This window comes from Clostridium sp. 7_2_43FAA (assembly GCF_000158375.2).
GTDB classification, from domain to species: Bacteria; Bacillota; Clostridia; order Clostridiales; family Clostridiaceae; genus Clostridium; species Clostridium tertium.
This window is the reverse complement of sequence record NZ_JH815222.1, coordinates 2,881,761-2,980,208: the sequence shown is the minus strand read 5'-3', so window position 1 is coordinate 2,980,208 and position 98,448 is coordinate 2,881,761. Positions and strand designations below refer to the sequence as shown.

77 protein-coding genes and 3 pseudogenes are annotated in these 98,448 nt (G+C 28.3%); 66 read left to right on the top strand and 14 right to left on the bottom strand.

All coding sequences use genetic code 11. The annotated features are described in order from the left end of the window. Window positions 1-171, top strand: a pseudogene (locus CSBG_RS15140) (IS200/IS605 family transposase); the annotation flags it as partial. A gap of 172 nt (window positions 172-343) precedes the next feature. On the opposite strand, the gene CSBG_RS15135 reads toward CSBG_RS15140, so the two are convergent. Beyond that, window positions 344-1,072, bottom strand: a complete 729-nt coding sequence (locus CSBG_RS15135) for a MurR/RpiR family transcriptional regulator (RefSeq protein ID WP_008680927.1) — start codon at window positions 1,070-1,072, stop codon at window positions 344-346. A 436-nt stretch (window positions 1,073-1,508) separates the two neighbouring features. On the opposite strand from CSBG_RS15135, the gene CSBG_RS15130 reads away from it, so the two are divergent. The 3 genes from CSBG_RS15130 to CSBG_RS15120 all read left to right on the top strand — a co-directional run bounded on the left by CSBG_RS15130 (window position 1,509) and on the right by CSBG_RS15120 (window position 5,319). Next, entirely contained in the window at window positions 1,509-2,294 is a 786-nt protein-coding gene (locus CSBG_RS15130; protein WP_008680925.1) for a carbohydrate deacetylase, read from the top strand. Window positions 2,295-2,362: 68 nt separating this feature from the next. Then, window positions 2,363-3,940, top strand: a complete 1,578-nt coding sequence (locus CSBG_RS15125; RefSeq protein WP_008680923.1) for a PTS transporter subunit EIIC — start codon at window positions 2,363-2,365, stop codon at window positions 3,938-3,940. 53 nt (window positions 3,941-3,993) lie between these two features. Continuing rightward, on the top strand, window positions 3,994-5,319 hold the full coding sequence (locus CSBG_RS15120) for a maltose-6'-phosphate glucosidase (protein WP_008680921.1): 1,326 nt from the start codon (window positions 3,994-3,996) through the stop codon (window positions 5,317-5,319). Between the two features lie 1,022 nt (window positions 5,320-6,341). On the opposite strand, the gene CSBG_RS15110 is transcribed toward CSBG_RS15120, so the two are convergent. Continuing rightward, entirely contained in the window at window positions 6,342-7,031 is a 690-nt protein-coding gene (locus tag CSBG_RS15110; RefSeq protein ID WP_143327211.1) for a hypothetical protein, read from the bottom strand. 463 nt (window positions 7,032-7,494) lie between these two features. Between CSBG_RS15110 and gltS the strand changes: the two genes are divergently transcribed. Then, complete coding sequence (gene gltS / locus CSBG_RS15105) at window positions 7,495-8,691, top strand: sodium/glutamate symporter (RefSeq protein ID WP_008680916.1); 1,197 nt, start codon at window positions 7,495-7,497, stop codon at window positions 8,689-8,691. A gap of 109 nt (window positions 8,692-8,800) precedes the next feature. Here gltS and CSBG_RS15100 read toward each other — a convergent pair whose 3' ends face one another. After that, window positions 8,801-9,223, bottom strand: a complete 423-nt coding sequence (locus CSBG_RS15100; protein WP_008680914.1) for a GNAT family N-acetyltransferase — start codon at window positions 9,221-9,223, stop codon at window positions 8,801-8,803. Between the two features lie 221 nt (window positions 9,224-9,444). Further along, window positions 9,445-9,624: a hypothetical protein gene (locus tag CSBG_RS15095; RefSeq protein ID WP_008680912.1), complete on the bottom strand. Its 180-nt coding sequence runs from the start codon at window positions 9,622-9,624 to the stop codon at window positions 9,445-9,447. A 187-nt stretch (window positions 9,625-9,811) separates the two neighbouring features. Between CSBG_RS15095 and CSBG_RS19015 the strand changes: the two genes are divergently transcribed. The 10 genes from CSBG_RS19015 to CSBG_RS15045 all read left to right on the top strand — a co-directional run bounded on the left by CSBG_RS19015 (window position 9,812) and on the right by CSBG_RS15045 (window position 23,399). Then, window positions 9,812-10,630 (top strand): N-acetylmuramoyl-L-alanine amidase, encoded by an 819-nt coding sequence (locus CSBG_RS19015; RefSeq protein WP_008680911.1) that lies wholly within the window; start codon window positions 9,812-9,814, stop codon window positions 10,628-10,630. Window positions 10,631-11,149: 519 nt separating this feature from the next. Beyond that, window positions 11,150-12,502, top strand: a complete 1,353-nt coding sequence (locus CSBG_RS15085) for a glucose-6-phosphate isomerase (protein ID WP_008680909.1) — start codon at window positions 11,150-11,152, stop codon at window positions 12,500-12,502. Continuing rightward, window positions 12,502-12,945, top strand: a complete 444-nt coding sequence (locus tag CSBG_RS15080; protein ID WP_008680908.1) for a YaiI/YqxD family protein — start codon at window positions 12,502-12,504, stop codon at window positions 12,943-12,945. Before CSBG_RS15085 ends, CSBG_RS15080 begins: the two co-directional genes overlap by 1 nt. 128 nt (window positions 12,946-13,073) lie before the next feature. Continuing rightward, a complete protein-coding gene (locus CSBG_RS15075; protein WP_008680906.1) occupies window positions 13,074-15,122 on the top strand; it encodes a triple tyrosine motif-containing protein in 2,049 nt (682 codons plus the stop codon). A 57-nt stretch (window positions 15,123-15,179) separates the two neighbouring features. After that, window positions 15,180-15,926, top strand: a complete 747-nt coding sequence (locus CSBG_RS15070) for a lytic transglycosylase domain-containing protein (protein ID WP_008680904.1) — start codon at window positions 15,180-15,182, stop codon at window positions 15,924-15,926. 511 nt (window positions 15,927-16,437) lie between these two features. Next, window positions 16,438-17,154 (top strand): pseudouridine synthase, encoded by a 717-nt coding sequence (locus CSBG_RS15065; protein WP_008680902.1) that lies wholly within the window; start codon window positions 16,438-16,440, stop codon window positions 17,152-17,154. A gap of 521 nt (window positions 17,155-17,675) precedes the next feature. After that, window positions 17,676-18,497, top strand: coding sequence for a DUF5692 family protein (locus CSBG_RS15060; RefSeq protein ID WP_035285491.1), 822 nt, complete (start codon window positions 17,676-17,678; stop codon window positions 18,495-18,497). A 224-nt stretch (window positions 18,498-18,721) separates the two neighbouring features. Beyond that, window positions 18,722-20,941, top strand: coding sequence for a DNA helicase PcrA (pcrA, locus tag CSBG_RS15055; protein ID WP_008680898.1), 2,220 nt, complete (start codon window positions 18,722-18,724; stop codon window positions 20,939-20,941). A 172-nt stretch (window positions 20,942-21,113) separates the two neighbouring features. Beyond that, window positions 21,114-23,105, top strand: a complete 1,992-nt coding sequence (gene ligA / locus CSBG_RS15050) for an NAD-dependent DNA ligase LigA (protein WP_008680896.1) — start codon at window positions 21,114-21,116, stop codon at window positions 23,103-23,105. 6 nt (window positions 23,106-23,111) lie between these two features. Next, window positions 23,112-23,399, top strand: coding sequence for a hypothetical protein (locus CSBG_RS15045; protein ID WP_008680894.1), 288 nt, complete (start codon window positions 23,112-23,114; stop codon window positions 23,397-23,399). A 77-nt stretch (window positions 23,400-23,476) separates the two neighbouring features. Here CSBG_RS15045 and CSBG_RS15040 read toward each other — a convergent pair whose 3' ends face one another. Beyond that, complete coding sequence (locus tag CSBG_RS15040; protein ID WP_235840745.1) at window positions 23,477-24,454, bottom strand: ATPase; 978 nt, start codon at window positions 24,452-24,454, stop codon at window positions 23,477-23,479. A gap of 545 nt (window positions 24,455-24,999) precedes the next feature. On the opposite strand from CSBG_RS15040, the gene CSBG_RS15035 reads away from it, so the two are divergent. Genes CSBG_RS15035 through CSBG_RS15025 form a run of 3 tightly spaced genes read left to right on the top strand, consistent with a single transcriptional unit; the run spans window position 25,000 to window position 27,219 of the window. Next, window positions 25,000-25,812 carry a transporter substrate-binding domain-containing protein gene (locus CSBG_RS15035; protein ID WP_035285490.1) on the top strand — a complete coding sequence of 271 codons (813 nt, stop codon included), beginning with the start codon at window positions 25,000-25,002 and terminating at the stop codon, window positions 25,810-25,812. A gap of 50 nt (window positions 25,813-25,862) precedes the next feature. Continuing rightward, on the top strand, window positions 25,863-26,510 hold the full coding sequence (locus CSBG_RS15030; RefSeq protein ID WP_035286039.1) for an amino acid ABC transporter permease: 648 nt from the start codon (window positions 25,863-25,865) through the stop codon (window positions 26,508-26,510). Continuing rightward, window positions 26,497-27,219 carry an amino acid ABC transporter ATP-binding protein gene (locus CSBG_RS15025; protein ID WP_008680890.1) on the top strand — a complete coding sequence of 241 codons (723 nt, stop codon included), beginning with the start codon at window positions 26,497-26,499 and terminating at the stop codon, window positions 27,217-27,219. Before CSBG_RS15030 ends, CSBG_RS15025 begins: the two co-directional genes overlap by 14 nt. 43 nt (window positions 27,220-27,262) lie before the next feature. Here CSBG_RS15025 and CSBG_RS15020 read toward each other — a convergent pair whose 3' ends face one another. Continuing rightward, window positions 27,263-28,000, bottom strand: a complete 738-nt coding sequence (locus tag CSBG_RS15020) for a GntR family transcriptional regulator (RefSeq protein ID WP_008680887.1) — start codon at window positions 27,998-28,000, stop codon at window positions 27,263-27,265. Between the two features lie 236 nt (window positions 28,001-28,236). Between CSBG_RS15020 and agaB (CSBG_RS15015) the strand changes: the two genes are divergently transcribed. From agaB (CSBG_RS15015) to CSBG_RS14915, 21 genes are all read left to right on the top strand, one after another. Next, on the top strand, window positions 28,237-28,710 hold the full coding sequence (gene agaB, locus CSBG_RS15015) for a PTS galactosamine transporter subunit IIB (protein ID WP_008680886.1): 474 nt from the start codon (window positions 28,237-28,239) through the stop codon (window positions 28,708-28,710). Between the two features lie 29 nt (window positions 28,711-28,739). Then, on the top strand, window positions 28,740-29,207 hold the full coding sequence (gene agaB, locus CSBG_RS15010; RefSeq protein ID WP_008680885.1) for a PTS galactosamine transporter subunit IIB: 468 nt from the start codon (window positions 28,740-28,742) through the stop codon (window positions 29,205-29,207). A gap of 12 nt (window positions 29,208-29,219) precedes the next feature. Then, a complete protein-coding gene (gene agaC / locus CSBG_RS15005) occupies window positions 29,220-30,014 on the top strand; it encodes a PTS galactosamine transporter subunit IIC (RefSeq protein ID WP_008680883.1) in 795 nt (264 codons plus the stop codon). After that, a complete protein-coding gene (gene agaD, locus CSBG_RS15000) occupies window positions 30,001-30,801 on the top strand; it encodes a PTS galactosamine transporter subunit IID (RefSeq protein WP_008680881.1) in 801 nt (266 codons plus the stop codon). Before agaC ends, agaD begins: the two co-directional genes overlap by 14 nt. A 111-nt stretch (window positions 30,802-30,912) precedes the next feature. Further along, on the top strand, window positions 30,913-33,357 hold the full coding sequence (locus CSBG_RS14995) for a glycoside hydrolase family 36 protein (RefSeq protein ID WP_008680879.1): 2,445 nt from the start codon (window positions 30,913-30,915) through the stop codon (window positions 33,355-33,357). A 3-nt stretch (window positions 33,358-33,360) separates the two neighbouring features. Then, complete coding sequence (locus CSBG_RS14990) at window positions 33,361-34,875, top strand: discoidin domain-containing protein (RefSeq protein ID WP_008680878.1); 1,515 nt, start codon at window positions 33,361-33,363, stop codon at window positions 34,873-34,875. Between the two features lie 183 nt (window positions 34,876-35,058). Continuing rightward, a complete protein-coding gene (locus CSBG_RS14985) occupies window positions 35,059-35,271 on the top strand; it encodes a DUF5808 domain-containing protein (protein WP_008680877.1) in 213 nt (70 codons plus the stop codon). A 264-nt stretch (window positions 35,272-35,535) separates the two neighbouring features. Then, window positions 35,536-36,096 carry a glycerol-3-phosphate responsive antiterminator gene (locus tag CSBG_RS14980; RefSeq protein ID WP_035285489.1) on the top strand — a complete coding sequence of 187 codons (561 nt, stop codon included), beginning with the start codon at window positions 35,536-35,538 and terminating at the stop codon, window positions 36,094-36,096. Between the two features lie 91 nt (window positions 36,097-36,187). Further along, complete coding sequence (locus tag CSBG_RS14975; RefSeq protein WP_008680875.1) at window positions 36,188-36,943, top strand: MIP/aquaporin family protein; 756 nt, start codon at window positions 36,188-36,190, stop codon at window positions 36,941-36,943. Window positions 36,944-36,970: 27 nt separating this feature from the next. Further along, entirely contained in the window at window positions 36,971-38,461 is a 1,491-nt protein-coding gene (glpK, locus tag CSBG_RS14970; RefSeq protein WP_008680874.1) for a glycerol kinase GlpK, read from the top strand. 496 nt (window positions 38,462-38,957) lie between these two features. Further along, window positions 38,958-41,471 carry a tetratricopeptide repeat protein gene (locus tag CSBG_RS14965; protein WP_008680873.1) on the top strand — a complete coding sequence of 838 codons (2,514 nt, stop codon included), beginning with the start codon at window positions 38,958-38,960 and terminating at the stop codon, window positions 41,469-41,471. A 284-nt stretch (window positions 41,472-41,755) separates the two neighbouring features. Then, a complete protein-coding gene (locus CSBG_RS14960) occupies window positions 41,756-42,061 on the top strand; it encodes a PTS lactose/cellobiose transporter subunit IIA (RefSeq protein WP_035286035.1) in 306 nt (101 codons plus the stop codon). A 37-nt stretch (window positions 42,062-42,098) separates the two neighbouring features. After that, on the top strand, window positions 42,099-42,431 hold the full coding sequence (locus CSBG_RS14955; RefSeq protein ID WP_008680869.1) for a hypothetical protein: 333 nt from the start codon (window positions 42,099-42,101) through the stop codon (window positions 42,429-42,431). A 70-nt stretch (window positions 42,432-42,501) separates the two neighbouring features. Next, complete coding sequence (locus CSBG_RS14950) at window positions 42,502-42,813, top strand: PTS sugar transporter subunit IIB (protein ID WP_008680867.1); 312 nt, start codon at window positions 42,502-42,504, stop codon at window positions 42,811-42,813. A 65-nt stretch (window positions 42,814-42,878) separates the two neighbouring features. Continuing rightward, on the top strand, window positions 42,879-44,240 hold the full coding sequence (locus tag CSBG_RS14945; RefSeq protein ID WP_008680866.1) for a PTS sugar transporter subunit IIC: 1,362 nt from the start codon (window positions 42,879-42,881) through the stop codon (window positions 44,238-44,240). A 338-nt stretch (window positions 44,241-44,578) separates the two neighbouring features. Continuing rightward, entirely contained in the window at window positions 44,579-44,896 is a 318-nt protein-coding gene (locus tag CSBG_RS14940) for a PTS lactose/cellobiose transporter subunit IIA (RefSeq protein WP_008680864.1), read from the top strand. A 40-nt stretch (window positions 44,897-44,936) separates the two neighbouring features. Further along, window positions 44,937-45,269, top strand: a complete 333-nt coding sequence (locus tag CSBG_RS14935) for a hypothetical protein (RefSeq protein ID WP_008680863.1) — start codon at window positions 44,937-44,939, stop codon at window positions 45,267-45,269. A gap of 141 nt (window positions 45,270-45,410) precedes the next feature. Then, on the top strand, window positions 45,411-45,719 hold the full coding sequence (locus CSBG_RS14930; protein WP_008680861.1) for a PTS sugar transporter subunit IIB: 309 nt from the start codon (window positions 45,411-45,413) through the stop codon (window positions 45,717-45,719). A 69-nt stretch (window positions 45,720-45,788) separates the two neighbouring features. Continuing rightward, a complete protein-coding gene (locus CSBG_RS14925) occupies window positions 45,789-47,063 on the top strand; it encodes a PTS sugar transporter subunit IIC (protein ID WP_008680858.1) in 1,275 nt (424 codons plus the stop codon). Between the two features lie 69 nt (window positions 47,064-47,132). Beyond that, window positions 47,133-48,227 (top strand): MupG family TIM beta-alpha barrel fold protein, encoded by a 1,095-nt coding sequence (locus CSBG_RS14920; protein WP_008680856.1) that lies wholly within the window; start codon window positions 47,133-47,135, stop codon window positions 48,225-48,227. A gap of 14 nt (window positions 48,228-48,241) precedes the next feature. After that, complete coding sequence (locus CSBG_RS14915) at window positions 48,242-49,192, top strand: BadF/BadG/BcrA/BcrD ATPase family protein (protein WP_008680853.1); 951 nt, start codon at window positions 48,242-48,244, stop codon at window positions 49,190-49,192. A gap of 329 nt (window positions 49,193-49,521) precedes the next feature. Here the strand turns inward: CSBG_RS14915 and CSBG_RS14910 are convergent, their stop codons facing one another. Continuing rightward, window positions 49,522-50,700 carry a cation diffusion facilitator family transporter gene (locus CSBG_RS14910; RefSeq protein ID WP_008680852.1) on the bottom strand — a complete coding sequence of 393 codons (1,179 nt, stop codon included), beginning with the start codon at window positions 50,698-50,700 and terminating at the stop codon, window positions 49,522-49,524. 539 nt (window positions 50,701-51,239) lie between these two features. Between CSBG_RS14910 and CSBG_RS14905 the strand changes: the two genes are divergently transcribed. The 12 genes from CSBG_RS14905 (at window position 51,240) to CSBG_RS14850 (ending at window position 73,165) form a co-directional block, all read left to right on the top strand. Continuing rightward, window positions 51,240-52,535, top strand: a complete 1,296-nt coding sequence (locus CSBG_RS14905; protein ID WP_008680850.1) for a M18 family aminopeptidase — start codon at window positions 51,240-51,242, stop codon at window positions 52,533-52,535. A gap of 223 nt (window positions 52,536-52,758) precedes the next feature. Continuing rightward, window positions 52,759-53,664, top strand: a complete 906-nt coding sequence (murQ, locus tag CSBG_RS14900) for an N-acetylmuramic acid 6-phosphate etherase (protein WP_008680848.1) — start codon at window positions 52,759-52,761, stop codon at window positions 53,662-53,664. A gap of 29 nt (window positions 53,665-53,693) precedes the next feature. Further along, complete coding sequence (locus tag CSBG_RS14895) at window positions 53,694-55,055, top strand: PTS transporter subunit EIIC (RefSeq protein ID WP_008680846.1); 1,362 nt, start codon at window positions 53,694-53,696, stop codon at window positions 55,053-55,055. Between the two features lie 246 nt (window positions 55,056-55,301). Then, window positions 55,302-56,189, top strand: a complete 888-nt coding sequence (locus CSBG_RS14890; RefSeq protein WP_008680843.1) for an alpha/beta hydrolase family protein — start codon at window positions 55,302-55,304, stop codon at window positions 56,187-56,189. 236 nt (window positions 56,190-56,425) lie between these two features. Then, a complete protein-coding gene (locus tag CSBG_RS14885) occupies window positions 56,426-57,505 on the top strand; it encodes a MupG family TIM beta-alpha barrel fold protein (RefSeq protein WP_008680840.1) in 1,080 nt (359 codons plus the stop codon). 24 nt (window positions 57,506-57,529) lie between these two features. Continuing rightward, window positions 57,530-58,375: a MurR/RpiR family transcriptional regulator gene (locus tag CSBG_RS14880; protein ID WP_008680838.1), complete on the top strand. Its 846-nt coding sequence runs from the start codon at window positions 57,530-57,532 to the stop codon at window positions 58,373-58,375. Window positions 58,376-58,851: 476 nt separating this feature from the next. Continuing rightward, entirely contained in the window at window positions 58,852-67,422 is an 8,571-nt protein-coding gene (locus CSBG_RS14875) for a glucoamylase family protein (RefSeq protein WP_008680837.1), read from the top strand. Between the two features lie 523 nt (window positions 67,423-67,945). Next, complete coding sequence (locus CSBG_RS14870; protein WP_008680834.1) at window positions 67,946-68,398, top strand: methylglyoxal synthase; 453 nt, start codon at window positions 67,946-67,948, stop codon at window positions 68,396-68,398. A gap of 16 nt (window positions 68,399-68,414) precedes the next feature. After that, complete coding sequence (locus CSBG_RS14865; protein ID WP_008680827.1) at window positions 68,415-68,987, top strand: TetR/AcrR family transcriptional regulator; 573 nt, start codon at window positions 68,415-68,417, stop codon at window positions 68,985-68,987. Between the two features lie 185 nt (window positions 68,988-69,172). Then, entirely contained in the window at window positions 69,173-69,724 is a 552-nt protein-coding gene (locus CSBG_RS14860; RefSeq protein WP_008680825.1) for a sugar O-acetyltransferase, read from the top strand. Between the two features lie 402 nt (window positions 69,725-70,126). Further along, the gene (locus tag CSBG_RS14855) at window positions 70,127-72,592 is read left to right on the top strand and encodes a YhgE/Pip domain-containing protein (RefSeq protein WP_008680823.1); all 2,466 of its coding nucleotides are present in this window, start codon (window positions 70,127-70,129) and stop codon (window positions 72,590-72,592) included. 231 nt (window positions 72,593-72,823) lie between these two features. Then, window positions 72,824-73,165 (top strand): cupin domain-containing protein, encoded by a 342-nt coding sequence (locus CSBG_RS14850; protein ID WP_008680821.1) that lies wholly within the window; start codon window positions 72,824-72,826, stop codon window positions 73,163-73,165. A 531-nt stretch (window positions 73,166-73,696) separates the two neighbouring features. Here CSBG_RS14850 and CSBG_RS14845 read toward each other — a convergent pair. Beyond that, window positions 73,697-74,725: an IS1595 family transposase gene (locus CSBG_RS14845; RefSeq protein WP_008680818.1), complete on the bottom strand. Its 1,029-nt coding sequence runs from the start codon at window positions 74,723-74,725 to the stop codon at window positions 73,697-73,699. A 566-nt stretch (window positions 74,726-75,291) separates the two neighbouring features. Here CSBG_RS14845 and CSBG_RS14840 point away from each other — a divergent pair. The 3 genes from CSBG_RS14840 to CSBG_RS14830 all read left to right on the top strand — a co-directional run bounded on the left by CSBG_RS14840 (window position 75,292) and on the right by CSBG_RS14830 (window position 77,824). After that, complete coding sequence (locus CSBG_RS14840; RefSeq protein WP_008680816.1) at window positions 75,292-75,960, top strand: response regulator transcription factor; 669 nt, start codon at window positions 75,292-75,294, stop codon at window positions 75,958-75,960. Further along, entirely contained in the window at window positions 75,960-77,333 is a 1,374-nt protein-coding gene (locus CSBG_RS14835; protein WP_008680815.1) for a HAMP domain-containing sensor histidine kinase, read from the top strand. Before CSBG_RS14840 ends, CSBG_RS14835 begins: the two co-directional genes overlap by 1 nt. Before the next feature lie 158 nt (window positions 77,334-77,491). Further along, window positions 77,492-77,824 carry a hypothetical protein gene (locus CSBG_RS14830; RefSeq protein ID WP_008680814.1) on the top strand — a complete coding sequence of 111 codons (333 nt, stop codon included), beginning with the start codon at window positions 77,492-77,494 and terminating at the stop codon, window positions 77,822-77,824. Between the two features lie 46 nt (window positions 77,825-77,870). Here CSBG_RS14830 and CSBG_RS14825 read toward each other — a convergent pair whose 3' ends face one another. The 3 genes from CSBG_RS14825 to CSBG_RS14820 all read right to left on the bottom strand — a co-directional run bounded on the left by CSBG_RS14825 (window position 77,871) and on the right by CSBG_RS14820 (window position 80,319). Beyond that, window positions 77,871-79,670, bottom strand: coding sequence for a methyl-accepting chemotaxis protein (locus tag CSBG_RS14825; RefSeq protein ID WP_008680813.1), 1,800 nt, complete (start codon window positions 79,668-79,670; stop codon window positions 77,871-77,873). A 163-nt stretch (window positions 79,671-79,833) separates the two neighbouring features. Next, window positions 79,834-79,992 carry a hypothetical protein gene (locus tag CSBG_RS18395; RefSeq protein WP_008680812.1) on the bottom strand — a complete coding sequence of 53 codons (159 nt, stop codon included), beginning with the start codon at window positions 79,990-79,992 and terminating at the stop codon, window positions 79,834-79,836. Window positions 79,993-80,088: 96 nt separating this feature from the next. Then, window positions 80,089-80,319 (bottom strand): hypothetical protein, encoded by a 231-nt coding sequence (locus CSBG_RS14820; RefSeq protein WP_008680810.1) that lies wholly within the window; start codon window positions 80,317-80,319, stop codon window positions 80,089-80,091. 186 nt (window positions 80,320-80,505) lie between these two features. Here CSBG_RS14820 and CSBG_RS14815 point away from each other — a divergent pair, with 186 nt between their 5' ends. The 6 genes from CSBG_RS14815 (at window position 80,506) to CSBG_RS14790 (ending at window position 87,174) form a co-directional block, all read left to right on the top strand. Then, window positions 80,506-81,264 (top strand): HAD family hydrolase, encoded by a 759-nt coding sequence (locus CSBG_RS14815; protein WP_008680809.1) that lies wholly within the window; start codon window positions 80,506-80,508, stop codon window positions 81,262-81,264. 231 nt (window positions 81,265-81,495) lie between these two features. After that, window positions 81,496-82,431, top strand: a complete 936-nt coding sequence (locus tag CSBG_RS14810) for a type I phosphomannose isomerase catalytic subunit (protein WP_035285480.1) — start codon at window positions 81,496-81,498, stop codon at window positions 82,429-82,431. A gap of 208 nt (window positions 82,432-82,639) precedes the next feature. Next, window positions 82,640-83,350, top strand: coding sequence for a GntR family transcriptional regulator (locus tag CSBG_RS14805; RefSeq protein WP_008680807.1), 711 nt, complete (start codon window positions 82,640-82,642; stop codon window positions 83,348-83,350). A 256-nt stretch (window positions 83,351-83,606) separates the two neighbouring features. Beyond that, window positions 83,607-84,518: an ROK family protein gene (locus CSBG_RS14800; protein WP_008680805.1), complete on the top strand. Its 912-nt coding sequence runs from the start codon at window positions 83,607-83,609 to the stop codon at window positions 84,516-84,518. A gap of 36 nt (window positions 84,519-84,554) precedes the next feature. Next, a complete protein-coding gene (locus CSBG_RS14795) occupies window positions 84,555-85,547 on the top strand; it encodes an aldo/keto reductase (RefSeq protein ID WP_008680803.1) in 993 nt (330 codons plus the stop codon). A gap of 175 nt (window positions 85,548-85,722) precedes the next feature. After that, window positions 85,723-87,174, top strand: a complete 1,452-nt coding sequence (locus CSBG_RS14790) for an ABC transporter substrate-binding protein (RefSeq protein ID WP_008680801.1) — start codon at window positions 85,723-85,725, stop codon at window positions 87,172-87,174. 181 nt (window positions 87,175-87,355) lie between these two features. Here the strand turns inward: CSBG_RS14790 and CSBG_RS14785 are convergent, their stop codons facing one another. Then, complete coding sequence (locus CSBG_RS14785) at window positions 87,356-88,210, bottom strand: AraC family transcriptional regulator (protein ID WP_008680800.1); 855 nt, start codon at window positions 88,208-88,210, stop codon at window positions 87,356-87,358. Between the two features lie 212 nt (window positions 88,211-88,422). On the opposite strand from CSBG_RS14785, the gene CSBG_RS14780 reads away from it, so the two are divergent. Together CSBG_RS14780 and CSBG_RS14775 are read left to right on the top strand one after the other, a co-directional pair. Then, window positions 88,423-90,165 (top strand): ABC transporter ATP-binding protein, encoded by a 1,743-nt coding sequence (locus CSBG_RS14780; RefSeq protein ID WP_008680799.1) that lies wholly within the window; start codon window positions 88,423-88,425, stop codon window positions 90,163-90,165. Beyond that, window positions 90,166-91,935, top strand: a complete 1,770-nt coding sequence (locus CSBG_RS14775) for an ABC transporter ATP-binding protein (protein WP_008680798.1) — start codon at window positions 90,166-90,168, stop codon at window positions 91,933-91,935. Between the two features lie 50 nt (window positions 91,936-91,985). On the opposite strand, the gene CSBG_RS14770 is transcribed toward CSBG_RS14775, so the two are convergent. Then, on the bottom strand, window positions 91,986-93,275 hold the full coding sequence (locus tag CSBG_RS14770; RefSeq protein ID WP_008680797.1) for a glycoside hydrolase family 125 protein: 1,290 nt from the start codon (window positions 93,273-93,275) through the stop codon (window positions 91,986-91,988). A gap of 261 nt (window positions 93,276-93,536) precedes the next feature. Between CSBG_RS14770 and CSBG_RS18860 the strand changes: the two genes are divergently transcribed. Beyond that, the gene (locus CSBG_RS18860) at window positions 93,537-93,833 is read left to right on the top strand and encodes a hypothetical protein (RefSeq protein ID WP_035285478.1); all 297 of its coding nucleotides are present in this window, start codon (window positions 93,537-93,539) and stop codon (window positions 93,831-93,833) included. Between the two features lie 47 nt (window positions 93,834-93,880). On the opposite strand, the pseudogene CSBG_RS18855 reads toward CSBG_RS18860, so the two are convergent. Further along, window positions 93,881-94,084, bottom strand: a pseudogene (locus CSBG_RS18855) (DUF624 domain-containing protein); the annotation flags it as partial. 282 nt (window positions 94,085-94,366) lie between these two features. Here CSBG_RS18855 and CSBG_RS14760 point away from each other — a divergent pair. The 3 genes and pseudogenes from CSBG_RS14760 to CSBG_RS14750 all read left to right on the top strand — a co-directional run. Beyond that, window positions 94,367-96,097: a histidine kinase gene (locus CSBG_RS14760; RefSeq protein ID WP_008680793.1), complete on the top strand. Its 1,731-nt coding sequence runs from the start codon at window positions 94,367-94,369 to the stop codon at window positions 96,095-96,097. Window positions 96,098-96,100: 3 nt separating this feature from the next. After that, window positions 96,101-97,621 carry a response regulator gene (locus CSBG_RS14755; RefSeq protein ID WP_008680791.1) on the top strand — a complete coding sequence of 507 codons (1,521 nt, stop codon included), beginning with the start codon at window positions 96,101-96,103 and terminating at the stop codon, window positions 97,619-97,621. A 293-nt stretch (window positions 97,622-97,914) separates the two neighbouring features. After that, window positions 97,915-98,448, top strand: a pseudogene (locus tag CSBG_RS14750) (transposase); the annotation flags it as partial.

The window sequence follows — 98,448 nt, the reverse complement described above, 5'->3', positions numbered from 1 at the left end:
AATAGGCAGTTTTGGTGTAAGGGGTATTATGTTGATACAGTAGGAAGAAATAAAAAAGTAATTGAAGAATATATAAAAAATCAAATTCAAGAAGATTTAGTTTATGAACAAATGAGTCTAAAAGAATACATAGACCCGTTTACGGGTGAGCCGGTAAAGAAAGGCAAGTAATAAAGCCCCTTTAGGGGTAGCCAGTGAAAATATGCGGTTGGCAAACCGTTCGATGTGCGAGTAGCACAGCCAGTAACAGAGCCTTATAGGCGTAGAGCAAACCACCCGTTTTACGGGTGGTCCTGATTTTTATTTGCATTTTGAAAATACCAAAAGCATAAATCAAAAAGATTTATGCTTTTGGTATTTTTGTGTAACGATTAATGAGATATTCCATTAAATTTAAACAGTTACCAAAAAAGTAATTTAAATTCTGATTTTCATGATCTATACTAGTGGATCCACTTTCTACGATAAATGAAAGATCACTTTTGACGGTGTAGCTACTGTTTTCCGTAGCTGTCAAAGCAATAACTTTACCACCATACTTCTTACATTCCTCCATTTTGAGCAATCCGTTTTTGTTTTCACCTGATTGGGAAAATGTAATTAAGGTGTAAGGTGTTTGATCTGACACCAAACCAATTTCCACACCTTCTAAATCAATAGCATAAATTTTTTTCAAGAGTAATTTACGATAAGTATAATTAACTAGGGTTTGACAAAATCCTTCACCAAATAAATAGATTTTTTTATTTGAAAAAGCATTATTAAAATAACTATCTATAAGATCCCAGTCTTGATTTACCATCACAAAGGGTAAGGCTTCCAATTGATTTATCGATTTATGTGAAAATTCATTTGAAAGGAAAAAAATGAATTCTTTGAAATTATTAAAACCTGCTCTTTTTGATAATCGACTGATTGAAGATTGGGAGGTATAGTTTATTTGTGCAATACTACGAATATCGATGACAGATTTGCTTTTAATTGCTTCGATAATGTTTTCTATTATTTTCTCATCTCCATCGCGAAAGTTGCTATTGGGAAATAAACGATTTAAATGGTAAATTTTAGTCATAATCTCACGCTCCTGTGAAAGTATATTCATAAAGTGAAACCGTAACCATGCTGTTGTATAAGCATTGTGTACGCTCTTTCTATATACTATACTACTACTATAAAGAAAGCAAATACAATTGTATGAAAGTAGTTTCTTTAATAAATCTGTTAAGCTGTTATAAAAAATAGATTAATAAATCTTAGGCTTTCTCGTTCTTTGAAAATTATATAAGTCTCATTATCTTTGTGTATGGAGAATCTAACTGCAAAAATAATCGAACTTGTATAGTTTATTAGAGTGACAACAAGAGCATTTAATATTTGTTTTGTTCATTGTTCTTTTCTCCTTTTATGGGAGAATAATTAGTTCTAGTCAAACTTAGTGTATTTCTTAGAGCTGAGAAGAGCAAGGTTCATATAATTTAACAAATCGTCTTTAATGAAAGAGGGAAGTTATGAAAAAAGTAATTATCAACGCCGATGATTTTGGTTATTCTTCGGCAGTCAATCTAGGAATCATAAAATCTTATAAAGAAGGGATTCTGACCTCGACAACTTTAATGGCTAACATGCCAGGACGTGATGAAGCTATTATGCTTGCTAAGGAAAATCCAGATCTTGGAGTCGGCGGTCACCTTGTTTTAACTTGTGGAAAACCTTTAACTAAAGGGACGTCACTCATAGATGGAAACGGAGATTTTTATAGTTTAGCTGAATATAAAAAACATCGTAACGAAATGTGTGATGAAGAAATTTTTCAGGAATGGTCCCATCAAATTGATTATTTAATGGATCACGGATTACAGTTGACACATTTGGATAGTCATCATCATGTGCACTCTTTTCCTGAAAATTTGGAGGTAACGAAAAGAATAGCTGAGAAATATCATTTATGTTTTAGAAATGTCTTTGGGTTAGAAGAAAATATAGAATTACCTAATCAGAAGAAAATTAAGGGTTTTCTAGATTTAATGAATCATTCAGCCATTCGTGATTTAACAATACCTTTTAAAGAAAATCGAACTAGATGTTTCGAGGAAATTCAAACAGTGCTTGACCAAGTTGCTGATAATGAGATAACGGAGCTGATGGTTCATCCGGCTTATGTAGATGAGATCCTGTATTTCAATTCTTCATTCAATATTCAACGAATGAAGGAAGTATCAATCTTATGTGACTCACAAATGAAGCAACTTTTTGAAGAAAATCAAATTGTGACATGTAGCTATAAAAATGTATAAGTATTTTTTGGGTAACAACTTTTTTTAAAGTTGAATAATTAAATTAAAAATAGTAAAGGGGAAAATATATGAAAGAGAAGTTTATTAAATCGGCTAGTGTTTTTTCAAAAGCAATCATTCAGCCAGTAATGTTTATGGCAGTGACTGGGATTATTTTATCAGTTTGTGCAATTTTGAAACTGGAATTTATGCCAAACTTAACTAAAAATATTGGAGATTTTATCTTTAATATTTTATCAGGGGGTATGATTGGTCAGCTAAGTGCCATATTTTGTGTAGGGATTGCTGCAGCATTAGCAAAACCAAAATATAAAACGGATGCCGCAATTTTAGGTATTATTACGTATTTAATCTTTTTATACGCAAATAATTCTTGGTTAACAATTACGAATCGATTAGCTATTGCTGGTGAACAGGGACTTTATGGTACTGGACAAGGAATGGTCTTTGGTATTCAAGTAACTGATATGGGGGTTTTTCTAGGAATTTCCTTAGGTGTGTTCGTAGGTTGGATGGTCAATAAATTCGGTGATATTAAGTTACATAAATATTTGTCACCATATTCTGGTACAAAGTCAGTTTACATTTTGATAGTATTTGCAACAATTCTATTTGCGATAGGGATAACTTATGTTTGGCCAATCGTTAATTCAGTAGTTGAAGCAGTGGTAAAAACAACTACAACTGCAGGATCAGTAGGTTTTTTCTTCTATGGGTTCTTAAATCGTCTGCTTTTACCGGTAGGTCTACACCACTTTTTATGGATGCCAATTTTTTATACTCCTCTTGGTGGTACCGCAGAAATTGCTGGACAAGCATATAACGGTGCGTTCAATATCTGGTTGGCCGAGCTAGGAAATGCAAGTCAAATTACAACTATGCATCCATCTATAGGTTATCTATCAAACTTTGGTTCAATTTCTTTACCAATCGGTATTGCCTTTGCGCTTTGGAAAACGGCACGTCCGGAAAATAGGAAGAAGGTTGCTACGATTTTAATTCCAACTGTAACTACAGCTTTCTTGGCTGGTGTTACTGAACCACTAGAATTTTTATTCTTGTTCTTATCACCAGTTTTATGGTTAGCGCATTCTGTAGTATATGGATTGAGTTTGTTCATTACAAACCTAGTAGGGATTAATATCCAGTTTGATACAGGAATCAATATGATTATCAATAGTTTTGCATTTCCAACACGTTTGGGTCATCAATATTTAATTCCAGTAATCTTTATTGCAACTGCTGTTTTAGAGTATTTTGTGTTTAAAAAATTGATTGTGAAATTAAATATTCCAACATTAGGCCGTGAAAGGGCTGAGGTGGTAAGTGAACCAGTCGTTGATTCTATTGGAGTTGATTTGATTGAAGCTAAATCTGATTTAGAATTTGAACCACAAATTCAAAATATCGTTGCTGGTTTAGGTGGTGCGGACAATATTGAAAACATCATTAATTGCTACACAAGATTACGTGTTGATGTCAAAGATGAAAATAAAGTCAACATTAAAATATTAAAAGAAAAGGTCAAAGCTTCCGGAATTGTTGATAAAGGTAAACACATCCAAATCGTCATTGGCATGGGTGTCGAGCAAGAACGTGAAAAAATTGAAGCATATATAGAGTATCTAAAAAAAGTACATGCATAAAGTAATATGCATAAAGTAAGAAATAGTTTTTGAAAAATTGGAGGAAGACAGAAATGGGTAATAAATTTGTAATGGTTGGTGGCGGTTCTACTCAGTCACCTGGTATTTTAGAAGTTTTAAGAAAGCGCGCGACAGAATTGAACTTAAGTGATTTAGTTCTATATGATATTGATGAAGAAAGAGTTTCTTTGCTTGGACAATATACGAAAATGTATTATAAAGAATTAGGCTCTAAAGTAAACGTTACGTACACAACAAATATTGATGAAGCTTTAAAAGGTGCTGATTTCTTATTTATGCAAATTCGTCCAGGTTTGAATAAACAAAGAGCAATTGATGAAAAAATATGTTTAAACAATGGTGTTGTTGGTCAAGAAACTTGTGGGTTAGGTGGATTCTCCTTTGCTATGAGGGTAATCCCAGCTGTTTTAGAAATAGTTAAAAAGGTGAAAGAAATTTGTCCTAAGGCTTGGATTTTAAACTATACAAATCCAGAGGCTATTTTATCAGAAGCAATTTATCGTGAGTTTCCAGATGCGAATGTTTTATGTATTTGTGATATGCCGATTTCAATTGAAGGAGCGATTGCAAAGTACTTTAATAAAGAGCATCGCGATTTAACATTTAAATATTTTGGACTTAATCATTTTGGCTGGTGGAGCAATGTCTATGATGAAAATGGTTTTGATTTGTTGCCACAATTACGTGAAGATGTTCTTTCTGGTAAAATCGATACGCTTTTGATGTCAAATGATGAAACTGTTGGAGATAAGTATTGGGTAGATACTTATAAACAAATGATCAGTTTATTTAAACGCTTCCCAGAGTATTTCCCTAATTGTTACTTGCAATATTATTTGACTCCAGATGAAATGGTGGCACATGATGACGTTTCCTTTACTCGTGGAGATTATGTAATGCAAGGTAGGGAAAAACGTATTTATGATGAATGTCGTCGAGTGATTGCAGCTGGGTCAGCTAAAGATTCTTCACTACATGCAGGTGTTCACGGTAATTATATAGTTGATATTGCTTATGCGATTATTCATAATACTAGGGAAAGATTTATAGTTAATAAAAAGAATCACGGCGCAATCTCTAATTTCGATCCAGAAGCAGTTGTTGAGACTCCAGCTTATGTTGGTTCAATGGGAGCTGAAACAATCAATATTGGTGAAATACCAACTTTCCAAAAAGGTTTGATGGAAATGCAAAAAGCCTATGAAAAAATGACTGTTGATGCAGCATTGTCTGGATCTTACCAAGCAGCTTTAGAAGCTGTAATGCTTAATAAAACTATACCTAATTATACTGTTGGTAAAAAGGTATTAGATGAATTATACGCAGCTAATAAAGGTTTATGGCCAGAATTAAAGTAAGCTATTAATAACGAATAAAATAGAAGTCAAAAATAGGGATAGGTTCTTTTGGAACTTAAATCCCTGTTTTTTACGTTTATATTATTTGCTGTATTTATTGAGTTATTATTTTATGTGGAGCCATAATAAATTCTAGTACTAATGAGCAGAAAGGTGTTTCTTTATTGATCTTAATTATAATTCAAATTGTATATTAAGTTTTAATTCATAAATAAGATTACAAAAAACATGTATTCAAAGTACTACACTTACAAAATACATGTTTTTTGATTTTATAAATGTAATTCTAACATATATATTAAAAGAGAAAAATACTGATGATATTTTATTGTATAAAACGATTTAATGAAAGTTACGGAGAACTATATTTTCTCAAACATAATTGATATTTGCGTAATGTAATTGTCAGGGTTAGCTTCAGAGACTTCATCTATTAAACTTTCTTCGTATGAATAATCATGTAATTTTAAATTATGTATTTTTGCATATTCTGCAAATAAGTTGTATGAATGGTATGTTTCAATATAAGCTCCTTTATGATAAATAACCAAATAATTTCCAGCTTGTTTAACATCTATATAAATTTCATCTTGATAACTAGAATTTAAATTATCAACAACAGTATAGTACCAACTACAATAAGTTGATTGAGTATGTGTGTCGTAAATGCTTTTCCACGGTACAATACCCCCTAATTCTCTTCCACAAAGCTCGATATTATGAAGTTGTTAAAGCTTTGAAAGCTAAAAAGTTAGGTGAAGAAATAAAAATTGATAATTTCAAGGATTTACTTATCTTAAAGAAAGATAAAAATAACTTAGTTTTTAAGGGTTACATAAAAATGTAGTTCTTTTTTACTTTCTTTTTATTAAAGTCATGTAAGTTATTTACATAAATTATTTTTTATAATTAAAGATTTATATTTAATTATATGAAGTATTATAAAAAGGAGTAACTAAATAAAAGTTACTCCTAAATCTTTAAATTAATTGGTATAGATATTATTTCAATTAGTAATTATATTATTTGTATTTTTTAGAGTTTTCATATTCAGATCTACACCAGTAAAAATGCTTTTCATATGAATAATTATCGCAATAGTCATCTTTATCATTCTTTTTACAACACTTGTCATCAGGTCTTCTCCAGTTTTTATTTCCTTCTTCACGCTTCTTGCAGAATTTATCATAATCATCGTCATCATGCTTCTTGCATTTTTTGTCATCGTCACGTTTCTTGCAGTATCTATCAAGGTAATCTTCGTAATATTTTTTACAGCGCTTATCATTGTCATCATCATGCTTCTTACAGCATTTGTCATAATCATAGTCATCATATTTCTTACATTTTCTATCATCATCTTTTTTGTCATCGTCACGTTTCTTGCAGTATCTATCAAGGTAATCTTCGTAATATTTCTTGCAGCGCTTATCATTATCCTCATCATGCTTTTTGCAACATTTATCTTCATAATCATGTTTCTTGCAACATCTATCATAATCGTCGTCATCGTGCTTCTTGCACTTTTTATCCTCATCATGCTTTTTGCCGCATATATCATAATGGTCATCATCATGCTTTTTGCAATGTTTCTTATAATAATCGTTACCGTACTTATCGTTATCCTTATAATCTTCATCATCATAAGAATCATCATAATAATTATTATTTGAATAATCACGTGTCATATCAGATTCATCTCCATTTATCATTAGTATATTTGAACATTATATCTCTATAATGCACATAGTCTATAATATGTTGATAATCCTTCCATTGTTACAAAATATAATAGTAGTGTATTAAAAATATATTGCTATTATAAAAATTTATAAAATGCAAAATATCGTATTGTTAATAAAAGGCAGATATTAAAAAATTATAAATCAAAAAAATATTATTTAGATTTTACTGATAAAAATGTTTAAAGCTTTAACATTAGGTCGGCGAGATTTTAAAAAGTTAGATAAGTCTTAGTTTATTTTTAGAAAAGCTATCTTAGATAATTAAATAAGTTAGTTATAAAGTAAATGTTAACAATTAAATTTGGAAAGTATAATAAGTTGACAAAAGAAATATTTTATAGTAATTTTACATTTTAAAAGCACATTTTAATAAAAAATAAAATAGTTCACATATTATAAAATATAAACTAAAGAGGAGAGAAGTGAATACATGGAATTTAAACTAGATATTTTTCAAACAATGGCTTTAGCAACAGCTGTATTTTACTTTGGAGTATATTTAAGAAAAAAGATAAAAGTATTAGAAAAGTATTGCATACCATCTGCTGTAGTTGGTGGAATGACTTTTGCATTAGTAATATTAATATTAAAGGTAACACAAATAGCAACAATAACATTAGATGTTACACTTCAAAATGTTTTTATGACTGCATTTTTTACTAGCATAGGATATACAGCCAGTGTTAAAGTGTTAAAAAATGGTGGAGTAAAAGTAGCAATTTTCTTAGTTTTATCAATATTATTGGTGGTTTTTCAAGATTTAATAGGAGTAGGATTAGCGAAAGTATTCAATTTAAATCCATTACTAGGATTAGCAACAGCATCTATTCCGTTAGTAGGAGGACATGGTACATCGGGATCTTTTGGACCACTATTAGAGGAATTGGGGGTTAAGGGAGCTACTACGGTTTCTTTTGCATCAGCAACTTTTGGATTAATAATGGGAAGTATTTTAGGCGGATTTCTTGCAAAGTCATTAATAGAAAGAAATAATATTAAGACTCCAAAAGAGTATCATGATAAGGATATTCCTTTAAGTGATTTTCATCATGATGAATCTGCTGTTCTAAGTTATAATAGGATTATGAAGGCAGCTTCGTGGATCTTTATTGCTATGGGAATTGGGTCTATTATAACTAATTATATACAAAGTTTAGGGCTAACTTTTCCATCATATATAGGAGCAATGATTTCAGCTGCTATTATTAAAAATATAAGTGATTTTAAGGGATTTGAAATTGAAGATAAAGAAATAGAAACTATAGGAGGAATTAGTCTTTCCTTCTATCTTTCATTAGCATTGATGGGATTAAAATTATGGGAATTATTTGACTTAGCACTTCCTATGATTATTATGCTTGTTTCACAAACAATTGTTATGGGGATTTTTGCATTTATAATTGTATTTAGAATTATGGGAAAAAATTATGAAGCAGCAGTTTTTTCATCAGCGATATGTGGATTTGGTATGGGATCAACAGCAAATGCAATAGCTAACATGGATGCACTTACAAATAAGTATGGCTTTAGCTCGACACCTTATTTGGTAGTTCCAATTGTAGGGGGACTATTTATTGATTTTATAAATTCTGCCGTAATCACATTATTTATAAATATATTTGGTTAAGAAACAAATTAAGTATATAAAAATAATAGACATCTCATTAACTTAAAATTGTGAGATGTCTATTTTTTTAATATTATAGAAAATTGTTTATAAGTACTTTAAATGTAGATTATTTTATAAATCCTCTATCTTTCATTCTTGTAATATCTGAAAACAATCCCATGCCTGTTTTTAGCTTTCCAAAACCTATTTTCTCATAAAATTGCTCTTTTCCCGGAGCAGCATATAAAATAAAATTGCACTCAGAAAGTTTTTCTTTAATACCATTTAAAATTAATCTTCCTATCCCTTTACCTTGATATTCAGGATCTATTGCTACATCATAAATTGCCGCTTGTCTGACACCATCAGAAATGGCTCGTCCAAATCCAATTAGTTTATCATCATCAAAAACAAATATAACTGTATGACTGTTTTCAAAAGATATTTTATGAATTTCGCTATCACAATAAGACATTCCAACAGTTTTTAATATTTCTATTACATCATTCCAATTAACATTTGAACAATTATATTGAACTTGTATACTCATAAATATCCCCTCTTCTAATAAAATTATAAAATTAATTTATATTATAGCATAAAACAAATACACATTTAAGAAACATAAAGGCGCAGTCTCAGAAATCTATTTAATATAAAATTTATTCAATTTCAAGTAAGTTTATTGCCTTAAAAAAGTTAATCTCTTATTTTTATAAAGGGGCTCACGTAACTCGAGCCCCTTTGAAAGATGTAATATAGTAGTAAGTCTTATAAGTCATCTACATCTTGTTCTTCACCATATCTTACTGTGCCTTCAGCGCTAAAGTTATCATTAGGGTCTTTTTCAATAAAATACCCATCATTAGGTTCTTTAGAAGGTTTTGCATGACTTGTGCAAGATTTAGTTTGAACATTTGTTAGTTCTTTAATATTTTTCATCTTTCCCATAAAATCACAACCTTTAATAATAGAGTATAAAGCATTATTTAGTATCTCCATTTAGTTAAATAATATTTATAAAATAATTTAAAGAAATTTTTAAAAATCTTTAAAAATTTTTTGAAAGTGCATATGTAATAGATGTAGGAAGCTAGCTTCAAAATAAAAAATTAAATTAAAGAGGAGAGGATTTAAAATGGCTTTAGTACAAAGACTTATATCATCAGACAAATACAGTATAAAGTGCCCATATTCTATGACACCAAAGGGGATATGCATTCATAACACTGCAAATGATGCAAGTGCATCAAATGAAATATCTTATATGCAATCAAATACTAATAGCGTATCTTTCCATATTGGAATAGATGACGTGGAGGCTATTCAAGGAATACCATTTAATCGTAATGCTTGGCATGCAGGAGATGGATCAACAGGAGATGGAAACAGAAATTATATATCTGTTGAAATTTGTTATTCAAAATCAGGTGGTACTAGATTTATAAATGCTGAAAAAAGAGCAGCAAAAGAAGTTGCAGCACTATTGAAGCAATATGGATGGGGTATAGCTCAAATTAGAAAGCATCAAGACTTTAGTGGGAAATATTGTCCTCATAGAACTTTAGATATGGGATGGCAAAGATTCTTAAATATGATTCAAGCTGAAATTGATAATTTGAATCCACCAACAAATGAATTATATAGAGTTAGAAAGACATGGGAAGATGCTGCTTCACAAATAGGAGCATTTAGTAACTTACAAAATGCAAAAGATTGTGCAGATGCAAATCCTGGTTATAGCGTATTTAATAATAATGGAGTTAAAGTATATCCAACTTCAGGTATAGTAGTAGGATCTAAAGTAAGAGTTACAGGAACTAACTATGCAACTGGAGAAACAATTCCAGATTGGGTTAAGCAAGACACCTATACAGTTAGTCAAATAACAGATAATAAAGCATTGTTAAAGGAAATATCAAGTTGGGTGTACTTGAAGGATTTAGCACTAGCCTAGGAGAAATGAAATAGTGAAGGAATGAAAAAGTGAAAGAGTTTATGTGAAATTCCTTCGGAATTTTTAAAATTGGGAAGTTAAAAGTAAAAGAGTGAATAGTTTAAACGAAATAATGAAAAGTTAAAGTATACAAAAGCTTAGGTAAAGCTCCTCAGGAGCTGAGATGAAAGAGTAGGTGAATTTGATTTAAATTTATCTACTCTTTTAAATTTATTTCTATTAAAATATGCGGTTAATTATAATGGATATTTAGTTTGAAATTATTTATGTATAGTATTGAAATAATAACAGAAAATAATGTATGCTATCAACTTTGCTACTTTGCTTAAATAAGTACATTAATTATTTAGCATATTACTATTTTTAATTATGCAGATTATTAAATGAAGCATATATTTTTTATGTAAAGTAACAAAATAAGTTACACAGCAAAAAAATTAAGGAATATAATTTAAAATATGATATAATTAATATTGATTAAATCAGCAAAAATTCCCAGAAAGATTCGGAGGTATGAAGATGAATAAAGGTTTAAGATTAGATTTATCTAAGGTAGAACCATATGCAAGTTTACAAGAATTAGATCATATGGAAGTAATGGTAAAGGGAGCTCATGAAACTCTTCATAATAAAACAGGAGCAGGTAATGACTTTTTAGGATGGTTAGACTTACCTGTTAACTATGATAAGGAAGAATTCTCAAGAATAAAAAATGCTGCTGAAAGAATTAAAAAGAATTCTGAAGCTTTAATAGTTATAGGAATTGGTGGTTCATACCTAGGACCTAGAGCTGCTATAGAAATGTTAAATAGCAATTTCTATAATGTATTAGGTAATGATAAGAGAAATACACCAAAGGTATTCTTTGTTGGTAACAATATAAGTTCAACATATTTAGCTGATCTTTTAGATGCTATAGAAGGCATGGATATAAGCGTAAATGTTATTTCAAAATCAGGTACTACAACAGAGCCTGCAATAGCATTTAGAGTATTTAAAGATTATATGGAAAAGAAATATGGAATAGATGGAGCTAAGGAAAGAATTTTTGCAACTACTGATAAGAGCAGAGGAGCATTAAAATCATTAGCTGATGAAATGGGATATGAAACATTTGTTATTCCAGATGATGTTGGAGGAAGATTCTCAGTTTTAACTGCAGTTGGTTTATTACCAATAGCTGTTGCTGGAATTAGTATAGATGAAATGATGCAAGGAGCTGCTGATGCAAGGGAAGCATATGCTACTCCAGATCTTAAAAATAATGATTGCTACAAATATGCTGCAATGAGAAATGCATTATATAACAAAGGTAAGGATGTAGAAATATTAGTTAACTACGAGCCAGGTTTACACTATTTCAATGAATGGTGGAAACAATTATTTGGCGAATCAGAAGGAAAAGACCAAAAAGGAATATTCCCTGCAGCAGTTGACTTCTCAACAGATTTACATTCAATGGGACAATTCATTCAAGAAGGTAAGAGAATAATGTTTGAAACTGTTCTAAATGTAGAAAAAGCTAAAAGAGAAATTAAAATAGAAAAGGCAGAAGGAGATCTAGATGGATTAAACTTCTTAGCTGGAAAAACTATAGATTTTGTTAATAAGCAAGCATTTAACGGAACTTTATTAGCACACAATGATGGTGGAGTTCCTAACATGGTAGTAAATATTCCAGAGCTTAGCCCATATTACTTTGGATATATGGTTTACTTCTTTGAAAAGGCTTGTGCAATAAGTGGATATATCTTAGGAGTTAATCCATTTGACCAACCAGGAGTTGAAGCTTACAAGAAGAATATGTTTGCTTTACTTGGAAAGCCTGGATATGAAGAATTAAAGGCTGAATTAGAAGCTAAATTAAAATAATGAGAATTATAGTAGATGGAGATGCCTGTCCGGGTATCTCCATTATTCAAAGGATAGCGAAAAAATATGGGTTAGAATTAATAGTGTTTTGTGATATCCATCATTACATAACTTTAGATTATGGTGAAGTTAAAGTTGTGGATAGTGGATTTCAAAGTGTGGATATGTATGTAGTAAATATATGTAAGTCAAATGATGTAGTAATTAGTCAAGATTATGGAGTTGCAGCAATTTGTTTAGGGAAAAAAGCTCATATATTAAATCCAAAGGGATATCTATATACAGAAGAAAACATAGATAGAATGCTAGAGGAGAGACATATTTCTCAAAAAATTAGAAGAGCTGGTGGAAGGACATCGAATCCTAAAAAGAGAACTTCAGAAGATGATTTAAGATTAGAAAAAAGTTTAATAAAGACAATAGAATGTAATTTTAGGGGATAAACTGTAGAAAAACAAAATACGGTTTGTCCTTATTTTTATTTATTGATGACAAAATTCGTTTTATATTTTCTTATATAAACTGTATAATAATATTAGGGAAAATTGAGAAAAAATAGGGTGTGAAAAATATGAGCGAATTATTAATAACCTTTGATAAGGAAAGTCCATCAGTTATAGATGAAAAAATAAATATAAAAGTAATTTCAGAAGAGGATAACTCAGTTGAATATAAGTTTTTAGAAGGGGCGCCTGGTGAAAGAAATTTAACTTGGAAGCCAATTCAAGATTTTTCAAATAAAAAGGAATGTGAGTGGAGGCCTAGAAAATCTGGAGATTATATGATAATGGTTCAATACAAAGAGAAGGATTCTAAGGAATTAAAAAATACAAAGATAAATTATCAAATAAAAGGTATAGAAGAAAAGGAAATTTTAGAATCTAATAAGAACAATAATAAGTTAATAAAAGATGTAATAATTGATAAAACATCATTGATTATAGGGGAAAAAATAAATTTAGAAGTGCTTTCATCAGAAGAAGAGATATTGTTATATAGGTTTTGGATAAAAGGAAAGCAAGGGTGGGAGCCTCTAAAAGATTACAGTACAGAAAATAAGTTAACCTATACTACAACTAAATCAGGTGATGGAGAATTACTTATTGAATGTAAAAGACCATCTTCTAAAGAGAATGTAGATGATTTTACTACTGTAATATTTAAGGTTAAAGAACAACCTCTTATAGAAGTTAATGCTTTTGAATGTTTAACAGAAAATTTATTAATAAATGAAGAATTAATCTTTAAGGTTGGAGTAAATTGTGATAAAAGTAGGACAATCCTATATAAATTTTTAAGAGTAGATACTAATGGAAGAATAACATGTATTCAAGATTATTCTACTAAGAATATAGTATCATTTTATGAAAAACAAAAAGGTGATTTCAAGCTTTTATGTTATGTAAGGGATATTTTTTCAAATAAGCAATATGATGATAGAGCATGTATGATGTATACTATAAAGCCTTATGATGAAATAAAAATAAGGAATTTTTCATCTGATTTAAATTCTCCTCAAGTGGCTGGAACTAATATAACGTTTAAGTCATCTGTAATAGGTGGAAAAGAAATTTTATATAGATATATAGTTGAAGGCCCAGTAGCAGAGGATACAGGATATATAAGATCTAGAAGTTTTAATTGGGAAGCTAAATTAGATGGGGAATATAAAATAATCCTTAAGGCTAAAGATATATCTTTTGATGGAGAATATGAGGATATAAAGGAATTAAACTTCAAAATAGATAAAAAAGGTGAAAGGCCAGTAAATATTTTAGATATTTTTTCTAGTAAAACTAGGGGATGCATAAAATGTGAACCAATTAATATAAAAGTTAAAGCAGAAGGTGGAACATCGCTTAAATATTCATTTATAGTTTATAAGGATGGAAAAGAAAAAGAGAGAAGTAATTATGGAATAACTAACTGGGTTAATTTCACTCCAGAAGAAAGTGGAGAATATCAAGTTGAAGTTAGAGTTCTAGACAAATATTCATCTAAGGAATATGATGTACATGATTTTGTTTATTTTAAGGTTAAAGATTATCAAGAAGCTGAAATAGATTATGTTTTACTTTCACAAAAAGAAATTTATTTAGTTGGAGATTTGATAGAACTAGAAACTATAGTTCAAAACACTAAGAATATATTATTAAGATATGTAACTAAAATTAATGGACATGAAGTTGAGGATACTGGATTTATTGAAAGCAAAAGGCTTAGAGTTAAACCTAAATGTTCAGGAAAATATACATTTGAGATTTATGCAAAGAATACTTTATGTAATGAAGATTATGATATTAAAAAGGAAGTATCACTTTATGTTCATGAAGCTACCCCAGTTAGTAATACAAAAGTTAAAATTAAAAATAAGAATATAGTTGTTAATAATGAAGTAACTTTTGAAGTAACTAGTGAAGGTGGAAAAGAAGTCTGCTATGAATTTTATATAATGGAAAAAGGAAATTGGGTAAGGGTGCAATCTTATAGTAGAAAAAATTATTATACATTCGTACCATTTTCTACTGGAATCTATAGGATATTAGTTCTTAGTAAAAGTTATTATAAGAAGGTTAACTATGAAGATTATATAAGCTTAGAATTTAAAGTTGAGCCTTAAGGAAATAAATTTTTATTCGATATTAATATCAAAAGTGTAATTGGGGAGGGAAAAACAGTGAATATTCCTAAGGTAGAAGATTTTATGGGAAGTATGGTTAGTAAGGAAGTATTAAAAAAGGCAATGGGAGATGGACCTGAATTTGAGATAGTATATGAAGCACTATTAAAAAATAATGAAGAAAACTCTTCAAATAATAGTGAAGAAGATTCTAATACTTACGTGACTACTGGAGTTGGACAAAAGCTCGAACAAATACCACTTAGAATGAGAAAAGAGCCTATACAAACAGGCGAATTAATAATAGATGATACAGTAAAAATAAGTACAACCACTAACATAAATTCTAATGAATCAACTATATTAGAATCCAATGAAGATTCTTCAATTGATGTGGAAAAGATTTATTCTACTGTTGATAAATATTCACAAAAATATGGTGTAGATAGAAACTTAATACTTTCTATAATTAAACAAGAGTCTAATTTTAATCCCAATGCAGTATCATCTGCAGGCGCAAAAGGACTAATGCAATTAATGGATTTTAATTCAGATGCTTATGGAGTGACTAATCCATTTGATATTGATCAAAATATAGAAGCAGGAGTTAAGCATATTAAAGACTATTTAAATATGTTTGATGGAAATTTAGAAATGGCACTTATGGCATACAATGGAGGTCCAGGAACAATGGAAAGAAGAGGCGTAAAGTCATCTAGTGATTTATACAAGATGCCACAAGAAACTCAAAATTATGTTCCTAAGATATTAGAAAACTATAGAGCCTATAGCAGTAATAGTTAAGAATGAAAGAGTTAAGAGTGAATAGCTGTGGAAAAAATTTTTTGATAAATTACATTATTATAAATAGATAAAATTAATAGCAAAAAAGGATGTCTAGATGAATAATTAAAAAATCATTTATTACATCCTTTTATTTATTTATAATTTTTTTAAGATTACTATTTTCAAAGAAATAGTATAAGAAGAGGAATTGATATGGATAAAAGAAAATATATATGGATTGTTTTATTGATATTAATACTCTTTATAGATATTAATCAATTAGTAAATATTATATACTTGACTTATTGTTACATCAAAGTGATTTAGAAGTTGAACAATTAAAGATATATAGGGTAACATATAATATTATGTATAAGGATGAATTATTAGAGTCAACAGGAAATGGTGAAAAACTCTTTCACTTTTGACTTTTAACTTTTTCATTTCTCTTTCTTCTTGTTTATTTTTGCTTTAAGTAATAAAATAGTGGATAAAGGCTTAACATAATATTAAGAAGGAAGGTGCTTAAATGGAAAGACTAGATAAGGTTTTATCTAATTTAGGATATGGAACTAGAAAAGAAATTAAGCAGGTAGTTAGAAAAGGACTTATTGAAGTAAATGGAGAAATTGTTAAGGATAATGGCATGCAAATTGATCCAGAGGTTGATAAGATTTTAGTAAATGGAGAAGAAATATTTTATAGAAAATACATATATTTAATGATGAATAAACCAGATGGTGTTGTATCCGCAACTTTTGATAATAGAGATGAAACTGTTATTGATTTGTTAGAAATAGAGCATCAGGTGTTTGAGCCATTTCCAGTTGGAAGATTAGATAAGGATACGGTTGGACTATTATTATTAACTAATGACGGAGAACTAAACCATAGATTAATATCGCCAAAGTGGAAGGTTGACAAAGTTTATTATGCTAAGATTGACAAAAAGGTTACAGAAGCAGATATTAAGAAGTTTAAAAATGGAATTACTTTAGATGATGGATACACATGCAAAGAAGCTAAATTAGAAATTTTAGAATCTTCAGATAGTGGATCAGAAGTCATGATTACTATTCAGGAAGGAAAATTCCATCAAGTAAAGAGAATGTTTGAAGCTGTTGACAAGAGTGTGGTGTATTTAAAAAGAGTTGAATTTGGAACTTTACAATTAGATGAGGATTTAGAAGAGGGCGAATATAGAGAACTAACTGAAGAGGAAGTTGCAATTTTAAAAGGTTTTTAACGAATGTTTGAATAAAATGAAGGTTTATCATTCATAAAATACAACTTTACAATAATATTTTCAAAATATCTTGCATTTTATAAAAAGATGGACTATAATATTTTTGCAAGGATAAATAAAAGGAATAAATAGCCCCCTTTTTATTTATTGCTTATTGCTAAAGCGCAACCTGGCCCCAAGGGTTGCGTTTTTTGTTGTTTTTAAATAATTACAAACGTTTACTAATTATAAAATTTATTAATTAGCCAAAAGAAAACAATTTCAATTATTATATTGATTTTATATTTATTTTAATATTATTTACAGAGATTTAAATAAACTTGTAAATAATACGTTATTAAGTAAAGTTATAATCATAAAAATGCAAGAAATAAGTCAATTATAAATATAAATGACTTATTTTAATTCAAATATTGAAATATAATGGGGCATGATTAGAGAATTATTGACGATTATAGTACAAAAGTGTAAAATTATAACAAGAGAAATATATGCACAATATACAATTAGGGGGAGTTATAATGAAAACTATACCATGGTGGCAATATTTGCTTTCAATGACAGCTTATATTGCTATTTTATATTTATTGGTTGAATTAGCTAGAAAGTATCTTAAGACAACTACAGTTATAGGTATCTTAGCTGTATTAGCATTTCCGTTATGGTTTAAAACTTTTGGAGATAATTGGTTTAGGCTTGGAAAAGTGTTACTAGTTGTTATTCCAACTTGTTTTGTAAACATTTGTAGAATGAGCAACAAGTATAAGGGTAAGGGAATAGAGGCTTTAAAGAGAAATTGGGTGTTTTGGGTATTATATGTTGTTCTTTTCTTAAACATACTGGAAGCTTCTATAAAAGATCTTACTTTAGGAAATTATTTAAACTTTGCAGCTGGAATGTTATGCGCAATAACAATACCACTTCCACCAAAGTATTGGAAATTTGGATCTAAGGAAGGCTGGGCAGAACTAATTTGTGATATTCCATTAATGTGGTGTTTATTTTATACTACATGGAATGCAGGATTTGTTTATGCTGAGAATACAGGATATTTTGCAAGTTCAATATGTATATTAATAGTTCCAGAAATTTATTCTTTAATAAGAAAAAGATCAGATTTATGGTTACATGCTAGAGTTTATACATTAGCAATTCATATATTTATAAGAGCTACCTTTGGAGATATATTTGCTCCTATTATGGGATCAGATGCATGGAGAAATGAGAGTATAATTCCTATAATAGGAATGTTTAATTTAGTATTTGGAATAATATATACAATATGGTGGTTTAAAAAAATAAGTAGTGAAAAGAATAAAAATATGAATACTTTAACTGCTTAAGATTTTTATGTTTTGTTATTAATTCATGTTTAAATTAAAAAAATTAACTTGGAAGTTGAAATAAGTGTGAAAATAGATATACTAGAATTTTAAAATAGTATATCTATTTTATTTATGTCCACTTATATATTTCAAATTACTATAATCTAATTAATGCTTTTAGGCAACAATATAAAAGATATGTATGTTATAATATGTTAGTAATAGGAAAGGAGTCTGTACAGATGGATTTAAAGTCATTACTTAACAAAGAGCAATATGAAGGGGCTACTACTATAGAAGGTCAAGTATTAATATTAGCAGGAGCTGGTTCAGGTAAAACCAGAGTTTTGACACATAGAATGGCTCATATGATAGACGATTTAGGAATTTTACCATATAAAATATTAGCTATTACCTTCACTAATAAAGCTGCAAAGGAAATGAAGGATAGAGTTAAAGCTTTAATAGGTGAAAGAGCAGAGGATATGTGGATATCTACATTTCACTCAACTTGTGTAAGAATACTTAGAAGAGAAATAGAAAAGCTAGGATATAAAAAGAGCTTTACAATATATGATACTTCAGATCAAAAAACACTTATAAAAGAGTGTATGAAAGCTTTAAATATAAATGATAAAGATATAACTGAACAAGAAATCATGAGTAAAATAGGTAAGGCTAAGGATAATATGCAAAGTCCTGCAAGCTTTATGAGAGAGCACGAAAGTAATTTTAGAGAAAAGAAAATAGCAGATGTTTATGAAATGTATCAAAAGAGATTAAAAGAAAATAATGCTTTAGACTTTGATGATTTAATATTTAAAACTGTAGAGCTATTTAAACATGATAAAGAAACTTTAGAATTCTATCAAAGAAAATTCCAATATATTATGGTAGATGAGTATCAAGATACTAATAAAGTTCAATATGAATTAATTAGACTTTTAGCAGATAAATACAAAAATGTATGCGTGGTGGGAGATGATGATCAGTGCATCTACCAATGGAGGGGCGCAGATATAAGAAATATATTAGATTTTGAAAAAGATTATCCAGATGCAAAAGTTATAAAGCTTGAGCAAAATTATCGTTCAAAAGGAAATATATTAGATGCTGCTAATGTTGTGATTGTAAATAATGCAAATAGAAAAAGTAAGGTTTTAAGAACTGAACAAGAATCAGGAAATAAAATAAAAATTTATAGAGCTTATTCAGATAGTGATGAAGGAGATTTTGTTGCAACTCAAATAAATAAAATAAAAGAAGAAGAAAATAAAAGCTACAAAGATTTTGCAATTCTTTATAGAACTAATGCTCAATCACGTATATTTGAAGAAAGCTTAAGAAGAAAAGCTATTCCTTATAAAATTTTAGGTGGAACAAGATTCTATGATAGAAAAGAAATTAAAGATATGATTTCATACTTAAAAGTATTAGTTAACCCAACTGATAGTATAAGCTTAAGAAGAATTATAAATGTTCCAAAGAGAGGTATTGGAGATGCAACTGTAAATAAAGTAGTTGATTTTGCAGATGATTATGAATTACCTTTATGGGATGCATTAAGCACAGTAAGAAATATTCCAACTCTTACAGCAAGAAATTGTGGCGGAATAGAAATATTTATGGAAATGATGGATAAGTTCATGGAAATGAGCGAAATAATGCCTGTATCAACATTGATAGAAACTATATTAAAGGAAACAGGTTATATATCAGAACTTGAAAAATCAAAAGAAATAGAAGACAAGAGTAGAATAGAAAACTTAAAGGAATTAGTTTCAGATGCCGTTGATTTTGAAAGAAGTAGTGAAGATAAAAGTCTTTCAGCTTATTTAGAAAAAGTATCATTAGTTCAAGATACAGATAAGCTTCAAGAAGAAGAAGATACTATAGTTCTAATGACTGTTCATAGTGCAAAGGGATTAGAGTTCCCAGTAGTATTTATGGTTGGTATGGAAAATGGAATCTTCCCAGGTAATGCTTCATTTGAAAGTGATGCTGAAATGGAAGAGTCAAGAAGATTATGTTATGTTGGTATAACTAGAGCAAAAGAACAATTATTCATGACTTCAGCAGAAGTTAGGAGACAATTTGGTAGAACTGTTGCATATCCACAATCAGATTTCATTGCTGAAATAAAAGGTGATTTAAAGGAATATGTTTCAGGAAACAACTCAGCACAAAGTGCAAGAGCTACAATGTTCCCAAGAGAAAATAAATTTAGTAATCCGCATAGCTTAAGAGGCAATTCAATGCAAAAGCCAAAAGCACAAACTATACAATCATCTGTTTCAAGTGATGATGTAACAATAGGAAGAAAAGTAAAGCATAGTAAGTTTGGTATTGGAACAGTAGTATCAATAGCAGATTCAGGAAGTGATAAAAAACTTACAATAGCCTTTGATAACCAAGGTGTAAAAATACTTATGCTTTCATTAGCAAACCTGGAATTAATGTAGTATTTTACAAAGTAAAATAGTGAAAGAATGAAAAAATTAAGGAAAAAATCCTTACAGGATTTTAGAATAAAGTATAATTTATATTAATTTTAAGTTTTACGAAGCAAAACAACCTCAATTCTTTCACTCTTTAATTCTTTCATTTTTCCATTACAAGAAAGGTGTGTTTTATTTGGATAAGAAACAGCGAATAGAAGAGTTAGTAAATGAATTAAATAGATATGCATATGAGTATTATTCATTAGATAATCCTTCAGTTTCTGATAAGGATTATGACAAGAAGTATGATGAACTTAAAAAGTTAGAAGAGGAAACAAATTATGTTCTTCCGTACTCACCTACTTTAAGAGTTGGAGATAGGGTATTAGAAGGTTTTAATAAGTATACTCATAAGGCAAGACTTTGGAGTTTAGATAAGGCTCAAAGCTTAGAAGAATTAAAAGATTGGCATAATAGAAATCTTAAATTTATTAGAGAGATGAATTCAAGAGGAGAAGATCTACCAGAGCCTAGGTATGTACTTACTAAAAAGTTTGATGGGTTAACTGTTAACTTAACTTATGATGAAAATGGAATATTAGCATCTGCTGCTACAAGAGGAAATGGAGAAGTAGGGGAAGAGGTTTCAGCTCAAGTTAAAACTATAAAATCAATACCATTAAAGATAAATAACGATGATTTATTTGAAATTCATGGTGAAGCCATAATGACTACAGAGGCTTTTGAAAACTACAATAAAAATGCAGATGTGCCACTTAAAAATTTAAGAAATGGTGCTGCTGGAGCGTTAAGAAATCTAAATTTAAAAGAAACGGCTAAGAGAAACTTATCAGCATTTTTCTATGATGTAGGATATAAAGAAGGTGAAGGCTTTAAGACTTATGAAGAGATGTTAAACTTCATAAAAGATAAAGGGCTTCCAATGGATGATTATATAAGGTATTGTACAACTATTGAAGAAATAGAAAAAGAAATAGATTATATTAGGGAAATAAGATTTGATTTAAATTACGATATTGATGGAGTTGTTATTGCTATTGATGATATAAGAACTAGAGAATTAATGGGATATACAGTGAAATTCCCAAAGTGGGCAATAGCATATAAGTTTGAAGCACAAGAAGCTACAACAAAGTTAGTTGATGTAGAATGGAATGTTGGTAGAAGTGGAAGAGTAGGGCCTACTGCTATATTAGATCCTATAGATTTAGCAGGAGTAACTGTAAAAAGAGCAACTTTAAATAATATAGATGATATAAGAAGAAAAGGTGTAAGAATAGGAGCAGAAGTTTTTGTAAGAAGGTCTAATGATGTTATTCCTGAAATAATGGGAGTGGTAACTGAATCATTAGAAGGAACAGAAGAAATAAATGTTCCAGAAGTTTGTCCAGCATGTGGGGCACATCTTGTACAAAATGGAGTGCATTATTTTTGTGAAAACACTCTTTCATGTAAACCTCAAATGGTTAAAACTATTGTTCACTATGCATCAAGGGATGCTATGAATATTGAAGGATTTTCTGAAAAAACAGCTGAACAATTATTTGAGAAGTTAGATATTAAATCTATAGCAGATTTATATAAGCTGCAAAAGGAAGAATTATTGCAATTAGATAAATTTGGACCAAAGAAGGCACAAAACTTATTAGATGCAGTTGAAAAGAGTAAGGATTGTGAACTCTATAGATTTATATATTCATTAGGGATTCCTAATGTTGGAGTTAAAACTGCTAAAGATTTAGTAAATAAATTTAAGTCTTTAGAAGGTTTGAAAAGTGCTAGTTTTGATGATTTAGTATCAGTACAAGACGTAGGAGGCATAGTAGCTAAATGCGTATTAGAGTTCTTCAAGGAAGAAAAAGCAGTAAATACAATAAATGAGCTTTTAGAACTTGGAGTTAATCCGAAGTTTGAAGAAAAACAAATAATCTCAAGTCCTTTTGAAGGAAAGACGGTTGTTGTAACAGGAACGCTACAAAATTATTCTAGAGGCGAAATAAAAGCAAAGTTAGAATTATTAGGTGCGAAGGTTTCAGGAAGCGTAAGTAAGAAAACAGACTTTGTAATAGCTGGAGAAGAAGCAGGATCAAAGTTAGACAAAGCTATTGAACTTGGAGTAAAGGTCTTAAATGAAGATGAGTTTGAGGATATAATAAAGGAGTAAAAAAGAATGGATAAATTTAGAGTTAAGGATATTTTTACAATAATATGTACCTTAGCTGCAATATCGACAAGTGTAATTATAGTCCTTACATTCTTAACAACATATCATTTCATAAATAATATGCCTATATTTAATTCATATCTGTTGCTACAAATTGGTATATGTGTAACTATGATATTATGGGCAATAAGATTTTTTCTATATAGAAAAGGAAGAGAAAGATATATATATACATCGGTGTGTATAATAATTTCAATTATAAGTTTATTTTTTGTAATGAACTCAGTGAAATAAAGTTTGCTAGATAAAATAACTAAAAGGAGAAGTAGCATTATAGGGTGTTACTTCTCCTTTTTTCATAACTATTATTTTTACTGAGGGATGTATTTTTCAAATTTTTGAATTACTTCATCATAGATTTTGTCTAATGTTTTAAAATCTATTGCATTTATATAATAAGATTCTAAGTCATCATGAAGTTTATGTGCTTCAGAAATAAAGTGTAAGGCTTTATTAGTTAATTCATAAAAGATTTTTTTATCATAATCCACGTCTTCTTTATTACTTAAAAGTACAGATTTATTACAGTAATCTTCAATATTATATACTTTTCCATCGAAAGAGTTTTGACTAATTTCATTTTCTGTTACTACACATGTAGAAATTTCAGGTATAATAATATGCTCTATTCTTTCAGGAATAAAAGGATCATGCATATATTCCACGAAGTAGCCTTTCTTTTGAGCAAGCTTACCTATTTCGGTTAAAATGGTAGTTTTGCTAAATCCAGGTCCGCCTTTTAATACAAACTTATGCTTTAAATCAAATGTAAGTTCCTTAGCAAAGGTGATTATTCCATCAGGTGTAAAAGCCGTTGCAAATAAATGTCGTTCATCACCAAAGCCAGCTTTTTGCTTATTAAATATTTCTTCTTTCAAGCTTTCTGTTATAGTGACTATTTTACTATAATCTAAAGCTTTGGAGTTTAATTTACTCCAATCATCATGAACAGATTTTGCTGAATATAGGAATCTGTAAGCTCTTTGAAAGTTGTTGCTAATATTCTTACAAACATCGATAATTTCCCTCTTGTGCAAAGAAAGATCATCAGTGTTAAGGGCAACTCCCATATTAAGAATTTCATCAACAGCACCTGGATGAATTGGATCAACCATATGAGGGGAAGTTCCATCAAGAATAGCTAATCCGAGTTCTTTTATAACAACACCATCTAGGGAATTACTGTCAGAAGAGCAGTGATGATATTCTATTGTATATCCTTTATCCTTAAAATGAGTAGCTACTTTTTTCATTAAAGAAGATTTTCCTGTACCAGGACCACCTTTCATACAGATAATCCTATTTGCATCTTCCTGTGTGAGAATGTACTTATAAAAAGAATAAAATCCTTTGTGAGTGTTTCCCCCAGGAAAGAGATGTCTTTCTTTTGAATGTGTCAACTATATCACTCCTAAATATTGTTTTTCGGTTAAGTTTTAATAATAATATATGTATTTATTAGAAAAATGAAACATTATAATTAAGTTTTATTTGAGTTACAAAAAGAGTAGGGTTAACTGAAACATAAATAATTGGATAATATTATCCTAGTGTTAATTATGCAAACTATACATATTATGTATAATTAATAACTAACAACTTTTAATTATGCATAAAGTTTCAATGAATAAAAAGACAAAAAAATTATGAAAATTTATTTTCATAAGTAAAATATGCTGATTTCTTTAATATTTTTATTAAAATACTATAAAAAATAAAAAATATTAAAAAAATATAAAAAAGGTATTGAATAAAAATGAATAATGGGTGTATAATTATACTATCATAATTAAAGAGAGAATGTATATTTAATCATAAAGAGGGGGATTTAATAATGAAAAAAGGAATTATAAAGAAGATATTAGCTGTAACAATTGTTGGGGTTATGGGACTAGGGTTGATAAGCTGTGGAGCAAAAAAGGATAAGCTATCAGCAATAAAAGACTCAGGAAAATTAGTAGTAGGGTTAAGTGCTGATTATGCACCATATGAATTTCATATTTTAGATGAAAATGGACAAGATCAAATTGTTGGATTTGATGTTGATATAGCAAAAGAAATAGCAAAAGACCTTGGAGTAGAATTAGAACTACAAGATATGAATTTTGAAAACTTAGTAGCTGGAGTTTCTTCAGGCAAGATTGATTTAGCTATATCAGGAATGACACCAGATGAAGAAAGAAAAAAAGCAATAGATTTTTCAGAGATATATTATGTAGCTGAACACGGTATGTTAGTAAGAGCTGAAGACAAGGATAAATATAAAACTTTTGAAAATTTAAAAGGACAAAAGGTTGGAGCGCAAATGGGGGCTATTCAAGCGAAAATTGCAGAAGAAAAAGTTCCAGAAGCAGATCTTCAATTACTTTCAAATGTTAATGATTTAGTTCTTGCTTTAAAAGGTGGGAAAATTGAGGCTTTAGTAGTAGAGTTGCCAGTTGCAGAAATGATAGTTAAAAATAATCCAGAACTTATAATAGCAGAAGAAAAAGTAAAAGATACTGAAGGTGGATCAGCAGTTGGAATTCAAAAGAATCAAGAAGCTTTAGTTGAACAAATAAATTCAACAATTAATAGAATTAAAGAAGAAAAATTGTTAGATCAATTTATTATAGAAGCAAATGAATTAGCAGAAAAGCAAAAATAGTAAGGAGAGTGTAAGCTTTGACATTAGATTTTAGTGTATTAGCTGGAAATATGCAGTATTTCTATACTGGTATTAAGTGGACAATATTAATATCACTTTTAAGTGTTTTATTTGGAGTTATATTTGGTGCATTATTAACTCTTATGAAAAGATCAAAATTTAAAATTGGGAAGGTAAAGCCTTTAAGTATAGTAGCAACAGCCTATATAGAAATTATTAGAGGAACACCAATGTTACTACAAATTATGTTGGTTTATTATGGATTCGATCAATTATTGAATATAAATATGGATCCTCTACCAGCTGGTATAATAGCAGTTTCTTTAAATTCAGCTGCATATGTTTCTGAAATTATAAGAGCAGGTATAGATGCTGTAGATAAAGGGCAATTAGAAGCTGCAAGAAGTTTAGGTATGAATCAATTTATGGCAATGAAGCTTATAATAATACCTCAAGCAACTAAGAATATATTACCTGCTATAGGTAATGAATTTGTTACAGTAATAAAGGAATCTTCAATGGCATCTGTAATAGGAGTTGGAGAAATTATGTATAGTGCAAAAGTTATTACAGGAAAAACTTTTAGAGCATTTGAACCTTTAATTGTTGCAGCTGTATTCTATTTTGTTATTACATTTACACTTGGAAGAGTTATGAATTATATAGAAAGGAGAATGAAGGCTAGTGATTCACGTTAATAATTTACACAAATATTTTGGAGACAATGAAGTTTTAAAAGGCGTTAATGATCATATAAAAAAAGGTGAAGTTGTTGTTGTAATAGGGCCTTCAGGATCTGGTAAAAGTACTTTTTTAAGATGCTTAAATTTATTAGAAGAGCCAACTAAAGGTGAAATAATATTTGAAGGACAAAATATAACAGATAAAAATATTGATATAAATAAAATAAGAGAAAAGATGGGAATGGTGTTCCAACAATTTAATTTATTCCCTCATAAGACAGTATTAGAAAATATAACAATAGCACCTATAAACGTAAAGAATAAATCAAAAGCTGAGGCTGAAAAAATTGCTAAAGATTTATTAGTTAAGGTTGGATTATTAGAAAAAGCAAATGCATATCCAGCATCATTATCTGGAGGACAAAAGCAAAGAATAGCAATAGCAAGAGCTTTAGCTATGGAACCAGATGTTATGTTATTTGATGAACCAACATCTGCTTTAGACCCAGAAATGGTTGGAGAAGTTTTAAATGTTATGAAGAATTTAGCTAAAGAAGGAATGACTATGGTTGTAGTAACACATGAAATGGGCTTTGCTAAGGAAGTTGGAGATAGAATATTATTTATGGACGGCGGAAATATAGTAGAACAAGGAACTCCAGAAGAAATGTTCACAAATGCTAAAAACTCAAGAACTATAGATTTCTTATCTAAGGTATTATAAAAATAAAAACAGTTTTACAATGTTGTAAGACTGTTTTTATTTTTTATAAGGGTAGGTTATTTCCTAGATAATTGCGAGATAGATCGGTTTTAAATATATATTTATCCCCTCTTATAATAGATACTGTATATTGAATTAGTATATAGTTTTCATATGAGAATCTCTCTAACATTGTACAAGGATCCTTAGAAGAAATTTTTAATAAATCACACTGCCAATATCTTGGAAGTACTGGCCTAAAGGTTTCTACAACTCTATCTAATTGTAAATCATATTTTTTAGTAAGATATGAAGCCATTGATCCTTTTTCTATTTTCCCAATTTCTATATGATAAAATCTATTTTGAGGAAGATAAATGGTTTCAATCATTATTGGGCAAGAGTCGGCAAACCTCAAACGAATTATCTTGTGAAATATTTCATTACACTTCCTTCCTAATTTAGAAGCTAGTACATCATTAATCGAAACTAATTCATGTCCAATTATTACGTTACTGACATTTATATTTTTATTTCTTAGCTCATCTGTAAAAGAATAAAATTTAAATAAGTTCTGTTCATAAACTATTGGTTTTACAAAGGTTCCCTTTCCTTGGACTGTATATATATATCCATTAAATTTTAAATGATTAAGAGCCTGTCGTATTGTAGATCTACTTACGTGATAACGTTCGCACAAAGCTCGCTCTGATGGGAGCGATGAGTTCTCGTTAAAATTCCTTTGTTCTATACTAGAAAGAATTTTTTCAGAGATATCTACATAAAGAGGTTTCTCAGCCATAAAATCACTCCTTAAAGCAAAAGTTGTTAATTTAAATTATATACTAACTTAGTATGTAATTGAAATAAGAAGATTAGATACAAATGATACTACTGGTATATATTTCAATTAAATACAATTTATAAAAGTGGTTCATAATTATTCAAAAGTATTGTAAATAATAAATGAATAAATATAATTAAGTCATACAGCAAATGTAAATGAATACATAAATTTGGGTTAGGAGGAAGGGACAAGTGAGTAAACCAAATATAGTATTAACAAGGGTAGATAATAGACTGGTTCATGGGCAAGTGGGATTAACATGGACAACGTCATTAGGGGTTAACTTAGTTATAGTAGCTGATGATAAAATTTTGGAAGATAAATTTCAGCAAGATTTAATGAGAGTAATAACAAATACAGCAGGAGTAAGTATAAGATTCTTTACGATAGACATGACTATTAAAGCTATACCAAAGGCAAGTGAAAGACAGAAGATATTTTTGGTTTGTAGAACATTAGAAGATGCAAGGCGATTAATAGAAGGAGGTGTTCCAATAGAAGAATTAAATATAGGAAACTTACATTTTGTAAAAGGAAAAAAAGCGATAAGTAAAAAAGTATATGTCAATGATAAAGATTTAGAAGACTTAGAGGCTATAAAGAGTACTAAAATAAAAATATTTATTCAAGATGTTCCAGGAGATATTAAAGAGTATATTAAATAAAATAAAGAAAGACAGAGGGGGAATTATTAATGCCAAATATATTACTAGTAAGGATAGATAATAGATTAGTACATGGACAAGTTGGAATAACGTGGACTACTTCTTTAGGAGCAAATTTAATTGTTGTAGCAGATGATTTAAGTGCAAAGGATCCATTACAACAGCAACTGATGAGAATTACAGCAGAATCTTCTGGGGCTGGAATAAGATTTTTCACTATTGAAAAGACAATAAATATAATTCATAAAGCTTCTCCTGCGCAAAAGATATTTATAGTATGTAGAACACCAAATGAAGTAAGAGCATTAGTAGAAGGTGGGGTTCCTATAAAAGACGTAAATGTTGGAAATATGCACTTTGATAAGGGAAAGAGACAAATTAGTAAGAAGGTTTATGTTGATGATAAAGATTTAGAAGATTTAAGATTTATAAAGTCAAAGGGAATAAATGTATTTATACAAGATGTTCCTGGAGATATTAAAGAAAATATAAAATAGGGAGGATTTATAATGCAAAGTATTACTTTAATTCAAGGTATCCTTTTGGCAGTAATGGCGACTATAGTAGGAATTGATTTTTGGTTAGAAGGATTATTTATTTTTAGACCTATCATAGTATGTACACTAACAGGAATTATTTTAGGGGATTTACAATTAGGATTATTAGCGGGAGGACTTACTGAATTAGCATTTGCAGGGTTAACACCAGCAGGGGGAACACAACCCCCAAATCCAGTTTTAGCAGGAGTTATGACAACTGTTATAGCATATACTACTGGAAAAGATGCGGCTACAGCAATTGGACTTGCATTACCATTTAGTTTCTTAATGCAATATGTAATTTTATTTTATTATTCAACATTTTCTTTCTTTATGAATAAGGCAGATAAATTTGCAGACGATGCTGATATAAATGGATTAATTAAGTTAAATATATTAACTACTTTAATAGTAGCATTAACTTATGGAGCAATAGTATTTTTATCTGCATACGTAGCACAAGATGCTATGCAATCTTTAGTAAATTCAATGCCATCTTGGCTTACTCATGGATTTGAGATAGCGGGAGGAATATTACCAGCAGTTGGATTTGGAATGTTATTAAAGGTAATGTTAAAGAAGCAATATATACCATTTCTAATAGTAGGATTTGTTGTAGCTTCATTTGTACAATACTCTAACTTATTACCAGTAGCGGTAATTGGAGCTGCATTTGCTTTATTTACTTACAATCTTGATAAGGATAGGGAAAGCTTAATAGTTAAATCAAATAATGAAGGAGATGATTTAGGTGAAGGAATCTAAGAAAGTATTGACTAGAAAAGATATTACTAAGCTTGGTCTTATGTCATCATTTTTACAGGCGAGTTTTAATTATGAGAGAATGCAAGCAGGTGGATTTACAGTAGCACAACTGCCATTTCTTAAGAAAATATATAAGAATGATAAGAAAGCTATATCAGATGCAATGAGTGATAATCTTGAGTTTATAAATACACATCCAAATTTAGTTGGATTTTTGATGGGATTACTTATTTCTTTAGAAGAAAATAATGAAGATAGAAGTATTATTAAAGGATTAAAGGTTGCTTTATTTGGACCATTAGCAGGAATAGGAGATGCAATATTTTGGTTTACTTTATTACCAATAGTTGCAGGGATAAGTGCTTCTTTTGCAATGGAAGGTAGTGTGCTTGGACCAATAATATTCTTTACTGTATATTTAATAGTATTTATATTAAGAATTGCTTGGACTCATTTAGGGTATAATTTAGGAGTTAAAGCTATAGATAAAATAAAGCATAATTCAAAAGTTATAGGAAAAGCAGCAACAGTTTTAGGAGTAACAGTAATAGGTGGATTAATAGCATCTTATGTAAAAATAAATGTTTTAACAAATATAGTTGTTAATGAAAGTAAAACAGTATCATTACAAACTGACTTTTTTGATAAGATATTCCCTAATATTTTACCATTAGGATATACATTATTAATGTATTTCTTAATAAAAAATAAGAAAATTAGCCCAGTAGTACTTATTTTCTCAACATTCATAATGTCTATATTACTTTCATTCGTTGGAATTTTATAGTTAAGTAAATAAATTAAAAACTATCCTTTTGCTTCTTAGTGTTTCTTAAATATCTAAGATAGTCTTTGGGGTAGTTTTGTTTTTATAAATTATTTATAGGGAGGAATAAAAATGAAAAAAAGAATTTTAGCTACTTTTATTACAGCTATGTGTGGACTGGGATTTTTTTCAAACTGGACTTCAAGTAATGCTTATAATTTAATTGATAATATTAGTGTTGAAAAATTAGATACTGATATTTCACAAGCAAATGAAAATGTTTTTTTGAATGGAAATGGAATTGCTTTAGAAGTAGATAATAGAGGCGCTACATGTATTTATCTAGTAGATGAAAATGGAGTTAAAACAAAAGCTACGACTTCTTTAGATACAGCAGATTTTTCAGGTTATCCAATAATAGGTGGACAAAAGATAAGAGATTTTGTAATTATATCAAAAAATCTAGAAGAAAACATAAACTCGATATTAGGTGTTGGAAATAGACTTACTATTATATCTAAAAGTTCATCTACTAATCTGATAAGAAAGATAGTATTTGAAACATCTAACAGCAATCCAGGAGCAATATATTCAACAGTAAGTTATAAAGCAGAAAGTAACGATTTATTAGTAGATAGCTTTCATGAAAATGAGTATACAATGAGTTTAGGGCAAGGACCTTTTCTTGCATATCAAGGGTGTGCAGATCAACAAGGAGCAAATACTATCGTTAATGTTACTAATGGATATAACCATAATAGTGGACAAAATAATTATTCTGTAGGAGTTCCATTTAGTTATGTTTATAACTCTGTGGGGGGGATTGGAATAGGTGATGCATCAACTTTAAGAAGAGAATTTAAGTTGCCTATTATAGGAAAAGATAATACAGTTTCATTAGGAATGGAGTGGAATGGACAAACTTTAAAAAAAGGTGCTGAAACTGCTATAGGTACAAGTGTTATAACTGCAACAAATGGTGATTATTATTCTGGACTAAAGAGTTACGCAGAAGTTATGAAAGATAAGGGAATATCTGCACCAGCTTCAATACCTGATATAGCATATGATTCTAGATGGGAAAGTTGGGGATTCGAATTTGATTTTACAATAGAAAAAATAGTTAATAAATTAGATGAACTTAAAGCGATGGGGATAAAACAAATTACTCTAGATGATGGGTGGTACACTTATGCTGGTGATTGGGAATTAAGTCCTCAAAAGTTTCCAAATGGAAATGCAGACATGAAATATCTTACAGATGAAATCCATAAAAGAGGAATGACAGCTATTTTATGGTGGAGACCAGTAGACGGAGGGATAAATAGCAAATTAGTATCTGAACATCCAGAGTGGTTTATTAAGAACTCACAAGGGAATATGGTTAGGTTACCAGGGCCTGGAGGTGGAAATGGAGGAACAGCAGGATATGCATTATGTCCAAATTCAGAAGGTTCAATTCAACATCATAAAGATTTTGTAACTGTGGCATTAGAAGAATGGGGATTTGATGGATTCAAAGAAGATTATGTATGGGGAATACCTAAATGCTATGATAGTTCTCATAAACACTCAAGTTTATCAGATACATTAGAAAATCAATATAAATTCTATGAAGCTATATATGAACAGTCCATAGCGATAAATCCAGATACTTTTATAGAATTATGTAATTGCGGAACACCTCAGGATTTTTATTCAACACCATATGTGAACCATGCACCAACAGCAGATCCAATTTCGAGAGTACAAACAAGAACAAGAGTGAAAGCATTTAAAGCTATATTTGGAGATGATTTTCCAGTAACAACAGATCATAATTCAGTTTGGTTACCGTCAGCATTAGGTACAGGATCAGTTATGATTACTAAACATACAACATTAAGTAGCTCAGATAGAGAACAATATAATAAATACTTCGGACTTGCAAGAGATTTAGAATTAGCAAAGGGAGAATTTATAGGAAACTTATATAAATACGGAATAGATCCATTAGAGTCATATGTTATAAGAAAAGGAGAAGATATTTATTATTCATTCTACAAAGATAATTCTAGTTATTCAGGAAATATAGAAATAAAGGGATTAGACAGTAACGCCACATATAGAATTGAAGATTATGTTAACAATAGAGTTATTGCTAGAGGAGTAAAGGGACCAACAGCGACTATAAATACAAGCTTTACTGATAATTTATTAGTTAGAGCAATACCAGATGATACACCAGCAGAGGTTACTACATTTGATGTTGGAAATAATACAATATTATCATCAACAGATAGTGGAAATTCTAAGTATTTAAATGCTGTTTCTACTACATTAGAAAAGACAGCAACAATAGATAGTTTAAGTATTTATATAGGAAATAATTCAGAAAATGGCAAACTACAAATTGCTATTTATGACGATAATAACGGGAAACCTGGTACTAAAAAAGCTTACGTAGAAGAGTTTGTTCCTACTAAAAATAGTTGGAATACAAAGAAGGTTGTAAATTCTGTTACATTACCTTCAGGGCAATATTGGTTAGTTTTCCAACCTGATAACGATGTACTACAAACAAAAACTAATCCATAATCCATGAAACAAAGTGCTAACAATAATCCATATAATTATAATATATTACCAAATTCATTTCCTATTGGAACAGGATATAATGCTTATAAAGGCGATGTATCTTTCTATGCAACCTTTAAAGAAGCAAGCAGTCAAGCAATTCCTCAAAATTCTTGGGCTCTAAAATATGTAGATAGTGAAGAAACTACAGGCGAAAATGGAAGAGCTACAAATGCTTTTGATGGTAATAATAATACTATTTGGCACACAAAATATAGTGGCGGAAACGCTGCACCAATGCCGCATGAGATTCAAATTGATTTAAGAGGAGTATATAATATAAATCAAATTAATTATCTACCAAGACAAGATGGAGGAACCAATGGTACAATAAAGGACTATGAAGTTTATTTAAGTTTAGATGGAGTGAACTGGGGACAACCTATATCAAAAGGAACCTTTGAATCAAACTCTACAGAAAAAATAGTAAAATTCAACGAAACAAAATCTAGGTATGTAAAACTTAAAGCTCTGTCAGAAATTAATAATAAACAATTTACTACAGTAGCTGATTTAAAGGTATTTGGATGGGAGATATCCAAAATAGAAAAACCATTACAAAATGCTGAAACTTATTTGAATATACCAACTTATGATGGATTAAATCAAAGTACTCATCCAGATGTCAAATATTTTAAAAATGGTTGGAATGGATATAAATATTGGATGATAATGACTCCAAATAGAACAGGTAGCTCAGTTGCTGAAAATCCTTCAATACTAGCATCTGATGATGGAATAAATTGGGAGGTTCCTGCAGGTGTTACAAATCCTATAGCTCCAATGCCACAAGTAGGACATAATTGTGATGTTGATATGATATATAATGAAGCAACTGATGAGTTATGGGTGTACTGGGTAGAATCAGATGATATAACAAAAGGATGGGTTAAATTAATAAAATCAAAGGATGGAGTAAATTGGAGTTCTCAGCAAGTGGTAGTTGATGATAATAGGGCAAAATATAGTACTTTATCACCATCTATAATATTCAAAGATAATAAATACTATATGTGGTCAGTTAATACAGGAAATAGTGGTTGGAACAATCAAAGTAATAAAGTTGAATTAAGAGAATCAAGTGACGGAGTAAATTGGTCAAATCCAACAGTTGTAAACACATTAGCTCAAGATGGTTCTCAAATATGGCATGTAAATGTAGAATATATACCATCAAAAAACGAATATTGGGCTATATATCCAGCATATAAAAATGGAACAGGTAGCGATAAAACAGAATTGTATTATGCGAAATCAAGTGATGGAGTAAATTGGACAACTTATAAGAATCCTATATTATCAAAAGGAACATCTGGTAAATGGGATGATATGGAGATATATAGAAGTTGTTTTGTGTACGATGAAGATACAAATATGATAAAGGTTTGGTATGGAGCTGTGAGTCAAAATCCACAAATATGGAAAATAGGTTTTACTGAAAATGATTATGATAAGTTTATTGAGGGTTTAACACAATAATATCTTTAATAAAAGGAGTAAGAATATAGTATAAAATTACTTTTTCAACTCCTTTTATCTTTTTTGTAGTACTAATTAAATATTTTTACAAAATATACAAAAAGTTATTCTATTTTATTATAATATAAAATAGAATGCTAATAGAGGTGTAGTAAAGAAAGGATAAGTGGAGGTAACTTTCTAATGAATAAAGATAATGATTCGAAGTATTGGAAGTTTGGTATCTTTTACTACAATCCAGAAGATCCTTCTGAAGTTGTTGATAGAAAAAATGGAAAAGGGGTAACTATTAACTTTGCTCAAAAAGAAGGAAGACGTATATTTGGATTTATTTTAATTCTAGCATTTATAGGAATTATGATTGCAATTCTTATTGCATGCTTAAGCAAATATTAAATCTTTTATTAAAAATATGTAGTAAAATACAAATAATAGTGATAGAATAAAAATATGGAAAATAAAAGTACAATAAATTGAATATTAAGTGCAAGAGATAATAGAGTTAAGCACAAATTTGGGATACACCCTCTTTTTTGCTAAGCTCTTTTTTGTTTAATATCTATTTATTTAAATTAATAATTATTATATTTGCTAGTTTCATATGATGCTGATATAATTATTATACTATTGTAAATGATTACAAAAGGGGTAGGGGATGAAATGAATAATTTTAAAAGGATTTTAGAAGATAATCCAATAGTAGCAGCTGTTAAGGATGAGAAGGAATTAGACTTAGCTTTACAAAGTGATATACAAGTTATTTTTATTTTATTCGGAGACATATTAAACATTAAAAATTTAAGTGAAAAGATATTTAAACATAGAAAAATTGGAATTTTACATGTTGATTTAGTTGAGGGAATTTCTAGTAAAGAGATAGCTTTAAAATTTATTAAAGAAAATACAAAGTTTCAAGGAATAATTAGTACAAAACCTCAAATGATAAGAATGGGAAAAAAGCTTGGATTTATAGCTATTCAGAGAGTATTTATGATAGATAGTTTATCTAAAGAAAATATGAAGAATCATTTAGTAGAAGAATGTGATGCAGTAGAAATTCTTCCAGGATTACTTTTTAAGATAATTAAGGAGCTTTCAGTAAGCCTTAATAAACCTTTAATAGCTGGTGGATTAATTTCTGATAAAGAAGACGTGATGGAAACATTAAAAAGTGGTGCAACATGTATATCTACAACTAAAAAAGAAATTTGGTATATGTAGAAATGGAGAATTGGAGAGAAAGCTACATAGGATTGTTTTTTGCGATCTTATGTAGTTTTTTTATAAAAAATTTAATAAAGGGGAGAGCAAAATGCAAGCTTATTTTTCAGAATTCATAGGTACTCTTATTTTGATATTACTTGGTAATGGGGTAGTAGCAAATGTAGTGCTTAGAAAGACTAAGGGTAATTCTTCAGGTTGGATTGTAATTACAGCAGGATGGGGGTTCGCTGTAGCAATAGCAGCCTATATTACAGGATGGATGGGGGGAGCTCATCTAAATCCAGCAGTAACTATTGCACTAGCTTCATCAGGTTTATTCGAATGGAGTCAAGTACTAGGATACATCATCAGCCAAATGTTAGGGGCAATGGCTGGAATGCTTGTTGTTTATCTTAACTACAAATTACACTATGATGAAACTTCAAATGGAGAGGACGTTAGAGGAACATTTTGTACAGCACCAGCAATAAGAAGCAATCTTTATAATTTCATTTGCGAATTTACTGGCACTTTTGTATTATTAATAGGAATAAGAGGAATAACTTATAGTGAAGTGTTTAAAACTACTTTCCAAAGTTCAGGGGGAGAAATAATAGGAACAGTAGGAATTATGGGATCATTTTTAGTTGGTATCTTAGTCTGGGCAATAGGCTTATCCCTTGGTGGTACAACAGGATATGCTATAAATCCAGCTAGAGATTTAGCACCAAGAATAGTACATGCTATCTTACCTATGAAGAATAAAATTGATTCAGATTGGAGTTATGCTTGGATACCAGTTTTGGCACCTATACTTGGAGGAGTTTTTGGAAGCTTAGTATTTGATTTTATTATTAAGTTATAGAATTTTAATTTAAGGGGAGAGATGATTATGGGAAAGTATATTATAGCATTAGATCAAGGAACAACAAGTTCAAGAGCAATTGTATTTGATAAGGAACAAAATATAATAGGGATAAGCCAAAAGGAATTTACACAAATTTATCCTAAAGAAGGATGGGTTGAACATGATCCAGTAGAAATATGGGCAACTCAATATGGAGTTCTTCAAGAAGTTATAGCAAAAACTAATGTAGATAGAGATGAAATTGCAGCTATAGGTATAACAAATCAAAGAGAAACTACAATTGTTTGGGAAAAGAGCACAGGAAAGCCTATTTATAATGCAATAGTATGGCAATGTAGAAGAACAGCTGATATATGTGATAATTTAAAAACTAATGGATGGGAAGATTATATTAAGAAAAATACAGGATTAGTTGTAGATGCTTATTTCTCAGGAACTAAAATAAAATGGATACTTGATAATGTAGAAGGTGCAAGAGAAAAAGCTGAAAGAGGAGAACTTTTATTTGGAACTGTAGATACATGGCTTGTATGGAAGTTAACTAATGGTAAAGTTCATATTACAGATTACACTAATGCATCTAGAACTATGCTTTATAACATAAAAGACTTAAAATGGGATGAAAAAATATTAGAAGAATTAGATATACCTAAATCAATGCTACCTGAAGTTAGAAATTCATCTGAAGTTTATGGGCATGTAAATCTTGGTGGTAACTCAGATGTTCCTATAGCAGGTATTGCAGGAGATCAACAAGCAGCTTTATTTGGTCAAACTTGTTTTGAAAAGGGTGAAGCAAAAAATACTTATGGAACAGGATGCTTCTTATTAATGAATACAGGAGAAGAAATGGTAGAAAGCAAAAATGGACTTTTAACTACTATAGCAATAGGGATTGATGGAAAAGTTCAATATGCTTTAGAGGGATCTGTATTTGTTGGTGGTGCTGTTGTTCAATGGCTTAGAGATGAACTTAGAATAGTAAACGATTCAGCTGATACTGAATACTTTGCGTCTAAAGTTGATGATAATGGAGGAGTTTATATAGTGCCAGCCTTTGTTGGTCTTGGAGCACCTCATTGGGATATGTATGCTAGAGGAGCAATACTTGGATTAACTAGAGGAAGTAACAGAAATCATCTTATAAGGGCTGCTCTTGAATCAATAGCATATCAAACAAGGGATCTTATAGATGCAATGAAAGAAGATGTAGGATCTGACCTTAAGAATATAAAAGTAGATGGAGGAGCAAGCAGAAACAAATTCTTAATGCAATTCCAAGCAGATATATTAGGAAAGAATGTTATAAGACCTATAATATCAGAAACAACAGCTCTAGGAGCAGCTTACTTAGCAGGTATTGCAGTAGGTTTCTGGAAGGATAGAGAAGAAGTTAAACAGTTCTGGCATATGGCTGATGAATTTGAAGCTAAGCTTGATAAAGAAAAAGTTGATAAATACTATAAGGGATGGAGAAAAGCAGTTAAGAGATCATTAAGCTGGGAAGAAGAATAGACAATATAAAGGTAAAGATAACTAGATATGTTCCATAAGCTAGATAGTTGTGCAAAGAAGTACTAGGCTTGGAAAAACTACTATGCCAAGAGTTTTGGTTAACTCGCTAAGCTCAAACAATTAAGCAACACTAAGGCCTAGTAGTTTTTCTTTCGCCAAGTACTTCTAATTGCTCGCTATATGCTTATTTCACATTCTCGCTATCTTTATTATTTTATATTTTTAATCAAATATTTAAAAAGTGAAAGAATGAAAGAGTTAAGGAAAAAATCCTAAACTTTTCACTCTTTCACTTTTAACTTTTCACTCTTCCTGTGCTTTTGTAGAGTAATCTATAAATAAACAACCTCATTTCATAATTCAGATTGTCTGAATTATCTCCTTAAATCTTTCATTTTTTAAATCTTTCATTCTTTCATTACTAATAAGTTCTATAAAAATTTTCCTATAAATAAAATATAACTAAGAAATTAAATAGATAGTTTATGGGGGAATGATGAAACTTAAATTTGACTTCAATTTTTTATTACTTGAATTTAGAGATTTATATTATATTTTGAACAAAATAGCAGAGGAAAAAGATTTTAAAATAATATGCTCAAGGCTAGAAAAAGTAATCAAGCAAATAATCATAACAATACACTTAAATAATAAGTTGTTTTATAATAGTGAGAATTCATTGGTAGAAAATATTGAATATTTATCTAGAAAAGATATAATTCCATATGATCTTATGAAGTGTCTAGTTAATTATGTGGAGGACTTATATTATATAAGGGATATATTAGATGATAATGATGTAAGTATGGATAAGAAAAAAGAGTTTGCAGAATTGTTAAATAATCAAAAGGTTATTTATGAAATCTGCGTTTGGCTAGTTATTAATTGTGGAGAAGAGGATTATTCTTTATTCTATGATAAATTAGCAGAATATGAAAAAAAGATATTTGATAAGTATTTAAACTATGATGAATTAGATGAAGAAAATGATGAGATTGATTTATTAAATTCAATAAATTCAATTGAATATGAAGAAGATTATGGTGAGGACGAAGAGATTAATTCAGTAGAAGAATACTTATTAGCTGGAGAGCTATATTATTTAGGAAAAAATGTTGAAAAGGACTATTATAAAGCAAGGGAATGTTTTGAAAAAGCAGCAGAAGAGGGGAATGAATATGCGGAAAGTTATCTTGGGCTGTTTTGGGAAAAGGGTTATGGAGGAGAAAAAGATATAGAAAAAGCTTTATATTGGTATAAGAAAGCAGCTTTAAAGGGAAATGCATTTTCTCAATATTCATTAGGGTATATCTATTTTACAGGAGAAGTAGTAGAGCAAAATTTAGAGTATTCATTTAAATGGTATAAGGAAGCAGCAGAAAATGGATTTGCTCCGGCCCAATATGCACTATCATATCTTTATAAGAATGGAGAAGGTTGTGAGAAAAATATATTTAAGGCATATTATTGGTTAGAAGAGTCAGCAGAAAATGATTTTGAAGACTCTTATTATATTTTAGGACAATCTTATTTAGAAGGTAATGTTATAGATACTAATTATAAAAAAGCTTTCTTTTATTTATCAAAAGGTGTAGAAAAAGATGATATGAATTGTCTGGAGAGTCTAGGGGATATGTATTATTGGGGGCTATATGTAGATGAAGATAGAGAAAAAGCATTTTCACTATATTATAAAAGTATAGAGGAAGGTAATATATCTCTATATTATAAGATTGGCAAGCTATATGAAGAAGATAATAATCTAAAAATGGCATTGGTAAATTATTTAAAAGGTCATAATAATGGAGATTTAAAATCAACTCAGCGACTTGGAATAATGTACTATAATGGAGATGGAGTTAATATAGATAAGAAAAAAGCATTAACTTACATGAAGACAGCCATAGAAAGTGAAGATCCTCACTCTTTGTATGTTATTGGAGTTGCATATTTAAATGATGATAGGGAAAAGGGATTAGAATATTTAAAAAAGGCTTATAAAAAGGGATCTCATTATGCAGCAGAAGCCCTTGCAAGTGAGTATTTAATTGATTTATTAAAAGAAAAAGAAATAGATGAAGATGAATTACTAGAATGTATAAATTATGCTATGGAAAATGATATGATAGAGGCTATATATTATTATGGATTAATTCATGTATATGGAGTTGGAGTAGAAAAGAATAGTCAAGAAGCTTTTAAGTATTTTATAAAGGCTGCTGAAAAGGGATCTCAAAAAGCAATGATAAAGCTTGGAAATTGGTATAAGCATGGAATATTCGTTAAGGCAAATTCAAAGGAAGCTATAGAGTGGTATAAAAAAGCAGCTGAAGAGTATAATGCAGAAGCATTATTAAATATAATAGAAATTCATGAAAAGGGTATAGGAATAGATAAAGAGCCCGAAAAGGCTTTAGAAGGAGCATATCTTTTAAGAGAAATTAATATAGTTGAAGGAAATCTTAAACTTGCTTACTATTATTCAAAGGGAATAGGAGTAGAGATATCTAATAGCAAAGCCAATGAATATATAGAAGAGTTATTAATTTTAGATGAAGGTAAGGCATATAATTTATTAGGTGAATTATCAGAAGAGAAATTATTTAATAAAAATGAAGAAGATGCGATTGAATATTATCTTAAAGCTATCTCATTAGGAGAATTAAAAGCATATTCAAATCTAGAATATTATCTATATATGAGAGGAAGAAAAATAGATGAATTTGAAGATTTAATATATAGTATAGATAAAAAAATTTATAGATTCGATCAAGGAAAAAGTACATTTATAGAAGGAAAAAATGAGATAATAAAAGGGAAACAGGAAAATAATAGTGAGTTGATTAATAATGGAATTAAGAAGTTAAAGAAAAGTATTCATTTAGGATTTTATGATGCTATAAAAGATATTGTTGATTATTATGAAAATGAAGAAAAAAGCAAAAATAACTTAATTGAATTATATAAGTATAAGCAAAAGATGGTATATTATGGGCAATTAGAAGGTTGAAAAAATAAAATATAATAAAATAAATGTATAAGAAATGAATAATTTATAAATATCTTAGCTTTTAAATAAAATTAATAAAAGAGAAGTTCAATGAACTTCTCTTTTATTAATTTTAATATCTATTATAATTTGTCAAATGTAGTTAGAATATGTTTTTAAAATGTAATTTCAAAAGATAAAAAAAAATATTGAAATAAAAATATAATAGTGTATAATAAAGTTATAATAAATTGTAATAAATGGTATATAAGTAAAAAAATGAATGAGGTGATACGTTGGAAAATATGGAAGGCATTATTTTTGAAATAATTAGTCAAGGTGGAACAGCTAAAGGGTTAGCATATGAAGCATTAATGGCTGCTGAAAGGGGAGACTTTAATAAAGCAGGTGAATTAATGAAAGAAGCTGATGCTTATTTAGGACAAGCTCATAAAATACAAACAAATATAATTCAAGCAGAAGCAAGAGGAGAAAAAACAGAAGTCTCAGTATTATTTGTTCATGCTCAAGATCATTTAATGACAGCTATTGAAGCTAAAACATTAATAGATCATATAATAAAGCTACACAAGAAAATAGAGGGTAAATAAAGTTGCCTATTAATTGTTAAAAGAGGTAATAAAAATTATGAGAAAAGGTTTTAATGTTAGCGAATTGCAAGCTAAAAAGACAGACTATAGTATACCGACATTTGGATATAAAAGTGCATTAGTTATACTTTTAGGAGCTGTAATTTCAACTATTATAATACCAAGTATATTAAGTGTATTAGGTATAAGCAATAGTTTTAGTATTTTGATAGGAAATACATTTATAACAAGCTTTTCAATTTCTTATGCTAGATATTTTATTGAAAGTAGAAAAGGCTTTTGCAAGGGGTTTTGGCTTAACTATTTATTCTTTGCTGTATCCTTTGCAATAATTTCGTATTTATGGGGATATTTAAATTTCTATCTTTAATATAAACAATGTAGCTATAAAGAAAATGAAAACGTTTATTTTATGTAATTTATTTTAGGAGGAATTATTTATGAAAGTTTTATTTGTATGTTCACAAGGAATGTCTAGTGCTATAGCAGTAAATGCACTGAAGAAAGAAGCAGAAAAAAATGGCGTAGATATTGAAGTAAAGGCTGTAAGCACACAGGAATTTGAAGAAGAAGTTAAGAGTGGATATGATGTTGCAATGGTAGCACCACAAATTAGGCACCGCTTTGATTATTTAAAGGAATATGCAGATGCTGCTAATGTTCCATGCCAACTAATACAGCCTCAAGCTTATAGTCCATTAGGTGGACCTAAATTATTTAAACAAGTTAAAGAACTTGCAGAAAGTAAATAGGAGTATGCAAGTTTTAATATAACTCTAAATTATTATAATATTATTATTTAAGGAGGAATTAAATTATGAGCAGTTTTGCTAATTTCTTAGACAAGAAATTATCTACGCCTATGGCAAAACTAGCAGAGCAACGTCATCTACGTGCTGTGCGAGACGGTATTATAGCTACTTTACCATTAATTATTGTTGGGTCCTTTTTCTTAATTATCGCAAATCCACCATTACCACAAAGCTGGGGGATTTATAAAACCCTAAAGGCTAATGCAGCTACAATAGTACTACCATATAGAATGACAATGTATATTATGACAGTATATGCTTGTTGGGGTATAGGCTATAGCTTAGCAAAATCTTATAAACTTGATGGAGTTACTGGAGGAACATTATCAGCGGCAGCATTTTTATTAACACTTGTTCCCAAAAGTGTAGGTGCTTTGGCTCCTGAGTTAATGGAAATAATTAATGGAAATCCAGATCTTTTAAAATGGTATCAGGGAGTTCCACAAGGATTCCAAATGCCTATGGCAAACATGGGTGGAGGCGGAATGTTTGTTGGTATTATAGTATCAATACTAGCCGTTGAAATATTTAGATTTACAAATAAAAGTGGATTTAAAGTTTCAATGCCTGAACAAGTTCCACCATCAGTTGCAAGAAGCTTTGAAGCTTTAACACCTGCAGCAATTATAGTTTTATTAATTGGTTCAATAACATATTATTTACAATTTGATTGGCATGGATTTATTGGGAAAATAGTTACCCCACTTGTAAAAGCAAGTGATACATTACCAAGTGTTTGGATATTGGCAATTTTACAAGATTTCTTCTGGTCATTTGGTATTCATGGTGCTTCAGTAGTTGGATCTATTGCAAGACCAGTATGGTTAATTTTATTAGAACAAAACTCAGCTGCAGCAGCAGCGGGAGCTCCTTTAACAGCAATAGCAGCAGAACCTTTCTTCCAATGGTTCTTATATATTGGGGGATCAGGATGTACTATAGGTTTAATTTTAGCTTTAGCGTTTGGAGGTAAATCTACTTACGGTAAGCAAATAGGTAGGGCAGCTTTAGTACCGGGTATATTTAATATAAATGAACCGATAGTGTTTGGGGCTCCGATAGTATTAAATCCAACATTAATTATACCTTTTATAACTGTACCATTAGTTACAGGTACCTTAGCATGGTTTGCTACCACATTAGGACTAGTCAATAGAGTTCAATTGATTGCACCTTGGACATTGCCAGGACCGATTGGGGCTTATTTAGCTACAGGAGGAGACTGGAGAGCTGCAGTATTAAATGTAATTTGTATTTTAATATCAATAGCTTTATATTATCCATTTGTTAGAATTTATGACAAGAAATTATTAGCAGAAGAAAAAGGTGAAACTTTAGAAGTTGAAAGTAGAAGTGCAAATTTATAATATGAAAAAATTAAAAAATGGTGAAGAATTCACCATTTTTTAAAATTAAGATATTAATCTTAATATAGTAGAAAGATTTATTAAAATTAAATCTTTCTACTTTTTTTATATTATAAGTAATTATGGTTAGAATAATATATCATACATATATATAATCAATTACAAATTAATAAAAATACAAAAATATTCATTTTATAAATACAAATAATTACCAAATATTAAAATAAAATTTCAAAAAATGAAAATAATATTGAAATAAAAGAATAATAGTGTATAATGGAGTTACAATAAAGATTAAAACATTGTGTAAACGTAAACTAAGTTGGGAGGTAATAATTATGGCAGAAAATATGGAAGTAATAATCTTTGAAATTATTAGTCAAGGTGGTACAGCAAAAGGACTAGCTTATGAAGCTTTAGCAGCAGCTGAAGAAGGAGACTTTGATAAGGCAGAAGAGCTTTTAAAAGAAGCAGATGTTTGTTTAGGTGAAGCTCACAAAATACAAACAGATATAATTCAAGCGGAAGCAAGAGGAGAAAAGACAGAAGTATCTGTATTATTTGTACATGCTCAAGATCATTTAATGACAGCTATTGAAGCTAAGACACTAATAGAACATATTATAAAATTGCATAAAAAAATAGAAGGTAAGTAAAATAATATTGAATCTATAGTTAAAGGAGGTATTAAAGATTATGAAAAAGGGTTCTGGCGTAAGCGAACTACAAGCTAAGAAAACAGATTATAATATACCAACCTTTGGATTTAAAAGTGCTTTATTAATAATTGCAGGTGGAATAGTTGGAACTATGATATTACCTATGTTATTAAGTGTATTTGGAATAAGCTTAAATTTATCAATAGTGTTAGGAAATACATTTATAACAAGTTTAGCTATTGCTTATTCAAGATTTTTTATAGAAACAAAAAGAGGATATTGTAAGGCGTTTTGGATAAACTATGGATTGTTTGCATTATCATTTGGGATAATATCATATTTCTGGAGATACATTGGATTATTTATATAAATTAAAGATAAATAATTGTTAAAATTTTAAATGACTTACTATAATTTGAATGAAAACGTATATCCTAGGTGAAAACGGTTAGTGAGTTAGATTGGTTATTAGTATATAAAAATATTAAATAAAAATTTGGAGGTATTATTTATGAAAGTATTATTTGTATGTTCACAAGGAATGTCAAGTGCAATAGCAGTAAATGCATTAAAGAAGGAAGCAGAAAAGAATGGTGTAAATATGGAAGTAAATGCTGTAAGTACACAAGAATTTGAAGAAGAAGTTAAAGAAGGATATGATGTGGCAATGGTTGCTCCACAAGTAAGACATCGTTTCGATTATTTAAAGGAATATGCAGATGCAGCTAAAGTTCCATGTGCATTAATACAACCACAAGCTTATAGTCCATTAGGAGGACCAAAGCTATTTAAACAAGTTAAAGAACTTGTAGAAGCATAATAGCTTTATACAAGCTTTATATAATATTTACTTTTTATTTTATTTTATTTATTAAGGGGGAATTAAATTATGAATAATTTTGCTGATTTCTTGGACAAAAAATTATCTACTCCAATGGCAAAATTAGCAGAGCAACGTCATTTACGTGCTGTGCGTGATGGTATTATAGCTACATTACCATTAATTATTGTTGGTTCACTATTTATCATAATAGGGATACCACCATTACCACAAGATTGGGCAATAACTCAATTCTTAAAAGCTAACAACGGGGTTATAATGCTACCTTATCGTATGACAATGTACATTATGACTTTATATGCAACCTGGGGAATTGGTTATAGTCTTGCCAAATCCTATAAACTTGATGGAGTTACAGGAGGAGTACTTTCAGCGATAGCATTCCTATTAACAATAGTTCCTGTAAGTGTTGAAGGTATGGGTTGGATGATGCCTATGGCTAACTTAGGTGGAGGCGGAATGTTCGTTGGTATCTTAGTATCAATTTTTGCTGTAGAAGTTTTAAGATTTACTACAGTTAAGAATTTTAGAATAAGAATGCCAGAACAAGTGCCACCATCAGTTGCAAGATCTTTCGAAGCATTAACACCAACTGCAATTGTAGTATTCATAATAGGAAGTATTACATATTATGCAAGATTCGATTGGCATGCATTTATAGGAAAATTAATTCAACCATTATTATCAGCAACTGATACATTACCAAGTGTTTGGATTCTAGTAATTTTAGTTACATTCTTCTGGTCATTTGGTATTCATGGAGTATCAATAGTTGGATCTATTGCAAGACCATTATGGTTACAATTAATAGATCAAAATACTGCAGCTGCAGCATCAGGAGTAGCTGGAAATCAATTACCTGCAATAGCAGCAGAACCTTTCTTCCAATGGTTTATATGGATTGGAGGATCAGGATGTACAATTGGATTAGTTATAGCTTTAGCTATATTTGCTAAGTCTACATATGGTAAGCAACTAGGTAGAACAGCATTAGTTCCAGGAATATTTAATATTAATGAACCAATTATATTTGGTGCACCAATAGTGTTAAATCCAACATTAATAATACCATTTATAATTACACCATTAGTAACTGCAACCTTATCATGGTTTGCAATGAGTCTAGGCTTAGTATCTAGGGTTGTTGTAACAGCACCTTGGACGTTACCAGGACCAATTGGAGCATTTGTTGCAACAGGTGGTGACTGGAGAGCTTCAGTATTAAATATAATTTGTATAGTTATTTCAGTAATAATTTACTATCCATTTGTAAAAATATTCGATAAGAAATTATCACTAGAAGAACAAGGTGAACAAGCTTAATAAAGTGAAAATTTAAAGTGGTGAAGAAATTCACCACTTTATTTTAAAATAAATGTAGAGGTGAATTTTATGGGAAAATTAGGAATATCAATTTATTCAGAAAAAACTACAGAAGAAGCAATTTACAACTATATAGATAAAGCAAGTAAATATGGATTCAGTAGGATATTTTCATGTTTACTTTCAGTAAATGATACTAAAGAAAATATAAAAAATAAATTTAAAAAAATAAACGAATATGCAAAATCAAAAGGATTTGAAATTATAGTAGATGTAAGCCCAAGAGTATTTGATGAGTTGGGAATAAGTTATAAGGATTTAAGCTTCTTTAAGGAAATTGGAGCAGATGGCTTAAGATTAGATATGGGATTTACTGGTTCAGAGGAATCATTAATGACATTTAATGATGAGAATCTTAAAATTGAAATCAATATGAGTAATAATACTAATTATATAGATACAATAATGAATTATATGCCTAATAAGGATAATTTAATTGCTTGTCATAATTTTTATCCACATAGATATAGTGGTTTAAATTTTGAGCATTTTATGAGATGTACAGAAAGATTTAATAAGTACGGATTAAGAACAGCTGCATTTATAACAAGTCAAAATGAAGGAACATTTGGTCCATGGCCTGTTACAGATGGACTTCCAACTTTAGAATTACATCGTAACTTACCAATAGAAGTGCAAGCTAAACATTTAATAGCATTAGGAAACATAAATGACATAATAATATCAAATTGTTATCCTACAGAAGAAGAAATGAAAAAGCTAGGGTCTATGAGAAAAGATATGGTAACTTTTGATTTAGAGCTTGTAGATGGAGTTCCTGAAGTAGAGCAAAAGATATTATTTGAAGAAATGCATTTTAATAGAGGAGATTTATCAGATAACTTAGTTAGATCTACTCAAAGCAGAGTTAAGTATAAAGGACATGACTTTAAATTATTTAATGCTCCTGAAATAATTAAAAAAGGAGATGTAGTTATAGAAAGTAGTGAATATGGACACTATGCTGGAGAACTACAAATTGCTTTAAATGATATGAAGAATAGCGGGAAATCTAATGTTGTAGGTCGTATTAAGGAAGAAGAAATATTTATTTTAGATTATATAAAACCATGGCAAAAATTCAATTTCAACTTAATTAAGTAATTGGAGGTTAATCTATGTATTTTTTAGGGATAGATGGTGGTGGAACAAAGACTTGTTTTACATTAATAAATGAAAAGGGTAATGTTATTAATAGAGTTATAAAGGGAACTTGTCATCCAACTCAAATTGGATTTGATAACTTAGAAAAATTATTAAGAGAAGGATTAGAAGAAATAATAAAGTCTAGTAATATTTCTAAAGAAGAAATTATAAAGAGCTATTTAGGTTTAGCAGGATATGGAATAGTAAAAGAAATTGCAGAAGGAATAGCAAAGGTGGTTTCCAAAGTATTTAATGGAATGTATTATATTTTAAATAATGATGTTAGAGTTGCAATAGCAGGTGCATTAGCTGGAGAAGATGGAATTAATGTTGTTGCTGGAACTGGTTCAATAGCTTTAGCATTAAAAGATGAAAAAGTTTTAAGATGTGGTGGATGGGGTTACTCCATAGGGGATGAAGCTTCAGCATATTGGATTGGTAAAAAAGCCTTAGCACTATTTAGTAAGCAAAGTGATGGAAGATTAGAAAAAGCACCATTATATGAAATGTTTAAAAAGGAACTTGATTTAAAGACAGATTTTGAAATAGTTTCATATGTAAATGAAAAGTTAAAAGGTGATAGAGGAGAAATAGCAAAGCTTGCTAAATTATGTTCTGATGCAGCAGAATGTGGAGATGAAGGTGCAATAGCAATTTTCGATGAAGCAGCAAAAGAAATATCAGAAATGATAAAAAATTTATTAAAAAATTATGATAAAGATATAGTTAAAGTTTCATATACAGGAGGAGTATTCAAAAGTGGAGAATTAATCCTTAAGCCATTAAGAGAATATTTAAATGGATATAACGTTGAATTAGTAGAACCACAACTAAGTCCAGATTTAGGGGCTTGTTTATTAGCATATATAAGTACTGGAAATAAAGTAACTCAAGAACTAATTGAAAGAATGAAAAAGCAATAGAATCAATGAAAAAATTGAAAAATGAAAGAATTGTTGAAGTAATTCAGGGTGAGTTGAATTAAATTAAAAATGAAAAGTTGTGGAAATAATTCAGATGAGATGAATGACAATTGCTAATTGGAAGTGGATAATTTAGGTTATAATTCGTCTGCGGTGAATTATTAAAATAAAAAGAGAAACTCTTTCGAATTTCTCTTTTTATTTATTCTATAACTTAAGTACGCTGAGTTATTTCTTTTATTATACATTATGAATTCTATTTTAAATTGAAAATTATTTTCTAAACTCCGCAGGAGTTTATTCCTTAATTGTCCATTATCAATTATCCATTACATAAAGTCGTAATCTATAGTAATAACACAATTATATTGCGGGTGTTCTTTTTTTATTGCAGTTTTTATATTTGCTAACATTTTTTCTTGTTTCTTTTTATTTCCTGATTCTGATGCCTCTAATACTATATCGAATATTAAGTTTTTAATTTCACCTTCACCAACGATTCTAAAATCGTGCATTGATTTTATTTCAGGATAGTTTCTAAGTATTTTTTCAACATAATCCCATGTTTCTTTAATTTCATCTGTAATAATACAAATTGGATCCATGTGTATAACTAAATGTAAGTTAAGATCTCTTGAAACTTCTCTTTCTGCTTTATCTATTACATTGTGAATTTCCATTATATCTATATCAGATGGAATTTCAGCATGTAGTGAAGCTATAATTCTTCCAGGACCATAGTTATGAACTATAAGATCATGAACTCCTGAAATAGGTGGATAAGATAATACCTTTTCGCATATTTCATTTACAAGCTCAGGATCTGGAGATTCTCCAAGTAATGGATTTAATGTTTCTTTTACTAAACCAAAACCTGCATATAATATAGCTAGAGCTACAAACACACCTATATATCCATCAATAGGAAAGCTTGTGAATTTAGCTAATAAAAATGATATTACAACAGTGCTGGAAGTGAAAACATCACCAAGTGCATCAGTAGCAGCAGCTTTTAAAGCTGAGGAATTTATTTTATTACCTATAAATTTATTAAATGATGATAACCAAACTTTAAATCCAATTGAAACTAAAAGTAATATAAATGGAACAAATTCAAAAGTTATGATTTCAGGATTTAAAATTCTTTCAACAGATGATTTAATAAATTGTACTCCAACAAGCATTACCATAAAAGCTACTAAAAGAGCAGATAAATACTCTATCCTACCGTGTCCAAAAGGATGTTCTGCATCAGCAGGCTTGTTTGACATTTTGAAACCAATTATAGTAATTATAGATGATGCCGCATCAGATAAATTATTAAATGCATCAGCAGAAATAGCAATAGAGCCAACTAACATACCAACTGAAAATTTTATTAAAAACAAAACAAAATTCACTATGATTCCGACAATACCACCTAAAGTTCCATAAGAATTACGAACTTTTGAGTCTTTTGTATTTTCATTATTTTTAACGAAGGATTTAACTAGAAATTTAGAAATCATCTTATCACTCCTATCTATATAATATTTTCCCATTGAAGTGGTTATCTATTCAATAAGAATTTTCCACTATATTTATATTACTCTTATACATATAATCATTATTATATACTAAAATTTACTAATTTCAATTAGAATAAATTTTATAAATATACTTACATTATTTAATATATTAATTGAAAAAAATAATATAATTGAAAGTAGAGCATTTAGGTTTTATAGAATGCTTTATTTAAAAAAGCTAAAATAATAAGCTTTGTGTATATATAAATAATAGAATATAAATTTTATATAAAAATGCTCTTAATATAAGTAAAATCAATGAATTGAAAGGGGCTCGTTTCGTTAGCCCTTTGTCAATACATGCTTCCAATTAGAATATATGTAACAAAATGAGAATAAAACTAGTACTTTCTTGCACAGCTATTTAGTTTATGGAACTTATCTAGTTATCGTAGCCGTTATATTTATAATTTATAAGATAAGTATATTTTCATAGATATGGTATAATATTATTAGTTAGTATTTTAGGAGGAGTTAAAATGGAAAAGCAATTAGCATTAGATTTAATAGACTTTTTATATAAAAGTCCAACAGCATACCATTCAGTTAAAACTATAAAAGAAGAATTAGATTTAAATGGTTTTAAAGAAATAAAGGAAAGTGAAAAATGGAACTTACAAAATGAAGGTAAGTATTATGTTATAAAAAATGATTCAGCACTTATAGCATTTACTATTGGTAATGGAGATGTTGAAGAAGATGGATTTAGATTAATCGGAGCTCATACTGATTCACCAGGATTTAGAGTTAAGGCAAATCCAGAAATGGTTTCAGAAGGAAAGTATTTAAAATTAAATACTGAAGGATATGGTGGACCAATACTATATACATGGTTTGATAGACCTTTAGGATTAGCTGGTAAAGTTACTTTAAAGGGAAAATCACCTTTAAATCCAGAAGTTAAGCTTGTTAATATTAATAAGCCACTTCTTATAATACCAAGTGTTGCTATTCATATGAATAGAGCTGTAAATGATGGATTTGCAGTAAATAAGCAAAAGGATACTTTACCTTTATTAAGCTTAATAAATGAAAAATTTGAGAAAGATGGATATTTAGTTAATATATTAGCTGAAGAATTAAAGGTAGATGCAAGTGAAATATTGGGTTTTGATTTAGGCTTACATGAAGTAGAAAAAGGATGCTTAGCAGGATTAAATGAAGAGCTTATATCATGTGGAAGATTAGATGATATGTGGATGGTTTACGCAGGACTTAAAGCATTAATAGATAGCAAAGTAAATAAATCAACTAAGGTTATGGTTTGTATAGATAATGAAGAAATAGGAAGTCTTACACCACAAGGAGCTAATTCAGCATTATTATTAAACATTTTAGAAAGAATAACTTTAGCTTTAGGAAAAGATAGAGAGGGCTTACATAGAGCCTTATCAAATTCAATAATGATATCTGCAGATTTAGCTCATGCAGTACATCCAAATGCTGAAGAAAAACATGATCCAACCAATAGACCTGTTTTAGGTAATGGACCTGTTTTAAAGACTGCAGCATCTGGAAGCTATAGTACAGATAGCTATAATGCGGCTATATTTGAAGGAATTTGTAAATCAGCAGGAGTTCCTTATCAAAAGTTTTTTAATAGATCAGATGTAAGGGGTGGAACTACTATAGGTCCAATAACATCATCATTATTAACAATTCCAGTTATGGATATGGGTGCTCCATTACTTTCAATGCATTCTATAAGAGAGCTAGCAGCTGTAAAAGATAATTATTATACTATTAAACTATTTACTGAATTTTTTAATATTTAATAATTAAATATTTCTAAAATATAAAGTAAAATTACTAGATTAGGATAACGGATTTATTTCATTATCCTAATCTTTTTTTATTTATGAGAAAAATAATTATGAAATAAAATAAAATATTCTAACAAAAGGTATTGAAATATCGTTTCAAAGGTGGTAATATAATATTGTGATGAAAACGTAGTCAAGTAACTAGGAGTTTATACTTTATTTCGGAGGTATTTATATGAATAAAATAGACTTAGAAAAATTAACAACAGAAAGTAGAAATCAAAATACCATAGATATAGATAAGGTTTCGACCTTAGAAATGGTAAGAAAAATCAATAACGAAGATAAAAAGGTCGCAGAAGCAGTTGAAGCAGAATTACCAAAGATTGCAGAAGCTATAGATGGAATAGTAAAAGGAATGCATAAAGGGGGTAGATTAATCTATATAGGTGCTGGAACTTCAGGAAGACTTGGAGTGTTAGATGCGTCTGAGTGTCCACCTACGTATGGAGTATCAGAAGAATTAGTTCAAGGAATTATTGCAGGTGGAAAAGAAGCTATTTTTAGAGCAAAAGAAGGTGCGGAAGATTCAAAAGAGTTAGCTGTAGAAGATTTAAAATTTAAAAGTTTAAATGAAAATGATACAGTTGTTGGATTAGCTGCATCAGGAAGAACACCTTATGTAATAGGCGGATTAAATTATGCAAATGAAATAGGCGCATTGACTGTAGCAGTTACATGTAATTCTGATTCAGAGGTTTCAAAAGCTGCTAAGATTTCAATAGCACCAGTAGTGGGACCAGAAGTAGTTACAGGATCAACAAGATTAAAATCAGGAACAGCTCAAAAGTTAGTTCTAAATATGTTATCTACAGGAGTAATGATTAAGCTTGGAAAAGTTTATGGAAACTTAATGGTAGATGTAAGAGCAACTAATGCAAAACTAGTTGAAAGAGCAAAAAAAATAGTTTGCGAAGCAACTGGAGTACAAAGAGAAGAAGCAGAAAAAATATTAGAAGAAACAAACTTTGATGTTAAGCTTTCAATATTCATGTTATTATCAAAGTTAAATAAAGATGAAGCTAAGACTATACTTGAAAATAATAATGGATATATAGCTGAAGCATTAAAGAATGTATAAAGATTTAAATTAAAATGGAGGGACGTAAAATGACAAATGCTGAAATAGCTAAAAATTTAGTTGAATTAGTAGGTGGAAAAGAAAATATAAAATCTGTAGCGAACTGTATGACTCGCTGCAGATTGGAACTTAGAGATTACTCAAAAGCTGATATCGAAAAGATCAAAAAATCTGAAGGTGCTTTAGGAGTAGTTAATGCAGAAGGGCAATTACAAATAATATATGGCCCAGGTAAGGTTAATAAAGTAACAGCAGAAGTTAGCAAAATCGTTGGAAAGCCAGTTGCTCTAGGAGAAGATGCTGTTAAGGCAACAAAAGAAAAGTTAAAAGCAAAAAATGATACTAAGTTTAAAAATATACTTAAAAAATTAGGAAACGTATTTATTCCTTTAATACCTTTATTCGTAGCATGCGGACTTGTTTTAGCAATTAATAATATTTGTGGTGTACAATTTGGCGATGCATATAAGACAACTACAGCAGGTCAAATTATCGGACTTATAGGTAACGGTGTATTCTCAATTCTTTCAATTTTAGTAGGTGTAAATGCAGCTAAGGAATTTGGTTCAGACATGCCAATGATGGGTGGAGTATTAGGTGGAATACTTTCATCAGCAGCATTAGCTAACATTACTCTTTTGGGTAAACCATTAACACCAGGTAGAGGCGGTATTATTTCAGTTATATTAGTTGTAGTTTTAGCGGTTTATATAGAAAAGGCTTGTAGAAAGTTTGTACCAGATGTGTTAGATTTATTTGTAACACCATTACTTACATTAACTTTATCAGTATTAGCAGCTTTATTTATTCTTCAACCAATTGGTGGATTTATTTCTGATTCAATAGGAGCTGTAGTTGCTCAAACAATTGCATCAGATAATATGTTTGTATCAGTAATTTCAGGAGCAGTTTCAGGTGCGTTATTCTTACCATTAGTTATGACAGGAATGCACCAAGCATTAACTCCAATACATGCAGATTTAATAGCTAATGTAGGATTTACAGTATTACTTCCAATATTAGCAACAGCAGGTATGGCTCAAGTTGGAGCTACTATAGCAGTTCTTAGAAAAACAAAAAATGAAAGATTAAAGAAGACAGCTAAAAATGGATTAGTACCAGGATTCTTAGGAATTGGGGAACCATTAATATATGGTATAACTTTACCACTAGGAAAACCATTCTTAGGCGCTTGTTTAGGAGCTGGAGTTGGTGGAGCTGTAATGGCATTCTTCAAAGTTGGATCAGTTGCAATTGGAGTTTCAGGATTACCACTTGCATTATTAATAGCAAATGGAAAGATGCTTGTTTTCTTAATAGGAGTACTTGTATCATATGTAGCAGGATACTTATTCACAGCAATGCTTGGATTTGAAGATCCAGTAGAATAATTAAATAATAAATCAAACAATAAGTGTAGTTATTATGTAAGCTTTAGTTACTATGAGTGACGAGTGATTACATAATCTCTACACTTTACTTTAATAATGAAAATATAAATACTATATTTAAAATTACTAGATATATAATTTGAGATTACTGAAGATTTAAAATAATTATCAGAAGAAATAAAGTAATTTACTCAAGTTTATTAAATTTTAGTTGATTGATTATTAAAGTGAAGAGGGGGATTTAATATGAAAAAATTAAATCAATTATTATTTATGTTGTTAGTTGTAATATTATTAAATTTAGTAGGGTGTGAAATGAAAAATAATTTAAAATCCGAAGAGCAAACAAAAGTTGAAAGTAAGACTTCTCAAGTAATAGCAGATACTCAATGGTCTGATACAATGCAAATACATTGGAATCACAGAGTATATCTACCTAAAGAATATGAGGAAAATTTGGATAAAAAGTATCCTGTACTTTATGTGTTACATGGATGGGGTGGAAATGTTACTAATACAACTGATGAAACTAGAATAGATTCAAAATCAATATTAGATAAGTTAATAGAAGATAAAGAAATTGAACCTATGATAGTAGTGTTTGTAGATGGATTTAATAGTTACTATGTAGATGGACCTACATTTAAAATGGAAAGTGCAATAATTAATGATTTAATTCCATTAATAGATGCTAAATATAGAACTTTAAATGATAAAAATAATAGAAGTATAGCTGGAATTTCCATGGGGGGATTTGGTGCATTAAATATAGGATTAAGTAATAGTGATATGTTTAATTCAGTTGGCTTAATGTCACCAGCTATCTGGGATACTATAGAAGAAGATAACAGTATTTATGGAAGTCCTTTAGTAGAAAAGTATTATGAAAATTCATATAAAAACTTACTAGATGAAGTTAAATCAAGAGATATAAATATTTTTGTTTATCACGGAAAAGATGATGAAGTAATAACTTATGATAATATTGAAAACTTTATTTCTTTTGCTAAAGAATCTGGATTTAATATAAAATATGAATTACAAGAAGAAGGACCTCACGCTTGGCCAACATGGCGAGAAATGTATCCTAAAGTGTTAAAGGATATAAGTAATAACTTTAAAAAGTTTGAATAATGAAATATCAAGAAAATGAAAAGTGAAAAAATGAAAAAGTTAAGGAGAAAATCCTTTAGGGATTTTTGAATAAAAAGCTGTATATGAATTTGTAATTTTAAGGTGCTGTCGTAGAAATTTATTCAATGTAAGATATAGAATGTAAAATTCTACATTTTCAATTCTGCGATAGCAGTATCCTTAATTTTTTCATTGTGTCACTTTTGACTATAAATTCAATTAAGGAGAGTGTTAATATGAACTATGGATTTTCAGTTTATTTTGGCTTAGATAATACAAAGGAAGAAAATATTCAATTATTGAAGGATGCTCATAGCTTAGGATTGAGTAGAATTTTTACTTCGCTTCATATACCAGAGGCAAATTATGAAGTTTTAAAGAAAGAAGTTAGAGAATTCTTTGCTTTAGCTAAAGAATACGATATGGATATAATTAGTGATATATCTCCTAATACTTTTAAATTTTTAGATTTAGAAGATATGGATTTAAAAGGTTTAAAAGATATGGGAGTAAAAACTATAAGGATAGATTTCGGATATAGTGAAGAAGATATAGCAAAAATGAGCAGAAATGAATATGGAATAAAGATTCAATTAAATGCTTCAACTATTACAGAAGAATTCTTTGATAAACTTGATAAATGTTCACCAGATTATAGCAATGTAGATGCATTGCATAATTTTTATCCAAGAGTTGGAACTGCAATTTCAGAAGAATGTATGATAAATAAAAATAATATACTTAAAAAAAGAAATATAAATCCCTGTGCCTTTGTGCAATCAAATAATAGAAAAAGAAGCCCACTAAAAGATGGATTACCAACACTTGAAGATCATAGGGGGATGGATGTTAGAGAAGCTGCTAATCATTTATTTGCATTAGGAAATAAATCAGTTTTTATAGGAGATTCTCTTCCAAGTTTAGAAGAACTAAAGGATTTATCATCTTTAGATCCTAACGTTATAGAGTTAGATATAGAGGTTAAAACTACAGATAAAGTTATGCTTAGAATTTTAGATGGAGTTTATACAGCTAGAACAGATGAAGCTAGGGATGCTATTAGAGCAAGTGAAAGTAGATTAATATTAAATGGTGATGTTATTGAGCCTTTTAATACAGTAAATAAAAAAATTGGAGATATTTCAATAGACAATAAAGAATATATGAGATATATGGGAGAGCTTCAAATATTAAAAACAAATCAAAATGAAGATTTTAGAACGAATATTGTAGCTTCTATTTTACAAAAAGATTTTTATTTATTAAAATATATACATGGTGGAAAGAAATTTCACTTTAATAGAGTTAATAAATAAATCAAAGAATAGTAGGGTGTTAAAATGAATGTATTGCAGTATATAAAACAGAACTTCGAGAGCTTTACAGATAGGGAAAAATTAATAGCAGAGTATTTACTTAGCAATAAAAAAAGTATCATAGGTATGTCAGCAAAGGAAATTGGAGATATTACAAACACTTCGGCCCCAACAGTTGTAAGATTTTCAAAAAAGATAGGCTTTGATTCACTAAATGAAATGAAATTACAGTTATCTTTGAACTTGAAAAGTGATGAAGATAATTCAGATTTTGAGTATTTACATGGAGATTTATCAACGAAAAATATAATTCATGGAATAAAGAGATCTATAGATTCCATTATGAATCAAACAATTAGTATTTTAAAAGAAGATCAATTAGAAAAAGCCATAGATCTACTTAATGAAGCTAAAAATATATATATTTTTAGTGTTGGGGTTTCTAGTTTAGTAGGTATGGATTTCTATTATAAATTAAGCAGAATTAATAAGAGGTGTATTGCACATTCTGATACACATCTTCAAATTACATCTTCAGCACTTATGGAAAAGGGTGATATAGCAATAGCTATATCTTATTCTGGAGAGACAAAAGAAGTAATAAAATGTGCAGAAAATGCTAAAAAAGCGAAAGTTCCAGTTATAGCAATTACAAAAGCTAGTATAAACAATACATTAGCAGATATATCAGATATAGTACTGCAAGTACCTTTTGTAGAAAAGACTTTAAGAGAAGGCGCAATGAGTTCAAGAATATCACAACTATCAATAATAGATATGCTATTTATAGGAATGGCAAAAACAAACCTAAAAGGCGTGGAGGAAAAGCTTAGAGTAACAAGAAAAGCTGTAGAAGAACTGAAGAATTAATTAAAGAATGAAAAATGAATAAACGAAAGAATGAAAATTTATTTGAAATTAATATTCCAAATTTCAATGAAAGAATTAAGGAATAAACTTCCTACGGAGTTTAGAAAATAACTTTCAATGTAAAGTGTACAATGTAGAATATATAATGAAGGAAATAATTTAGCTTACTGAGTTATAGAATAGATAAAAAGAGAAATTCGCAAGAATTTCTCTTTTTATTTTTCATAATTCAACGAAGGTGAATTATAACCTAGATTATCCATTGTTTATTATCAATTTTCAATTGTAATTCAGCTTGTTTGAATTACTTCCACAATTTTTTCATTCTTTCATTTTTTCATTCCTTCATCCAAATTCAGCTTGCCTGAATTATTTCCATATTTCTTTTTGAGTAAAATTCTTCAATATTGTAAATAATAAACTTATCCTATTTTAAAAAATGCCTTAAAGCAATGAGTAATGAGAGGAGTAAGTTTATGAAGGATGAGATTTTAAACAGTAGTAGGAGAACTGTGCTCACAGAGTTAAACGAAGCATTCAAGGGGATTGTCCATAATCATAGATATTTAAACAAACTTGTTAAGCATGGAGAAGATGTTATTTCTTCAGCTGAATGGTTGCTTGATAATATATATCTAATAGAAAAGGAATATAAGACAATCAAGTTTAATTTGCCAATTAATTATTTTAATAATCTACCTACTATCGATATTGAAGGAGTAAATTATCCAAGGGTTTATGCTTTGGCTAAGAATTACATTGAAAAGAGTCAGAATATAATTGAAGAAAGTGAATTAATAAAATTTATAAATGATCAAGGTGAAATATTCACAATAGGAGAGTTATGGGCATTTCCATTAATGCTTAGAGTTGCACTTATAATTAACTTGGGAATTATAACTAATGATATGGTAGTTCTTCAAAAGCAACGTTTAGGAGCAAAGGATTTAGCCAATACGGTTATAGATTCATATAGTAATGGAAAGTTAGATATATTGATTTCTAAGTTAGAAAGTAAATATCCATTAAATGATGGAGAAGCCAATAAAGGTGAATTATCAAATAGTAATTATATGGGAGAGGATGAAAGTCTACATGATGGATTATTTTCTCCAGAATTTATAGATAAGTTTTTCAATATACTAAGAGATAATTCAATAGAAGATGAAAGAATATATAAGTTTGCTTTAGATAGATTAAAGGAAAAAGAAAATACAAGCTTTGAAAAAGAAATATTAAAGGATCATATAAAAGAGGGGAATATTGCAACAGCTATAGGAATAACTATAAATTCTTTAAGGATTATGGATTCTATTAATTGGAAGAACTTTTTCGCTGAAACATCAAATATAGAAAAGATATTAAAGCAAGATCCAGCAGATATTTATAATAATATGGATTTTGAAACAAAAGATTATTATAGACATAAAATAGAAGAAATCTCTAGAAAGACTAATATAAAGGAAATAGAATTAGTTAAAACTGCATTAGAGCTTAGTAGTTTACATTTAGAAAATAAAGATATTTATAAAAAACATATAGGTTATTACTTAGTAGATGATGGAATAGATGAGCTTTTGAAAAGATTCAATATAAATAAAAATATAGATAAAAGAATGTCAAAAGCAACCTATTTATCAACTATATTTTTAGGAACAATACTAATAGACTTAGTAGTATTACTTTTAACTTATTTAATACCTTTAAATTTTAGTATAGGACAATATATCTTAGCATTTATTTTAATGATAATTCCATCTAGTGAAGTAGTAATATCACTTTTAAATTGGTTTATAGCAAAAGTAACGCCTGTTAGTTTTATACCAAGGATGGATTATTCAGAAGGGGTACCAGATAGTGAAAGAACTATTGTTGTAATACCTGCAATATTAAGCAATAGTAAAAATGTAATTGAATTATTAAAGAAATTAGAAATATATTATTTAGCAAATAGAGATAAAAATATATTCTTTGCTTTACTTGGCGATTTATCTGATAGTAGTAATGAAAATGAACCTCAAGATAAGGCTATAAATGATGAGGGAATAAGATTTGTAAATAAGCTAAATAAGAAATATGTAAAAGATGAAGAAGATAGATTTTTCTTTTTAAATAGAAAAAGATTATATAATGACTCCGAAGGAGTTTACATGGGCTATGAAAGAAAAAGAGGAAAGCTCATGGAGTTTATGGCATTAATTAGAGGAAGTGAAAAAACTACTTACAATATAATAAGTAGCGATATAGAATCATTAAAAAGTGCAAAATACATAATTACATTAGATAGTGATACATTTTTACCTATAGGAAGTGCAAAGAAGCTTATAGGGGCAATGGGTCATATATTAAATACTCCATATATAGAAGATGAGGTTGTAGTTAGGGGATATAGCATAATGCAACCTAAAGTTGGGGTTAATTTAGAGGATAAGCATAAAACATATTTCTCAGAAATCTTTGCTGGAGATGCAGGAGTAGATGCTTATTCTACAGCTTCATCAGATACATATCAAGATTTATTTGGTGAAGGAATATTTACTGGAAAAGGTATCATAGAAATAGATACATTTTATAATGTATTAAAAGATGAGATACCAGAAAATAGAGTTTTATCACATGATTTAATAGAGGGTATTTTCACAAGATGTGCATTATTAACAGATGTAGAAGTAATAGATGGATATCCATCTAGTTATTTAGCAAGTGCTTTAAGACTTCATAGATGGGTAAGAGGAGATTGGCAGATAGGAAGCTTTGCTTTTTCAAAGAAGATATCAATAATATCTAAATGGAAGATTATCGATAATCTTAGAAGAAGTTTACTGGCACCAAGTTTACTATTAGGATTGATTGCAATATTAACAGTTTTAAGCGGAGCAGTTCAAATATCAGTATTACTATTTTTAGCATTAATAACTCCATTAGTATTTACTGTAACTGATTTTGTTGTAACCCCTAAAAATAAACTTATGGGTACATTTAAAGCTTTAAAACAAATACTATTGATATTAAGTTTTACTCCATATCAAGCTTGGCTAATGTTTGATGCTATATTTAGAACAATTTATAGATTAGTTATATCTAAAAAGAATCTACTTCAATGGAAAACTGCTGATAGGGTTGAAAAATCAGTTAAAAACACTTATATGTGGTATTATCAAAAAATGTGGATATCAGTAGGAATAGCTTTAGTAGTACTATTACTTAGTTTAGATAATTCCATAGAAATTTTAATAGCTACATTGTTAATATCTATTCTTTGGGCTATAGCACCTGCAATAGCATGTAGAATATCAAAGGAAGAAGTAGTTATAAAGGATAGATTAGAGCTAGAAGATGAAGAATTCTTAAGAGAAAGCAGCAGAAGAATATGGGCTTATTATGAAGACTTTGTTAATGAAGAAAATAATTATTTAGCTCCAGATAATTTTCAAGAAAAGCCTTTTAAAGGAGTTGCACATAGAACGTCTCCAACTAATATTGGTATGGGCTTAATTACTAATTTAACAGCATATGATTTAGGCTATACATCAATAGGAGAGGTTATTTATAGATTAGAATCAATACTAGATGGAATGAGGGGGCTTGAAAAGTATAATGGTCATTATTTAAATTGGTATGATACTAAAACGAAGGAAGCATTATGGCCTAGATATGTATCAACAGTTGATAGTGGAAATCTTTTGGGATACCTGTGGATAATTAAAGAAACTATTAGAAGTATTAGTAATGATCCTATAATCAGGGAAAAAGAAGTTTTAGCAATAAAGGATACATATAGTTTAATTAGAAAAGATGAAAAAGAAGAATTTTATGATGGATTACCGGACGTTATAGATTTAAAAGATTATAAAAATATATTGCTAGATGAATTAAAAAGGGTAAATGATAAATTAGAGAAGAATGAAGAAAATCAGGAAAGAGATAAAAAGGATAAAAATGAATATTATTGGATAAAGAAGCTAAAAAGAGAACTAGAAACAAAAATAGACTTTTATGATTTTATATTTGATGGTATAGAAAAAATAGTCATAGATTCATTTAAAAGTTACAAAGCTCCAAGCTTATTGCAAATTATAGATTTATTAGAAGATATAAAGAATGCTTCAGGTGAAGATTTTAAAGAAATCTTAAATAAGAAGATAAATAAGTTAAAAGAATTTGATGAAAGGCTTAAAATTTTAGCATCTGAAATAGATAGTATCATGGAAGATATGGATTTTAAATTTTTATATAACGAAAATAGAGGTCTCTTTGCAATAGGATATAATGTGGAAGAAAAATCATTAGGAAATTCTTATTACGATTTAATGGCATCAGAAGCAAGAATAGCATCATTTTTAGCAATAGCAAGAGGTGAAGTGCCAAGGTCACATTGGTATAACTTAAGTAGAAATATGACAAAAGCTTTTGGTCAAAAGAGCTTAGTTTCTTGGAGTGGTACTATGTTTGAATACTTTATGCCATTCCAAATAATGAAGGACTTTAAAAATACTATTTGGGATTTAACTTATTCCTCAGTTGTAAATGCACAAAAGATATATGGAGAAAAGAAGAGTATACCATGGGGAATATCAGAATCAGCATATTATGAATTTGATGTTGCTCAAAATTATCAATATAAAGCCTTTGGAGTACCTGGAATAGGTTTAAAGAGAGGGCTTGAACAAGAAATTGTAGTATCTCCATATTCATCAATTATGACACTTCCATATGATACAAAGGGATCAATAGAAAATCTTAGAAGGCTATATGATAATAAAGCTTATGGAAGATATGGATTTATAGAAGCAATAGATTATAGTGAAGAAAAAGTAAAAGATGAAGCTAAAGAAGTAAGATGCTATATGGTTCACCACTTAGGAATGTCTCTTTTAGCTTTAGATAATGTTTTAAATAATAATATACTAAAAGAGAGATTTCATAGTATTCCAGAAATAAAAGCAGTAGAGCTGTTATTAAAAGAAAAGATTCCTCAAAATATAACATTTGAAAGAGAAGTTGATATAAGTAGTGTTAATAATAAGAAACTGGAAAAAGAAGATTTTATTCCAAGAATATTTAAGGGAAGTAAAAGAGAAAATCCAGAAGTATTATTATTATCAAATGGTAGCTACTCTACAATGGTTACTGATAGTGGTAGTGGATATTCTAAAAAAGATGACATGACTGTTTATAGATGGAAGGGAGATAGTACATCCGATTCAAGTGGAATGTTCTTTTATATAAAGAATTTAAATTCAAATGATTATTGGAGTGCTACTTATGAACCTTGTAAGGAAGATAACGATGATTATTTAGTGGAATTTACTCTTGATAAGGCAAAATACGAAAGAAAAGATGGAAATATAAAAACTAATTATGAAGTTACAGTAGCTTGTGAAGATAACGTAGAAATAAGAAAATTATCTTTAAAGAACACAGGGGAAAAACTAAGAACTTTAGAAATAACAAGTTATTTAGAAGTAACATTGCAATCCTTTGAAGGCGATGCTGTACATCCAAGTTTCTCTAATTTATTTATTAGTACTGAATATGATGAGGAGACTAAAAGCTTAATTGGAAATAGAAGACCAAGAGCAGAGGGCGCAGTCACTCATTATATATTCCATACTATAGCTACTAATTATGATTTAAATGGTGATTTAACTTATGAAACATCAAGATTAAACTTTATAGGAAGAAATAGAAATTTAAAATCACCAGAAGCAATGGATAATGATGCTCCACTTCAAAATACAGTTGGAACAGTATTAGATCCAATAATGAGTATGAGGGCTACAATTACTCTTAATCCTGGGGAAGAAAAGCAAATATATTATTTAACAGGAGTTGGAGAATCTAAAGAAGAAGTTTTAGAGATTATTAGAAGATATAAAGAAGTTCCAATGATAGAAAAGAGTGCTGATGCTTATAATTATTCTAATCAATTAGAACTTAAACACATAGGAATTAGATCAGCTCAAGCAAATATATATCAAAGCCTAGCATCTTATATTTTATATTTACATAGTGGTAGAAAAAACAGAGAAGATTATATAAGAAATATAAGTATGAACCAAGAGAGTCTATGGGCTTATGGAATATCAGGAGATTTACCAATTATATTATTAGTAATTGAAGGTGAAGATGATATAGATTTATTAAGGCAAGTTATTAATATGCACTATTATTTTAGAAATAAAGGAATAAAGTCAGATTTAATAATTTATAACGAAGAAGAGATATCATATGAAGAGCCACTGCAAAAAAATATAATATCAACAGTTAAGAATTCTCTTGAAAGAGAAAATATAAATAAATCAGGCGGTATCTTTATTCATAATAAATCAACTATGGGTGAAGATATTAAAAACTTTATTGTTGGTATTTCTAAGCTATTTATAAATTCACTAGAAGGAACTCTTGCTAGTCAATTAACAGAAGCAGTAAATTATAATGATGATGAATATAAAAATAATAAAGATATAGCACCTTTTAATAGAATTAAGGTAAATATAAATGAAAGTGATTATATAAAGAGTTTTATAGATAAAGAAATAAATAATGATGATGAATTAGGTAAATCAGCAAAAAGAAATGAGTTTAATGATGCTAGTGAAGAAAAAGAGTATAAATTAGATGAATTAAGGAAAAATGAACTTAGAAATAAACATTTTAATATTGGTGATTTAGATTTCTTTAATGGATATGGAGGCTTTGATAAATCAGATAAAAGTTATGTTATAAGACTTAAAGATTATGAAAATACTCCAGCACCATGGATAAATGTAATTTCTAATAAGGATTTTGGATTCCATATTTCCGAGGTGGGTTCAACTTATACCTGGTGTGGAAACAGTAGGGAAAACAAAATAACGCCTTGGAGCAATGACTGGGTAATAGATCCAACAGGAGAAGCTTTATATATAAGAGATAATACTAGTGGAGCATATTTTACAATAACTCCTATGCCAATAAGAGATGGTGGAGAATATATTATAAAACATAGTTTTGGATTCTCTACTTTCAAACATATTGCATATAACATAAGAGGAGAAATGAAGGTATTTTGTCCTCAAGATGAAAAAATAAAATTATGTAAAATATCACTTAAGAATTTATCAAATGTAGATAAAAGTTTATCATTGTTCTATTATGCTCAGTTAGTACTTGGTGTATATAATTATGGAAGTGCTAAATATATAAGCACCCATGTCCAAGGCCAATATATATATGGCCAAAATCCTTATTCAAAATACTTTGGGAAATTAAAAGCTTATTTGTCTATTAATGCTGAAGATAATCAAAGCTTTACTGGAGATAGAAAGAGTTTCTTAGGAGTTGGTGAGGATTTAAGCAGCCCTGAGGCATTGCTGAAAGATAGCTTAAACAATGTATCTGGAAGCATTTATGATCCTTGTTTAGCTGCTTCATTAGATATAGAATTAAAAGCTGGTGAGGAAAAAGAACTTGTAATAATTTTTGGTGAAGAAGAAAATGAAAAATTAATACAAGAAAAAATAAATAAATATAGTAATATAGAGAAAGTTGATGAAGAATTAGAAAATGTAAAAGAATATTGGTCAAATTTCCTCGGAAATATACAAGTAAAGACACCAGATGCGTCTATGGACTATATGTTAAATGGATGGCTTATGTATCAAACCTTAAGTTGTCGATATTTATCAAGAACAGCGTTTTATCAAAGTGGTGGAGCATATGGATTTAGAGATCAACTTCAAGACTCTATGTCTATAGGTATATTAAATCCAACTATAACAAGGGAGCAAATTTTAAGAAGTGCATCAAGACAATATCTTGAGGGAGATGTTCAACATTGGTGGCATCCAGTAATTAACTCAGGTATAAGAACTAGATTTTCAGATGATTTATTATGGTTACCTTATGTAACTATTGAATATATAAAATCTACAGGAGATTATAGTATTTTAGATGAAGAAGCTCCTTACTTAGAAGATGAACCATTAAGAAATGGAGAAGATGAAAGATATACTATAGTAAATCAATCCAATAAAAATGGAACTATATATGAACATTGTTTAAAAGCAATAGATAGAGGCTTGAAGTTTGGAGAACATAATATTCCTCTTATGGGTAGTGGTGACTGGAATGATGGAATGAGTACTGTAGGAAACAAAGGAAAAGGAGAAAGCGTCTGGGTTGGATGGTTCTTATATAAGATACTAGATGGCTTTAAAGAAATTTGTAACTATAAGAAAGATAATGAAAAAGAAGATGAATATAATACATTTCAAGAATTTATAAGGGAAAACCTAGAGAAAAATGCTTGGGATGGTGGCTGGTACAGAAGAGCATACTTTGATGATGGTACGCCTTTAGGATCAAGAGAAAATGATGAATGCAAAATAGATTCTTTATCTCAAAGCTGGTCAATAATTTCAAATGCAGCAAAACTATCAAGAGCACAAGAAGCTATGGAAGCAGTTGATAAATATCTTGTAGATAAAGATAAAGGGCTTATAAAATTATTAGCACCACCATTTGATAAGTCTGCTTTAGAACCTGGATATATAAAAGGATATGTAGCAGGTGTTAGAGAAAACGGAGGCCAATATACACATGCAGCAGTATGGGTTATTTTAGCTTTAACTAAGCTTGGTTTAGGAGATAAAGCTTGGAAGTATTATAATATGATAAACCCTATAAATCATTCTAATACAGAGCTTGAAGCAAGAAGCTATAAGGTAGAACCTTATGTAATGGCAGCAGATGTATATATAAAAGAACCTCATGGTGGAAGAGGTGGCTGGAGCTGGTACACCGGAGCTTCAGGTTGGATGTATAAAGTAGGACTTGAAGATATATTAGGCTTAAAGAAAATAGAAGGAAAAGGATATAAAATTGAACCATGTATTCCAGAAATGTGGAATGAATATGATATAAATATTAAAAATGAGACAGAAGATTATAAGATAAAAGTTAAACGTGGTGAGGATAAGGGAATTACAATCAATGGAGAAAAAGCTAATAATGATTTAATTCCAAAAGGTAAAGGAAGCCTTAATATAGAAGTTATAATATAGAATAGTAGCCTAAGAAATAAAATTAATAAATCAAGCTAAAAAGGATATGTTATAAAAAATAGTAAATATATAAATTTAAGAGCTAAAAATCTTTAATATAATAAGTAAAAGAGTCATATTGCTGAAAAACTTAGTTATCAGTAATATGGCTTTTTATAATGGCTCTGTTTTAAATGAGTACAATTCTAGAAAAATATAAGTTAACTTATTAATGAATCTACTAAATTTATAGAAGAGGAAATTAATAATGTTATTGAATCGTGTAATAAACAGCATTGAATTCAGAATCCTCTTATACTAAACTAACAATGGATATTAATTAGAGATAATAAAGTAAGTGATTGGAAGACTTATAATTAGGATTATTAGAAGATTGATAATTAGGGTTATTAGAAGATTGTAAATTAAGAATTAGTTATGTATAATTTTAATAATGACTAAGAAAATTAATAAAATAAATATTGAAGATTTATTTTATATGTAGTTATTAAATTGTTTTATCGGTAGAATTAGGGGGAGAAGTATGAGTGAATATAAAATGAGTGATGCGAAAAAAATAGCACTTATAGCTCATGACAACAGAAAGTCAGCTTTAATTGAATGGGTGGATGAAAATAAGGAGATATTAAAAAAGCATACACTTTGTGGGACTGGTACAACTGCTAAGCTAATTAGTGAAAAAACTGGATTAAATGTTTATGGATTTAAGAGTGGACCAATGGGAGGCGATCAACAAATTGGAGCTGCTATTGTAAATGGAGATATAGATATAATGATCTTCTTTTGGGATCCACTAACATCACAACCTCATGATCCAGATGTTAAGGCTTTGCTTAGAATAGCTGTATTATATGATGTAATAGTTGCAATGAGTAAATCTACAGCTGATTTTGTTTTAAGCTCTAATAAGCTTAATGAAGAGTACGAGAAAAATGTGATAGATTATTATGGTAGAATACGAAAAGATAATTTCTAAGAAGGTGGAGATCTTAATGAATAAAACTAAAAAAGCTATCTTTGAATCAGCTATAAAGGTTTTTTCAAATTATGGCTATACAGGAGCAACAATGGATGAAGTTGTAGCTAGAGCTGGAGTCGCAAAGGGTAGCTTATATTATCACTTTAAAAGTAAAGAAGAACTCTTTATTTTTATAATTAAGGAAGGAATAAACCTTATAAATGGGGAAATAGAAGAAGCAACAAAAGATATTAAAGATCCATATGAAATAATAAAAGTTTCAGCAAAAGTTCAACTTAAGTATGTTTATGAAAACAAGGATTTATTTAAAGTAATAATTAGCCAGCTTTGGGGAACTGGTGAAAGAAATAATATGCTAAGAGAAGAAATAAAGACTCTTATAGAAAAAAGTTCACTTAAGTTTAAAGCTGTAATGGATGGAGGATTTATAGAAAATGATGATCCAATGTTATTAAGCTATGGATTAATAGGTGTATTAGTTTCTTCTGCTCTTTATGAAATTTTAAATGAAGACCAATATGATCATGAAGAAACAGTTGAAAAATTTATGAGGTATTTTGAGTACGGAATAAATGTAAAAAGATAATGAAATCGTTATTTTATAAATACAAATATGAATCTAGCAAATTATAAATATTTATAGATAGGTAAATAAAAAAATTACTACTAAATTAAGCCAAAATAAATTAGTGTATATAAATAGAGGTTGTGTTTATAAGAACATGTAAGAATAGAATAGAGATAAAACAAGGATATTTAAGGAGAGAATATATGAGAGAAAAAGAAAAAATGCTTCAGGGTTTACCATATGATCCAAGTGATGAAGAATTAAAGAATGGAAGATTAAGAGCAAGAAAATTAACTAGATTATTTAATAATACTATAGAAACAGAACTAGATGAACGTAAAAAGATTTTAAAAGACCTTTTAGGATCTACAGGAGAGAATTTTTATATAGAGCCTAATTTTAAATGTGACTATGGGTATAATATACACGTTGGAGATGGTTTTTATGCTAATTTTGACTGTATAATGCTAGATGTATGTGAAATAAGAATAGGAAAGAATTGTTTTATTGCACCAGGAGTACATATTTATACAGCAACACATCCAATAAATCCAATGGAAAGATTAAAATATGAGTTTGGAAAAAGTGTAACTATAGGAGATAATGTTTGGATTGGCGGACATTCAACAATAAATCCAGGAGTAACTATAGGTAATAATGTAGTTATAGCTTCAGGTTCAGTAGTAACAAAAGATGTACCAGACAATGTTGTAGTTGGTGGAAATCCGGCAAAGATAATTAAAAATGTAGAATAATTAGAAGTTAAATATTAAATTTCGTTAATATTAGAAAGTAATTTACGAATAAATTAAAAAGATAATAGTTACTTACTTCAATTACGTAGAAATAATTAAAGTAAGCAATAATTGCATTTTGAAAATAGAGATATAAAAAGATTAGATTTACATTAAATATATAAATCTAATCTTTTTATTTTTTATTAAATAAAAGAGTATATGCTATATAGTATGCTTTTATTTAAGATAAATAGATAGATAAATAAAAATAAATGTTTTCAAACTATGTTACTAAAAGTTAGTGAAAAAATATAAATATATTTTCAAAAATTATATTGACTACTTAGTACAAAAGTAGTATAAATATATCATATTGATTGACTGACTAATCAGTATAAAAATTAAACAGAAGGTGATTGTATGAATTTCCTAAAGATTGCAGGGGAAGACATCAAAAGCATATTTAAAAACAGATTCATACGAGTATCGATAATTGCAATTATTGTAGTACCGCTATTATACTCATTATTATACTTATATGCATTCTGGGATCCATATGCAAAACTTGAAGATGTCCATATTGCAGTAGTAAATAAAGATGAAGGGACTATCTTGGATGGTGCCAAGGTAAATTATGGTAAAGACGTAGAAGATGAACTTAAGAATAATAAAGAAATTGGATGGAAAATAACCTCAGAAGAAGATGCAAATAAAGGCTTAGAGGGAAAAGAGTACTATGCAAAAGTAGTTATTCCAGAAGATTTTTCTTCAAACGTAATATCAGCAAAAGAAGGAACACCACAAGTCGCAAAAGTTGATTTTATATCAAATGATAAGAAAAACTTTTTAGCATCACAAATAAACTCAAAAGTAGAAGCAGAACTTAAAGCTAAGATTACTAAAAAAATATCTAGTAATTATGTAGAAGTAGCATTTGATAGTTTATATGAAGCTAAGGATGGATTAACTCAAGCTGCTGACGGAAGTAAACAAATTTATGATGGTCTAAGAACAATGAATGAAAAAGTACCAACATTAGTTGATGGAGCAAATAAACTAGGTGATGGATCAAGTCAATTATTAGGTGGACAAGTAGCATTAAATGATGGTATAGGAACACTTATAGGAGGAGCTAAAGCTTTAAATTCAGGCCTTGGACAAGTATATGAAAAAGTTCCTACATTAAGTGATGGAGTAAATGCATTAGCAAAAGGAACAGGAGATTTAAAGTCAGGAATTTCTGAAGCTTCATCAGGAGCAAACCAATTATCAGATGGAAGCAAAAATATATATAATGCATACACAGGAAAAATATATCCAGCTGTTGGTCAATTAAAAGCTGGAGCTAATGAACTAAATTCAGGATTATCAGCAGGACAAGAGGATATAGCTAAGTTATATGAAGGAGCAAATCGAGTAACTGCTGGTTCAGATCCTTTAGTAGCAGGATATTCAAAAATAGAAACTGGAATAAATGAGTTAATAAATGGAGTATCAGACTCAGTAAATGCAACAACTATGATACAACAAGCTCTAGAGAATGCAGCAAGTCCTTCTACTAGCGAAGAAGATAAGAATAAGTCAATACAGCAAGCACTACAAATTATAAATAAGATTCAAAGTAATTCAAAAGAAAATGCACCTAAGATCCAGAGACTTGCAGAAAGATCTAAGTCATTTGAAAAATCATTAAATGATTATTCACAAGGATCAAAAAATTTAGCAGCAGGAACTACTAGTTTAATTTCAAAAGTTGGAACTGTTAAAGATGGAATTTCACAATTAAATGCTGGATTAAATGGCTTATATGCTAATTTAGATCCTAAGACTAGTGAATTTGGAGTAGGATTAAAGGCTATCTCAGATAATATGGGAAATTTAAATGTTGGATTAAATAAGCTAAACGTAGGTGCATCACAATTAAATGATGGCACTAGTGCCTTAAAATCTAATATTCCAACGTTAGCATCAGGTATAACAGCACTTTACGATGGCTCAAATGAATTGGCAAATGGTTCTGTTAAACTAGCTGATGGTTCAAATCAACTAGTAAGTGGACAAAAAGCATTAAATGATGGTATATCACAATTAACAGCAAGTGTTCCAGAGTTAAGTGATGGAGTTAAAAAGCTTTATGATGGAAGTAATGAATTAACAACTAAACTAAATGAAGGTTCAGATAAGATGAAAGATGGTCTAGTAAATCCATCAAATACAATGGGAGAGTTTGCATCAGAACCAATTAATATGGCTTTTGATTCAATAAATAAGATTCCAAACTATGGAACAGGTTTTGCACCATACTTTATTCCACTTTCATTATGGATAGGTGCTATAATGATGTTCTTCGTAATACCATCTAAGGTAAAAGATGAAGAAAACTTATCTAAGTTTGATAGAGTAGTAGGAAAATATTTATCTTATGCATTTGTAGGTGTACTACAAGCTATTCTTGTAAGTGTAGTAGTAATAATGCTTGGTTTAGAGGCAAGCAACGTATTTGCTTATATAGGAACAAACATTTTCTTATCATTAGTTTTTGTCTCAATTATTCAATGCTTAATTTCATTATTAGGCGATGCTGGAAGATTATTAGGTATAATATTATTAATACTTCAACTTACTGCATGTGCAGGTACATTCCCACTAGAAGTAGTACCTAAATTCTTTAGAGTTATAAATCCATTTATGCCATTTACTTATGCAGTTGAAGCTTTAAGAGAAGTTATTTCTGCAGATGTAATTAACTACAGCGTAATAGGAAAAGATTTCTTAATTCTAGGATTAATACTAGTAGTATTTTTAACTATTTCTGTGGCATTAAAAAATGTTGGAGAAAAGATAGCAGGAAAGATAGAAGGAAGAAAATCAGAAGTAACAGCTTAATATTATTATAATTAAAATATTAATTTAAAGATAATTAATAAAATATTGCTAAAAAAAGAGAAAAGATACTCATAAAACGTATTTATGTTATATGAGTATCTTTTTTTATAATTAATATTAATAATGTAGGATGTTAACATTTATATAGAATAATATAATACTGATAAGTAATACTAAAGTTAAAGAGATTTAATAAACATTATTTATATATAGAATTATGGAGGGTTTAGTATGGATATTAATAAACAACTTTTAAATGGGACAATAGAGCAATATAATGATATGGTAGTTCCGAAGATTCCAGTGTTTTCAGGAAATGATTTAATTTCAGAAGTTTATTTTTTCGAACCAGGCCAGGTTCTAAAAACACATAGACATCCAAATGGAGAACAAATATTTATATTTTTAAAAGGTGAAGGAAAAATAAAAGTTGGAGAAAATGAGTTTGATGTTAGTATAGGAAGCACAGTATTCATCCATGCAGGAGAATGGCATGAAATTACAAATGGAAATAAACAAAAAATGACAGTAGTTCAAGTTACTAAAGTTAATGCAGGAGTAGAATATAAATAACTTTAATAATATTTATAAATAATATTAAAAAATATTTATATAAAATAGAGCAATAAATTCATTGCTCTATTTTTAATTTAAATGAAAGATCTATTTATTAACTTTACAAATTAAATAATTCAAGAGTTTAGTATTAAATTTATGAATTAGATAATTAAATAATTAAATAATTAAATAATTAAATAATTAAATAATTAAATAGTTTAATAGTTTAATGATTAAAGTATTACAATAAAATAAATTGTACTATTAGAAATATGCATGCTGATAATACAATAAGAATTATATACACATATTAGTAGAATACATATACGTGTGGTTTAAATATTAATACTATGTACATGTGTTTTAACAAATTGTTGGTTTTATAAAATCAAAATATAAGAATAGTGATATAAAAATAAAAATTGTTTAATATCACAAAATTTTATAATAAATATAGGTGGAGGATACCAGAATAGGATATAAAATTTATTTTCAATTAAAAAAGTGTTATGAAATAAATTAAAAAATGATTATATGGCAAATTAATTAATAATTACCAATACAAGTATATTGATAAGATAATTTAAAAGTTGAGAAATCCTTAACTCTTAGATATGCATTTTCAGAAATTAGTTTCCTAAATAAGATAATTTGATTAGAGTTACAAAGGGAATAGTTAGATTTATAGTCAAGAATATACCAACTTAAATAGTTTTCTAAATATTTTGTGGCAACACCTTTAAACCTCTTAAGCCATCTATAAATATTAAAAGAGAAACTATGGATATGAGGTAAGGTAATATAGGAAAAAGTATTTTTAGCATTTAAACTTTCAGATTTAATTTCATTGAATTTATCGATTTTTGTTTTAGGAAGTGTAGAGTTATGCTTTTTAGCAAAGGCAACTAAACATCTATCTCCAGAAGTAGCTAAAAATGCTGATTTATCTAAATTTGGATAGAAGTTTTTTGATATTGATGCCAAGGAAATAGAATATCTGCATACTGCCTTAGATAAAATTGATTTGTTATTATCCATGGCACAAATTATAAATATTTTTTCTTTACTAAAAGTTTTAGAATTTTTATTCCCTTTAAAATTTTCTTTTATCATTATTTTATTTGCTTCAACATAATCTTTTAAAATTTTGAAATTATTATTAGAGGCTTCTGCAACAAGTATTTTATGCCTCCAATAAAATGATGTTGCAATATTTATTCCTAAAATGCGTGCACAAGATCTTATAGACGTGCCACTATTCATAAGTGATAAATATTTCATCCATAAGGTAATATTTTTCTTTGAGTAACTAAAAGGCGAATTAGTTTTTGCAGAAAATGTTTTAGAGCAGTTTCTATTTTTGCATTTATATCTTTGAATCCCTTTAAATTTTCCATTTTTAATAAAATTACTATTTTTGCAATAAGGGCAATAATTTATTTCTTTATTTTTAAATATGTCTATTGTGTTCAGAGAGTTTAAATGATCATTAATTGATTTAAAGTTATTTTTAATAGTTTTTTCTTTTATAGGATCAGTGCTATATTCAATAATAGTTTTAACTTTACATTCCATTTTAATCATCCTTATTATTATTATTATTATTATTATTATTATTATTATTATTATTATTATTATTATTATTATTTTCAATATTGAAAAGGTAGAGTGTTTTTAGATGTATATAATATACATTTTAATTTTAGACAATTAAGTTATGGATTAATCAATTATAAGTTAATAATATTAATAAACAACACGTTTTTAAAACACATATATATAGGAAAAAATATGAAGTATTGAGTAGAGTTAATTGAACAATTTAATGGTATGAATATATAGTCTTTATTTTGTGATTTGAATAATTGTATATAGTTTTTATGTTATGATATATTATGTATAAATAAATATTTGGAAATGTCAGTAGAGAATATATATTAGTACAAAATATATATTTTGCATAAAAAATATGAAATAATACAATATTTAAAGTTTTTTTATTAGATAAAAATATGGGTTACTTATGGATATATAATTATTAAATTGTATAGCTCTTATATTTAATATCTTATATTTTATATTTAATGTTTTACAATTTATGTTTTATATTTTATATGTTATTTTCTATAATTGGAGGATATATGAGCAAGATTTTAGTAGCAGAAGATGAGAAGCAAATAAGTAAAGTTATGAAATTATATCTTGAAAAAGAGGGGTATGAGGTTACTTTGGCTAATGATGGCAAAGTAGCAGAGGACTTAATCGAAAATAATACATATGATTTAGTTATATTAGATATAATGATGCCTAATAAGGATGGTTGGTATCTTTTAAAGAAAGTAAAATCTTTAAATAATAAAACTCAGGTTATTATAACTAGCGCTAGAGGTGAAGAGGAAGATAGGATATTTGGATTTGAACTTGGAGCGGATGATTATATGGTAAAGCCTATAAGTATGAGAGAATTAGTTTTAAGAGTTGGTTTAAGGATTAATAGTGTTAAAAATGAATATACTAAGGAAATTAAGTTAGGTAATTTAAGAGTAGATGATAATAATAGAAGAGTTTTTGAAAATGAGAAAGAAATTATTTTAACTCCTAAGGAGTATGATTTATTAATGTTTTTAATAAAAAATAAGAATAGAGTTTTTACAAGAGAGGATTTAATAACTAGTGTTTGGGGATATGATTTTTACGGAGATACTAGAACCGTAGATACTCATGTTAAAAAGCTTAGAGAAAAGTTAGAATTTTTTAGGGAGAATCTAAAGACTGTATGGAGGGTAGGCTATAGCCTTACTATAGAATAATGAATAAGATAAGTAAAAGAATAGTTAAATATATGATATTAATGAATTTAGTAGTGGCTATTATTGGATTGATCTTGACATCATTTATTTTACCAAAGATTTATATAAATAATGAATATATTGATTTGGAAGAAGCTAGTGAATATGTTTTAGAAGCAGCAAAGAATAATACTGTTACAGATTTGGCGAATATATATGCTGTATTAATTAATAATGGCAAAGTTACGAATATGTGCAAAGCTAATAATGGAAATGGGCATATGGGGCAAATGGGTAAGATGGGCATGATGGGGAAAATGAATTCTATAGATTACGAAAGTATAAAAGGTAGGCAGGTTTTTAAGTCTAGTGATGGTAATACATATATAGGTCTTAAAAGAAATTCTAGCTATGGTGATATAGTTGTTTATAAAAGTTATGAAGGAACAAAATCATTAATAAAAAGTGTTAATTTAATAATGATATCAATATTTTTATTTTCATTAATTATATCTACTTTTATAGCTGTTTATCTCGGAGGAAAATTTACAAAACCAATAATATCTTTAAGAAAAAGAGCTAATGATATTTCTAAAGGAATATATAGTAGTAAGTTTGAAATTAATACGAAAGATGAGATTCAGGAATTAAATGACAGTATAGATAATATGGCTAAGGAGCTTGAAATCAAAGATAATATGCAAAAGGAATTTATTGCAAATGTAAGTCATGACTTAAAAACGCCATTAAGTGTAATTAGAGCTAATAGTGAAGTTATAAAGGATGGATTAGTTTCTGATAAGGAAGTTGTTGAATATGCATCTAGTATAATTGAAGAAGTTGATGTATTAACAGAGCTTGTAGGAGAAATATTGGTTTTAACAAAACTAAGAGATAATAAAAAAATAATTAAGCCGTCTGAGTATGATATTAAGAGGTTTGTAAAGGAAAGTTATGATAAGTTAAACAATTATTTAATTAATGGCAATTATAATAACTATGATTTACAGCTTAAAATAGATAAAAATTTATATAATAAGAATATATTTGCATCTATAGATAATAATTATTTATTTAGAGTATTATCTAACTTTTTTATTAATGCTATAAAACATTCTAAAAGCAAGGATAAAATAGTATTTGGAATGAGAGAAGTAGAAAATAATATAGAAGTATATATGAAGGATTATGGAAAGGGAATAGTGCCGGAATCTATTAATTATATTTGGGATAGATATTATAAGGAAGATAAAAGTGGGGGAATGGGTTTAGGGCTAGCAATTTCCAAGGAGATAATATTAGCACATGGATTTAATTATGGAGTTGAAAGTAATATAGGAGAAGGAAGCAAATTTTATTTTGATATTCCTAGAAGTTTAATAAAAGAAAAATAAGTTTTCACAAATTCATCACAAATTAACCATTAACTTATTAAAACTAAGAGTTATTATAATCTTAAAGATACCTAATAAGTAAGAGATTGATAAAAATGCTTATTTATTAGAGTAATATTTAATCCATTAAGGAGATATTTGTTGGAGGTATAATAACTATGAAAAAATTAATTTTATCACTATCTATAATAGGTGCTATTACAATAGGGACAGGAGCTATAGCTTTTGCAGCTGAGGAAGATAGTCCAGTAACAAATTCAGTTGGAGCAGAGGTAAGCGAAACTGATAATTCTAATATAGATCAAGATTATAATATAAATGAGGACAATAATTACTCAGGATGGGGAAATCAAAATTGTCCTTATTACGGGGAAGGATACCAAGGTCAAGGACAAAAAAGTGAAGAAGGAAATAGATATGGATTTAATTCAGAAAGTAGAGGAAGAGGAACTTGTAGAAGATCTGGTTCTATGATGGGATTTAGATATTAATTATCAAAACAATAATAGGTAGATTCGAATGAATCTACCTATTATTTTAAAGTTTAAATTGTGATATTAGATCTAAAAGTTCTTGAGCTAACTGGGATTGATTTTGAGCAGTTTCAGAAATTGTGATTATTGCATTTGTAGTATCATTTATGCTATCTTTAACAGAATTTACATTTGCTGATGAACTTTGAGTCATTGAGGCTACAGAATGAACAGCATCATTTAATTCGTTCATTGTTGCAGAAACTTCTTCTGACATTGCAGCAATATCTTCACTCATATCCTTAATAAATATTCCATCCTTCTCGTATTTATCACCAACTTTAATAAATCCTTTAAATTCTTTCATAATTTCATTATTCATAAATTGTAATAGTTTATTACTACTATCAGTTATATTATTAAAGGATATTTGAACTTGCTTTATAGTATCTTTTACGTTTTGTACTGATGAACGAGATTGTTCGGCTAGAGTTCGAACTTCTTCGGCTACTACTGCAAATCCCTTTCCTTGCTCACCAGCTCTAGCAGCCTCAATTGCTGCATTTAAAGCTAAAAGATTAGTTTGCTCAGCAATTTCTTCAATGGAGTTAGCCATATTAACTATTTCATGAACTATTTTTCCTTTTTCGATTGATGATTTTATATCATTTTCAACATCTCTATATAAGTTACTTGTATTATCAATAACATATTCAGTATTTTGTTTAATATTAGTTGAACGTTTTTGAATTTTTTCAGAATTCATATTTCCATCATTAGCTTTTTCTGAAAGTACATCTATACTAGAGCTTACTTCTAAAATTGAAGCTGATAATTCTTCAGTTATGGCACTAGTTTCTTGGATTGTAGAATTAATGTCATTAGAAGATTCGTTTATCAAATCAAATTGAGCTGTTACTTCTTCTATTGAGATAGCTAAATTCTCGCATGAATTGTTAACCATTTCAGTACTGTTTTTAAAGGAATTTATTATATTTCTTAAGTTTTCTTGAGCTGTGTTTAGAGATGTACCAATGGCTCCAAATTCATCATTATAAGCAACATCTATAGATTCTGTTAAGTCATATTTTGCAATTCTATTAGATAAAGCCATTATTTTCTTTAGTGATTTCGTAATTCTAATTGTAATTCTTGCCGATGATATTAAAATTATTAATATTGAAATTACTATTACAATTGAAGTAAGTTTTAATGAATTATTATAGATAGCTTTATTAGATATAATAGATTCTTGGGCCCACTTACTATTTAATTCTACCAATCTATCTATTTTTATAATAAAATGTCCACGATTAGTATCTAAATCATATGCATAGTCATTTGCTTCAGTAAATTTTTTTTCTTTAACTAATGAAATTATTTTATTAGTTGTTTCTTCTAGTTCTTTTAATGAAGATATTATTTCATCAAATCTTTCTTTATCTTCTTCTTTGGTAATTGAATTACTATATAACTTTATAAGTTGTTCATTTCTTTGATTATTATAATAAATATTTTGCATCAATAATTTATTTTCATTATCATCTCTGCTTATAATTAATTGTTTACTAGCAAGATAATTGTAAGTAGAGTTTTCTGATAGTTCATTTATGTAAGTTATTCCTAAAGTATTATTAAAATAAAGCTTTTCAGATGCGTCATTAATTTGCTTCATGTTATAAAGCCCTAGTCTCCAGATAAATATTATTAAGACTATAATTAAAAGGAAACAGCTTATAAGCCTATTTGATATTTTATGTGCTCTCCTATTCTTAGTTCTTTTATTTTTTTCTATTTTTGAATTTTTTCGTAATTTAAATTTTTTTTCTTTATTTCTATTTTTAATTTCAAAAAATTTTTTCATATAACCCTCCCATAAATTCTAAATATAAGTGATTTTAAAATAAGTTGTATAAAAATAAAAAAAATAGACAACTGTTTTAATTATCGGAAAATTTTCCTAATAATTTAGTAGTTGTCCATTTAAATGTAATATTAGTTTATTTTAAATTAAATTTGTCTATATTTTAATATAATTGATTTTTACTAGTATTTCTAGCAACTTGTTCTTTCTTAGTATATTCATAAAATGAGGTAGATATATTACTTGAGGTAACAGGAGTCGCGAAACTTTTATTTTTCATTGGAATTTTTCCATCTGTTCTTTTTTTCTTATTGTTAGACATATTGTATCTCTCCTTTATAATAAATTCATTATTTTAAAAACTAGAGAAATATTAGCATATAAATTATTTTTTTAGGTATTGTTCAATTAATATAGCTTATTTACTTGAAGCATTTGTATCAATTTCAGAATCTACTTCTGGTTGCTCCGTATAATCAAATTCCATATAAGCAATATTATTTACAACTATATCATCCTCTACTGTGCTAGGTAATGGACTGGATGGTCCTTCAATCTTTCCATGACTAACTAGAGAATGTTTTTCTGGTGCATATCCAGTTCTTTCATTAGGTAAATAAATTTTTTTCTTGTTAGGTTTTGTTGGCATATAAATCCCTCCTTATACTTATATTATTTGAAATATGAAGTTTTTAATTCCTAGTATTATCTTCTAAAAATGCATAAAGATTATTTTAAACAAAATATAATGGTGTAAAAATTTATTTATAAAAATTTAAGTAATGATATGGTAAAATTGTAGTATAAAAATATTAATATACTACTGGAGGAATAAATGATTAAATTACTAGCGACAGATCTTGATGGAACACTAATAAAAAATGATCAAGTTACAAAAAGAGATAAGAATGCTATAATTAAGCTTCAAAAGCAAAAAGAGTTATTAGTAGTTTCAACAGGAAGACCATATAATGGAGTACAAATGTTAAAGGATGAATATAAGATATTTGCAAATTATTATGTATTACTAAATGGAGCTTTAATAGTAGATACTTTAGGAACAAAGATTAAGCAAGAAATAATTGAAAAAGATATAATTAAAAGCATTATAAATGAAATAAAAGAAGAAAATGTAGCTATTTCAGTAGAATCAGGCTTTAATACATATTTATTAACAGATGGAGATAATTTACCATATCCTAAGAAGGAAAGAGTAAATTCAATAGATGAAATAGAAGAGGAATTAAGTTTAATTTCTATATACAGTCCTGAAAAAGATATATTAGAAATAGAGGAAGTTAAAAATAAAATTAATAAAAAATATGAAGATAAGATAATTGCATACAGAAATGATATTTATATAGATATAGTACCATTAGGGTGTTCAAAAGGAAATGGAATAAAGTATATTGCTAAACAAGAGTTTATAAAAGATGATTACATATATACTATAGGTGATTCATGGAATGATGTTACTATGTTTAATATAACTAAAAATTCATTTACATTTCATCATGTAGAAGAAGAACTAAAGGAGCATGCATCATATTTAGTTGACTCTGTAGCAGATTGCATAGAAGAGTACATTTTATAGATTAAAGAATATAAGATATGGAATAGGAATTTATTTAGATATTTATATGCTAATAAACATCTAAATAATATTATTATGAAAATTAATAAAAAGATTATATATAAGAAATATATTAGAAAGAATGTTTTACAATTACATAAAAGTATGGAAAATATGTTAAAAAGTATATATTTTTGTTATATACTATACAGTAGTAAAAGTATAATCACAGTTACAAGAGGAGGAAGATTAATGTATCCAATTAGATTTGAAAACCTTTATTATGAAAAAATATGGGGTGGTAGAGATTTTGAAGCTTTTAGGGATAATATGCCAGAAGGTGAAATAGGAGAAACATGGGATATAGCCTGTCATCCAAATGGAACAGGAATTGTTGTAAATGGTTCATTAAAAGGAACTAGCTTTGATGAGTTAATAAAAGAATATGGACATGAACTTGTTGGGAAAAAGATAACACTTGAAAAATTTCCTTTACTTATAAAACTTATAAATTCAAAAGAAAAACTATCTGTACAAGTTCATCCAGGAGATGAATATGCAGCAAAGTATGAAGGCGATTACGGAAAAACAGAAGCTTGGTATGTGATGGATGCTAAGCCAGGTGCATCATTAATAGTAGGAACAAAAGATTGTACTAAAGAACAATTTGAAGAAGCTATAAAGAATAATGATGTGGAAAATTATTTAAATAAAATCGAAGTTAAAAAAGGTGATTGTTTCTTAATAAATAGTGGATTAGTTCATGCTATATGTGAGGGTGTTATAATAGCAGAAATCCAACAAAATAGTGATGTAACATATAGAGTATATGACTATGGAAGACCAAGAGAAATTCATGTTGAAAAAGCATTAGATGTTATAAATTTTGATCTTCAATGTGAAAATTTAAGTGAAAAAGAAGTAGTAAATTATAATGGATATAATCATAGCTTACTATGTAAAAATGAGTATTTTGGAATAGAAAAGATAGCAATTACTTCAGAATATAAAGATGCAAGTGATGTTGAAAAATTTGATATGTATACTTGCGTTGAAGGTGAAGGAACTATAGAGGGCAAGGATTTCTCAGAAACTATAAAGATGGGGGATAGTTATTTAATACCAGCAACTTTAGGAGAATATAAAATAAAAGGTAATGTTACTGTTTTAAAGAGTTATCCAGTATAATAATTAGTTAATTAATGCCCCTGAGGTCAACGAAATTTGGAAGTTCCCAATTATTTGTATATCAGGGGTATAATTTGATTGTAGCTATATCTTTGCTAGTATATAATAGTAATTAAATTAGAAATTTAATTACGTAAAATTATAGTTTATAATATATATCTTCTATGTTTAATTTAAATTAATATTGATGTATAAGAGGGAGAATAGCATGACTAAGTATGAGCAAATAGCTATATACATAAAAGAAAAAATTATTAATGGCGAATATAAAGCAAATGAACAATTACCTTTTGAAAAGGTAATTTGTGAAAAATTTAATGCTAGCAAGATGACTGTAAAAAAAGCATTAGATTTATTAGTAATGGAGGGGCTAATAGTTAAAAGAAGAGGAGCAGGCACCTTTGTAAAAGATATGTCTCAAGATCAAATTGAAGATTTATCAATTAAAAATCAATTTGCAGGATTAACAGTAACAAATGCTGGACATAAGATAGAGAGTAAATTGTTAGATTTTAAAATTATAAATGCAGATTCAAAAATAGCAGAAAATCTAAAAATTGATGAAGATGATTTTGTATGTTTTATACATAGAGTTAGATATGTAGATGAAAAAGCTGTAGTAATTGAGAAGACATATATGCCATTATATCTTTTCCCTGTGATAAAAAGATCTGATGCAGAAGGTTCTTTATATAGCTATATACAAGATAAAATGAAGTTGAAAATACAAAGTTCTCACTCAACTATTAGAGCTAGAAAATCAAATGAAATAGATAAGGAATACTTAAATTTAGAGAGTGATGAACCAGTTTTAGAAGTTGAAAGAATAGGATATTTAGATAATGGTAAAGTATTTGAATATTCATTTTCAAGGCATAGATATGATACATATGAATTTAAAGCTATAATAGTAAGATAGATATAGGTTTAGAGTTAATAAATTAGATTGATAAAAAAATAGGTAAAAATATAAAATTGTTATATATGATTTAAATGATAATATATCTAATTATATAAAATAAATAATTAGATAAAGTAAATAAGTTTGCATACGATTTAATTTGATTATAAAAACTACTTATTAGTAGTTTTTGATTTATAGTATTCCAGAAAACGTTTTTATAATTATATAAATTTAGAACATAAAAATTTTAATAATAGGGAGATGGAAAGATATGAAGAACTATATAGTATTTGATATTGGTGGAAGCAGTGTAAAGTACGCAATTATAACAGACGAAGGAGAGTTTGTATCAAAGGGAAGCTATAAATCAGAAAAAGATGATTTTGAATTATTCAAAGTATCTATGATTGATGTAATTAACAAAGCAAAGGAAGAACATAACATAGATGGTGTAGCTGTAAGTGCACCTGGAGGAGTAGACAGTGAATCGGGATTAATTGGAGGAGCAAGTGCTTTACCTTGTATTCATGGACCAAACTTTAAAAAAGTATTTGGGGAAGATTTAGGATTAACTTTAGAAATAGAAAATGATGCAAATTGTGCTGCCTTAGGTGAAGTATGGAAAGGTGCTGCTAAAGATAATAATGATGTATTATTTGTAGTATGTGGTACAGGAATTGGTGGAGCAGTTATAAAGGATAAAAAAATCCATAAAGGAAATAATCTACATGGTGGAGAATTTGGATATTGTATTTTGGATAGAGTTCATGAAGGCGATAAAGTAAGCTTTAAAACTTGGAGTAAGACAGGTGCTGTTGGAGCTTTATTAGAAAATGTAGCGAAACTAAAAAACATTTCTATAGATGAAATAGACGGGAAAAAAGTTTTTGAGTTAGCTGAAAATGGAGATTTAGATTGTATTCATGCTATAGATGAGTTTTATTTAAATAATGCAATGGGGATATTCAACATTCAATATATGTATGATCCAGAGAAAATTATTCTTGGAGGAGCAATAAGTAGTAGACCAGATTTCATAGATAAAATAAATGAAAAAATAGATATAATAATGAAAAATGTACAAGAAGGAAAAGTTAGACCTATAATTGAAAAGTGTAAATTTGAAAATGATGCAAATTTATTAGGAGCATTATTTAATTACTTACAAAGAAATAAAATATAATTGGAAATATAGCGATTTAATGAAAGGGAAGAGAATATGCACAATATAAATGAAAACAGGTATGATGAAATGAAATATATTAAATGTGGTAACAGTGGATTATATTTACCTAGAGTTGCTTTAGGATTATGGCATAACTTTGGATCTGTAGATCCAATTGAAAATCAAAAAGCAATAGTATTTGAGGCTTTTAATAATGGAATAACACATTTTGATTTAGCCAATAATTATGGACCAATATATGGTTCTGCAGAAGAAAATTTCGGTAGAATATTAAATAAAGATCTTAGTAATTATAGAGATGAGATGATAATATCAACAAAAGCTGGATATGATATGTGGCCAGGCCCTTATGGAAATGGTGGTTCAAGAAAATATTTAATTTCAAGTTTAGATCAAAGTTTAAAAAGAATGAACTTAGATTATGTTGATATATTCTATCACCATAGACCAGATCCAGACACACCACTTGAAGAAACTATGGGAGCATTAACTGATATAGTAAAGCAAGGAAAAGCATTATATATAGGTTTATCAAATTATCATCCAAAAGAATTAAAAGAAGCTTCTAGAATATTAAAGGAAAATGGTACTCCATGTCTTATCCATCAATTTAGTTATAGTATGTTTAACCGCTTAAGTGAGGTAGAAGGCTTACATGATGTTCATAAGGAAGAAGGAATAGGTTCAATAGCATTTTCACCTTTAGCTCAAGGACTATTAACTAATAAATATCTTCATGAAATTCCAGAAGGTTCAAGAGCTAAAAAGGTAAGTAGTAAATTCTTGAATGAAAAAGATATAACTGCTGAAAAGCTTGACAAAATAAGAAAATTAAATGATATAGCAGGAGAAAGAGGGCAAACATTAGCTCAAATGGCATTAGCTTGGGTATTAAGAAATGATGCTGTTACAACTGTTCTTATAGGTGCTAGTAAGGCAGAACAAATAGTGGACAATAAGAACATAATAAATAATTTAAGCTTTAGTGTTAAAGAACTTGAAATTATTGAGGAAATATTAAAGTAAATCTCTATTTATTTGGCTTCCAGGTGCAATACACCTGGAAGCTTATTTTTTGTTTAAAGTATAGAATTTAGCTAGAGTTAGTTAATCAAATATGAAATAAGTACACTGTAAAGTGTTAATTCAAAATATTATAATTATATTTGTAAACGTTATTAAATTAAGGGGGAAAAAGATAATGAGAAAAATAAAAAAGATGGTTGCATTAGCAACTTGTGCAATAATGGCAACTTCAGCTATATTCACGGGATGTGGTAAGTCAACAGGAGCCTCTAGTTCAAATGGAGATAAGCTAACTACTTTAACTTGGTATGCAATTGGAGAGGAACCAAAAGATCTTGATAAAGTATTAGCTGAAGCCAATAAATATTTAGAAGATAAAATAAATGCTCATCTAGATATGAAATTTATAGGGTTTGGTGATTATAATCAAAAAATGTCCGTGGTAATTAATTCAGGAGAAGATTATGATTTAGCATTTACATGTTCATGGGCTGGAGACTATTTAGGAAATTCAAGAAAAGGAGCTTTCTTAGAGTTAGATGAATATTTAAATTCTGATACAGGAAAGAAGTTAAAAGAAACTGTTGATTCAAGATTCTGGGAAGGAGCAACTATAGATGGTAAGATTTATGGTGTACCAAATCAGAAAGAATTAGGAGTAGCTCCTATGTGGACATTTACTAAAGAATATGTTGATAAATATAATATACCATATCAAGATATTCACAGTTTAGAAGACTTAGAACCATGGTTAAAAGTTATAAAAGAAAATGAACCTGATGTAGTTCCTCTATATATAACTAAAGGATTCTCTTACACAGTATTCTTTGATCAATTAGTAGATCCAGTTGGAATAGAAGCTAAGGATACATCTTTAACTATAAAGAATATGTTTGAAACACAAGAAATGAAGGATAGATTAAATACTTTAAGGAAGTATTATCAAGCTGGATATATAAATGCAGATTCTGCTACAGCTCAAGATGATAAATCTGTTAAGAGGTTTGTAACAAAGGGTGATGGACAACCATATGCAGATACACTTTGGTCAAAAGCATTGAATTACCCAGTAGTATCATCTCCAATAGTTGATACATTAATAACTAATGGATCAACAACAGGATCATTAATTGCAATATCAAATAACTCAAAAAATAAAGATAAGGCTTTTGAATTTTTAACATTATTAAATACAGATGAAACTTTAAGAAATTTAATAAACTATGGTGTTGAAGGCGTTCATTATGAAAAGGTAGATGATGATCATATAAAGATAACTAATCCAGATCAAAAAAATTATGATGTGCCATACTTCTCATTAGGAAATTTATTTATAACGTATAAATTAGAAGGTGAACCAGCATCAAAATGGGATGAGTTTAAAGATTTCAATGATAAATCAAAAGTATCACCAGCATTAGGATTTAAATTTGATTCTTCAAGTGTTTCTAATGAAATTGCAGCTATAAATAATGTCTTAGAAGAATTTAAGTCAACTCTTTATAGTGGATCAGTAGATATTGATGAATACTTAGGAAAATTAAATGCTAAGTTAAAGGAGCAAGGAATAGATAAAGTTATAACTGAAATGCAAAAGCAAGTAGATGAATGGAAGAAGACTAAATAAAACTAATCATAAATTTATATATAAATAAATTAAATAAGAATAAATGGTTATGAAAGTTTAGCTTCATAGCCATTTATTTTTAATGTTAAAAGTATAAGTATAAGTATTAATACTACATTATATTTTCATTTTTCTGGGCCTTAGGGACAGTACCCCTGGGGCCCATTTTCTTATAGTATATTTAACTGGCATTTCGTGACTTGTTAGGTGAAACCCCATAGTACTTTTTATATAGTTTGCTAAAGTAATATGGGTCACTATATCCAACCATTTTTGCAATAGATTTTATTGAAAGTTTCGAGTCATCTAATAGTTCTTTTGCTTTAGATAATCTTATTTGTATTAAGTAGTTTATAGGAGAATCACCCATAAGTTCTTTAAAAATCTTAGATATATAAACAGGGCTTAAATACATATTTTTTGATAAGGTATACAATGAAATGTCTTCTGTATAATTTTCAGTTAAGTATTTTGTTATGCTTTCAACTAATGCTTTCTTTTCACGAGATTTAAATGAAAATTCTTTAGAATCACGGGTCGTATCTTCCTCATTTATTTCTCTATACAATAATACAAGTAGTTTCATAACTAGAGATTTAAGCATAAATGGAGAAGTTTGATTATAGGTTTTTTGTTCTTCAACAATTTCTAAACAACTTTTCAATATTTCATCTTTATATTTAGTAAAAGTGAGAACGTTTTTATTACCTATATCAATATAGTCTTTTTTTACATTACTAAATAAGTTTAAATTAGTTAATCCAATATGCAACTCTCTACAATTTGTATTAGCTTCAAATAGTTCTTGATGATATACTCCAGGATTAGAAATAAGCACTTGTCCCTTTTTCAATGTATATTTTTCACCTTCAATTAAATAATCTACAGAACCAGAAGTAATAAAAGAAAGTTCAATAAAATCTTCATGGCAGTGATAATTAGTTTCTGGAACTGGTATTTCTGGTGAACACCATCCATCAATTACAAAAAGTATTTGAGGATTATAACAATCTATATTTGCATGTACTTTATTCATTTTAACATCTCCAAAAATAATTACTTCAATTAGTATAATAATATACATTTAAAGTTTAATATAATACATTTTTATTTTCAATAACTTAGATATAATCTTACTTAGAAATAAATAATATAAGGAGAACTTGGTTATGGATATTTTTAAGAGGGTATTTAATTATTAAAACATGTACAAATTTACAAATTAATAATATAAGGAGAGACTTGAGTATGGACAGTTTAAAATGGATATTTAGTTATTTAAAAAAGTACAAGTTCAAATACTTATTTGCACTATTGTTAGTACTATTCACGTCAGCAATTAATATGGTCAATCCATTTATATCAGGAAGAATAGTAGATAAGGTATTAGGAGAAAATCAAACAAATTTATTGATACCTCTTATATTAACTATGATTGCAATTGTAGTATTTAAAGGATTTATAACTTATGCATATCAAATGATATTAGAAAAGATTTCACAAAGGATATTGTTTAAAATAAGAACAGATTTATATGAAAAGCTTTTAGAGTTAGATGTTAATTTCTATAGCAAAGTTAAAACTGGAGATCTTATGGCTAGGATGACAGGTGATACTGATGCTATAAGACACTTTGTTGCGTGGGTGGTTTATAATATTCTTTCATCTGTAACAACATTTGCCTTTGCAATAATATCAATGATGTATGTAAATGCTACATTAACAATATTTATGCTCTTTGTATCACCTTTAATTGGATTCTTTACTTTTAAAATGAGTAAAGAAATTTCACCTACATTCCACAATATAAGAGAAGCATATTCAAGATTAAATTCTGTTGTTCAGGAAAATATAAGTGGAAATAGAGTGGTTAGAGCATTTGGAAGGGAAACTTTTGAAATAGATAAGTTCAATATAGAAAATAAAAATTATAGAGATAGAAACTTAGATACAATTAAAGTTACAAGAAAATATATACCTAAATTAGAGTTTTTATCAAATAGTTTATCTGTTGTAATGATATTAGTTGGTGGAGTATTAGTTGTAACAAATAAAATAACTCTTGGAGAATTAGTAATATTTAATAGTCTTTTATGGGCATTAAATAATCCAATGAGAATGTGTGGATATTTGATTAATGATACTCAAAGATTTATAGCATCATCAGCTAAGATAATTGAGTTGTTAAGAACAGAAAGTAATATTAAAAATAATGAAGAGACAATTAACCTTAATAAATTTAAAGGGGACATAAGCTTCAAAAATGTAAGTTTAGATATAGATGGAAGAAGAGTAATAAATAATGTCTCATTTGAAGTTAAAGCAGGACAAACAATAGGATTAGTTGGACATACTGGAGCTGGAAAATCTTTAATAATAGATTTATTATCTAGATTCTATAATGCAACTGAGGGAGAAATTTTTATAGATGGAATTAATATAAAGGATATGGATTTAGATATATTAAGAGGAAATGTAGCAATTGCAATGCAAGATATATTTTTATTTTCAGATACTGTTAAGGATAATATAGCGTTTAGCAATCCAAGAGCAAGCTTTCCAGAAGTAAAAAGAATAGCTAAAAAAGCTCAAGCTCATGATTTTATAAAGAGATTAGATGAAGGATATGAAACAATTATAGGTGAAAGAGGAGTAGGACTTTCTGGAGGACAAAAACAAAGGGTATCTTTAGCAAGAGCAATGATGAAAAATGCATCAATATTTGTATTAGATGATGTTACATCAGCTGTTGATATGGAAACAGAAAAGAAAATACAACATGAACTTAAAAATATGGAAGAGAAAAAGACAACATTTATAATTGCTCACAGAATATCCTCATTAAAGCAAGCAGATTTAATATTAGTTTTAGATAATGGAGAAATAGTAGAAAGAGGAAATCATAATGAGCTTGTAAAGAAAGATGGATACTATTCAAGTATATTTTATACTCAATATGGCAATTTGAATTTAGAAGTGGAGGGAGTATAAATGGCAAGAAATAAATATAATGTAGATGAAGAATTAGAAGTTGGTTTTAATTTAGAGTATTTAAAAAGATTATTAAAATATATGAAGCCTTACAAAACAAAAATTTTAACTTCAATATTGTTAATGCTATTATCAAGTTCAATTTCATTAATTGGACCAGTAATAGTAAAGACAGCATTAGATGTATATATTCCAAACAAAAATATTGGTGGCCTTGTATTATTGTCTATTTTATATGTAATAATATTTATATCAATAGCAGTGATTATGAGACATAGAATGTACACAATGGGAGAAGTAGGACAAAATATATTAGTAGATATTAGACATGATTTATTTAGAAATCTTCAATATGTACCATTTAACTATTATGATTCTAGACCTCATGGGAAAATTTTAGTAAGAGTTGTAAACTATATAAATTCTTTAAGTGATATATTATCAAATGGATTTGTTAATTTAATTGCAGATATGGTTACTTTAGTTATGACTATAATATTTATGTCATTTCTAAGTATAAGATTAACATTAGTAACACTTATTTGTATTCCAATATTATTAGTAGTTATGTTATCTATTAAAAATGCACAAAGAAGAGCTCATCAAAAAGTAAGTGCAAAACAATCAAACTTAAATGCTTATATACATGAAAGCATAAATGGAATAAGAGTAACACAATCATTTTCAAGAAAAAATGAAAATATGGAAATATATAAAGATCTTTGTAATGAATGTAGTGATTCTTGGATGAAGGCTGTAAGCTTAAACTTTCTTGTTTGGCCAAGTATAGACACAATATCAGTTATATCAATTTCACTTATTTATATCTTTGGAATTTTAGTATTTGCAGATGGAATTTCTCTTGGACTTTTAACAGCTTTTATATCTTATGTATGGATATTTTGGGCACCAATAACTAACATAGGGAATTTTTATAATACATTGATAAATGCAATGGCATATTTAGAAAGAATATTTGAAGCAATGGATGAAGAACCTGAATTTGATAAGGAAGATGCAATATCATTACAAGATATTAATGGTGATGTAAAATTTAAAAATGTATATTTTGAATATGAAGAAAATAGTCCTATTTTAGAAAATATAAATATGAAGATAAATGCAGGAGAAAAAATTGCTTTAGTTGGACCAACTGGAGCTGGAAAGACAACTATAGTAAATCTTTTATCAAGATTCTATAGGATAAAATCAGGTAATATTCTTATAGATGGGATAGATATAGATGAGGTTACTTTAAAATCTCTTAGAAAAGAAATAGGAGTTATGCTACAAGATCCGTTTGTTTTCTCAGGAACAATAATGGAAAATATAAGATATGGAAAATTAGATGCTACAGATGAAGAAGTTATAAATGCATCAAAAATAGTTAAAGCTGATGATTTTATAAGAGAGTTTAAAGATGGATATAACACATATTTAAATGAGCAAGGAAATGGACTTTCAGTTGGACAAAAGCAACTTATATCTTTTGCAAGAGTGTTATTATCTGACCCTAAGATACTAATTTTAGATGAGGCTACATCAAGTATAGATACAGAAACAGAAGCATTATTACAAGTGGGTATAGAAGAACTACTTAAGGGAAGAACATCTTTTGTTATAGCGCATAGATTATCAACAATAGTTAATTCAGATAAGATAATGTATATAGGAGAAAAACAAATTTTAGAAGAGGGAACCCACGATTCATTAATAAAGCAAAAGGGATTGTATTATAACTTATATAAATCACAATACCTTGATATATAAAACTTATTTTGGCCCTAGGGGAATTACCTCTAGGGCCTTTAAAATATAAATTACTTAATGAACTTTTTATATATAAAATCAGCAAATAATGAGTTTGACCAAGCAAACCATTCTCTTGTAAACTCCATAGGATTGTTACAGTTGAAACCTTCATGCATATAGTTAGTATTACCATCACAATTAATCAAGGTTTCTAATAATTCATTTATTTCTAATTTATTATTAGATGTTAATCCTTGCATTGAAAGTGATATATGCCATATATATTGATCAGGAGTATGGGGGCTACCTATTCCACAAGCGGATGTACCTTCATAATAGTAAGGATTATTTTTGCTTAAAATAAATTTACGAGTATTTTGATAAACCTCATCATCTATTGGTTTGTATTCTATATATGGAATAGATAAAAGGCTAGGAACATTAGCATCATCCATTAAATTATAATTACCAAATCCATCTGTTTCATAGGCATAAATTTTACCAAACTCATCATGGTTAACTATACCGAATTTTTCGATTCCTTCATCTATTTGTGTTCTTAGAGATTTAGCTTTAAGACTTAAAGAATAATCATTAAATATTACTTCGGAAATTTCTTCTATATATTTTAGAGCAACACTTGCAAACATATTTGATGGGATTAAGTAACCGTATTTACATGCATCATCACTAGGTCTAAAACCTGACCAAGTCATACCTGTAAAAGTAACTGGAGTTCCTAATCCGTTGTTAGTTAAAGTGTCACTTTCTAGACAATTCAATCTTTGAAATGAATAATCAGATTTTTCAAAATGATATTGTTCATTTTCCCATAAATTTATAATTGAATAAAAGGCATCCTTAATAGTATCATTGAAAAAGCTTGCATCATTTGTAGCCTTCCAATATTTATAAATTAATCTTATAGGAGAGCAAAGTGAATCAATTTCATATTTTCTTTCCCAAACCCAAGGGCTATCCTTAGTTATATCATTGTCCCACTTTTGACCATTAGGTTCTTTATTAAAAGCATTAGCATAGGGATCAATCATAATGCATTTAATTTGTCTATTAATTAATCCAGTAAATAAATCTTTCAATACAGGATATTTATTAACGAATGGTAAGTAATGTTCTACTTGAGAAGTTGAATCTCTAAGCCACATTGCAGGGATATCTCCTGTGATAATAAAAGTATCATTTTCTTCATAAAGCACAGTTGTATCAATAGTATTTATAAAACAATTTAGAAATAAATTTTTTAGTTTTACATCATTAATTGATTTTGAAAGATCTGTTCCTATTTCTTTTAATGTATCTTTAAATATGTTTAGTTTTTCATTATTAGTGTTTTGCATTAACACCCCTCCTGTAATATATAACTTGTATTTAATTATTTTTGATATTTATATTTTAGAATATTAAAACTATATTCATTATTGTATATGTTTTCATTTTTGAATAAAATATCAATTGCTATTTTTCTAGAATAAGTTATATATTTTTAGAGTTTACACATTAAATTTATATTATATATATAAGCTAAGATATCAAAATTAAATTAAGAAATATTCTGTTTCTTTGATATATCTTCTAGCTCATACAATAAAGATTTATTTATGAATAGTAATGAAAAAGATAGTAGACTAGAAATAAATAATATTATTGTTCCAGGAGTTATTTCAAATAAAATAAGTGAAAAAATAAATAATAACAAATTTGTTATAGTTAGTATTGGTCTTGTAAAGCATAAAATAAATGATGTTCTTAATATATCAATAGTTTTCATTTTAAATCTACTAATAAGTATAAAGATAAAAGGTGTAACAGCAGCTATAATAATAGCAATTGCAGAAAATAAACAGACTAAAACAACATTATACTTTATTAATGAGAAAAATCTTATATTAAAATAAATTATAATTATTAGTAAGAGTTCAATGAACCAAATCAGAAATGATTGCTTGAAATTAAGTTTAATTCCATTTGTGAAATCCTTTATAATATTTAAATCTTTATTTACAATTATCTTATTCATGCAATAAAGTAATGCTGTAAATGTTGGCATGGCTGGAAGTAAACAAATCAAGAATAAAGGAAAGTATTTAAAAATATTACTTATGCCTATAAATATAAAGAAGAGTATTAAAGGAATATTAAAAAGCATAAAAAATAAGTTCAATAAGAAAAACCAGAATACATAGTTAAATGAATCAAAGATTTTTTCAAAATTAAAGAAATTACCAAACACATAAATCCCTCCGTAAATGTTTACTTGTAATAAGTAGTATAGTTTAATGAATTCATAAATTCAATTTTTTATGTATAAATTATATTTTTATCTAGAAAAAGTACAATAAAAATATAAATTAGCACTTATGAAAAGCTTTAAATAGGGAAATCATTGTGATTAAATGTATATATAGGGTGCTATGAGAGGATAGATAAAATGGAAATAAAAAAATCAACAGTATATAAAAGACTATTTGTAGCTAATATATTAGTTGCTATTTTTTTAATAGCAACATTAGATTTCTATTTTGTTAAAAAATTTTTACAAAACAATAGAGATTCTAAATCTTATATTAATGAAAAAGTTGTTTATGATGTTAATGATGAAATAAATAGGATAAATAATTCAAGTGATTTAATTGTAAAGAATATGTATAGTGATTTGAATGTTGTTGAAGATATACTTAGATTTATGAATACGGATACAATTTCCTATTTAAAGAATAAGTTGGACAGGCTATCTGAAAGCTCTAGTTATTATTATAATGGTACTGAAAGATTTGTAAGATATTCATTTAATTTAAATTATAATTTAGAGGAAATTGCCTTTATAAGCTACAGTAGAATGGAGAAAAGTTCTTTTAATAGACAAGATCAAATAAAAGTAACGAGTGTGGATAAGGAAGATATACCAATAGAAGATGGATTTAATAATATTTTTGCAGATAAAAATACACTAAAGTTTGTAAGGGAAGTAAGAGATCCAGTTAACTTAAAAAGCGAAGGTATAATACTGCTTACATATAATTTGAACCATATAAAAGAAATAGTAAAAAAATATGAAAATGAGCATCAAGTTATGGTGTTTGATAATAATGGATATATTATTTATAGTTCTGATGGAGACTACAATTATGAGAAATGTAAGTATTACGATGAAATAGCAAAAAGTGATGGTGAGGTAAAATTAGATAAAAATTATTATATAAATAAAAGTATAAATTCTTCAGCAATAATGTCTGTTTCTAAGATGGCAAAGCGTGATGTTAATAAAATATCTATAGGATTAATTAATTCTTTAGTTTTTGTTGATAGTTTAGTTTTAATAATTTCATTATCAATTTTATATATTAAGCTGAAATTATTAAGTGATAGAACAGATAATATATTAGTTGCTATGGAAAAGGTAAAAGGCGGTAATTTAGATGTAGAAATTCCAATAACATCTGATAATGATGAAATTAATTATATTTCAGAAAACTTTAATGAAATGTGTAGAGAATTAAATGAATATATTAAGAAAATATATCTAGCAGAAATTGAACAAAAAAAAGCTGAAATGGTAGCATTACAAAATCAAATTAATCCACATTTTTTATATAATACTTTAGAGTCAATAAGAATGAAGGCTATTTGTAATGGCGATAAAGAGGTTGGTAAAATGTTATATACACTTTCCTTCTTATTTAGAAAGCAAGTAAAGGATAGCAATATAATAACCTTAAAGGATGAATTAGATTATTGTAGTAAATATATAGAAATATTTAAATTTAGATATTATGATAATTTTAATTTTGAGATAAATTGCCCAAATGATCTTGAAAAATATAAAATTGTAAAATTCTCAATACAGCCATTAATAGAAAATTACTTTATACATGGGATTAGATTTGAAGATTATGATAACGAATTAAAGATAGATGTAACTAAAGAAGAAAATGATATTTTTATAAAAATTATAGATAACGGTAGAGGAATTCCTAATGAGGAATTAGAAAAAATAAATGATAAATTATTAAGTGATAGACAAGATAGTAATTCAATAGGCATAGAAAATGTGAATAAGAGAATTATTAATGAATATGGGGAAGGGTATGGACTAAAAATATTAAAAAATAAGGATAAAGGAGTAACTTTAGTAGTAAAAATATTATGTAAAGAGGTGTGATTTATGTATGATGTTATGTTAGTTGATGACGAAAAATTAATAATACAAGGGCTAATGAATATTATTGATTGGGAAAACCTCGGGTTAAAAGTAAGAGAAATAGCACATAATGGAGAAGAAGCTTTAAATAAATTTAAGGAAAAAGCAGTAGATATTATTGTAACAGATATTAGCATGCCTAAATTAACAGGATTAGAACTAATTAGTGAAATAAGAAAAATAAATTCAAAAACAAGATTTACAATACTTACTGGATATGATGAATTTGCTTATGCAAAAGAGGCAATAAAATATGGTGTTGAAAGTTATATATTAAAGCCTATAAATGAAGAAGAACTTGAAGAGGTTATGGCGAGTATTGTTAGAAGTTTAGATTATAAGAAGAAAGAGAAAAATATACTTTTAGATAAGAATAGAAAATTAATTCAATACCTAGAAGAAATATTAGATGAGAATTTTATATATGATATGAAGGATTCAATATCAATAGATATATATAATAAAATATATACTGTAGCTAATATAAAATTTATGAAAAAAGAAGATGAAGAAGATCGTGTAGATATGGAAGATATAGTAGACGGATATACAAATGATAGGTATGAGATTCTTTATAAATATGATGACCAAGCTATATTAATAAATTCTTGGGATAAAAATATATCTAGAAATGAAATTATTAATTATTATGAAGACATTAAGGAAAACCTTATTAAAGAATCAAAGAAGGAAATTTTTATGTCTATAGGAGATACTGTTTTTGATATAAAAGATATAAGAAAAAGCTATAAAGTAGCTAATGACTTAAAAAAGTATATATTAACAGAAGGTACCAATAAATGTATATATAAAGAAAATATTAGAGATATAAAAGAAAAGAAGATGAACTTTAAAGAAGAAATAGATTATATTAATAAGTTAATTATAGAAAAAAGTAATAAAGATTTAGAAAAGTATATATCAGAGATATTAGAAAATAAAGAGCTAACTCCTAAAAATATCTATGATTTTTCAATAAAAATAATAATATTAATAGACGATATATCAAATGAATTTAAGTTAGAAAAAAAGTATGGAAGAGATAGTTTAAGTAATACCATCATAGAATTATGTAATGAAAGTACTAGAAAAAGTGTTAAGGCATTTATAATTAGAGAAATAGAGGAACTTATAGAGGCTATGTATAAAAGTACAGTAAAATATAGTCCGGTAGTCCAACAAATAGTAAATATAGTAGATGACAGATATTATGAAGAGCTAAGCTTAAAAATTTTAGCTCATCAATATAATATAAATAGTTCATATTTAGGGCAAATTTTTTCAAAGGAAACAGGAAGCTCATTTTCAGAATACTTAAATAAGACGAAAAATATGAAGGCAAAGGAATTAATACTTAATACAAATATGAAGATAAATGATATTGCTAAAGCAGTTGGGTACATTGATACAAGCTATTTCTATAGAAAGTTTAAAAAATATTATGGAGTGTGTCCATCAACATTAAGAGAAATGAAGAACTATTAATAGATGATATGTCTTTTGGAGCAACGGTGTCCGTTGTGAGATGCAGATAGCTGTAATCGCATATAAAATCACAGCAATAATCAAGATTAAAAGTATGTAAAAATGGAGTAAGAATTTTTTCTTACTCCATTTATTTACGTCGTAATAGATTAAAATTGTAAACTTATTTTTTTATTTCTTCGCATACGGGACAGTAGTTAGTTTTGTGTAAAAACAAAACTAACTACTGTTTTTTTGTATGAACAGCTGGTGGTTTTGGAATAATATACTATATAAATTTAGGAGGAAAAATTATGACAAAGAATATTAATACCAACTTTGATTACAATGAGGAAGTAAAGAAATGTAAAACTATTGATGATGTTATGGGGAAAAATGGGCTTATTCAGAAGCTTGTTAAAGATGTTCTTGAAAATATATTAGAAGGAGAAATGGAGGAACATTTAGGTAGAAATAAATATGAAAGAAAAGAAACTCCAGATGAATTAAAAAAGAACTATAGAAATGGATATAGCACTAAAAACTTAAGAAGCTCCTTCGGTGACGTCGACTTAGACGTACCCCGTGATAGAAATGCCGAATTTGAGCCACAAATTATAAAAAATACGAAACTGTATGTTCGGAATTAGATAAAAAGATTATCTCTTTATATGCTAAGGGAATGTCAACATCCGATATTCAAGCTGAAATTGAAGATTTATATGGAATAACTATATCACCATCAATGGTATCTAAAATAACTGATAAAGTGCTTGCTAGCGCCGCCGAATGGCAAAATAGAATTTTAGATAAAATATATCCAATAGTCTATTTAGATGCTATGTTAA

Coding starts and splice junctions, on each gene's coding strand:
- CSBG_RS15135 (WP_008680927.1), bottom strand. CDS start 1,072: ATGACTAAAATTTACCATTTAAATCGTTTATTTCCCAATAGCAACTTT.
- CSBG_RS15130 (WP_008680925.1), top strand. CDS start 1,509: ATGAAAAAAGTAATTATCAACGCCGATGATTTTGGTTATTCTTCGGCA.
- CSBG_RS15125 (WP_008680923.1), top strand. CDS start 2,363: ATGAAAGAGAAGTTTATTAAATCGGCTAGTGTTTTTTCAAAAGCAATC.
- CSBG_RS15120 (WP_008680921.1), top strand. CDS start 3,994: ATGGGTAATAAATTTGTAATGGTTGGTGGCGGTTCTACTCAGTCACCT.
- CSBG_RS15110 (WP_143327211.1), bottom strand. CDS start 7,031: ATGATAAATGGAGATGAATCTGATATGACACGTGATTATTCAAATAAT.
- gltS (WP_008680916.1), top strand. CDS start 7,495: ATGGAATTTAAACTAGATATTTTTCAAACAATGGCTTTAGCAACAGCT.
- CSBG_RS15100 (WP_008680914.1), bottom strand. CDS start 9,223: ATGAGTATACAAGTTCAATATAATTGTTCAAATGTTAATTGGAATGAT.
- CSBG_RS15095 (WP_008680912.1), bottom strand. CDS start 9,624: ATGGGAAAGATGAAAAATATTAAAGAACTAACAAATGTTCAAACTAAA.
- CSBG_RS19015 (WP_008680911.1), top strand. CDS start 9,812: ATGGCTTTAGTACAAAGACTTATATCATCAGACAAATACAGTATAAAG.
- CSBG_RS15085 (WP_008680909.1), top strand. CDS start 11,150: ATGAATAAAGGTTTAAGATTAGATTTATCTAAGGTAGAACCATATGCA.
- CSBG_RS15080 (WP_008680908.1), top strand. CDS start 12,502: ATGAGAATTATAGTAGATGGAGATGCCTGTCCGGGTATCTCCATTATT.
- CSBG_RS15075 (WP_008680906.1), top strand. CDS start 13,074: ATGAGCGAATTATTAATAACCTTTGATAAGGAAAGTCCATCAGTTATA.
- CSBG_RS15065 (WP_008680902.1), top strand. CDS start 16,438: ATGGAAAGACTAGATAAGGTTTTATCTAATTTAGGATATGGAACTAGA.
- CSBG_RS15060 (WP_035285491.1), top strand. CDS start 17,676: ATGAAAACTATACCATGGTGGCAATATTTGCTTTCAATGACAGCTTAT.
- pcrA (WP_008680898.1), top strand. CDS start 18,722: ATGGATTTAAAGTCATTACTTAACAAAGAGCAATATGAAGGGGCTACT.
- CSBG_RS15045 (WP_008680894.1), top strand. CDS start 23,112: ATGGATAAATTTAGAGTTAAGGATATTTTTACAATAATATGTACCTTA.
- CSBG_RS15040 (WP_235840745.1), bottom strand. CDS start 24,454: ATGAAAGGTGGTCCTGGTACAGGAAAATCTTCTTTAATGAAAAAAGTA.
- CSBG_RS15035 (WP_035285490.1), top strand. CDS start 25,000: ATGAAAAAAGGAATTATAAAGAAGATATTAGCTGTAACAATTGTTGGG.
- CSBG_RS15030 (WP_035286039.1), top strand. CDS start 25,863: ATGCAGTATTTCTATACTGGTATTAAGTGGACAATATTAATATCACTT.
- CSBG_RS15020 (WP_008680887.1), bottom strand. CDS start 28,000: ATGGCTGAGAAACCTCTTTATGTAGATATCTCTGAAAAAATTCTTTCT.
- agaB (WP_008680885.1), top strand. CDS start 28,740: ATGCCAAATATATTACTAGTAAGGATAGATAATAGATTAGTACATGGA.
- agaC (WP_008680883.1), top strand. CDS start 29,220: ATGCAAAGTATTACTTTAATTCAAGGTATCCTTTTGGCAGTAATGGCG.
- CSBG_RS14995 (WP_008680879.1), top strand. CDS start 30,913: ATGAAAAAAAGAATTTTAGCTACTTTTATTACAGCTATGTGTGGACTG.
- CSBG_RS14990 (WP_008680878.1), top strand. CDS start 33,361: ATGAAACAAAGTGCTAACAATAATCCATATAATTATAATATATTACCA.
- CSBG_RS14985 (WP_008680877.1), top strand. CDS start 35,059: ATGAATAAAGATAATGATTCGAAGTATTGGAAGTTTGGTATCTTTTAC.
- CSBG_RS14980 (WP_035285489.1), top strand. CDS start 35,536: ATGAATAATTTTAAAAGGATTTTAGAAGATAATCCAATAGTAGCAGCT.
- CSBG_RS14975 (WP_008680875.1), top strand. CDS start 36,188: ATGCAAGCTTATTTTTCAGAATTCATAGGTACTCTTATTTTGATATTA.
- glpK (WP_008680874.1), top strand. CDS start 36,971: ATGGGAAAGTATATTATAGCATTAGATCAAGGAACAACAAGTTCAAGA.
- CSBG_RS14965 (WP_008680873.1), top strand. CDS start 38,958: ATGAAACTTAAATTTGACTTCAATTTTTTATTACTTGAATTTAGAGAT.
- CSBG_RS14960 (WP_035286035.1), top strand. CDS start 41,756: ATGGAAGGCATTATTTTTGAAATAATTAGTCAAGGTGGAACAGCTAAA.
- CSBG_RS14955 (WP_008680869.1), top strand. CDS start 42,099: ATGAGAAAAGGTTTTAATGTTAGCGAATTGCAAGCTAAAAAGACAGAC.
- CSBG_RS14950 (WP_008680867.1), top strand. CDS start 42,502: ATGAAAGTTTTATTTGTATGTTCACAAGGAATGTCTAGTGCTATAGCA.
- CSBG_RS14945 (WP_008680866.1), top strand. CDS start 42,879: ATGAGCAGTTTTGCTAATTTCTTAGACAAGAAATTATCTACGCCTATG.
- CSBG_RS14940 (WP_008680864.1), top strand. CDS start 44,579: ATGGCAGAAAATATGGAAGTAATAATCTTTGAAATTATTAGTCAAGGT.
- CSBG_RS14935 (WP_008680863.1), top strand. CDS start 44,937: ATGAAAAAGGGTTCTGGCGTAAGCGAACTACAAGCTAAGAAAACAGAT.
- CSBG_RS14930 (WP_008680861.1), top strand. CDS start 45,411: ATGAAAGTATTATTTGTATGTTCACAAGGAATGTCAAGTGCAATAGCA.
- CSBG_RS14925 (WP_008680858.1), top strand. CDS start 45,789: ATGAATAATTTTGCTGATTTCTTGGACAAAAAATTATCTACTCCAATG.
- CSBG_RS14920 (WP_008680856.1), top strand. CDS start 47,133: ATGGGAAAATTAGGAATATCAATTTATTCAGAAAAAACTACAGAAGAA.
- CSBG_RS14915 (WP_008680853.1), top strand. CDS start 48,242: ATGTATTTTTTAGGGATAGATGGTGGTGGAACAAAGACTTGTTTTACA.
- CSBG_RS14910 (WP_008680852.1), bottom strand. CDS start 50,700: ATGATTTCTAAATTTCTAGTTAAATCCTTCGTTAAAAATAATGAAAAT.
- CSBG_RS14905 (WP_008680850.1), top strand. CDS start 51,240: ATGGAAAAGCAATTAGCATTAGATTTAATAGACTTTTTATATAAAAGT.
- murQ (WP_008680848.1), top strand. CDS start 52,759: ATGAATAAAATAGACTTAGAAAAATTAACAACAGAAAGTAGAAATCAA.
- CSBG_RS14895 (WP_008680846.1), top strand. CDS start 53,694: ATGACAAATGCTGAAATAGCTAAAAATTTAGTTGAATTAGTAGGTGGA.
- CSBG_RS14890 (WP_008680843.1), top strand. CDS start 55,302: ATGAAAAAATTAAATCAATTATTATTTATGTTGTTAGTTGTAATATTA.
- CSBG_RS14885 (WP_008680840.1), top strand. CDS start 56,426: ATGAACTATGGATTTTCAGTTTATTTTGGCTTAGATAATACAAAGGAA.
- CSBG_RS14880 (WP_008680838.1), top strand. CDS start 57,530: ATGAATGTATTGCAGTATATAAAACAGAACTTCGAGAGCTTTACAGAT.
- CSBG_RS14875 (WP_008680837.1), top strand. CDS start 58,852: ATGAAGGATGAGATTTTAAACAGTAGTAGGAGAACTGTGCTCACAGAG.
- CSBG_RS14870 (WP_008680834.1), top strand. CDS start 67,946: ATGAGTGAATATAAAATGAGTGATGCGAAAAAAATAGCACTTATAGCT.
- CSBG_RS14865 (WP_008680827.1), top strand. CDS start 68,415: ATGAATAAAACTAAAAAAGCTATCTTTGAATCAGCTATAAAGGTTTTT.
- CSBG_RS14860 (WP_008680825.1), top strand. CDS start 69,173: ATGAGAGAAAAAGAAAAAATGCTTCAGGGTTTACCATATGATCCAAGT.
- CSBG_RS14855 (WP_008680823.1), top strand. CDS start 70,127: ATGAATTTCCTAAAGATTGCAGGGGAAGACATCAAAAGCATATTTAAA.
- CSBG_RS14850 (WP_008680821.1), top strand. CDS start 72,824: ATGGATATTAATAAACAACTTTTAAATGGGACAATAGAGCAATATAAT.
- CSBG_RS14845 (WP_008680818.1), bottom strand. CDS start 74,725: ATGGAATGTAAAGTTAAAACTATTATTGAATATAGCACTGATCCTATA.
- CSBG_RS14840 (WP_008680816.1), top strand. CDS start 75,292: ATGAGCAAGATTTTAGTAGCAGAAGATGAGAAGCAAATAAGTAAAGTT.
- CSBG_RS14835 (WP_008680815.1), top strand. CDS start 75,960: ATGAATAAGATAAGTAAAAGAATAGTTAAATATATGATATTAATGAAT.
- CSBG_RS14830 (WP_008680814.1), top strand. CDS start 77,492: ATGAAAAAATTAATTTTATCACTATCTATAATAGGTGCTATTACAATA.
- CSBG_RS14825 (WP_008680813.1), bottom strand. CDS start 79,670: ATGAAAAAATTTTTTGAAATTAAAAATAGAAATAAAGAAAAAAAATTT.
- CSBG_RS18395 (WP_008680812.1), bottom strand. CDS start 79,992: ATGTCTAACAATAAGAAAAAAAGAACAGATGGAAAAATTCCAATGAAA.
- CSBG_RS14820 (WP_008680810.1), bottom strand. CDS start 80,319: ATGCCAACAAAACCTAACAAGAAAAAAATTTATTTACCTAATGAAAGA.
- CSBG_RS14815 (WP_008680809.1), top strand. CDS start 80,506: ATGATTAAATTACTAGCGACAGATCTTGATGGAACACTAATAAAAAAT.
- CSBG_RS14810 (WP_035285480.1), top strand. CDS start 81,496: ATGTATCCAATTAGATTTGAAAACCTTTATTATGAAAAAATATGGGGT.
- CSBG_RS14805 (WP_008680807.1), top strand. CDS start 82,640: ATGACTAAGTATGAGCAAATAGCTATATACATAAAAGAAAAAATTATT.
- CSBG_RS14800 (WP_008680805.1), top strand. CDS start 83,607: ATGAAGAACTATATAGTATTTGATATTGGTGGAAGCAGTGTAAAGTAC.
- CSBG_RS14795 (WP_008680803.1), top strand. CDS start 84,555: ATGCACAATATAAATGAAAACAGGTATGATGAAATGAAATATATTAAA.
- CSBG_RS14790 (WP_008680801.1), top strand. CDS start 85,723: ATGAGAAAAATAAAAAAGATGGTTGCATTAGCAACTTGTGCAATAATG.
- CSBG_RS14785 (WP_008680800.1), bottom strand. CDS start 88,210: ATGAATAAAGTACATGCAAATATAGATTGTTATAATCCTCAAATACTT.
- CSBG_RS14780 (WP_008680799.1), top strand. CDS start 88,423: ATGGACAGTTTAAAATGGATATTTAGTTATTTAAAAAAGTACAAGTTC.
- CSBG_RS14775 (WP_008680798.1), top strand. CDS start 90,166: ATGGCAAGAAATAAATATAATGTAGATGAAGAATTAGAAGTTGGTTTT.
- CSBG_RS14770 (WP_008680797.1), bottom strand. CDS start 93,275: ATGCAAAACACTAATAATGAAAAACTAAACATATTTAAAGATACATTA.
- CSBG_RS18860 (WP_035285478.1), top strand. CDS start 93,537: ATGAATAGTAATGAAAAAGATAGTAGACTAGAAATAAATAATATTATT.
- CSBG_RS14760 (WP_008680793.1), top strand. CDS start 94,367: ATGGAAATAAAAAAATCAACAGTATATAAAAGACTATTTGTAGCTAAT.
- CSBG_RS14755 (WP_008680791.1), top strand. CDS start 96,101: ATGTATGATGTTATGTTAGTTGATGACGAAAAATTAATAATACAAGGG.